At 45.7% G+C, this 115343-nt stretch carries 100 protein-coding genes (2 of these 100 cut by a window edge); 68 read left to right on the top strand and 32 right to left on the bottom strand.

All coding sequences use genetic code 11. The features are described 5' to 3' along the window. Positions 1-245, top strand: the 3' portion of a protein-coding gene (ttcA, locus tag F5971_RS04000; protein WP_036511479.1) for a tRNA 2-thiocytidine(32) synthetase TtcA. 676 nt of this gene lie to the left of the window's left edge; only the last 245 of its 921 coding nucleotides appear in the window; its start codon lies beyond the left edge, outside the window; its stop codon occupies positions 243-245. 3 nt (positions 246-248) lie between these two features. Here ttcA and F5971_RS03995 read toward each other — a convergent pair whose 3' ends face one another. Continuing rightward, on the bottom strand, positions 249-1694 hold the full coding sequence (locus F5971_RS03995; RefSeq protein ID WP_193494179.1) for an aminotransferase-like domain-containing protein: 1446 nt from the start codon (positions 1692-1694) through the stop codon (positions 249-251). A 137-nt stretch (positions 1695-1831) separates the two neighbouring features. On the opposite strand from F5971_RS03995, the gene F5971_RS03990 reads away from it, so the two are divergent. Then, entirely contained in the window at positions 1832-2449 is a 618-nt protein-coding gene (locus tag F5971_RS03990; protein WP_193494177.1) for a LysE family translocator, read from the top strand. Between the two features lie 72 nt (positions 2450-2521). Here the strand turns inward: F5971_RS03990 and F5971_RS03985 are convergent, their stop codons facing one another. The 3 genes from F5971_RS03985 to F5971_RS03975 all read right to left on the bottom strand — a co-directional run bounded on the left by F5971_RS03985 (position 2522) and on the right by F5971_RS03975 (position 5716). Next, the gene (locus F5971_RS03985) at positions 2522-3235 is read right to left on the bottom strand and encodes a YebC/PmpR family DNA-binding transcriptional regulator (protein ID WP_193494175.1); all 714 of its coding nucleotides are present in this window, start codon (positions 3233-3235) and stop codon (positions 2522-2524) included. Between the two features lie 142 nt (positions 3236-3377). Beyond that, positions 3378-4619 (bottom strand): NAD(P)/FAD-dependent oxidoreductase, encoded by a 1242-nt coding sequence (locus tag F5971_RS03980; protein ID WP_193494173.1) that lies wholly within the window; start codon positions 4617-4619, stop codon positions 3378-3380. 338 nt (positions 4620-4957) lie between these two features. Then, positions 4958-5716, bottom strand: coding sequence for a spermidine synthase (locus F5971_RS03975; protein WP_036511488.1), 759 nt, complete (start codon positions 5714-5716; stop codon positions 4958-4960). A gap of 293 nt (positions 5717-6009) precedes the next feature. On the opposite strand from F5971_RS03975, the gene F5971_RS03970 reads away from it, so the two are divergent. The 5 genes from F5971_RS03970 to F5971_RS03950 all read left to right on the top strand — a co-directional run bounded on the left by F5971_RS03970 (position 6010) and on the right by F5971_RS03950 (position 12255). Beyond that, positions 6010-7971 carry a type VI secretion system Vgr family protein gene (locus tag F5971_RS03970; RefSeq protein WP_193494171.1) on the top strand — a complete coding sequence of 654 codons (1962 nt, stop codon included), beginning with the start codon at positions 6010-6012 and terminating at the stop codon, positions 7969-7971. A gap of 59 nt (positions 7972-8030) precedes the next feature. Then, a complete protein-coding gene (locus F5971_RS03965; RefSeq protein WP_193494169.1) occupies positions 8031-8717 on the top strand; it encodes a hypothetical protein in 687 nt (228 codons plus the stop codon). Next, entirely contained in the window at positions 8714-10669 is a 1956-nt protein-coding gene (locus F5971_RS03960; RefSeq protein WP_193494167.1) for a hypothetical protein, read from the top strand. The genes F5971_RS03965 and F5971_RS03960 overlap by 4 nt, the downstream gene beginning before the upstream one ends. An 11-nt stretch (positions 10670-10680) precedes the next feature. Then, entirely contained in the window at positions 10681-11742 is a 1062-nt protein-coding gene (locus F5971_RS03955) for a hypothetical protein (protein WP_193494165.1), read from the top strand. A gap of 255 nt (positions 11743-11997) precedes the next feature. Beyond that, positions 11998-12255, top strand: a complete 258-nt coding sequence (locus F5971_RS03950; protein ID WP_036513090.1) for a PAAR domain-containing protein — start codon at positions 11998-12000, stop codon at positions 12253-12255. 189 nt (positions 12256-12444) lie between these two features. Here the strand turns inward: F5971_RS03950 and F5971_RS18380 are convergent, their stop codons facing one another. Together F5971_RS18380 and F5971_RS03940 are read right to left on the bottom strand one after the other, a co-directional pair. After that, the gene (locus F5971_RS18380) at positions 12445-13848 is read right to left on the bottom strand and encodes a peptidoglycan-binding protein (protein ID WP_223116256.1); all 1404 of its coding nucleotides are present in this window, start codon (positions 13846-13848) and stop codon (positions 12445-12447) included. Between the two features lie 20 nt (positions 13849-13868). Beyond that, positions 13869-14708, bottom strand: coding sequence for a hypothetical protein (locus F5971_RS03940; protein WP_036513095.1), 840 nt, complete (start codon positions 14706-14708; stop codon positions 13869-13871). Between the two features lie 247 nt (positions 14709-14955). On the opposite strand from F5971_RS03940, the gene F5971_RS03935 reads away from it, so the two are divergent. Beyond that, a complete protein-coding gene (locus F5971_RS03935; protein ID WP_193494363.1) occupies positions 14956-15471 on the top strand; it encodes a hypothetical protein in 516 nt (171 codons plus the stop codon). Positions 15472-15543: 72 nt separating this feature from the next. Here the strand turns inward: F5971_RS03935 and F5971_RS03930 are convergent, their stop codons facing one another. The 4 genes from F5971_RS03930 to F5971_RS03915 are packed head-to-tail and all read right to left on the bottom strand — an operon-like array spanning position 15544 to position 19040. Next, positions 15544-16308, bottom strand: a complete 765-nt coding sequence (locus tag F5971_RS03930; RefSeq protein WP_193494163.1) for a thiosulfate oxidation carrier protein SoxY — start codon at positions 16306-16308, stop codon at positions 15544-15546. A gap of 10 nt (positions 16309-16318) precedes the next feature. Beyond that, positions 16319-17371 carry a YeeE/YedE family protein gene (locus tag F5971_RS03925; protein ID WP_036513097.1) on the bottom strand — a complete coding sequence of 351 codons (1053 nt, stop codon included), beginning with the start codon at positions 17369-17371 and terminating at the stop codon, positions 16319-16321. 4 nt (positions 17372-17375) lie between these two features. Beyond that, positions 17376-18686 carry an NAD(P)/FAD-dependent oxidoreductase gene (locus F5971_RS03920; protein ID WP_036513099.1) on the bottom strand — a complete coding sequence of 437 codons (1311 nt, stop codon included), beginning with the start codon at positions 18684-18686 and terminating at the stop codon, positions 17376-17378. Between the two features lie 12 nt (positions 18687-18698). Further along, positions 18699-19040 (bottom strand): c-type cytochrome, encoded by a 342-nt coding sequence (locus tag F5971_RS03915; protein ID WP_051514559.1) that lies wholly within the window; start codon positions 19038-19040, stop codon positions 18699-18701. 166 nt (positions 19041-19206) lie between these two features. Here F5971_RS03915 and F5971_RS03910 point away from each other — a divergent pair, with 166 nt between their 5' ends. Further along, on the top strand, positions 19207-19941 hold the full coding sequence (locus F5971_RS03910) for a hypothetical protein (RefSeq protein ID WP_036513101.1): 735 nt from the start codon (positions 19207-19209) through the stop codon (positions 19939-19941). A 2-nt stretch (positions 19942-19943) separates the two neighbouring features. Beyond that, positions 19944-20483: an elongation factor P hydroxylase gene (locus F5971_RS03905; protein ID WP_036513103.1), complete on the top strand. Its 540-nt coding sequence runs from the start codon at positions 19944-19946 to the stop codon at positions 20481-20483. A 67-nt stretch (positions 20484-20550) separates the two neighbouring features. Here the strand turns inward: F5971_RS03905 and F5971_RS03900 are convergent, their stop codons facing one another. The 4 genes from F5971_RS03900 to F5971_RS03885 all read right to left on the bottom strand — a co-directional run bounded on the left by F5971_RS03900 (position 20551) and on the right by F5971_RS03885 (position 22509). Then, positions 20551-21060 (bottom strand): copper chaperone PCu(A)C, encoded by a 510-nt coding sequence (locus F5971_RS03900; protein ID WP_193494161.1) that lies wholly within the window; start codon positions 21058-21060, stop codon positions 20551-20553. Positions 21061-21070: 10 nt separating this feature from the next. Next, a complete protein-coding gene (locus F5971_RS03895; protein WP_036513105.1) occupies positions 21071-21667 on the bottom strand; it encodes an SCO family protein in 597 nt (198 codons plus the stop codon). Positions 21668-21729: 62 nt separating this feature from the next. Further along, positions 21730-22227, bottom strand: a complete 498-nt coding sequence (locus F5971_RS03890; RefSeq protein WP_193494159.1) for a hypothetical protein — start codon at positions 22225-22227, stop codon at positions 21730-21732. 54 nt (positions 22228-22281) lie between these two features. Next, on the bottom strand, positions 22282-22509 hold the full coding sequence (locus tag F5971_RS03885; RefSeq protein ID WP_193494157.1) for a hypothetical protein: 228 nt from the start codon (positions 22507-22509) through the stop codon (positions 22282-22284). A gap of 119 nt (positions 22510-22628) precedes the next feature. Here F5971_RS03885 and pdxB point away from each other — a divergent pair, with 119 nt between their 5' ends. The 3 genes from pdxB (at position 22629) to bamJ (ending at position 25263) form a co-directional block, all read left to right on the top strand. After that, on the top strand, positions 22629-23777 hold the full coding sequence (gene pdxB / locus F5971_RS03880; protein WP_223116255.1) for a 4-phosphoerythronate dehydrogenase PdxB: 1149 nt from the start codon (positions 22629-22631) through the stop codon (positions 23775-23777). Between the two features lie 9 nt (positions 23778-23786). Next, positions 23787-24515, top strand: a complete 729-nt coding sequence (locus F5971_RS03875; protein ID WP_193494153.1) for a flagellar brake protein — start codon at positions 23787-23789, stop codon at positions 24513-24515. Positions 24516-24633: 118 nt separating this feature from the next. Next, positions 24634-25263 carry a BamJ family beta-barrel-assembly machinery protein gene (gene bamJ / locus F5971_RS03870; protein WP_036513111.1) on the top strand — a complete coding sequence of 210 codons (630 nt, stop codon included), beginning with the start codon at positions 24634-24636 and terminating at the stop codon, positions 25261-25263. A gap of 154 nt (positions 25264-25417) precedes the next feature. On the opposite strand, the gene F5971_RS03865 is transcribed toward bamJ, so the two are convergent. The 3 genes from F5971_RS03865 to F5971_RS03855 form a co-directional block, all read right to left on the bottom strand. Next, the gene (locus F5971_RS03865) at positions 25418-25723 is read right to left on the bottom strand and encodes a hypothetical protein (protein WP_112158687.1); all 306 of its coding nucleotides are present in this window, start codon (positions 25721-25723) and stop codon (positions 25418-25420) included. A gap of 162 nt (positions 25724-25885) precedes the next feature. Then, entirely contained in the window at positions 25886-26791 is a 906-nt protein-coding gene (locus F5971_RS03860) for a helix-turn-helix transcriptional regulator (protein WP_223116254.1), read from the bottom strand. After that, positions 26784-27650: a formate dehydrogenase accessory sulfurtransferase FdhD gene (locus F5971_RS03855; protein ID WP_193494151.1), complete on the bottom strand. Its 867-nt coding sequence runs from the start codon at positions 27648-27650 to the stop codon at positions 26784-26786. Before F5971_RS03855 ends, F5971_RS03860 begins: the two co-directional genes overlap by 8 nt. A gap of 275 nt (positions 27651-27925) precedes the next feature. Here F5971_RS03855 and F5971_RS03850 point away from each other — a divergent pair, with 275 nt between their 5' ends. The 11 genes from F5971_RS03850 to F5971_RS03800 all read left to right on the top strand — a co-directional run bounded on the left by F5971_RS03850 (position 27926) and on the right by F5971_RS03800 (position 38671). Next, the gene (locus F5971_RS03850) at positions 27926-28387 is read left to right on the top strand and encodes a DUF3305 domain-containing protein (RefSeq protein WP_051514562.1); all 462 of its coding nucleotides are present in this window, start codon (positions 27926-27928) and stop codon (positions 28385-28387) included. Beyond that, positions 28384-28986, top strand: coding sequence for a DUF3306 domain-containing protein (locus F5971_RS03845; protein ID WP_193494149.1), 603 nt, complete (start codon positions 28384-28386; stop codon positions 28984-28986). The genes F5971_RS03850 and F5971_RS03845 overlap by 4 nt, the downstream gene beginning before the upstream one ends. Before the next feature lie 167 nt (positions 28987-29153). Beyond that, positions 29154-30881 (top strand): 4Fe-4S dicluster domain-containing protein, encoded by a 1728-nt coding sequence (locus F5971_RS03840; RefSeq protein ID WP_193494147.1) that lies wholly within the window; start codon positions 29154-29156, stop codon positions 30879-30881. A 10-nt stretch (positions 30882-30891) separates the two neighbouring features. Then, complete coding sequence (locus F5971_RS03835) at positions 30892-31524, top strand: TorD/DmsD family molecular chaperone (protein ID WP_223116253.1); 633 nt, start codon at positions 30892-30894, stop codon at positions 31522-31524. Between the two features lie 11 nt (positions 31525-31535). Then, positions 31536-31748: a twin-arginine translocation signal domain-containing protein gene (locus tag F5971_RS03830; protein ID WP_193494145.1), complete on the top strand. Its 213-nt coding sequence runs from the start codon at positions 31536-31538 to the stop codon at positions 31746-31748. A 38-nt stretch (positions 31749-31786) separates the two neighbouring features. Further along, positions 31787-34651 (top strand): formate dehydrogenase subunit alpha, encoded by a 2865-nt coding sequence (locus tag F5971_RS03825; protein ID WP_193494143.1) that lies wholly within the window; start codon positions 31787-31789, stop codon positions 34649-34651. A 60-nt stretch (positions 34652-34711) separates the two neighbouring features. Next, the gene (gene fdh3B, locus F5971_RS03820; protein ID WP_036513120.1) at positions 34712-35356 is read left to right on the top strand and encodes a formate dehydrogenase FDH3 subunit beta; all 645 of its coding nucleotides are present in this window, start codon (positions 34712-34714) and stop codon (positions 35354-35356) included. A 2-nt stretch (positions 35357-35358) separates the two neighbouring features. Beyond that, positions 35359-36351 (top strand): formate dehydrogenase subunit gamma, encoded by a 993-nt coding sequence (locus tag F5971_RS03815; RefSeq protein WP_246187755.1) that lies wholly within the window; start codon positions 35359-35361, stop codon positions 36349-36351. A 237-nt stretch (positions 36352-36588) separates the two neighbouring features. Next, positions 36589-36909: a DUF1244 domain-containing protein gene (locus tag F5971_RS03810; RefSeq protein WP_036513123.1), complete on the top strand. Its 321-nt coding sequence runs from the start codon at positions 36589-36591 to the stop codon at positions 36907-36909. After that, positions 36906-37424, top strand: a complete 519-nt coding sequence (moaB, locus tag F5971_RS03805; protein WP_036513125.1) for a molybdenum cofactor biosynthesis protein B — start codon at positions 36906-36908, stop codon at positions 37422-37424. The genes F5971_RS03810 and moaB overlap by 4 nt, the downstream gene beginning before the upstream one ends. A 29-nt stretch (positions 37425-37453) precedes the next feature. After that, positions 37454-38671: a molybdopterin molybdotransferase MoeA gene (locus F5971_RS03800; RefSeq protein ID WP_193494141.1), complete on the top strand. Its 1218-nt coding sequence runs from the start codon at positions 37454-37456 to the stop codon at positions 38669-38671. On the opposite strand, the gene F5971_RS03795 is transcribed toward F5971_RS03800, so the two are convergent. Then, a complete protein-coding gene (locus tag F5971_RS03795) occupies positions 38641-40734 on the bottom strand; it encodes a sensor histidine kinase (protein ID WP_193494139.1) in 2094 nt (697 codons plus the stop codon). The two genes, F5971_RS03800 and F5971_RS03795, sit on opposite strands and share 31 nt — an antisense overlap. Then, positions 40731-42134, bottom strand: a complete 1404-nt coding sequence (locus F5971_RS03790; RefSeq protein WP_193494137.1) for a sigma-54-dependent transcriptional regulator — start codon at positions 42132-42134, stop codon at positions 40731-40733. The genes F5971_RS03795 and F5971_RS03790 overlap by 4 nt, the downstream gene beginning before the upstream one ends. Before the next feature lie 243 nt (positions 42135-42377). Between F5971_RS03790 and F5971_RS03785 the strand changes: the two genes are divergently transcribed. The 10 genes from F5971_RS03785 to F5971_RS03740 all read left to right on the top strand — a co-directional run bounded on the left by F5971_RS03785 (position 42378) and on the right by F5971_RS03740 (position 50804). Then, on the top strand, positions 42378-43190 hold the full coding sequence (locus F5971_RS03785; protein ID WP_036513129.1) for an ABC transporter substrate-binding protein: 813 nt from the start codon (positions 42378-42380) through the stop codon (positions 43188-43190). A 125-nt stretch (positions 43191-43315) separates the two neighbouring features. Continuing rightward, positions 43316-44023, top strand: a complete 708-nt coding sequence (locus F5971_RS03780) for an ABC transporter permease (protein ID WP_193494135.1) — start codon at positions 43316-43318, stop codon at positions 44021-44023. Continuing rightward, the gene (locus tag F5971_RS03775; RefSeq protein ID WP_193494133.1) at positions 44020-44658 is read left to right on the top strand and encodes an ABC transporter ATP-binding protein; all 639 of its coding nucleotides are present in this window, start codon (positions 44020-44022) and stop codon (positions 44656-44658) included. The genes F5971_RS03780 and F5971_RS03775 overlap by 4 nt, the downstream gene beginning before the upstream one ends. Further along, a complete protein-coding gene (gene mobA / locus F5971_RS03770; RefSeq protein ID WP_036513133.1) occupies positions 44642-45238 on the top strand; it encodes a molybdenum cofactor guanylyltransferase MobA in 597 nt (198 codons plus the stop codon). Before F5971_RS03775 ends, mobA begins: the two co-directional genes overlap by 17 nt. Before the next feature lie 99 nt (positions 45239-45337). After that, entirely contained in the window at positions 45338-45901 is a 564-nt protein-coding gene (mobB, locus tag F5971_RS03765; RefSeq protein WP_193494131.1) for a molybdopterin-guanine dinucleotide biosynthesis protein B, read from the top strand. Beyond that, on the top strand, positions 45894-47213 hold the full coding sequence (gene moeA / locus F5971_RS03760; protein WP_193494129.1) for a molybdopterin molybdotransferase MoeA: 1320 nt from the start codon (positions 45894-45896) through the stop codon (positions 47211-47213). The genes mobB and moeA overlap by 8 nt, the downstream gene beginning before the upstream one ends. After that, the gene (gene moaC, locus F5971_RS03755; protein ID WP_036513137.1) at positions 47214-48014 is read left to right on the top strand and encodes a cyclic pyranopterin monophosphate synthase MoaC; all 801 of its coding nucleotides are present in this window, start codon (positions 47214-47216) and stop codon (positions 48012-48014) included. Between the two features lies 1 nt (position 48015). Further along, positions 48016-48480, top strand: coding sequence for a molybdopterin synthase catalytic subunit MoaE (gene moaE, locus F5971_RS03750; RefSeq protein ID WP_036513139.1), 465 nt, complete (start codon positions 48016-48018; stop codon positions 48478-48480). After that, the gene (moaA, locus tag F5971_RS03745) at positions 48473-49477 is read left to right on the top strand and encodes a GTP 3',8-cyclase MoaA (protein ID WP_036513141.1); all 1005 of its coding nucleotides are present in this window, start codon (positions 48473-48475) and stop codon (positions 49475-49477) included. The genes moaE and moaA overlap by 8 nt, the downstream gene beginning before the upstream one ends. 127 nt (positions 49478-49604) lie before the next feature. Further along, positions 49605-50804, top strand: coding sequence for an EAL and HDOD domain-containing protein (locus F5971_RS03740; protein WP_223116252.1), 1200 nt, complete (start codon positions 49605-49607; stop codon positions 50802-50804). Here F5971_RS03740 and F5971_RS03735 read toward each other — a convergent pair. Both F5971_RS03735 and F5971_RS03730 read right to left on the bottom strand, forming a co-directional pair. After that, on the bottom strand, positions 50787-51182 hold the full coding sequence (locus tag F5971_RS03735; RefSeq protein ID WP_036513143.1) for a diacylglycerol kinase: 396 nt from the start codon (positions 51180-51182) through the stop codon (positions 50787-50789). The two genes, F5971_RS03740 and F5971_RS03735, sit on opposite strands and share 18 nt — an antisense overlap. Before the next feature lie 6 nt (positions 51183-51188). Then, the gene (locus F5971_RS03730; RefSeq protein ID WP_246187754.1) at positions 51189-52409 is read right to left on the bottom strand and encodes a TraB/GumN family protein; all 1221 of its coding nucleotides are present in this window, start codon (positions 52407-52409) and stop codon (positions 51189-51191) included. 184 nt (positions 52410-52593) lie between these two features. On the opposite strand from F5971_RS03730, the gene F5971_RS03725 reads away from it, so the two are divergent. Genes F5971_RS03725 through F5971_RS03715 form a run of 3 tightly spaced genes read left to right on the top strand, consistent with a single transcriptional unit; the run spans position 52594 to position 58796 of the window. Beyond that, positions 52594-54798: a bifunctional diguanylate cyclase/phosphodiesterase gene (locus tag F5971_RS03725; RefSeq protein WP_193494125.1), complete on the top strand. Its 2205-nt coding sequence runs from the start codon at positions 52594-52596 to the stop codon at positions 54796-54798. After that, positions 54795-56714 carry a sensor histidine kinase gene (locus F5971_RS03720; RefSeq protein WP_193494123.1) on the top strand — a complete coding sequence of 640 codons (1920 nt, stop codon included), beginning with the start codon at positions 54795-54797 and terminating at the stop codon, positions 56712-56714. The genes F5971_RS03725 and F5971_RS03720 overlap by 4 nt, the downstream gene beginning before the upstream one ends. Positions 56715-56717: 3 nt before the next feature. Next, on the top strand, positions 56718-58796 hold the full coding sequence (locus tag F5971_RS03715; protein WP_193494121.1) for a methyl-accepting chemotaxis protein: 2079 nt from the start codon (positions 56718-56720) through the stop codon (positions 58794-58796). A gap of 63 nt (positions 58797-58859) precedes the next feature. Here F5971_RS03715 and speA read toward each other — a convergent pair whose 3' ends face one another. Beyond that, positions 58860-60764, bottom strand: coding sequence for a biosynthetic arginine decarboxylase (gene speA / locus F5971_RS03710; RefSeq protein ID WP_193494119.1), 1905 nt, complete (start codon positions 60762-60764; stop codon positions 58860-58862). Between the two features lie 89 nt (positions 60765-60853). Here speA and hrpA point away from each other — a divergent pair, with 89 nt between their 5' ends. From hrpA to F5971_RS03695, 3 genes are all read left to right on the top strand, one after another. Further along, a complete protein-coding gene (hrpA, locus tag F5971_RS03705; protein ID WP_246187753.1) occupies positions 60854-64627 on the top strand; it encodes an ATP-dependent RNA helicase HrpA in 3774 nt (1257 codons plus the stop codon). Positions 64628-64872: 245 nt separating this feature from the next. Further along, positions 64873-65814, top strand: a complete 942-nt coding sequence (locus tag F5971_RS03700; protein WP_193494115.1) for a porin — start codon at positions 64873-64875, stop codon at positions 65812-65814. Positions 65815-66216: 402 nt separating this feature from the next. Beyond that, positions 66217-67173 (top strand): porin, encoded by a 957-nt coding sequence (locus F5971_RS03695; protein ID WP_193494113.1) that lies wholly within the window; start codon positions 66217-66219, stop codon positions 67171-67173. A 321-nt stretch (positions 67174-67494) separates the two neighbouring features. Here the strand turns inward: F5971_RS03695 and F5971_RS03690 are convergent, their stop codons facing one another. Beyond that, complete coding sequence (locus tag F5971_RS03690) at positions 67495-67956, bottom strand: FKBP-type peptidyl-prolyl cis-trans isomerase (RefSeq protein ID WP_193494110.1); 462 nt, start codon at positions 67954-67956, stop codon at positions 67495-67497. A 203-nt stretch (positions 67957-68159) separates the two neighbouring features. Between F5971_RS03690 and F5971_RS03685 the strand changes: the two genes are divergently transcribed. From F5971_RS03685 to F5971_RS03660, 6 genes are all read left to right on the top strand, one after another. Then, positions 68160-69146, top strand: a complete 987-nt coding sequence (locus tag F5971_RS03685) for an NAD(P)/FAD-dependent oxidoreductase (RefSeq protein ID WP_036513155.1) — start codon at positions 68160-68162, stop codon at positions 69144-69146. A gap of 55 nt (positions 69147-69201) precedes the next feature. Then, positions 69202-70137 carry an AAA family ATPase gene (locus F5971_RS03680; RefSeq protein WP_237748664.1) on the top strand — a complete coding sequence of 312 codons (936 nt, stop codon included), beginning with the start codon at positions 69202-69204 and terminating at the stop codon, positions 70135-70137. Further along, positions 70118-71029 carry a DUF58 domain-containing protein gene (locus F5971_RS03675; protein WP_051514576.1) on the top strand — a complete coding sequence of 304 codons (912 nt, stop codon included), beginning with the start codon at positions 70118-70120 and terminating at the stop codon, positions 71027-71029. The genes F5971_RS03680 and F5971_RS03675 overlap by 20 nt, the downstream gene beginning before the upstream one ends. Beyond that, positions 71010-72992 (top strand): transglutaminase TgpA family protein, encoded by a 1983-nt coding sequence (locus F5971_RS03670; protein ID WP_193494108.1) that lies wholly within the window; start codon positions 71010-71012, stop codon positions 72990-72992. Before F5971_RS03675 ends, F5971_RS03670 begins: the two co-directional genes overlap by 20 nt. Further along, a complete protein-coding gene (locus tag F5971_RS03665; protein ID WP_051514579.1) occupies positions 72970-73668 on the top strand; it encodes a M48 family metallopeptidase in 699 nt (232 codons plus the stop codon). Before F5971_RS03670 ends, F5971_RS03665 begins: the two co-directional genes overlap by 23 nt. Before the next feature lie 201 nt (positions 73669-73869). After that, entirely contained in the window at positions 73870-75663 is a 1794-nt protein-coding gene (locus F5971_RS03660) for a methyl-accepting chemotaxis protein (protein WP_193494106.1), read from the top strand. A gap of 69 nt (positions 75664-75732) precedes the next feature. On the opposite strand, the gene F5971_RS03655 is transcribed toward F5971_RS03660, so the two are convergent. Both F5971_RS03655 and ptsP read right to left on the bottom strand, forming a co-directional pair. Beyond that, a complete protein-coding gene (locus tag F5971_RS03655; RefSeq protein WP_036513159.1) occupies positions 75733-76533 on the bottom strand; it encodes a response regulator in 801 nt (266 codons plus the stop codon). 294 nt (positions 76534-76827) lie between these two features. Continuing rightward, complete coding sequence (gene ptsP, locus F5971_RS03650; protein ID WP_193494104.1) at positions 76828-79086, bottom strand: phosphoenolpyruvate--protein phosphotransferase; 2259 nt, start codon at positions 79084-79086, stop codon at positions 76828-76830. A gap of 319 nt (positions 79087-79405) precedes the next feature. Here ptsP and F5971_RS03645 point away from each other — a divergent pair, with 319 nt between their 5' ends. Then, the gene (locus tag F5971_RS03645; protein WP_193494102.1) at positions 79406-81952 is read left to right on the top strand and encodes an EAL domain-containing protein; all 2547 of its coding nucleotides are present in this window, start codon (positions 79406-79408) and stop codon (positions 81950-81952) included. On the opposite strand, the gene F5971_RS03640 is transcribed toward F5971_RS03645, so the two are convergent. Continuing rightward, positions 81949-82524, bottom strand: coding sequence for a TIGR04211 family SH3 domain-containing protein (locus F5971_RS03640; protein WP_193494100.1), 576 nt, complete (start codon positions 82522-82524; stop codon positions 81949-81951). The genes F5971_RS03645 and F5971_RS03640 overlap by 4 nt on opposite strands. Before the next feature lie 131 nt (positions 82525-82655). Between F5971_RS03640 and yidD the strand changes: the two genes are divergently transcribed. Next, positions 82656-82955: a membrane protein insertion efficiency factor YidD gene (gene yidD / locus F5971_RS03635; protein ID WP_193494098.1), complete on the top strand. Its 300-nt coding sequence runs from the start codon at positions 82656-82658 to the stop codon at positions 82953-82955. A gap of 70 nt (positions 82956-83025) precedes the next feature. Continuing rightward, on the top strand, positions 83026-85206 hold the full coding sequence (locus tag F5971_RS03630) for a solute carrier 5/6 family protein (RefSeq protein WP_193494096.1): 2181 nt from the start codon (positions 83026-83028) through the stop codon (positions 85204-85206). A gap of 51 nt (positions 85207-85257) precedes the next feature. Here the strand turns inward: F5971_RS03630 and F5971_RS03625 are convergent, their stop codons facing one another. Further along, entirely contained in the window at positions 85258-86655 is a 1398-nt protein-coding gene (locus F5971_RS03625; RefSeq protein ID WP_193494094.1) for a PhoH family protein, read from the bottom strand. A 154-nt stretch (positions 86656-86809) separates the two neighbouring features. Here F5971_RS03625 and F5971_RS03620 point away from each other — a divergent pair, with 154 nt between their 5' ends. Beyond that, on the top strand, positions 86810-87904 hold the full coding sequence (locus F5971_RS03620; RefSeq protein ID WP_193494092.1) for a hypothetical protein: 1095 nt from the start codon (positions 86810-86812) through the stop codon (positions 87902-87904). Between the two features lie 64 nt (positions 87905-87968). Here F5971_RS03620 and F5971_RS03615 read toward each other — a convergent pair whose 3' ends face one another. Next, positions 87969-88439: a Dps family protein gene (locus tag F5971_RS03615; protein ID WP_193494090.1), complete on the bottom strand. Its 471-nt coding sequence runs from the start codon at positions 88437-88439 to the stop codon at positions 87969-87971. A gap of 150 nt (positions 88440-88589) precedes the next feature. On the opposite strand from F5971_RS03615, the gene F5971_RS03610 reads away from it, so the two are divergent. Both F5971_RS03610 and F5971_RS03605 read left to right on the top strand, forming a co-directional pair. Then, complete coding sequence (locus F5971_RS03610) at positions 88590-90065, top strand: CYTH and CHAD domain-containing protein (RefSeq protein WP_051514581.1); 1476 nt, start codon at positions 88590-88592, stop codon at positions 90063-90065. An 18-nt stretch (positions 90066-90083) separates the two neighbouring features. Continuing rightward, positions 90084-92996 carry a transporter substrate-binding domain-containing protein gene (locus F5971_RS03605; protein WP_162149948.1) on the top strand — a complete coding sequence of 971 codons (2913 nt, stop codon included), beginning with the start codon at positions 90084-90086 and terminating at the stop codon, positions 92994-92996. A 36-nt stretch (positions 92997-93032) separates the two neighbouring features. On the opposite strand, the gene F5971_RS03600 is transcribed toward F5971_RS03605, so the two are convergent. Beyond that, positions 93033-93464 (bottom strand): MaoC family dehydratase, encoded by a 432-nt coding sequence (locus F5971_RS03600; protein ID WP_036513170.1) that lies wholly within the window; start codon positions 93462-93464, stop codon positions 93033-93035. A 214-nt stretch (positions 93465-93678) separates the two neighbouring features. On the opposite strand from F5971_RS03600, the gene F5971_RS03595 reads away from it, so the two are divergent. Continuing rightward, positions 93679-95454 (top strand): acyl-CoA dehydrogenase C-terminal domain-containing protein, encoded by a 1776-nt coding sequence (locus F5971_RS03595; RefSeq protein WP_193494088.1) that lies wholly within the window; start codon positions 93679-93681, stop codon positions 95452-95454. A gap of 68 nt (positions 95455-95522) precedes the next feature. Here the strand turns inward: F5971_RS03595 and F5971_RS03590 are convergent, their stop codons facing one another. Both F5971_RS03590 and F5971_RS03585 read right to left on the bottom strand, forming a co-directional pair. Further along, positions 95523-96140 (bottom strand): TetR/AcrR family transcriptional regulator, encoded by a 618-nt coding sequence (locus tag F5971_RS03590; protein ID WP_036513172.1) that lies wholly within the window; start codon positions 96138-96140, stop codon positions 95523-95525. Between the two features lie 396 nt (positions 96141-96536). Further along, positions 96537-97517 carry an IS5 family transposase gene (locus F5971_RS03585; protein WP_036515025.1) on the bottom strand — a complete coding sequence of 327 codons (981 nt, stop codon included), beginning with the start codon at positions 97515-97517 and terminating at the stop codon, positions 96537-96539. A gap of 236 nt (positions 97518-97753) precedes the next feature. On the opposite strand from F5971_RS03585, the gene F5971_RS03580 reads away from it, so the two are divergent. Further along, positions 97754-99823 (top strand): TonB-dependent receptor, encoded by a 2070-nt coding sequence (locus F5971_RS03580; RefSeq protein ID WP_036514844.1) that lies wholly within the window; start codon positions 97754-97756, stop codon positions 99821-99823. 4 nt (positions 99824-99827) lie between these two features. Here the strand turns inward: F5971_RS03580 and F5971_RS03575 are convergent, their stop codons facing one another. Continuing rightward, on the bottom strand, positions 99828-100493 hold the full coding sequence (locus F5971_RS03575; protein ID WP_036514842.1) for an NBR1-Ig-like domain-containing protein: 666 nt from the start codon (positions 100491-100493) through the stop codon (positions 99828-99830). 783 nt (positions 100494-101276) lie between these two features. Between F5971_RS03575 and F5971_RS03570 the strand changes: the two genes are divergently transcribed. From F5971_RS03570 to F5971_RS03505, 14 genes are all read left to right on the top strand, one after another. Further along, positions 101277-101885, top strand: coding sequence for a hypothetical protein (locus F5971_RS03570; RefSeq protein ID WP_051514685.1), 609 nt, complete (start codon positions 101277-101279; stop codon positions 101883-101885). Positions 101886-101952: 67 nt separating this feature from the next. Next, positions 101953-102195: a hypothetical protein gene (locus F5971_RS03565; protein WP_036514839.1), complete on the top strand. Its 243-nt coding sequence runs from the start codon at positions 101953-101955 to the stop codon at positions 102193-102195. A 604-nt stretch (positions 102196-102799) separates the two neighbouring features. Further along, complete coding sequence (locus F5971_RS03560; protein ID WP_051514684.1) at positions 102800-104812, top strand: bifunctional serine/threonine-protein kinase/formylglycine-generating enzyme family protein; 2013 nt, start codon at positions 102800-102802, stop codon at positions 104810-104812. Positions 104813-104978: 166 nt separating this feature from the next. Then, a complete protein-coding gene (locus F5971_RS18375; protein WP_223116251.1) occupies positions 104979-107201 on the top strand; it encodes a serine/threonine-protein kinase in 2223 nt (740 codons plus the stop codon). A gap of 52 nt (positions 107202-107253) precedes the next feature. Next, on the top strand, positions 107254-108207 hold the full coding sequence (locus tag F5971_RS03550) for an Lcl domain-containing protein (protein ID WP_051514683.1): 954 nt from the start codon (positions 107254-107256) through the stop codon (positions 108205-108207). 24 nt (positions 108208-108231) lie between these two features. Continuing rightward, on the top strand, positions 108232-108849 hold the full coding sequence (locus F5971_RS03545) for an FHA domain-containing protein (protein WP_202806912.1): 618 nt from the start codon (positions 108232-108234) through the stop codon (positions 108847-108849). Positions 108850-108913: 64 nt separating this feature from the next. Continuing rightward, on the top strand, positions 108914-109681 hold the full coding sequence (locus F5971_RS03540; protein ID WP_036514790.1) for a MotA/TolQ/ExbB proton channel family protein: 768 nt from the start codon (positions 108914-108916) through the stop codon (positions 109679-109681). Further along, entirely contained in the window at positions 109668-111002 is a 1335-nt protein-coding gene (locus F5971_RS03535; RefSeq protein ID WP_036514788.1) for a trypsin-like peptidase domain-containing protein, read from the top strand. The genes F5971_RS03540 and F5971_RS03535 overlap by 14 nt, the downstream gene beginning before the upstream one ends. Before the next feature lie 32 nt (positions 111003-111034). Beyond that, positions 111035-111637 (top strand): hypothetical protein, encoded by a 603-nt coding sequence (locus tag F5971_RS03530; protein ID WP_036514786.1) that lies wholly within the window; start codon positions 111035-111037, stop codon positions 111635-111637. A 24-nt stretch (positions 111638-111661) separates the two neighbouring features. Next, on the top strand, positions 111662-112009 hold the full coding sequence (locus tag F5971_RS03525; protein ID WP_036514783.1) for an FHA domain-containing protein: 348 nt from the start codon (positions 111662-111664) through the stop codon (positions 112007-112009). 10 nt (positions 112010-112019) lie between these two features. Continuing rightward, on the top strand, positions 112020-113216 hold the full coding sequence (locus tag F5971_RS03520; RefSeq protein WP_051514682.1) for a PP2C family protein-serine/threonine phosphatase: 1197 nt from the start codon (positions 112020-112022) through the stop codon (positions 113214-113216). Between the two features lie 4 nt (positions 113217-113220). Further along, positions 113221-114075: an RDD family protein gene (locus tag F5971_RS03515; RefSeq protein ID WP_036514781.1), complete on the top strand. Its 855-nt coding sequence runs from the start codon at positions 113221-113223 to the stop codon at positions 114073-114075. A gap of 3 nt (positions 114076-114078) precedes the next feature. Next, complete coding sequence (locus F5971_RS03510; protein ID WP_193494085.1) at positions 114079-114987, top strand: serine/threonine protein kinase; 909 nt, start codon at positions 114079-114081, stop codon at positions 114985-114987. 2 nt (positions 114988-114989) lie between these two features. After that, positions 114990-115343 carry the 5' end (the start) of a PP2C family protein-serine/threonine phosphatase gene (locus F5971_RS03505; RefSeq protein WP_223116250.1) on the top strand. 717 nt of this gene lie beyond the right edge of the window, so only the first 354 of its 1071 coding nucleotides appear in the window; the start codon lies at positions 114990-114992; its stop codon lies beyond the right edge, outside the window.

Raw genomic sequence — 115343 nt, 5'->3', positions numbered from 1 at the left:
ACCTGCAACGTCAAGTGATTAAGGAAATGTTGCAGAGTTGGGATAAGCTCTATCCAGGTCGTATTGAAACCATGTTCAGGTCCTTGTGTAATGTTGTCCCATCGCATCTGGCAGATCCGGCCTTGTTTGATTTTAAGAACCTACAGCGAGGTTACGCGCATGGCATAGTGGATGATGAAGATGCGTGTGCGACTTCACCCTCCAGTGTTCAGTTCATGGAGCGTATCGATATTCTTTCGTTGTAAGAGCTAAATCAACGCCGTACTCATTGATGGGCCTTGTTCGAGTAAGTGTTTTAAGCGTGCGACTCCTTCTGCAAAGATAGAAAAATCCCTTGGAGGGGTCACGCATATTCGCACAGACTGCGGGGCTGGATATGAACCCACACAAAAAGGCTCAGGACCGATCAGAGTAACCCCACGTTGGTTGGCCTCTTCAACAAACTGTGACGCTCTCCAGTCTTCAGGTAGATTAAGCCATGCATGAAAACCAAACTCATGCGAGCGTAAGTCGTAGTCCTTAAACTGCTGGCGTAAATGCTGTTGGCGATGTTTCACTTCTTGCCATTGCCAGTCAATCAATTGATCGGCTCCTCCCATGTCAATCCATTCACAAATAACAGACCCCATTAGTCCGGCTATCCCCCAGCACTGCGCACGTAATGCACTCGAGAGCTTTGGCATTAGGGGGGATGGCGCACGCAGGGCGCCGAATCTGAGGCCTCCGTCGAGGATTTTTGACACACTGAAAATATACAGGCTTCGCTCAGGGGCTAATTCAAAAAAGGGCGTACCTCTGTGACTTGCGGGCACAAACTGAACACCGTCTTCAAGTATGAGCAAGTCATGACGTCTCGCAACCTCGACGAGATCAATGCGTCGCTCTTCACTCATCATTTCGCAGCTGGGATTGTTGTACTCAGCCATCAAGTACAGCAAGCGAATTTTTTGCTGTTGGCAGATACGGTCTAAGGATTCGGGCCGAATCCCTTGGGCATCGGAACTGACATTGATGTGTTTTAAGCCCAGCTGTTTTGCGGCAGCAATCATACCGGGGTAGGTGATATTAGCCGAGGCAACGGCCTCTCCAGGGCGAACAAATGTTTGAAGAGCCAAGTAATCGGCATGCTGTCCACCCTCTGTTAAGAGCAGTTCCTGTGCATCGACTCGTAATCCTTGAGCATTCATCCAGTGGGCAAGGCGTTGACGGTGGGTAAGGTTTCCTTGCTCGGGTTGATAGACAATCGCATTTTCTGTTTCGCCATGATGATTGGATAGGCGCAATAAAATCTGTCGAAGCTGCTCACCCCGTAAAGATGAAGGGATTGGAGTGCTTAGGGATAAATCGATACTGTCAGCTAAGGCTTTTGATAAGTGATGAAAATTGGGTAAGTCGACCTGTTGTCCGCGAATTCGTGTTCCGCTGCCAACTTTTGCTTCCGTTAACCCCCTGCGCTCTGCTTCTCGATAGGCTCGGGTGACGGTACCAAGGGTAATTTGCAATGCATCCGCAAGAAGACGTTGCGGGGGCAATGTATCACCTGCTTTCAGCGTTCCATTAGCAATATCGGCCGCTAATTGATTGACCAATGAAAGATAGAGTACGCCTGAGGATTTATCGAGGATGGGAAGCCAATGACAGCGTTGACGTGCTTTTTTTTGAAGCAATGCTTTGGTTTCAGATGTTGGTGCCATTCAATTGTCGCCCTTACATTGAATTGTAGTCATGACAACTTAAACATTGATGTCATTGTGTGTTCGGATTAAGGTAATTGTATCGCTTATCGGGCGTCTATTTCAATAATTGTATGATTACAATTTAAGGGGGAGGTATGTTTTCACATCTGACGGATTGGGCCGTATTTTTATTACCAGTGATGCTGTTTTCATTGAGCATGTCAGCAACACCTGGCCCTAACAATGTGATGTTAACCGCATCTGGAGCTAATTTTGGCTTTGTTCGCAGCTTGCCTCATATGTTCGGTATTACCATCGGCGTTATGTTGTTGATGGCCATGGTGATGCTGGGCTTAGGGGTTATTTTTGAACGTTTTCCATTTTTCCAGACGTTGATTAAAGTCGCAGGCAGTGTGTATTTGGTATGGTTGGGTTGGAAGATTGCAATATCACCTCCGCCTCAATTGGAAAATGCAGACGGAAAGCGCCCATTTTCGTTTTTTCAGGCAGCGGCTTTTCAGTTTGTAAACCCGAAAGCCTGGATGATGGCTATTTCAGCGATTGGCCTTTTTACCTTAACCGGAGATGATTTTATGTTGTCATCTTTCATGATCATCCTAGCAATGGGAGTTGTGAATTTTCCGGCGATTGCTTGCTGGGCAGGCTTTGGTGTTGCAATCGGACGTTTATTAAAAACGCCAACACATTGGACGGTTTTTAATCGTTTTATGGGAGGGTTAACCGCCTCCTGTGTTGTCATGATTTTGATATGAAGAGCGCAATTAGTTATTGCTTAAGAGATTTAGCCGAGGCGGGACAGTGCCCGTCTCGGTTATGAAACACCTTTACTCAACGTTATGGTAGACGTTTTGTACATCATCTAGATCATTGAGAAGATCTAAAAAGCGCTCAAACATGGGTTGATCTTCATCGCTGATGGCCGTTGTGGTTTGTGCCAGGAATTGAATCGTATCGACCTCGAAGTCAATCTCGCCAAGGTTTTCAACCAAGGCTTGTTTGGCTTTTGCGTATTCGGTATGCGGTGTAAATACAGTGATCATGTCGTTTTCATTTTCGATGTCCGTGACATCGACGTCTGCACTCATTAAGGCTTCAAGAATGGCTTCTTCATCGCTGCCTTTAAACGCCAAGATTGCACAGTGGTCAAACATGTGGCTAACACTGCCTTGTGTACCAATTTTGCATTTAGTCTTGGTAAAGCAGTGGCGTACATCACCAAAAGTGCGGTTCGGGTTGTCCGTTAGGCATTCGATAATCACCATGCAGTTACCGGGACCAAAGCCTTCGTAGCGGGCAACTGAGAAGTCTTCACCGCCTGATCCCTTGGCTTTATCTATGGCTTTTTCAATGACGTGAGCGGGAACTTGGTCTTTTTTAGCACGTTCAATGAGGCCTCTTAAGGCGAGATTACCACTGGGATCGGTTCCGCCTGATTTAGCGGACACGTAGATCTCACGTGCGTACTTGCTATAGACCTTGGTTTTTTGATCGGCCGTTTTGGCCATGGATTCTTTACGGTTCTGATAAGCGCGACCCATACTGGAGCCCTATTCTTCAAAAAAACACTAATCTTACCCTCAAACTCGGGAGAGGGCTATTCCCTTTAATCGTCAAAAATAAAAAAGCCGAAACGATGCGATCATGGGAGGCACCGTTTCGGCTTTTATGAACCTAGGGCGTTTAGAAACGACTAGGACTGAAAGGAGCCATGTCAATTGGAGTTGACTCGCCGTGCATCATGTCGCTCAGTAAGCGGCCTGTTGCAGGGCCTAATGTGAAGCCTTGATGACCGTGTCCAAATGCAAACCAAAGATTCTGATGTTTAGGAGCAGGGCCAATCACCGGTTTCATATCGGGGATACAAGGTCTTGCGCCCTTCCAAGGGAGAGCTTCCACTCGGTTGCCAATTGGATATAAGGTTTTGGCCACTTTTTCGGCTGCATCCAGTTGTCCTGTGCTGGCTGGAGCTTCTAAATCGGCTAACTCTGCGCCAGTTGTCATGCGTACACCGGCCTTCATGGGTTCGAGCAGGTAGCCTTTTTCAGCATCCATTAGCCAGTACTTTAAGGGTTTTCCTTGAGGTTGGTTATAGTGAACGTGGTAGCCACGTTTCACGAACAGGGGCAAGTCATAGTCTAAAGTTTTTAAGAGGTCTTTTGACCAAGGGCCGAGAGCAATGACAACGTCATCGGCTTCGTGGCTGCCTTCACTTGTATTAACGGTCCATCCTGTTGCTGTTTTTTGAACACCTTTTAGCTCGGCCAGTTCAAAGCGTCCACCCATGGCTTCAAAGGATTTAGCATAGGCTTGTACCAGATCGCCCGGAGATTCTACCGTCCATGAGTTTAGCCAGTGAATCGCGCCGACAATGTCTGACGATAAGCCAGGTTGCACTTGGTCAAGTTCTGCACGATTGAGGCGTTTGAATTCGACACCATATAGGCGCTCGGCATCTAGGGCTTCTTTCTCGCGGCGATCCAGTTCTTTTGGTGTTCTGTAGAGTTCAAGCCAACCCTCTTTTTTGACAAGATGGTCTGCACCTGAGGCTTCAATCATAGGAGCATGTTCATCCGTTGATAACGAAATAATCGAAGCGTACTGTGGGACAATTTTTTTATAACGGCTTGGAAAAGAGTTCAGCCAGTAACTAAAGAGTGGGCTAACAGCAGCGACCATTCCAGCGGGGCGGTAGCGGATATCAATGCTACGATTGGGCAGAACACGCAATAGTGTTTTGAGGTCATGTGGAAATGCGTAAGGCGCAATTGCTTCGCGCTGAATAATACCTGCATTGCCAAAGGAGGTTTCTTGTCCGGGGGGGCGTCTATCGATCAATAAGACGGAGCGGCCTCGTTTTGCAAGATGCCAAGCAACGCTAACTCCAACCATTCCTGCACCGAGAACGATGGTATTTCCGGACATATGAACTCTCCTTAACTAAAAGCCTGCCCCATTGATTGGGAAGATGCGTTAAAAAATAGGCGTCAATCGACGATGTAATACATTCTAGCAGAGCTTTTTTGAATTTCCTGTATTCGTAGATATGTTCGTTTTAAAATTCTAATTGGTCCATTTTTGCGAGAATTATTTCCTGAATAAATATCTAAATGTCAGAAAAAATCCTGTTTTTTAAAGAGGGTCTGAGCGGGTTGATATAGGAAGGAGGTAGTGATGCTCAGTGCTCTAAAACGAAAGCGCATCTTGTCGTCGGTAAGCCAACGTATAAGAGGCGCTTTACAGTGAAAAAGCGACGAGTTTATTCAGAGTAAATGAGGCTGGTTCAGTAGGTTCATTCGGTTTAAATACGGAGACAACGCGAATCCAAGTGTTTGGCTAAGTAGCTTTGCTTGTTGTTTCAATTGCTTTTGACTTTGCGTATCACGTTGCTTTCCGGCAAAGACTATCCAGTTGCCTTCTTGCGTTGTACAGGTGCGAATATCATCAAAAAGACCTGCAAGCTCGGTGAGTAAGGTTTCTCCTTTGTGCTCTTTCCAGCAGTTTAAGACAAGCCAGCCTTTAGGTTTTAATCGCTCGTAGCATTCATGTAAGTAGGCTGGGTCATGTTGTTGCTCATCTACCCCATTTTCATCGTAAATATCACTAAAAATAATGTCAGCTGGCTTAGATTCAATGCAGTCCAGATAGGATTTTGCATCCATATGGTGTGTTTGAATGCGCTTGCCACGTGGCAGTTGAAAATAACGATGGGCCACATCAATCACTTCGCGTCTTAGCTCGACAATTTGCTGGACCGACTCGGGGAAATGAAAATGGAGGCATGAGTTAAGCGTGCCAGCCCCTAGTCCTAGACTGATGATGCGTTTGGGTTCGGTTAAAAGAAGCACTAAACACATGGCGCGAATATAGTCGAGTTGGGGGAGGTGGGGCTCGGATTTTAACCAACAGCTCTGCTCGTCACCTTCACCAAATGATAGGTAGCGTTTGGTGCCATCATCAATTACAAGAACAGGGCCATACTCATCATAACCGCGATAAATTTCTTTTCCATCAAGTAACATATTTAGACCTTTTGCGCGAAGTGCGAGCTTCGTATGTATGTAATTGAGATAATGTTCGTGCAACCATCATCAGATAAGATTAACACACAGATTTACTGGATAACTATGGATAAGGCTCTCAAATGTGCCCAGTCAAGGTTGACCTCTCCACCCATTAATTGTTTAAATGCGCGTTTTACAATAAGGAAGTCGTCGTTGCTTCATGGATGAGCACTCTCTTTTTTGCTGAGCCTAATTGCTGTCAGCCCTGCTTTTCCATGAGCATCAGTCCTGCTAAACAGTAGGTTACATTGATGTATTCACAAAAAAACCGCTTACTCGCCATCGATACACCTCTCGGTGAAGACGCTTTTTTATTGACTCGAATAGAAGGCGAAGAGGCGATGTCGAGCCTCTTTTCATTCGAAATCGAACTCTACTCCGAACGCGCATCGGTGAAAGCCGCCGACATTGTCGGCCAAAATGTCACGCTTAAAATCATGCAGACCGATGAGGAGGGGCTAAAAACAGATGCCTACACCTTTATCAATGCCCATGTTCGACGCTTTCGGGAAGAGGGTCAGCAACTCCAACATCTGCGCAGTTATCGGGCAGATGTGGTGCCTTGGCTCTGGTTTTTAACGCAAACCAGTGACTCAAAAATATTCCAAAATAAAGATATACGTCAGATTGCCAGCGAGGTCTTTGCGGACAATGGCTTTAATGATGTCGAGTTTCGCTTATTCGGCCAACACCCGGTGCGAGAGTACTGCGTTCAGTATCAAGAAAGTGACTTTACCTTCCTCTCGCGTTTGTTTGAAGAAGAGGGTATCTATTACTTTTTTAAGCACGAAGCGGGCAAGCATACGCTGGTGCTATCAGACCATTTCATTGGAACGGATGTCTGTGAAGAACGCAAGGTCAGTTACCGCAGCAGCGGTTTGAGCGAAGATGCCATCTATGCGTGGTCACACCAGCACGAGTTTCGCACAGGGCGTCTTGCCCAGCGTGACTATGACTTCACCAAGCCTTCGGATCGCATGGAAACCTTTGACAAAGCCATGATGGACGTGCCGGGCGTTGAGCGTTTCGAGCAATTTACTTATCCGGGCCGTTACAAGAGCAAACTCTTGGGTGAACCACTGATTCGCCTGCGCACCGAGCATAACGAAGCCCTGCATGATCAAGTGTTTGGCAAAAGCCACTGCCGCAGTTTTCGCAGTGGCCATCAGTTTGAATTGGTGCGCCATGATGACGCCGCCCAAGAGCTAGACACCTACTTGTTGGTCAGCGTTCAGCACCGAGCTGAAGACTACAGCTACACCAGCCGTGATGAAGAAAGCCGAGGTTACGAAAACGAATTCGTCTGTATGCCTGCTTCGCGTGTCTACCGCCCACCACTTAAAACCGGCTGGCCAAAAATGCTCGGCCCACAACATGCCAAGGTGGTCGGCCCTGAGGGCGAAGAGATTTACACCGACGAATACGGCCGTGTCAAAATCCAGTTCCCTTGGGATCGTTACGGTCAAAACAACGAAAACAGCTCTTGTTGGGTGCGTGTCAGTCACCAATGGGCGGGCAAAAACTGGGGCTCGATCTACATCCCGCGCATAGGCCAAGAAGTCATCGTCGACTTTTACGACGGCAACCCGGATCGTCCGATCATTACCGGGCGAGTGTACAATGCTGAGCAGATGCCGCCGAACAGCCTGCCTGCCAATAAAACCCGCTCCACTATTCGCAGTAAAAGCCATAAGGGCAAAGGGTTTAATGAGTTTTCGTTTGAGGATGAGGCTGGTAATGAGTTTATCTATATTCATGCTCAAAAGAACATGGAAGTTCAAGTACAAAACTCACACCACAAACGTGTTGAATACGATGACACGGCGACGATTGGAAATAACTCCTATTTAGCTGTTGCACAGGATCGCATTGAAAAAGTTGATCAAAATCAACATACCACCATCATCGGCAACCTAACCGAAAAAATAGACGGCAATCAGGGAGTCACGCTCGGAGGCAGCCAGCACAGTAAAGTCGGCGGCGATATGACGTATAAAGTATCGGGGGAAATCGTACTTGATGCCAGCAAAATTACCTTGGTGTCAGGTGGTGCTTCGATTGTGATCACATCTGGAGGTATCAACATAGCACCCAGTATTAATGTGGGCTCAGCATCCCCAGGTACAGCGGCTATACCGTCGATACCTGAAATATTGGAAGTCGCCGCGGGGGCAGGATCTCCCTTTGTATCACATTGCCCCAAAACGACTTAAGCAATTACTAAGGACAGAATATCAATGGACGCCTTTCAACAGGATGTGAATAACAAACCGTGTATTTCAATATCCGAAACCACTTGGCCAGTGATCCAGTCAATCCGAATGCGCCAGTTTACTTTCGTTTTTACGATCCAAGAGTACTGCTGGATATGGTGAGCGCTCTTAATATCCAAAAGCTCTCACAGTTTTACAGCGGAATTGGGTCCTTTTATGTCCCCCTCACGTTTCAAATGCAGCTACCTGCATCGTCAAGTATAGCGACTGAAGAGTTAGGCAAGAGAGCATCTTCACCCACTCGATTTATTAAACTCGCACTAGAAAATGTACCTGACTTGGCTCAGCATAATTCTAACCAGAGCTTTAAAGTAAATCCTAATGAATACCAAATGTTCATTCATTTGCTTAATCAACGGAGTGTCTTAAATTTAGCTGTTGCACTTTTCCAAGCCTATGATGAGCAATTTCCGGCTTATAACTACGTGGATGCCGCTCAACTCGCCTATCAAAATGCATCCAAGTATCGCTTTACAACACAGAATGAAATGACCGTACTGGCTGACTGTTTCCTCTGGTTAGGTCATAACTTTCCAGAAAATAGTCCTGATGCGGCACTGTTACTCAACGATCCCCAGTCACAAGGGTTGCAGCACCTGTACGCTTGGTTGCAATCGATAAAAACAGCCGCCCCTCTTGCAATAGATGGACGCTCCCATTTAAGAGAAGCAGGACGTAGACAATGAATGAGCAAAAAACAACACCTCAAGCTCCTGTGCGAGGACCACGACTGTACCTTCATGACATGCCACTTGATACAGCGTGCGTGCCCTGTGAGTCTGCCAATCAGTGCTGCGAGTTTAATGGTAAAATTCAAGATGCGAAGGATTCGTCGCGATACATCCAATGGCCCTTTGCAGAAACGGATGTCAATCCAAACCCTAGCTCGTGTCTATTGGTGATTGCCGATCAAGTGGAAGGCAGCGATGCAAGTGATGTAGGCGCGTTATTTGCCAACGTCAAGGTTAGCTATCGAAAGTTTCTGTGTGGTCAAGACTGTAAGCAACCTGATCCTCAGCGAGTCAGCCTTTCGGTTCAAAACCAAGAGGGGACTGAAACCAAAATGGACTACAGCTTTGAATCCAAAGTCGCGATGCCAGGTAAAGCTTATTTGGCATTTGTAAACTGGATACCCAAGGATGTGCTGACGGCACTGATGATTCTGGATACGATTGTGACCTTTCACTGCCAGTTATCAGGCTCGGATACCACTCGTATCACGCCTCGTATGTGCGTCAATCATCCACCCTCAACAAAAACCTTTGAAGTCATTCCGCTTCCTCAAATCAAGCTTGAGGGCTCCGCAGAAGTTAGCCTTCTGTTCAGTCTCAGTACAACAGCGCCACTGAAAATTGAGTACGGTGCAAAATCCGCACTCACCTATATCTACGGCAATCTTAAACAAGAATACAAGGGCGAGGCGAAGGAGTCGGTCTATTCATCTGCTGACTCATCCGGCGGCCACTCATCTAATGAGCAGAAAGCCCCCGGTGTGTTTGGATTGCTAAAACAATTAGTGGATCAAGTGTCAGACACTCAGAGGAAGGGTGCGCCATCAAACACTGCAGGCTCAAACGTTACCCACGGAAACCGTGTGACGCTTAGCACCTCCGTGCGGCTGGGATTCATTGGTATAGAGTTACAAGCAAAGTCGAGAACTCCCGATTTGCTACTGAACTTTGGCGAGGTCAATGCCACTTTAAAAGCAGGTGTGACGGGGACGATCGATGTTCTGGATACCGCGGCACAAATGTTTATGCCCGCAGCCGCGAGCACAATCAGGAAAACGCGAACAGCCATCGCCAATGGCGAACGTGTAAATGGTGATTTGCAGGCCAACATCATCTTGGCCGCAGACAGTAACGTGAATCTAAAAATACACCCTAACGCAAGCTTCACGCTTCATGCGAACGGAGATGACACGAGTGTTAAAGGGCTCTGGCAGCAATCAACGCTCTCAGGCCAGTTAAAAGTGATGGGCAAAGCCGAACTGCGTTTTCACGTAGAAGGCAAAGTGTGGGGCGTTAGTGCGAAAGTCGGAGCCAACGGCTCCCTCCACACCGCTTGGTGCACCGAAGTGCGTCAAAACTCAGATGATACCAGCAAATGGGAGTCTAGAAGTTATTTTGAAGGACTCGTGGCCGAGGTGAATGTCTATGCGGAGATGCGTTATGAAGACACCTCCGTGAAAGCGGGGGATGGTGGATTAAAAAATAGCACTACCCAAGTCGATACCGTCAAAACCACACAAACGATTTTTGATGCGGTAGACGCCAACATTGCAGAGTCGGATCGTACAGCCGCCCGTTTAGAAGCCGAGGATCTGGAGCGTAAGACAGGTGGGTCCTCACAACCCCCTAGGCTAAGTGTAGAAGAAGCGAAGTATGTGTTAAGGACCTACGACTTGCCCAAACCAATTGCGCAGCGAGAAGAGCTGGAACGTTTAGAAAACAGAGTAAGGCTGCATCCTTATGAAGTGGATAACCAAGTTGCATTAGATAACCTCCTGCGTGAGATCACAAAGGATTACCATGATTTAAAAAATCCGAATAGCTTAGGAGTTCATCAAATACTGGCACCGACGGTCAATCCGATCAACGCGAATAGCCCGAAATGGACAGAGTTTCAATTTTTTTGAGGAGGTAGTGAGTGAAAACAAAACCTATGGCTTGGATTGTGGGTGGCGTGCTGCTGCTTGCAGTGACGTTAATGATATGGAATGTAAAAGGAACTCAGATGGCACGTGCATCGGATTATGTGATTGATCGAAATTATTATGTCATCGTACATGCTCAAGGTGCAGCGTACGATGTATTTATTAACGGTATTACAACCAAAAAAGAAAATGATATAGGATCAACTAGCTTTAACTTGCCTATCAATCACTTAATGCAATCTGATATTAATCGCGTGACGTTTAATTTTAGCCCCACTGAGCTCAAGTATGATGAGTTTGGTAAGGTTATTGTCGAACCTAATTCAAACTTTTTCATTCACATTTCCATTGAGTCCGTTCATTTAAAAACCCGGGAAAGAGAGCGGATTACACTAGTGGATGCACGCTATGATATGGAAGCAGGGCAAATTGTCAGTAACGAAAAAACGATATTTGATACTGATCCTGTTTATCGTCAACCGCATATGCAGACCACGGGTGAGTTAAAGTTAAAAAGTAATCATGTCTGGGTGAATCATGGCCTTGAATCACCGATTCCTAGCCAACACTTAATCGCCGAATTCAGAATATCTGACCGTTTCCCACGCTTCCATTGGTTGGACGAAGCGGTTGTATTGGAAGACACACCCAAGCTGCGCAGAGAAGTTCGCGACGCCTATCGTTATATTCACAGGCTGATAGAGAGCGGCGACTTTGGTGGTATGCGCAGGATCATGGAACCGGGTTGGAAAAACGCGGCCATTTCCTTGAACATGGGCAATTCGGCAGATGACTTTATTCACAGCGTGGAGCCTTATAAAGGCTACGTTAAAAGACGAGAAGATGGTCGCATACTTCAACCCTTGCATTTTGATCAATTAGAAACGCCGCTTGAGTTAGACCATTTACAGTTTATGGCCGATGGTCGTGTCGTTCGTCTGTTGCCCGACCCTATACAGTGGGAACGCCCGGGAGCAACGCACACGACGTTTTCTCGCTTTGTATTTTATATGAATGAAGAGGGTGTTTTGATGGTCGCTGATATTGTGCTCTAGAGGAATTTCAGACGATATTTTGTAATCTGTCCGAAGAGGTCGGTCAAGGGTGATCAAGGATTGTTGATACGTAGGATTGAATAGCCTTGATCTTGGCCTAGAAGCAACTGCGGAGTTTACCCGAGGCCCTGTAATTACTGCACTGTGACCGTCTGCCGCCAGGACGGCGGCTGTTGAGCGAGTCATGGACGACGTAAGCGCGTCACAGAGTAGTGATTGCAGGGGTGAGACGATGATTAATAAGAGGAATGAAAAATGCCAGCCATTGCGCGTGTTGGGGATTCACATATTTGTCCTAGAAAAGGGCACGGAAGAGGGACTATCGTTAGTGGTGGTAATTCAATTGTTGAAGGCAGTCCTGTGGCGCGTGTAGGAGACAGAGTTTCATGTGGTTGCGTGATCGTTCAGGGTGCCGCCCATGCTTTGGATGACGGTAAACCTATCGCGTATGTTGGCTGTCGCACCTCAGGCGGTGGTCAAATCACCTCAGGTGCTTCGCAAAGTGAGGTGTGAAACGGGTAGTTAATAGAATGAGCCTTGCTCCTCTATGAGTATCAGCCCTGTTAAACGGTAGGTCATATTGATGTATTCACAAAAAAACGCTTACTTGCCATCGACACACCTCTCGGCTTTCAACGCTGGGAGGTTTCCATAAGAATGGCCACCAGTTCAATAGCAACGAATGCAGAACTAAGCAATTACCTACCGGTCAGTGAGTTTTATTTCGATACGTCGATTGCGCTGAAATGCCTGTGCAGATTGTCCTGTATCGACAGGGTAAAACTCACCAAATCCTGTTGCTGCTAGGCGATGAGGAGGAATACCTTGGTCGATTAGATATCGCACGACTGAAACGGCGCGTGCCGTTGAAAGCTCCCAATTGCTGGGGAAAAGTGGGGTGTTGATAGGAACTCGGTCCGTATGCCCATCGATTCGAACAATCCAGTCAATATCCGATGGAATATCTTCTGCAACGTCCAGCAAAAGTGAGGCGAGCGTGTTGAGCTCTACTTGCCCTGCCGCGCCAATTTGAGCAGAACCTGACTCAAAGAACAATTCGGATGGCAGCAAGAAGCGATCTCCGACAATGCGGATATTTGCATGGCTTGCTAGTGCCTCGCGTAATCGACCAAAGAATACGGACTGATAGCGCTCTAGCTCATTGACTCGCTCAGCCAGAAGCCGATTAATTTGTGTCCCAAGCCCCGCAATCTCGGTGTCTTTCTCTTCATTTAATGAAAGCTGCAAGCGCAAGGCATTGCTGATTTGTTGCAGTTGCTGCTGTAATAGGGCAATTCGGTGGGTTAAGCGTCGAATAGATGCCTCTTGATTTGCGGTTAAGCGACGCTCGTCCCTTAAGTTATCATCTGTTGACGTCAGCCGTTGAGTCAGTGTTTGGATCTGCTGTTGTGTGCTTGCTAAGGCAAGGGTTTGGTTTTGCATCTCGGTTTGGCTTAGGAGAAGTTCAGCACGTACTTGTGCCAGAGCAGACTGCTCATCCTCTAAAGTGCTTTTGAGTTCAATAAGCTGATGTTGCTGAGTGATCAGCTGTTGTTGTAAGTCTTCGGCTTCTTGTTGCGCAGCACTTAAGCGGGTTTCTAATACACTGATTTGCGCTTGATGAGCAGCGATAGTGTCGCTCGATGTTTGTAAGGCTGATAATGCGTCTTGCTGCAAACGTTCAAGAGCCGCTTTCTGCAGTCTTTCTGCTTCGAGTGATGCCTGTAAATCTAGAATTTCGGCTTGACTGACGGTGAGTTGTGTTTCAGCATTATTCAGCTCAGTCACTAAGCTTTCTAAAACCGATTCTAAAGTGGCTTCGCGTGATAGGCTACGTTCATATTCGGATTGGAGGGCCTCAAGCTCTGCGGATAATCGAAGCGTGCGTTCCTCTTCAACACCGAGCAGTCGCGTAATTTCGCTTAAATGATCGTTTAGACTGGCAAGCTCTGTGTCTCGGTTAGAGAGAGTTTGAGATAAGTAAAGCTGTGTGACCATGTAGATCATGAGCATGAAAATGACGAGCATGAGTAAGGCCGACAAGGCATCGACATACCCCGGCCAAATATTGATGCTACTTCGACTGCGACGTCCCGAACTCAGCATAGTAAAGTCTCCTTGGCCTATTATGACTGTTTGCGTGCTAGCTCAGTCGCAAGCTTGAGATTTTCTTGCCTTAATCGATCTATCTCCAGAAGAACATCTAAGTGTGCTTTGTCATCAGGAATTGCATCGGGATCATTAGGGTCACCGTGAAAACGTGCTTTTTCAACCAGATTGGTGACGCCTGTTAACCACTCCTCTAAGCCGTCGTAAAAACGGTTTTGAGCATGGCCCGCTTGAATATCAAGAAAGCCTAAAACCAAGGATCCTCCTAAGCCTAGCAAGGATGAACTAAAGGCAGTTCCCATACCTTCAAGGGGTTTTAACAAACCACTTTGCAGAGCTGTAAAGACCTCGGCGAAGTCTCGTTGCTGCATATCCAGGCTCATGATGACGTGTCCGACAGAGGAAATGGTACCCAGCAAGCCCCAAAAGGTGCCGAGTAAGCCTAAGAACACCAATAGACCTATAAAATAGCGAGTAATTTCGCGTTGTTCGTCAAGGCGTGTGCGAATACCATCTAAGACGGTTCGCAATGACATGCTTGATAGCGAAAAGCGATCTCGTTTGGAGTCTTCACCGAGCTGTCTCGCTAAGGGCTTGAGCAATCTGGGTTCCCGTAAAATAGAAAGGCCTGTTCGTCCGGTTCTAAACTGAGCCACCCAACGAATCTCGGGGAACAGCATGAATACTTGGCGATAGGTGATGACAATACCCACCAATAGCACTACGAAAATGAGAAGGTTAAACACCCAGTTTGCCATGAAAACGGTTTGCAATGGAGCAAAAATTAAGGCACAAACGGCACCGACGATGGCTAAGAAAGTCGTCATCCAAAAAATCGTATGCTTCGGGTTGCTCATAGAAATACCACTCAAAGTCAGCGTGAGTTATAGATCAGATCATCTATGACAATGGCTCAAGTGTAAATAGCTAAACTTTCCTGATTCTCATGTAGAATTGCCAAACGCGTAAAAATATGTTGATCTCAATCAGGTGCTTAAGCCTGTGTTGATATTAATCGATAATAATTCTTTTTTTCATGTTGCGTTGCGGTATGATAAGCTTGCAGCGTATTTATAATGTTGTACAAAATGGAGTCCGTACTGTATGAAATCCCCCATGACTTTAGCGTTTGTATTAGCGGCCTCATTAGGCTTGGCCGCCTGTGATAAGAAAGAAGAGCCTGCGGCACCCGTTACGCCTCCACCCGCTACGTCTCAGGCTGAGCAAGAGACGGCTCCAGAGGTGGTTGAAGAGGCAGCTCCTGAAGCAGTTGAGGAAACGGCCCCAGAAGTGGTTGAAGCGGTAGACGCCGTTGAAGAGTCCGCTTCAGAGGCTGAGGTGTTGATTGAAGAAACCATTGAATCGATTGAAACTCGTGTCGAAGAGGTTTCAGAAGCCGTTAGTGAAGCCGTTGAAGCAGGGCAAGCACAAGTAGAGGAAGCGGTTGAGGAGTTAAAAGCCGACGCGCAAAGCGCGATTGATGCTTTACAAGCAGTCGCTACCGAAAACGCTGAAGCCGCAGCTGAGCTGGCTGAACAGGCAGAAGAAGCAGTTGCAGAAAAAGCGTCAGCAATTGTTGAGTCGGTGCGTGAACTGACTGAAGAAAAAGACGCTGAGTAATTTGTAAAACTCACATTCGAGATGGCCTGTGACTCAGTGTTAAGGCACGAAGTCACAGGTCCCGAGAGTTCGTTAAGGTTTTTCCTCCACGCGCTCACCTTGCTGGTCTTCCCATCTGAAGAGAAGATTGTCAGTTTCATCTAAGAAAACACTGACAAAGGGATTTGCTGATGTGCCTGTATGGAATTTAACAAGCAGGATGGGTTGGTTATTGTGTTCAATGGTCAGTGACTCAACGAGTTGCTGAGGAATGACGTCACCCGCAGCCGTTTCTCGAAAGCCAGTTTCCATCGGATGATTAATAAGCGTTCTGACTTCTGCCGCTTCACCAGGTCGAGTGTTTCTCGGCAGTGCAATTCTAGGAGTGTTCATAGCGGCAGCCTCTACCGAGTCATCTCCTGTCATTAAGCAACCACTTACAGTGACTCTTACGTCGCGTTGATTCAACCACTGACGTCCTTGGTTACTTTCCGCTAAGACAAATACTGTTTGCGATTCACTTAAACGAATGCGTGTCGATAGCTCAACTCGGCTGAAGGGAGCTTCAAAGTGAAAATCAATTACTTCGGCATTCGGGTTACCGCTTGAAAAAACACGAATAGAGCGAATAAATTCACGTTCGGCGAGTTGCGAAGTATCGAAATTCACACGTAAAGGAACCGCGGCACCATTCTCAGCCACTAAGGGTAGCGTTAGATCAATACCCTTGGATAATACCTCTTCAGCCTTAACGGTTTGCGCCAGAGGGGCAAGTCGTTGCCAATCGCTGGCCGTTTGTGCAGTTGCGGGGAAGCAGCTAACAAGTGCGAATGCGGCCAAGAGACGTCTTACACTCATGAATTCTCCTTTAGTATGATTTAAAGACGCGTAAGGATATGTACGCTCCGAAAATGATCGAGGGTAAAGCGATTAGGCTGGTGAATGCAAGTGTTGAAAAACCACTGAGACCTTGCCCTAGTGTGCACCCTAAGGATAGAACGCCTCCTGTTCCCATTAGAACCCCACCCACAATGCCTTTTTGCATTTGGCCGACGCTGTCATAGGCTTGCCATTGGAATTCTCGACTGAGTAACGCTCGCCCAAAACTGCCCAGAATGACGCCGAGCACAACAACGCTTGCAAAGCTTAAATTCATTCCCGATGCTAGCATTAAATACTGTAAAGATTCGCCAATGGGGGCAACGAAGGTTAATGAGCTAAGCCTGATAGGATCAAAGTCATCTGCACCGACAACGCCTGTGATCCACCAACCCGCGCTAATCAAAATGCCAATGATCACGGCACCCAGCCAGTTACTGGGTGTTGCACGTAAAGTCTCTGATCGTGATGCGTACATCAGTAATCCAGCAGCGATAATAAGCGTTGCACTCCAGCGAGACACTGAAGAGGAAAGGCCCGTTCTGGCAAGTGCATCGGGCACTGAAGCGCTTGGAAGCGAAATGCGAGTAAGGTTTTCTAACCCTATGCGAAGGTTAGCAAATACACCTGACATCACCATGTACGCACTTAACCCTATGCATAAGAGAACAAGCAGAGAACGCAGATTGCCACTGCCTAACAGCACCAATGAACGCGCACCGCACGCATTGGCTAATTGCATGCCAATCCCGAACATCACTCCACCAAGGATAAGAAGCGGTATTGAAGGATTGCTTTGGAAATAATGTGTTTGGCTAAACTGAATCCCAGTGAGTTCGACCAATACTTGGCTTAACAGCAGTGCACAAGCCATGGCTAAGGCAAAGCTATGAAGCTTCCCTGTATCTGTCTTTGTAAAGCGTTGCTCTATACCACGGTATAAGCAGAAGCGGCTCCACTGCCCAACGGCACCGTAGGCAATGCCTAACAGTGCCCCAAGGATTAGGACGGCTTGTTCATGGTCACTAAAGAAGGCGTCCATAAGGTTAGTATTTAGTCCCCCAAGTGTCTTGAGTAATGGCTTCATACCAGCCAACGGCATAAGCCGCTTCGGCTTGACGTATTTCTGAGCTCGCATCTGCAGCACTCAATCCGCCAGAGCCGGGTACCGTAATGATTTGATTGTCTTCAACCTTATAAACCCCCGCAACAGAGATGCCATAATCAGGATTTACAAGGCTGTAGCAGGTGTTGGCCCAATATGGATCCGGTGCCGTAATGCCTGCCAAAGAAGCAACGATTGCCGCTGCAGCAACCTTGCCTTGAGTATTCGCAGCGAATCCCGATTTTGGCATAGGGGCTGCTATGGTTGCATCACCCACCACGTAAATATCAGCGACTTGCTGTGATTCGAAGGTATTGGGATTTACCGGAACCCAACCGCTCTCATTTGTAACACCTGCACGGTCAGCAATAAAGCCTGCTTTTTGTGGCGGAATAATGTTCAAGGCTGAGGCTGAGTGTAGGGTGCCAAATTCAGTTTCAACTTCACGCTTATCGGCATCAACACGGACGACACGACCATCGCCAGAAACGCCTACCCACTCAATCATGTCACCGTAAATCTCTTTCCAAGCGTTTGTAAACAACCCTTGTTTTGAGAAGCTATCTTTCGAGTCCAAAATGAGTATTTTTGAGCGTGGTTTATGGTGTTTCAAATAGTGAGCCACCAAGCTTGCGCGCTCGTAAGGCCCCGGTGGGCAGCGAAAGGGGTCGGCAGGAACTGACATGACAAAAGTGCCGCCGTCTTCCATTTCTTCTAACTGCTTGCGAAGCAGAAGAGTTTGATTGCCCGCTTTCCATGCGTGAGGCGCTTTTTCAGATGCCGCTTGATCATAGCCTTCTATCGCGTTCCAGCGCATATCAATGCCCGGTGATAAGAGTAAGCGGTCATAACTTAAAACCTCTCCAGTGGAGAGTGTTACTTTGTGTGCGACACCGTCAATGTCTTCAGCAAATGCGTGAATGACCTTCACACCAAAGACATTTTTGAGCTCATCGTAGTTGTGACCAATTGAGTCAAGACTGCGCTCACCAGCCAAGACCAAATTTGAAAATGGGCAGGTATAAAAGGTGGAGTTGGGCTCGATCAACGTGACGTCTATCTTTGGGTTCCCACGCTTAATGTATTTTGCAGCCGTTGCACCCCCAAATCCACCACCAACGACAATGACATGCCCTGCGTGACCAGAGGTGCTGGCCGCGATGGTGGGAATAGCAGGAAGTAAACCAACCATGCCCAGCCCTTTTAACAGGCGACGGCGCGACGTAGAAAAACTCGTATTCTTGTTGCTCATAGTCAGTTACCCTTACTTTCTTTTAACGTTGGCAAAGTAGTTCGCCAGTGATTTCAGTTCTTCATCCGTGTAACCTTTAGCGATTCGGTTCATCACCGTTGTATTCGGTTGCAAATCCTGTTTAAAAGCTAAAAGTTGGGCTTCCAGTACACTGGCGGGGCGGCCTGCTATTGCCGGGATGGCACCCGCTAACTGGCCATCTGTACCGTGGCAATTGGCACAGGAACTCGACATTAATGAGACTTGTCTCTCTGGAAGGTCTGATGCCTGAGCATTGATTGCTAAGAGTAAAGTTGCACCGGAGAGCAGCCCAATGAGTGAGCCTCGAGTGCAAGACAGGTAGCCTGAAATCATGGTATGTCCATCCTTAATTGTTAGTTATTCAGCAAGTGTAAAATTAGCACAGGTTGATTGCTTCTTAAAAGAATAAAATAAATATTTTTTATACTCAAATGATATATGCATTTAGTCTCTCAGTGCGAGAAAATACGTTATTCAAACCGAATCAGGTCTTAGTATCATGTTAAAAAAATTGCTTATCGTGTCGTTCATGTCTTATCTGCTGGTGGGTTGTAACGAAGCCAATACGCGTCCAGGTGAGGGTGGCGCTGACGTTGTTGATCCTCATAGCTCTGAGGGGCGTGCTGAGATAGCGGCTAGCCTTGGAAATGGTGGACCCATAGAAGTCCGGCAAGGGGATATGTCGGGTACGTTGCAACAGCAATTGGATCAAATTTCAGGTCGACTGACGTTGCTACAAGAGCAAGTGATTCAAATTCGTTCTTTAAGCCAACAGACGTTGGAGCAAGGTCAGCTGAATATGTCACGTTTGCAGCTTTTGACGGAGAGCCGTGCGTTAGGCCCTTCTGTGGCAGGGCAGGCTGAAAGTGATAATGCACAGTATATCGAGCAAGCCGTTCGAGAAATTGATTCGGCTGTTGCGCAGCTACTGTCTGCTTTGAGCATGCAATCTCCAGATATGGGGTCGGCTGTGGGCGCTTACCGTATTTCAACGGCGTATACCCGCAATGGTTGGATTTTGATTCGCTACCATGCCGAGTCAGGAAAGGCTTGGTTGGCTGACCGTGGTGCTTGGATTGATATTGGTGAAAGTGGCACGCTTCGTAACTCGATTTTTGAAGTTCAGGTGCAGCGAGCGGATCAAGATGTAAAAGGGTTTGTAGCTGTGCGAATTGATAAGCGAGATGGTCGTACTTGGTGGCTGAATGATAACACTTGGCAGGCGTTGAATTAACGATGGAGCACAGGGTTGACGATCTGATTCAGATCTTTAAAGACTGTTTTGAAGATACCTATCAAACGCGTTTAGTCAGAGGGGATATCGAGCCTCTATATAGACCTGCCCAACCAGGGCAGGATTTGCATGAAATAGTCTTCGCGCATGGTTTCTTTAGCAGTGCATTGCATGAAATTTCTCATTGGTTAATCGCTGGGCCGCAACGCCGTTTATTAGAGGATTTTGGTTATTGGTATGAGCCGGATGGTCGAACGGCAGCACAGCAAGCTCTATTCGAGCAGGTTGAAATTAAACCCCAAGCAACAGAGTGGATTTTATCTGACGCAGCGGGTTATCGATTTCAGGTGAGTACTGATAACCTTAATGGAGAATTCAAGGATAATACTGAGTTTAAGCATTCGGTTTATCAGCAAGTGTGTCATTACTGCGAGGAGGGGTTACCCATGCGTACGGAAATTTTTCGTAACGCATTGGCTGCGTTTTATGACACGCCTCGCGACCTGTGTCGTGAGCGTTTTCGTTTAGCGGATTTACGTTAGCCTGAATCGGGGAGAGTTGATCTACAGCCACATGATGCATGTCATTGCAGCTGTAGATTCTATTCACTCAATGACTGTGTTTGTGCGAGTGGCTATGACCATGTCCATGTCCATGTCCATGTCCATGTCCATGTCCATGCTCAGCTGAGCGCATTGGCATCACTTGTCGAACTGGGATACTTAATTGTTTTTCGGTTCCGTCTGAGAGGTTGAGGGTAAGGTCAATCTCTTCGCCTTCGGTTAGGGTTGTTTTAAGACCAATAAGCATGACGTGCAAGCCGCCCGGCTCTAGATGAACATCGGTTTCAGCAGGGATGTCAATTTGTGCAATTTGACGCATTTGCATGACGCCATCGACTTCAGTGTGGGTGTGCAGCTCTGTCACCTCAGACACACTTGACTGTGCGGATATGATGGCAACGTCTGTCTTGCCATGATTAGACAGTGTCATAAACGCGGCGCTATTGGGTTGGCCCGGTGGCATAGCTCGGGCGTATGGATCAACAATGTGTAAATCCTCACAGGCAAACAGGCTTGCAGAGGTGAACAGGCTACAGGCAATGAGTAGTTTCTTCATATCAATGATCCTAAGATTTCCCAATCAGTTTATTAAGGTTTTGAACCAGCGTGTTAGGGTCGACATTGTGTGTGACCGTTGCTTCAAGTTGACCGTCTGGATTCACTAAATAGAGACGAGAGGAGTGATCGACGGCATATTCCATCGCTGAGTCTTTCATCTCTACCTTGCGGTAAAACGCACCGTACTGGCGTACAACACTGTCGACGTCTTCTTTAGAACCTGTGACACCTATGAGTTGTGGCGAAAAGAAACTGGCGTAATTTGCAAGATGCTCCAGCGTGTCACGCTCGGGATCAACACTGATAAAAATACCTTGTATTTGTTCTCGGTCTTCTTCGGGCATGTTTCTGAGTGCTTGGCCTAAGATTGCGAGAGCCATGGGGCAGACATCGGGGCAATAGGTATAGCCGATGTAAATCACCACTCCTTTTCCTTTAAAGTCGGATAAAGAAACAGGCCCTTCAGCTGACTGCAGGGTAAAGTCGCCCCCCACGGATCCAAAGGAAATTCGTTGCTCAATGGGCTTAGGTTGTTGATACAGATACCATAAAACACCGGATAAAGTGACTAGGCTCAAAAGAAGCAAAACTCGAATTGTTTTCATAGAACGTCCTGAAATTAAACCAACAAACGTGCGTTGTCTAAAGACAAGGCTTTGGGTGTTCGCTATTGCGCATCAAATTCAAAATGACTTGTGTAAATTTGTCCATCGGCCAAAAATGTGACACGTGCACGCCAGCGCATACTGCCCGTTGTACAAACAGCCAACTCCGTTTCACCCTGCCAATGCCTTGAAGAGGGTATGGCATCGAGCCGAGTTTGGTTTAGCCCCATATACATATCGACACCCTCTAGCTCCAGTAGGGCTTCCTCTGCTTGGATGCCTTCTAGGGTCAATCTAGCTGTGAGTGCCTGAAGAGAGGCAAGCGGCTGAGGCGTTATGCTGAGGCGCATGCTGATATCTCCACGTAAGGCAACACAGTCTCCCGTGCTTAAGTCACAGGGCAAAGGGTTTAAAAAAACGGCGCTCTTGTCTCGAAGCTCTTGTTGGCTGTTTTGATAATACGGCACTCCAAATATTAAGCCCCCCAATATAACCACCAGTGCAAAAACAAATAAAACGGGCGTTATCTGTCGGGGTTTAGATGAGTCTTGGTCATGCATAGGAAAGAGTCTAGTTGAATTAAAAGGATTATGCGATGTGACGAATTGTCGCAGTCATTCGCTGTCGGAAGGGCGTTCGTAAAAACCACGCCTAAGCAAAATAAGACGCCATTTAGCGACAATAGTTTCAGCCTCTTCAAATGAAGACAGCAGCGTATGCGTAAACTCACTATCATCACTGGAGCAGTCGCCCCAACTTTGCGTGAGAATGAGATCACCCATTAGGTCACGGTAGACGCGAATAGTGAAATATTGATTATCGTTTTGCCAGCGTAAAAGCACAGTTTCTCTTCTAGTCATTAACAGGGTGGTTGTATATGCGAGACCCCGACCCTATAACCTTCTATAATAAGTCGTCTCGCAATTTATGCGGCCCGTATTATAGAGATCTGGAGAAGGCATTGACACCTAACACGCTAAGAATTGTTGCGGATGAGAATATACCGGCATTAGATGCACTTTTCGCGGATATGGGTGAGATTAAAACCTATCCGGGTAGGCACATCTCCCATGCCGATCTTGTAGAGGCCGATGTGTTGTTGGTTCGATCAATTACCCAAGTAACATCTGAACTGCTGGCCAATACGCCGGTGAAGTTTGTTGGAACCGCTACGATTGGCACTGATCATATTGATGAAGCCGCTTTAAAAGCCTTGGGTATTGGCTTTAGCAGTGCACCGGGCTGTAATGCGGATGCCGTTGTTGAGTATGTGTTAAGTTGTTTGCTGCACTTGGCGGCAGAGCAATCCTTCTCATTGCACGAAAAAACCATTGGCATTATTGGCGTTGGTCAAGTGGGCGGGCGTCTGGCGCGTCGACTTCGTGCATTGGGTCTATCACCTTTACTCTCAGATCCGCCTCGACAAAGAAGAGAAGAGGAAGAGGCGTTTGTATCGCTGGATGCGTTGTTAGCGAGCTGCGATATCATCTGTTGCCATACGCCTTTGACGCAAACGGGTGAGGATCCGACATGGCATCTGCTTAATGAGAAAACACTCCAGCGTATTCGTGCGGGCAGTATTTTGCTCAATGCAGGAAGAGGGCCTGTTATCGATCAGCAAGCCTTGTTGAGAAGAATGCAAGCCGCAAACGACTTGACCCTTGTTATTGATGTTTGGGAGCATGAACCTCTCGTGCTCCCTGAGTTAGCTGCGTATGTTAGAATAGCCACGCCGCATATTGCGGGTTACAGCCTCGATGGGAAAATTCGCGGTACCTGGATGCTCAGACAGGCAGTGGCAAATGCCCTCGGCTTTTCACCGCCTTTGCCGCTAGAGCACTATTTGCCTGTTGCGGATGCCCGTACGTTAGCGCTTGAAGCACAGGCGGATATGTTATTACCTGTGCGACTGCTGTACGATCCCTATCGGGATGATCGTGCACTGCGTCAAACGCTTTTTTTAGAGGCTGCAGAGCAGGCTATTGCATTTGATCAGTTGCGCAAGCTGTACCCGGTTCGTCGCGAATTTTCGACCCTGACGCTGGTTGTCTCCTCTCCAGTGCAGGCAACCTATTTAGAATCTCTAGGCTTTAGAGTGGTATTAGAATAACGAGCACACATGTCTTCAACGGAATTATCTTTAATCGACGCTTCATCATCAGCGCCATTCGCTGTGCAGCCTGTTGTGTCATCACTTGCTTCGCTTAAGCCTGTTCCTGGTGATCCGGTTCGATTGGAGGTGCGGCACCCCAAAGCCCGTTTTAATTTACGCTTTGTCGGTTTGTACGAAGGGAAAGGCGTTATTCTGAGTGCACCTCGCCAGCAAAAGATAAAGATCGCTGAGGGCTCGGCGCTGTTAATCAAAATGATTTGTGCCAATCGGATTTGTAGCTTTTCAAGTCGATTGTTGAAGATTCAAGAGCAGCCCTATCCCTTGTGGCATATCGAGTATCCTCAGGAGATGACGCTCAAACGTTTGCGTCAGCACACACGTGTTCCTTTGGCGTTAAAAGTTATGATTGATGCGGGGGAGGATGCGCCAAATTCACAATGGCCAGCACTTTGTACGGATATCAGTTTGCAAGGGGCTTCTGTTGAGGTGATTAGCAGCGCTTTACCACTGAAAAACAAGATGTTTGTCACGGCTCGCATCCGAGTGGCGGGAGTGGACCATGTCTTATTGTTGCCCGCGTCGATTTGTCGAGCGGTGGAGTCTGAACAAGTGGGCATTAAAATTACTCGATACTCGCTTGAATTTTCTGACCTAGATGAAGATACGCACCTAACGTTAGCAGGCTTTGTCTATCAGCAATGGCTCTACGAATGTGGTCAGTTGGATACACTTTGACGGTATTAATGCAGAACCTTTAGGGGTTGTGCTGATGCCTCGAATATATTCTTCTTTTGCTTTGTGCTACTCTCTTGCATCCAATTATTAATCTTAGATAGAGAGTCTAGAGTAGACTATGACCACCACTATTTCACTGGAAACAGTCGAAGCCCGTGCCAGTTATGGTATTGGCCGTCAGATGGGTGACCAACTGGCTCGTAATGGTTTTGAAGACGTTGAACTTGCTGCCGTCATTGCAGGCTTAGAAGATGCCTTCACTGGACAAGACCTTAAAATCACCGCAGAGCAAATACAAGAAGCCTTCACTGAGATCAGTCGCCGTATGCGCGAAGCTGAAGAAGCTCGCACTGCCGCTCTAGTTGAGGAAGGAAAGCAGTTCCTGATCGACAATGGCACACGTGATGAAGTGGTTGTGTTGGATTCAGGTCTTCAGTATGAAGTCCTCGAAGCTGGTGATGCAGAAGCAGAAAAGGCGACACGAGAGTCGACAGTTAAAACGCATTACCATGGCACATTTATTAATGGGCAGGTGTTTGATAGCTCCTATCAGCGCGGACAGCCGATTGAGTTCCCTGTGACAGGTGTGATCAAGGGTTGGACAGAAGCGTTGCAGTTGATGAATCCCGGTGCGAAGTGGCGCTTATATGTGCCTTACCACTTGGCTTATGGCGAGCAGGGCTCTCCAGGTGGAATCCCACCTTACTCCACGCTTATTTTTGATGTTGAGTTAATTGAAGTTCGTTAATTCGCGTTAGTGTTCCGATCGGACGAGGCGGGCATCTTTAATCGATGCGTTTAGCAACGTTTGAATGTAAAAAGCCCCCGTTTTAGTAAAGCGGGGGCTTTTTTACGGACTCTTGTCAAAGTGTGTTGACTAAGACAAGAGATCTACGTAATTCTTACTTGCCGAAGCTTTGAACTTGAGCAACGATAGTCTTGCTAGACTCAGTTGCAAGTGCAGTGAAGGCTTCGCCTTGAGCTTTGAGCAGGTTGAACAAAGACGTGTTGGCTTCAGTGTTGAACTTGATCAAGTCTTCTGGAGTTTTTAACGTTTTTGCTTTTTCAGCTTCGGCTTTGAAGAACGCAACCAGATCTTCACCTGCTTTTTTCTGAAGCTCAACCGTTTTGGTTAAGGTTTCAGTTTGCAGAGCGATCAGGCTTTTAACAGCTTCTACAGGCTTTTGAAAATCAACAGTGTTAGTCATAATGTCTCTCCTAGATTGAAGGTCTATGCAGAACAATGTTGCACTGCACAATGAAGTCCATTATAGAGAGGTGCCTGAACCTGTCAAGCCTTTTTGTTGCAATGCACAAATAAATATTTTTAACTTTTATTCATCAAATTTAATACATTTGTCACAGTTTCATTACTCGGAAACTTCACCATTCCAGATGAGTTTACCGCACTGTTGTAAATCGTAGCCTTTGAGTTCCTGTGCGCATAAACTTCCTTCAGAGCTTTGTAACCACTCAAACAATGCTTGCAGTAAGCTCCGAAAATAGACCGGTCGAGGAATAACCAGTTCAAAGGATTCTTGGTAGACCGGAATAAATGTTAAGCCCGCTTCGATGGCAGCAGATTCGGTGCCCGGCCCTATGTCCGCCTGGTTGCGTGCAATCGCCGATGCGACTTCACGTTCAGTTAATGCTCGAGAGCTGATATTGAGATGCTCAGGGTTTAAGCGCTGTTGTGTTAGCCAGTCTTTTAAAAAGCGTTGGGATCCGGCTCCCTCTTGACGGGTGACCCAGCGTTTTTCCAGTAAATGTGTGGGTTCGCTTAGAAGTGTTTCAGTGTCATTTGCACGGAGCATCAGGCCTTGTTGGCGCTTGTATAAATGCACTAACACCCAGTGCCTTGATCCTGTGTATTGACGAATAAGCGCGGGATGCCTTAGATGGCTTTCATCTGCTTTGCCCCAGTGCACCGCACAGGCATCCACTAAGCCTTGTGACAATAAGCTAAGGCCCGCTTGCGTACCCGTAGGCATATAGCTATAGAGTGCTTTGTATTTCTGGGCCTGCATAATGCGCAGGAGTCCTGCCTGAAGAAGGGGGTCATCACTGCCGGAGATGAGTAAGCGGTCACTTAAAATGCCGTGGTGGCTAGACTCTAGCAGCCACTGATCTACCAGTTTTCTTGGAAACAGCCATTTACCCGTCACTTTGGTCGCTGGTAAATGGCCATCACTTGCCAGTTGGTATACTTTCTTCTCATTCAAGTGTAGATAAAGGGCCACCTCTTTTACCGTCATATAAGGGTGCTGCTCAGTCATCATGTTTCCCCTTTTTCTCTGACCGAGCTTGGGCGGTAGGTTTGGCATCAAGAAGTAGGCGGTCTTGGCCACTAAAGACGAGAAAATGCCGACCTTTTGCTCTAGCTAACATCAGAATTCCGAGTTGCTGTGCAATTTCGAGTCCCATCTCTGTTGCGCCTGAGCGAGAGAGTAGGACGCTCATGCCCATTTGCGCGGTTTTAATCACCATTTCAGAGGTGAGTCGTCCGGTGGTGTAAAACAGCTTGTCAGATGCATCTATGGCATTCAGCCATAAATGACCTGCGAGGGTGTCAACCGCATTATGGCGCCCTATATCCTCACAAAATGCGAGAACGTCCCCCTCGATTGAGCAAACGCCGCAACCGTGAACCGCTCCGGCATTCTTGTAGGTTTCATTATGTTGGTTGAGCACATCCAATAAATGATAAATCTGAGATTGTTTGATCGGCCAAGGCGATAGGGTTATTTGCTCAAGGCGAGCCATTTGATTACCAAACACAGTGCCTTGGCCACAACCCGTTGTTACGGTTCGTTTAGAGAGGGTTTCATCAATATCATCGGGGGTGTGGGTTGTGACAACAACCGCTGCAGAAACGTCCCAATCCACTTGAACCGCGATAACATCTTCTAAGCGTTCAACAAGGTTTTGATTGCGAAGGTAGCCTAACACCAAGGCTTCCGGGTTTTCGCCCAAGGTCATGAGCGTGACAATTTCACGCTTGTTCAGGTAGAGGGTCAGTGGGCGTTCGCAGGCGAGGGCTTGATCTCTCCATTCGCCCTGTTCATCCATCACCCTGATTTGGGTTGTGAGCGGTGCGCGTGCTTGAGTCAATAAGGGGCGGTGCGCAAGGGTCATGAGTATTCCTTAATTTGAATCCCGTGGTGCAGGTTGTGAAGCAACTATCATACCAGTGGTGTCGAGGGGGTGGCTTCGCTAGGTAAGTATGGCTTCTTGCTACGCATTCGGTGGGTTTAGATTGAGTCAAAATGTCCCAGTGTAAAATAAGGGTTGGGATTTATTGACCCTGTTTTTATGAAAGTAAATCGCTTCAATCCCTGATTTTATACATGTTTCAAAGCGCGGCACAGTCTTTGCCTGTGATCTATACTTCGTTAAAAAAGGGGAAAGACATGAAGCCGTCTGTTCGTTATCCAACATTAGATACATGGCCTTTGTGGGTTCGGTTGGAAAAACATGAAAAACTGTCGAGAGGTTGGCCGTGTATTACGTGGTCTGTAGCCGAAGTTTATGCGAAAGATCCTCAGCGCAGCGATGCTCACATGATTTGGTTACAGCTCTTTCGTGATGAGCGCATTGCGTATCGTTTCAATTTAAGTGCGGAAACGCCAAAGCTCTTTGTTGTTTGTGAAGAGGTGTCATCTGACCTGTCTCTTCCTCGAAAGCTTACCTGTGCTCAAGATGTTGCCGCCGATTATATGGATGCAAACCAGCCAGTGTTAAGCATTCCATTACCTGAAGCGATACATGCGTGGTTGGAAGCCTTTATGGCTGAACACGGAGAGGTTGAGGATCCAAAAGCCAATAAACGGCGTTTGAGAACAGCCAGTTCATCAGAAGGAGCCTCCTCATGACGGATAGTTTTTTATCGCGTTGGTCTCGATTAAAACGACGTGAGCTGGATGACTCTTCATCTCCTGCGTCAGAGCTAGACTCTTCTGTTGCGATAGAGGATGCATCAATTGAATCCGATACGTCAGTCGTTATCACAGACGTGGAGGAATCTGAAAGTCCTCCGCATTCGTCTGAGGATCTGCCGAGTGAGGAGGTTGTACTCACGGATATTGATATGCCAGATTTATCTACGATTACATCCAAAAGCGATATGTCGATGTTTTTCTCAAGCGGCGTTTCAGCAGAGCTTAAGAAAAAGGCTTTGCGTCAGTTTTTTCATCAGCCTGAGTTTAATGTCCGAGATCCTTTGGATGATTACGCTTTGGACTATTCAAATCCAACTAAATTAATTTTAAAACCTGGAGAGGTCGTCCGGGGTTGGGCGCAAGAACGCATGGATGAGGCCATGGAAAAGGCGAGGGATGTTCTACTTTCGGATAATAAAGTGGTTGATTCTGAAAGTATTTCTTTGGAAAAAGAGGGATTGAGTGATCAGAAAATCGATACTTTTGATGAGCCAGTCTTGCACAGCAGAAATGAACAGGACGAGACAAAATGATGCAGTTGTGGATTCTCGATCTATAAAGCCTGGCTTTCGTGTCAGTATTTTGTGCTTTTATGGTCGTAAATCTTGGCTTCTTAATTGCTAACTTAACACTATAACTAAATAACTCGACCGCCATTGCTATTGAAAATAACGATATAGGCGAGCCTGAGAGAGTGTCAATGAAACCAAATAGCTTAATTCCAATGAAGGTCTTTACGGCAAGTTCGCAAGACAATGCGCGAGCGCGCCAGCAAGCGATCAATGCACTGCCGCCCGTGCTAACCTTACAAGACAACTTAATCACCTATACCAGCCAAGGGCATCTTCTCATCCTCGGCCCTGAAGATCTTATTCGCTTAGCGGCAGCTCAGTTATCAGGTTTGAAAAGTATCACCTTACTGGCGATGGGGCAGGTGAGCAGCCAATCAGATGAGCATTTGGAAAAAGCCTTAGCGGCCGTGCCTGAACTTACCTCAATATACCTACCGCTTGAGTCTTTAACGGGTTGGTTAGGTTCCTACCATCTTCAGCTTAAAAGCCCACAGGGTGACATCGTTAATCCGGCCAAGCTGTACACGGGCAAAGATACATTTGACATGGTGCTGGATTTAAATCTAGAGCCCACCCTAGCCGCTGAAATGTCGCCGCCTGGTTATTTTCACATTGCAGCCGATTCTGATCATCTTGTTCAGGCCATTGAAGAGATTTCGTCCTTAGTTGGCGAATTTGAAAAACCGGAATATGTCCAAGTCAATCATGATATCTGCGCCCATTCTGATCGAGGTAAGCTGGGGTGCACTCGTTGCTTGGACGTGTGTCCTGCCGATGCAATCACCAGCCATAACCGCACAGATACGCATGACTTTCAAATCAGTGTCGATGTGCATTTATGTCATGGAGCGGGCAGTTGTACCACTGCATGTCCGACAGGTGCGTTAACCTTTGCAGCGCCACGTCCGCAATCACAGCTTGAGCGTTTGCGGCATTATTTGGATAGCTATCGTCAGGCAGGGGGAGAGCATCCTGCCATCTTGATTCATGCAGAGCATACCGATATCGACCTAGAGTCTTTGCCAACTCATGTTTTACCTGTTGCATTAGAAGAAGCCGCAGGTGCTGGGGCTGAGATTTGGTTGGCGCTGCTGGTTCAGGGTGCGACCTATGTGGCGATTGCCGTGGATGAAGAAACACCGCCGAGCTTGCAGCGCTTGTTAAAAGATGAAATCAAACTGACCGGGCGTTTATTGACGGCCTTAGGCCATCCTGCGCAGCGATTGTCCTTGGTTGATGTAGCCTTCCTAGATACCGATCTTGCTGAGTTAGAAGACGCTGTTGCGCCATGGCGAGGGATGCCTGAGGGGCCGAGTTATCCTTACCAAGGTAAGCGCAAAACGTTGAATGAAGCGCTCGATCGTTTATATGAGCAAGGTGATGCAGACGATGCCATTGTTACGCTGCCAATGGGAAGCCCTTATGGTCAAGTGCGGGTCGATGTGGATGCCTGCACTTTGTGCATGAGCTGTGTTGCGATTTGTCCGACCTCGGCTTTGCACAGCGGAAAAGATCAATCACCACGTTTATCTTTTTTAGAAGGTGATTGTGTTCAGTGCGGACTCTGTGAGCGAGCTTGTCCAGAACAAGCCATTCAGTTGGAAGCCCGTTTTGCTCCCGCTGCAGGCATTCGAGGTGAGCCTCGGGTTATGAAAGAAGAAGAGCCTTTTCATTGCATCAGTTGCGGTAAAGCCTTCGCAACTCAGAGCACCATTAAAAAGATATCTCAAAAGTTAGAAGCGCATCCTTATTTTCAGGGCGACGCTGCAAAGCGTTTACATATGTGCGAAGACTGCCGTGTTCGTGACAGTTACCGTGAATTGGCAGCGGATCCAGAAGCCCAACTAAGACTCTGAGGATGGATGTGTGGACACTATTTTGATGCAACAGCAAATGACAGAAGACGATGCACTCAGGGCCGATGTTTATGCGCTCTTGGCGGCGCTGTGCCGAGAACATCCCTCGTCTGAGCTTTTGGATTTTTTGAAATCGGTTGAGGTCGATGCATTTACTCAGAATCGCATGTCGCAGGCCTGGCAGTTACTTCGTTTAGCGGCGGAGCGTGCTCAGGTCGACCAGTTGGAGAATGAGTACGTCACGCTCTTTATCGGAATCTCGCAAGGTGAGCTGACGCCCTTTGCATCCTGGTATTTGACAGGCTCTTTGATGGAAGCCCCTCTGATTGAGTTGCGCAATGATTTAAGTCTGCTTGGCTTTGAGCGGGAAGCATCCGTTAAGGAGCCAGAGGATCATATTTCAGCCTTGCTCGAAGTGATGGGACTGTTGATTCAACAGGGTGCATCACGTGAGCGTCAAGCTGTTTTTTTTCAACGACATATTAGTGCTTGGGCAGATCAGCTATTTGTTGATATGGCTAAAGCACCCAGTGCTGTGTTTTATCATGCCGTAGCGATGCTAGGGCAGGCCTTTGTAAACACCGAAAAAGTGTACCTACAGAAACGTCCCGATGCTGCCCAAAGTGTGCATTTACGGGGATGAGGAGATCTACCATGCATAACAAGAAACAACCTGTTAATGAGCAAGCAAGTGTTGGACGCCGTCAATTCCTGAAAGGAATGGCTGTCGTTTCTGCTGCGGGTGTTGCCGTGACTGCAGGCCAGGCCGTTGCTTCAACGGATGTACCTGACATGACCCCCGCCGTGGATACTCAGGGCTACCATGAAACGGACCATATCCGTGCCTATTATGCTAGCTGTCGCTGATCACGACGGTCATACACTCGAAAATAGAGGGAATGAAAATGCGTCTACATAAAAAAATCAGTGACTCGTCACTGGATTCACAGAGCGCGAATCGCCTAGGTGTGAGTCGTCGTGGATTTTTAAAGGGCACGAGCCTAGCCGCTGGTGGTATCGCTGCAACCGGACTGCTGGGTAAAACCATGATTCGTCCTACGCAGGCCGCAACGCCTAAATCCAGTGCCCCAGTTGAGATTAAACGAACCATCTGTTCGCATTGCTCCGTGGGCTGTGGTGTCTATGCCCACGTACAAAATGGTGTGTGGACTTATCAAGAGGCGGCCTTTGATAACCCCATTAACAAGGGCGCTCATTGTGCGAAAGGGGCTGCTCTTCGTTATCATGGTCACTCAACTCGTCGCTTGAAGTATCCAATGAAGCTTGAAAACGGTCAGTGGAAAAAGCTGAGCTGGGAGCAAGCCATCAATGAAGTGGGCGACAAAATTGAACAAATTCGTGCCGAGTCCGGTCCTGACTCCGTCTTTTGGTTAGGTTCTGCCAAGTTCAACAACGAACAAGCCTACTTGTTCCGCAAAATGGTGTCGTTGTGGGGAACCAATAACGTTGAGCACCAAGCCCGTATTTGTCACTCGACAACGGTTGCAGGTGTTGCCAACACTTGGGGCTATGGCGCGATGACCAACAGCTACAACGACATGCAAAACAGTCGTTCTATGTTGTTCATCGGCTCGAATGCCGCTGAAGCTCACCCTGTATCGATGCAGCATGTGTTGATCGCCAAAGAGCGCAACAATTGTAAAATTGTTGTAGCGGATCCACGCTTTACACGCACTGCTGCAAAAGCCAATCAGTATGTTCGTATTCGTCCGGGATCTGACGTGGCCTATGTATGGGGACTCTTGTGGCATATCTTTGCAAACGGCTGGGAAGATAAGCAATATTTAGCTCAGCGCGTCTATGGCATGGATGAGATCCGCGAAGAAATTCAGCAGTTCCCACCTGAGGTTGTGCAGGACATCACGGGTGTCGACGAGCGAACCATGTATCAAACGGCTAAGCTACTGTCAGATAACCGCCCGGGTTGTGTCGTTTGGTGCATGGGGGGAACTCAGCATACGACGGGTAATAACAATACTCGCGCTTACTGCATCCTTGAATTGGCATTGGGTAACATTGGTAAGTCCGGTGGTGGAGCGAACATCTTCCGCGGTCACGACAATGTTCAGGGTGCCACTGACTTTGGTGTTTTGTCTGATTCATTGCCCGGTTATTACGGCCTTGCCGACGGTGCTTGGAAGCACTGGGCGGGTGTTTGGGGAGTGGACTTCGAGTGGATTCAAAACCGTTTCGATCAGACAGAGTATCGTGGCGGTAAGCCCATGAACACCAACGGTATTACGGTGTCACGTTGGGTGGATGGTGTCCTTGAAGACAAAGCGAAAATGGCGCAAAACGATAACATTCGTGCCATGTTCTATTGGGGTCATGCCGTCAACTCACAGACACGCGGTCCTGAAATGCGTGAGGCCATGAAAAAACTGGATATGATGGTCATTGTTGATCCTTATCCAACCGTGGCAGCGGTTATGAATGACCGTACCGATGGCGTTTATTTATTGCCTGCCTGCACTCAGTTTGAAACCTATGGTTCTGTGACGGCTTCTAACCGTTCGATTCAATGGCGCAGCAAAGTAATTGAGCCGCATTTTGAATCTAAGCCCGATCATGAAATTATGTATCTACTGGCGAAAAAAGTGGGTATTGCGGATCAGGTCTTTAAGAACATCGCCATTAATGGCAATGAGCCTCTGATCGAGGATATTGTCCGTGAGTACAACCGTGGTATGTGGACCATTGGTTACACAGGCCAAAGCCCAGAGCGTTTGAAGTACCATCAAGAAAACTGGCATGCGTTTGATTTTACCTCATTGCGTGCGGTAGGTACCGAGGCTCACGGGGACTTCTATGGTTTGCCTTGGCCCTGCTGGGGAACACCAGAGATGAAGCATCCAGGTACGCATGTGCTTTATGACACCAGTTTGCCGGTTAAAGATGGTGGTTTAGGTTTCCGTGCCAACTTTGGTGTAGAACGCAATGGCCAAACCCTGTTGGCGGAAGGCTCGGCACCTGTGGGTAATGAGATTGGTGATGGTCACCCGGAGTTTACGGCTGCAATGCTGCAACAGCTTGGCTGGTGGGATGATTTGACCGATGCTGAAAAAGCCGCGGCTGAAGGTAAAGATTGGAAAACCGATCTGTCGGGCGGTATTCAGCGTGTTGCGATCAAACACGGTTGTGCGCCATTCGGTAACGGTAAGGCCAGAACCGTGGTGTGGACCTTCCCAGATGCGATTCCTAAGCACCGCGAGCCTCTCTACACCACGCGTCGTGATTTGGTTGCTAAGTATCCGACTTGGGATGATTTTGAATCCCTCTATCGCATGCCAACACTCTATAAGACCATTCAGGATCGTGACACCAGTGCCGAGTTCCCCATTATTCTGACATCTGGACGATTGGTTGAGTACGAAGGTGGTGGTGACGAAACCCGTTCCAACCCTTGGTTGGCCGAGCTGCAGCAGGATATGTTTGTTGAGATCAATCCATTTAATGCCAATACCCTGCGTATTGCTGATGGTGATGATGTGTGGGTGTATGGTCCAGAAGGTGGACGTGTGCGCGTCAAAGCCATGGTCACCAATCGTGTTGATCGTGACGTTGCCTTTATGCCGTTCCACTTTGGTGGTGAGTTCCAAGGTGAGGACTTACGCAAGCGCTATCCGTCAGGCAGTGACCCGTACGTGCTAGGGGAGGCTGTAAACACGGTGACGACTTACGGTTATGATCCCGTGACCCTGATGCAAGAAACGAAATGTACCGTATGCCGTATCGAGAAAGCGGCCTGAACCCACAAAAAATAAAGCAGGGCTTTTATTTGTGAGTAAAAGCCCGTAAGGAGAATATCCATGGCTCGTATGAAGTTTTTATGTGACTCAGAGCGCTGTATCGAATGTAACGGCTGCGTTACAGCCTGTAAAAATGCCAATGAAACCGAATGGGGGATTCAGCGCCGTCGTGTTGTGACCTTAGATGATGGTGAGATTGGTAAAGAGGTGTCGATTTCAGTGGCCTGTATGCACTGTACGGATGCACCCTGTATGGCCGTTTGTCCGACGGATTGTTTTTATCCGACAGAGGACGGTTTGATTCTGCATAATAAAGATGCATGCATTGGCTGCGGATATTGTTTGTACGCGTGCCCCTTTGGCGCACCACAATTTCCGCAACAAGGTGCATTTGGTGCACGTGGAAAAATGGACAAATGTACTTTCTGTGCAGGTGGTCCAGAGTCTGATCCAGTGCTTGAACAGCAGAAGTACGGAGCCAACCGTCTTCGTGAAGGGAAATTACCGCTTTGTGCGGAAATGTGCTCTACCAAGGCGCTTTTGGCAGGTGATGCTCAGCAAGTTGCTGATATATTCCGTGAGCGTGTGGTTTACCGTGGTCATCGCAACAGTGCTTGGGGAGCTGCGGATCATGAAGCAGATCAATCTGAGCAGTTGGCTAAAAATGCGGCTGACTTAGCCTATGACGCGACGCAGAGTGTATAGCTATGGAAAAATCACGGTCTAGAACGAGTGTAAGATTCTGGCTGGTGATGCTGCTGGTGGGCTGTCTGTTCAGCCTGCCAGTTGTTGCGCAAAGTCAAGGAGCTGATGCTCGTCGCGAGGCGTTGCAGTCCATGCCTGGAACAACTCCTGACTTTTGGCGGGATGCGGCCGGAGGCGTGAGTGGCCGAACAACGTCTCGAAGCGTGGGTGCAGACACACTCATTATGACAGAAGGAGAGCGTTGGAAAGAAATTCGCAATGAGTGGATTTCACCAGGTGGCTTGTTGGCACTGGGTGGAAGCTTAACGGCGATCACTTTCTTTTACCTGTTGGTTGGTCGTGTAAAGCTCACACATCCAAGAACGGGGAAGACGATAGAGCGTTGGACGCGCTGGGATAGAGCCATCCATTGGTATGTTGCTACGCTGTTTATCATTTTGGCATTAACGGGGCTTTCAATTTTGTACGCAAAATGGTTCCTGATGCCTATTTTACCGACCAGTCTGTGGTCGGCATGGATGATCGCTGCGAAAAACATACATAACTATTTAGGACCGCTCTTTTCTTTAGGCGTTGTGGTCATGATAGTGAAATGGATTAAACACAACTTTTTTAACCTTGTTGACCTGAAATGGTTCATTAAAGGCGGTGGAATTGTCGGTAAAGGCCACCCCTCTGCTGGCTATCTCAACGGGGGTGAAAAAGTGTGGTTTTGGATGATTGTCTTTGTAGGGTTGACCGTTGTCGCTTCTGGGTTGGTGTTAGACTTTCCTAACTTCGGCCAAACGCGCGAAACCATGCAATTATTCTTAATCATTCATGCGGTGTCTTCCCTTGTGTTAATGGCGGCGGCCTTTGGTCATATATACATAGGTACGTTGGGGACCGAGGGGGCATTCGAAGGAATGAAGACAGGTTATGTCGATGAGTCATGGGCCAAACAGCACCATGATCTTTGGTATGAAGAAGTTAAGCAAAAGCAAAACAAATCTTAAGCCCTCTTAAGGTATGTGATCTGTTTAAACGGCCTGATGGACCTCACCCCTATCAGGCCGTTTTTTTATGAGCGAGGTGGAGTATCATCCTAGTTTGGAAAGACTGAAAATCTTTCTAGACTCATGTAGCGCTATGTGTTTTTATTTCCAGAATATCAACACCTTGCTGTAAAGGTATGAAGTGTGAGCCTGCGGGATCAACTTGTCATTTAAAAAACTCTGTACAGGATAACGACAATGAAAACATTGGATCAAACCACTCAGACTGAGCTAGAGGCCGCTGCATTTCGCACGTTACTTCAGCACTTAGACGCCAATAAAGATGTGCAAAACATTGATCTTATGATTTTGGCGGATTTTTGTCGTAATTGTCTGGCCAAGTGGTTAGTCTCGGCTGCCGAAGCCAAGGGTATTGAATTAGGCTATGAAGATGCGCGTGAGCATGTGTACGGGATGCCTTACAGTGAGTGGAAAGACCTGTATCAAGCACCCGCAACGCCAGAACAGTTAGCCGCTTTCGCAGAGCGTGAGGCTGCCAAGAAAGGGGCAAAAGAATGAGTGAATCTATTCCCCTTAATATCGCCGTGCTGACCCTGTCGGATACACGAACACTGGCTGAAGATCGTTCTGGTGATACTCTAGTTTCATTACTGGAAGCGGCTGGACATCGCTTGGTTGACCGTGAGTTAATTCCTGATGATGTGTATCAAATGAGAGCCGTGGTCAGTCGCTGGATTGCGGACCGAGAGGTTCAGGTGGTGCTGACAACGGGGGGGACTGGTTTTTCGGGACGGGATTCAACCCCTGAAGCGCTGCGCCCGTTATTTGATACAGAGATAGAAGGCTTTGGTGAGTTGTTTCGTCAGGTGTCTTGGCACGAGATTGGCTCATCGACGGTGCAGTCAAGGTGTTTGGCAGGGTTGGCCAATCGTACCGCTATCTTTTGTTTACCTGGCTCGACAGGTGCATGTAAAACCGCGTGGAATCGTATTTTGCTTGAGCAATTGGACAGTCGCCACAAGCCTTGTAACTTTGTTGGGATCTTACTTCAAGGTAAGCAGTTACATACTTAATCAACACTTGAAAACAGACAGAGAGAATAATGGCCAGTACGCTAATTGCTGTTGATGATGCAATTCAACATATGTTGTCTGCAGTCGCCCCCCTACAACGTTTTGAAGTTGTCGATTTAATGGCGGCGGCGGGTCGAGTGTTGGCTGAAGACCAAATCGCCTCTTGTTATGTCCCGCCAGCAGACAACAGTGCAATGGATGGCTATGCATTGCGCTTTGCGGATGCAAAGGCACCACTGCCGATTTCTCAGCGTGTAGCGGCGGGGCAGGCATCTCAGCCATTAAGGCCCGGTACCTGTGCGCGTATTTTTACAGGCGCCGAAATTCCCTTAGGGGCCGATACCGTGGTCATGCAAGAAGAGATTGTCTTAACCGCATTTGATGATGTTTGCGTGCCAAGTGATATCCGCATAGGGCAGAATATTCGCCCCAAAGGACAGGATATCCAAGCGGGGCAATGCATTATTAAAGCAGGCACACGCTTGGACTACCGTCATTTAGGATTGTTAGCCAGTGTGGGGATTGCGCAGGTTTCAGTCTTTCTGCCGATCCGTGTCGTTTTGCTGTCAACGGGAGATGAGCTGGTGCAGCCGGGTGAGCCTTTAAAGGCTGGGCAGATTTACAATTCGAATCGCTTTTTGCTGCAGGGTTTTTTGCAATCACAGGGGGTGGAGGTGGTGCGTTTTATCCAAGTCCGTGACCGTTTTGAAGAAACCCTAACGGCTTTGGAGGATGCAGCGGACAGTGCCGACCTTGTGATTTCGACTGGAGGAGTGTCTGTCGGAGAAGAAGATCACGTAAAACCAGCGGTTGAAGCCTTAGGGCAGTTAAGCGTATGGCGCTTAGCCATGAAGCCAGGCAAGCCCCTCGCATTTGGCCACGTTAAAGACACCCCCTTTATTGGGTTGCCTGGTAATCCGGTGTCTACCTTTGTTGGGGCGCATGTGTTTGTGCTTCCTCTGCTCAAGCGTTTAGCGGGTGAGAGTGCATCATCCTCATCCTTAAGGCTGGTGGGACGCGCTCAGTTTTCGGTGACCACTCAGATACGTCAAGAATATGTGAGGGTTAAAGCCACTTGGCAAGAAGGTCAGTGGTGTTTGTCGGCCTACCCGAATCAGAACTCAGGTGTGCTGAGTTCGGCGGTATGGGGCAATGCGATGGCTATTATCCCTCCTGCAACTCAGGTCGTGGAGGGGAGTGAGGTGAGCTTTGTCTTTTATACGACTCCGAACCCAGACAGTAACTGACGCATGGTTTCCTCATCCTCTTGATTGATAACCGCCTTTTCACGTAAAAAAATACTAAATTGGCTTCCGTTATCGAGTGTTGAGGATACTGTAATGTCCCCTCCGTAGCGACGCGCAAGAGAGCGACTGATGGATAATCCCAATCCATTTCCGTTTTCTCTTGTGGTAAAAAAAGGTTCAAAAATACGTGCCTGTACATCTTCAGAGATACCAACTCCTTCATCACAGATGCGGATTTCAACGCCGGGTGCGCCGTCATGCGTTGTCCATGCATGAGTGGATACCCATATGTTTCCTGCGGCGGGCATCGCATTCGCTGCGTTCAAAAGCAGGTTGATTAGCACCTGTTGAAGCTGTTGGCGATTGCCTTCAATTTCCCCTAAATACTCGTAGTTTTGTTGCACCTGAATGCATTTTTTATCCAAGGCATGGCGAACCAGTGCCAGTGTATCTTTGACCACGTCGTTGACGGCTAGGGTATGCAATTGGTCGATCACTTGTCCGGGGCGTGAGTATTGTAAAAGATTGTTAATAATGGCTCGAATACGATAGACCTGTTCAATAACCGTATCAATCTCCTCTTGAACTAAGCTGGCAGAAGGGCCCAGTTCACTCTGTAATAAATCCATGTGTCCTAAAATTACGGCGGCTGGATTGTTAATTTCATGAGCGATGCCTGCCGTTAACTCACCTAGTACGGCCAACTTTTCCTTGGTAAAAAGCTCAGCTCGTGTTGCCTTTAAGAGTTCAAGAGACTCCTCAAGTGCCTCTGTTTTAAGTTGCAAGCTCAGGGTGCGTTCTTTTACTTTTTGCTCTAGCCGTTCAGCTGCTTGTCGAATTGTTTCTTGGCGAGCATCCAGCTCATCCAGCATCGAGTCAAATTGATGGGCGAGATCTGAAAACTCATCTTCATTGCGTAACTGACCGATACGTGTTTGGTTTGAGCCAGATCGAACCGCCATCACCGACGTATGAATGCGTTGAATCGGATGGAACAAGTGGTTGGCGCTGCGCCAGACTAAAATGGCAGAGATCAACAGTACAAAGGTCAGTGTTAACCCCATTTCACCTAAAGTGCGTAGGTACATTTCGAAGAATGGGCTTTCAGAAAAGCCAGCATAGAGCACACCAATCAGCTCATTATTTAAACCATATAAGGGCTCATATGCACTGATAAACCAGTCGCTTACGACAAAAGCACGATCAAGCCAAATGCGCTCTTCCACTAACACACGGTCATATACCTCAGACGAAATGCGTGTACCAATGGCGCGGATAAACCCGGTGTCTGAGATGTCGTAGTTCAGGTCAACAGGGACGTTGGTGGTGATTCGCGTATCCCCCAAGAATAGTGTGACAGTGCCCACCCCTCTTTCAGGCAATGCATCTTGCCCATAGACCAGATCTCGAATCTCATCCACGAATTCCAGGTTGTTGTTCAACATCAGCCCAGCATCCAGCACATAGAGCAGCTGACCTTTTGCATCTAAAATGGGGTGCAGGGTTCTGACAAACATGCCTCTGTCTTCAAGAGTGCGGTTTGTGGGCTTGGCTCTAGGTGTTTGAATGATTTGCGTAAGGGCCTTTCGTGGCAAATCAGGGTCAATCTCTTCCATTTCAGACGGGGTGAGTACGGACAAGCCTTTAACGCTGTTGCCTGCCAGTAATCGATTGACGCTGTTTTGGGTTCCAGACGGCGTGTTGGCGAGATCAAGCAGTTCATCTGGGCTTAAAATGCGTAAAAAATCAACTCGATAGCGTGACTTCATGTCCTGTAACAGTGAGTTGAGAGCAGCTCTGTCCTGATGCAACAAATAGGGAGGCAGTGACCAAGTGTGGCCTAAGAGTTCTAGGTTCTCCAATTGTCGATCTTGCATTAACTGCAACGTGCTACGTGCCACGGCAAGATCTGAAGCCACTTTCATATAAAGCTGTCTGTTCGTATATGTCGTTGTCCAATAGGCTGTTAAGGCTATCAGTGCGGCTAACGTCAGTAATATGGGGGTTAAAATTAGAAGGAGTAAACGCCCCCGAACGGAGCGTCGCCAAGGTAAAGGCATCATGGTTCATCAATGTCCATGAGCATCGGGGCGCTAATATCCGTTTCCATCCAGCTGACCAGTTTGCGATCCAGTGTTTTGCGCGCAACTCCGAGTTGGCGCGCCGCGGCTGATTTGTTGCCTTCACAAGCACTCAGTACTCTTAAAATATGTCGTTTTTCAACTTCTTCTAAGGGCCAGCAACTTGGATAGCCAGCGCCTAGGTTTTGGTCATCTTCATCATGAATGAGTTCGTCTAGGGGGAGATGACCTAAAAGGATACACCGTTCGATAAAGTTCTTGAGTTCTCGGATGTTGCCGGGCCAGCTATGGGACTGCATAGCTTTGAGGTCATCATGCGTAAAGGGAACAGCCGGTAGGCCTAAATCAGATGAAAGCTTACGTGAGAAATAGTGAGCAAGTTGCGGAAGGTCTTCTACACGGTCACGCAAAGGGGGAAGGGTTAGAGTCAGTACGTTTAAGCGAAAGAATAAATCTTCACGAAAATGATGGGCTTTGACTTCTTCACTCAACTTTCGGTTGGTTGCTGCTAAAATACGAACCTGAGTAGGGATCTCTCGTTCACTTCCAACTGGACGAATGGTTTTTTGCTCAAGTGCTCGCAGGAGTTTGGCTTGCATGCTTAAAGGCAGTTCACCAATTTCGTCTAGGAATAGAGTGCCCCCAGCGGCATAGGTAAACAGACCTTCACGCGCGCGGTCAGCACCGGTAAAGGCGCCTTTAGTATGGCCAAACAGCTCTGCTTCAAGGAGTTCGGGTGAGATAGCACCGCAGTTGACCGGTACAAACGGACCCTCACGTCCCGAATGTTGGTGCAACGCGCGTGCGACGAGTTCCTTTCCTGTGCCCGACTCACCTTCTATCAATACGGCAGAGGGAGTTGGAGCAACGCGTCGAATCACTGCCTCAAGGCGTTTGATCGCGTTGCTGTTGCCGAGCATGGGGGTTTCCGATTCAAGGTAACGCGTGACTTCTCGCCGTAATAAAAAGTTCTCTCGGGCGAGTTGTCTACGTTTGAGTACGCGCATGACGGCGTTCATCATTTGTTCAAGTCGAAAGGGCTTGAGAATAAAGTCAGCCGCCCCCACACGTAGTGCCTGAATAGCCGTGTCCAATTCTGCGTAGGCGGTCATGAAAATAACGTCTGAGTGCCGATTGGGATCATCAAGGGCTTCATGCCACTCAATCCCAGAGCGCCCCGGCAGTTTTACGTCGACAATCAATAAATCAAAGTGGCAGCGGCGTCGAATTTCTTCAGCTAGATCGATGCTTCCCGCAACCTCAACTAAGCCAAAGTGTTTTTGAAGAGCTTTTTGTAAAAAGCTGCGCATGCCTGATTCATCATCAACGACCAATACAGAAGCTGAACGGCACAAGTTGTAATCAAGAGTGGAAGAAGTCATCGCGTTACTCAGAGTTTTTTAAACAGGCTGCTACGAATTGTCTCATATCCCATTCTATATGTGTAATTTTGTCTCAATTTAAGAAGATACGCTTATAGAATGTGCTTTGGTTTTCTGCTTAGGTTTTTTATTTAGGCCGCGAACTGTGTGAGTTTGGACGCTTTCTTTAAAAATACTGGTCTTTAGATTGCAAACTGTGAGTTGTAACTTTTCTTATAAGCCACAGAATAAAAAGGACTCAATATGATAAAACGTTTGATATTCGGACTTCTGCTGATCAGCCTTTTCGTAAACTCGGGGCTGTCCTTTGCAGATGCCCAGCTTCGATTAGCGACTACTACGAGTACCTATAACTCAGGCCTGCTCGACTTTTTACTGCCTGAGTTCGAAGCCAAAACAGGTGTGCAGGTGCATGTGATATCGGTGGGTACCGGTGCGGCTTTACGCTTGGGTCAGGATGGCGATGTTGACTTAGTGATGACGCATGCACCTGAAGCAGAAGCTGCATTTGTGGCTGCTGGGTATGGCATTGAACCGAAAGCACTCATGTACAATGATTTTGTGATTGTCGGCCCGTTAAATGATCCTTCAGGATTGAAAGAGGTTAACAGTGCTGTTGACGCCTTTACGCAAATGGTTGCGCGTGATGCCATGTTTATTTCACGGGGTGATGATTCGGGTACACACATTAAAGAGAATGAAATTTGGCACGCCGCAAATATCACATTGCCATTTGCTGGCTACCGCGCCGTTGGGCAAGGTATGGGGCGAGTGTTATCGATTGCGGATGAGTTACAAGCTTATGCTTTAACGGATCGCGGTACTTGGTTAGCGATGAAAAGTAAGTTAGATTTAGCGCTTGTTTACGAAGGCGATGAGCGTTTATTCAATCCTTACCAGGTTATTTTAGTTAATCCAGAGAGACATCCTCATGTGAAGGTTGATCTGGCTCGGCAACTTTCCGATTGGCTGGTCTCCACCGAGGGTCAACGTTTGATCAATGCGTTTCAAATCGAGGGTGAGGCTTTGTTTTTTGCGTCGGCAGATTCTGAATAAGTACGCTTTACCTTCTTACATTTGTTTGATTTACGCCCCTAATTGGGGCGTTTTTATTGATCTTAAGCACTTGCTAGATTAACGTCAGTCATTTTTTTCATGCCTTAAATGTTGGAGAAAATTGCGTGGAATCCATTTCTCAGGCTACCTTTGACGCACTGGCCTTGCTTTTGTCTGGCGATGCCGCCCTCTGGGGGATTATTCTTGTCTCCTTTAAAGTGTCGCTAACGGCGTTGTTTTTGGCGTTGCCTGTTGCATTGCTTTTGGGTTTTGCTTTGAGTTTTTGGCGATTTCCGGGGCATTGGATGATTGTGACCTTGAACAATACACTCTTGTCTATTCCAACCGTTGTGATTGGTTTGATTTTGGTTTTGTTGTTATCGCGTAATGGGCCCTTTGGCGATCTACGCTTGCTTTTTACGCAGCCTGCCATGATTCTTGGCCAGATTCTGATTTGTTTTCCCTTATTGGTAACCATGCTTCATGCGGCGTATCAAGGGGTGTCTCGACACGCTTGGGAGACAGCCCGTACCCTTGGTTGTTCGCGATTAAAAACGCTGTGGTTGATTACGCGGGAGGTTAAGTTTGCGGTTCTGGCAGCTTTGGTCGCCGCTTTTGGACGGATTATCGCAGAAGTGGGATGCGCAATGATGGTGGGCGGGAATATCGCGGGTTATACACGAACCATTACGACTTCCATTGCCCTAGAAACGACGAAAGGCGAATATGTTCAAGGTATTGCTTTAGGAATTGTTCTTTTGGTTTTAGCATTGTTGTTAAATCTATTGGTTGGCATGAGTCGCGGTCGCAGTATTCAAGGTGTATCACAATGACCCGTTTATCGGCAGAGAATATCAGCATTCGTTATGGTGGAAAAACGCTCTGGCAAGTCGATCGCTTGGTGTTACCTGCATCTCGATTCATTCATTTGCAGGGAGCAAATGGCAGTGGTAAAACCACACTGATGAAAGTCTTATCTGGTTTGTTAAAGCCGGACAGTGGCAAAGTGAGTGTGGGCTTAAATGCACTAAAGGTGGGTGATGGACGTGTCTGTTATCTGCATCAGCATCCCTATTTATTCGATGTGACCGTTCGAGAAAATTTGCGTTTAGTGTTAAACAGTCAACGACTGAGCAAAAAAGAGAGTGTATCGCGTCTTGATGAGGCCATGTCGTGGGCTGGGTTGACTGAGTTGGCGGGTCAGTCAGCGAGAACCTTATCGGGGGGGCAACGGCAAGCTCTAGCAATGGCAAGAGCTTGGCTATGCCGTCCCACCTTTTGGTTGCTAGATGAGCCGATAGCCAGTTTAGATACGGAGGCTGTTTTGCGCTTTGGTGATTTGGTTAAGCACATTCTGGATGAGGGCGCAGGGGTGCTTCTAACGGCGCACCAGTCTGGATCTTTATTGAGTATGTGTCATGAATCTTGGGTATTAAAAGAAGGGCGTTTACATGGTCAATCATCGTAACAATACTCCACGCACGAAGGTCAGTATCAGCGGAGTGATACTTGCCGGAGGGCAGGGGCAGCGCATGGGTGGGGTCGATAAAGGCTGGGTGCCTTATCAAGGCGTGCCCATGATTGAGCGAGTTGTATCGCGCTTTCAGCCTCAGGTTGATGAGTTGATTATAAATGCCAATCGTTCGATTGATGCGTATCGAGCATTAGGTCTGCAGGTTGTGCCAGATATTGAAGGCGGGTTTCAGGGGCCGATGCTGGGGATTGCGACAGGTCTTCAGGCTGCACAGCATGATTGGGTGATGTTTGTTCCCTGTGATGGTCCTTTTCTTGCGTTAGACCTCGTTGAGCATTTTTATCAGGCGGCTTGTGAGTCGAATGCTAAGATTGTGGTTGCCGCTGATGGTGAGTTTTTGCAGCCGATGGTTGTATTGTTGCATCGCCAACTTTTACCAAATTTGTTGCAAGCACTTGAAGAGGGAGAGCGAAAGCCTGATCGTTGGTATGCCAGTGTGGGTATGGCTAAAGTAGTCGTGGATTCTGACAGTTTGCGTAATTTTAACTCGTTAGATCAAATGAATAACGTTTAATTTGTATTAATTCTAGATTGATGGTTATTTTTTTCACCTTTGGTGTGGAATGCTCTTTGCTGCTGTATTGGAATAATAACGATAGGACCTGTCATCGATATGAGCGAGTTTTCTCTACCCTTACTGGGTTTTGCGGCTTGGAGTGGAACGGGTAAAACCACGCTGCTCACCCAGCTGCTGCCAAGACTAAAACAACGTGGGTTACGGGTTGGTTGTATTAAACACGCACATCATGATTTTGATGTTGATATTCCGGGTAAAGACAGTTACGAATTGCGTCATGCGGGTGCCAGTCAGATGCTGATTGCATCGGCCAAGCGCAGTGCCTTAATGATTGAATCCGCACAGCCCGAACTCCCCGATTTACGGACCCTCGTCGGTCAACTGCACGTAAATGAGCTAGACTTAATTTTAGTAGAGGGGTTTAAAGCAGAAACCTATCCCAAAATTGAGCTTTATCGAGCCTGCGTGGGTAAACCACTGCTGTATCCTAATGACCCGACAATCATTGCCGTTGCCACTGATTCATTCGCCGAATTGAGTCAAGACTGCCCTCTACCCGTATTGGATATTAATTCGATTACTCAAATTGAACAGTTTGTTCTCGATATGAGTCAGCTTTCTCATGTGAGCCCTGCATCGCAAGTGAGGGGTTATGACTGATCAACCACTTTCCTGCTTTGATTTTATTGAACCGGGAGCTGATCCTTTTTTGCGCCTTGAGGAGGCTGTTGAGCGTATATTGTTGAGTGTTCAACAGCCCCCCGCAATTGAAGTCATTGATCTGTCATCAGCCCATCAGCGCGTTTTGGCGTCGGATGTTGTGTCGCCAATGAATGTTCCGCCTCATCGGAATTCGGCGATGGATGGGTATGCGGTGAAGGGCAGTGATCTTGGTCAAAGGGAGCATTGGATTGTTCAGGGTACTGTGCTTGCAGGGCAAGCTCCCAGCTCAGTCTTGCAGTCAGGGCATGCCTTTAAAATCACGACAGGGGCGCCGATGCCAGACGGTGCCGATACCGTTGTGATGAAGGAGGTTTGCCAACTCAACGGAGAAACATTGATTATTCCGTTAGCAAAGCAGCCGACGTCAGGCAGCAATGTTCGGCAAGCCGGTGAGGATATTCAAGAGGGGCGTTGTTTGTTACGAGCAGGACAACGTTTGTCTTCAGTGCAGATCGGTCTCCTGGCATCCTTGGGCTTCGCTCAGATCACTGTTTACAAACCCGTCAAGGTGGCCGTTTTTTCCACGGGTGACGAGGTGCATGCACCTGGGCAGATCCTCTCGCCTGGGGGCATTTACGATACCAATCGTTTTACATTGCTAAGCAGTCTGCGATCTTTGGGCTGTGATGTATTGGATATGGGGATTTTGCCGGATGACTTACCCTTATTGACCGATGCATTGGCAGCGGCTCAACACTCGGCAACCTTGGTGTTGACCAGTGGTGGCGTTTCGGTTGGGGAAGCGGATTATGTCAAACAAGCCGTGTCGGCCTTAGGTGAAATTGGCTTTTGGCAGTTGGCAATTCGGCCTGGCCGACCTTTAGCGTTTGGACGTTTGCTGTCAGAGACATCTCCAGCAGACTGTTTGTTTGCAGGCTTGCCCGGAAATCCAGTAGCAAGCTTAGTTACCTTGATGCTGGTCATACAGCCTTTAATTCGGCGTTTACAGGGAGAGCAGGATTGGCAAGGACTGACGTTATCAGCGAAAGCGGGTGAGCCCATGAAAAGTCGCTTGGGGCGCAGTGATTTTCATCGAGGAGTGCTCAGTTTTGATCGTCAAGGGCAGGCTCAGGTTGTGACGACTGGACGTCAAGGTTCGGGTATTCTCACCTCTATGCATCAAGGGAATTGCCTCATACGTCTTCATGACACCCAAGCGCAAGTGAACCAAGGCGAACTCGTGACAGTCTACCCTTTTAGCACTTGGCTCCCGGGTTGGCAGTCCACGCATTTTATTGAAGGAAATTAGATGACTAAATTGACGCATATCGATTCCAAAGGTCAAGCGCACATGGTTGATGTGTCCGGCAAGGCGCTTACAGCTCGCAGTGCGACGGCCTGCGCTTCAATTAAAATGCGCCCAGAAACACTCGAAATGATCATGACGGAGCGCCATGCTAAAGGCGATGTGCTTGCGACAGCGCGTATTGCAGGTATTCAAGCGGCTAAACGTACGTCGGATTTAATCCCCCTTTGCCACCCCTTGATGCTTTCAAAAGTCAGTGTTGAGTTTGAAGCCGATCCTGAGCTTCCGGGTATGCGAGTGTATGCAACCTGCAAGTTGGCAGGTCAAACAGGGGTCGAAATGGAAGCCTTGACCTCTGTGTCAGTGGCGGCTCTGACCTTATATGATATGTGTAAAGCGGTTGATAAACACATGGTCATTGGTGAGATACAGGTGTTAGAAAAGCGTGGGGGTAAGTCTGGTGATTGGAGTTTGGGGGCAGAAGAGTCAACGATACCTGTTGATGTGTTGCCAATCTCTAGTGCCTTGGAAAAAGCATCTGATCAAAATATTCGTGTTCGTTTCTTTGCCCATTTAAGAGAACAGGTGCAACGTGATGAATGTGTTCTGAATTGTCATGAACTTCCTATCGATGCAACAGTGAGTGATGTCATTCAAGGGTTGGTTGCGCAAGATGCCTGTTTGGCTCAAGCCTTCGCAAATGAGTCCTTGTTAGTCGCTGTGAATCAAACCATGGTTGACCGTAACGCGCAGGTTCATCCTGGGGATGAGGTTGCATTTTTCCCACCAGTCACGGGAGGTTGAGATGATTCGTATCCGTGTACAGCCAGAGGTTTTTAATGCTGGACAGGAAATAGACGCCATCACTCATGCTAGAAGCGATATTGGTGCTGTTGTCAATTTTATAGGCTATGTTCGAGACTTTAATGAACGCCCCGACGTGGTTGCGTTAACTCTAGAGCACTATCCGGGTATGACAGAGCAGTCATTACAGGAGATCGCTAAGTCCGCTCAAGAGCGTTGGCCACTAGAGGCAATCACCATTATTCATCGAATCGGTCGTTTGACCCCCGGAGATCCAATCGTTTTAGTGGCGGTTGCGTCGGCGCATCGTCAAGCGGCGTTTGATGCGTGTAATTTCGTGATGGATTACTTGAAAACGCAGGCCCCCTTTTGGAAGAAGGAGCACAGTCGTTCAGGTGACTATTGGGTTGCTGCTCGTCATTCAGATAGTGATGCCGTGAGACGGTGGGAGAATGCCAATGAATAGCCTGACTGTCCCCACCGCTTTAATTGATAAGTTTGGTCGCCGTGTGAGTTATGTGCGTTTGTCCGTGACGGATCGCTGTGATTTTCGTTGTGTGTATTGCATGAGCGAAAAAATGACGTTTCTGCCGCGAGATCAAGTGCTGACGCTGGAAGAAATTGGTCGTGTGGCGTCTGCATTTGCATCCTTAGGGGTCGAAAAAATCCGTTTGACGGGAGGTGAACCTTTGGTTCGTCGTGGCATTGTCGAATTGGTGGATTATATCGGCACCTTGGGCTTATCTGATTTTACGATGACCACCAACGCTAGCCAACTTGATCGTTTTGCAAAGCCTTTAAAAGATGCAGGGCTTCACCGTCTAAATGTCAGTCTTGACTCCCTTCAACCTGAAAAATTTCGACGCATTACGCGTATTGGTGACCTGAACAAGGTTTTAGCTGGCATAGACGCCGCATTGGAGGCGGGTTTTGAGCGGATCAAACTGAATGCTGTCATTATGCGAGGCCGTAATGACGATGAAGTGTTGGATTTGGTTAACTTTGCCCGAGACAAGCACATTGACATCAGTTTTATTGAAGAGATGCCCTTAGGTCATATTTCCGACCATGGTCGGGATGAGACCTATTGTTCAAGTGATGAAGTGCGCACCCTGATAGAGTCTGTTTACCCGCTGAACGCACTGTCTGTGCATACGGGTGGGCCTTCGCGGTATTTTGCTATGCCAGATTCAAGCAGCCGTATCGGTTTTATTTCACCGCATAGTCATAACTTTTGTGGGGATTGCAATCGAGTTAGAGTGACGGTTGAAGGGCGCCTGCTATTATGCTTGGGGAATGAGCATTCATTGGATTTACGGCCTATTCTTAGGGATAACCCTAGTGACAATCAACCCTTGATCGATGCTATTATCTCAGCCATGGATTTGAAGCCAGAAAAACATCATTTCACGACCGATGGTGATGTGCAAATAGTGCGATTCATGAACATGACGGGTGGGTAACCGACACACAGACTATTCGCTTTTCGTTAAGCGGGCATTCGGTTTAAATGTTATAGATTAAAGGCAATCTAGTTTCTACGACAAAACGATTTTCAAGGAAGGTAATAAGACCTATGGTGGATCAGCAGTGAGTGAGTACTGTGTAGCGCTTCAACCTATCTGTGACTCATCAATGAAGCACGTTGCCGATGAACTGCTCTATCGCGCAAGCTCAGAAGCGACATCCGCATTTATTGATGATCCCGTAATGGCGACTGCTCGAGTTTGCAATGCAGCCTTTTACGAGACAGGTATTGAAGCATTGGTTGGAAAACGCCTTGTCTTCTTTAATGCACCGCGTGACTGGTTATTAAAAGCGGAGTTGTTGCCGCCGTGCAATCAGCAGGTTGTGATCGAAGTTTTAGAAGATGTTGAAGGCGATCAGGATATCATCGATGCTTTGGCAAAGCTTCGAGACCAAGGTTTCACTATCGCTTTAGACGATTTTGTTCTGACGGATCAGACACTTCCCCTTCTCGATATTGCTCATATTATTAAGCTGGATGTTCTATCATCCGTCCCTAGCGCACGCCAGTTAGAAGAATACAAACGACGCGGTTTGGTACTGTTGGCTGAAAAAGTCGAAGATCTTTCAACCTTTATGCAATGCGTTGAGTTGGGTTTCACTCTGTTTCAGGGGTATTTCTATGCCAAGCCTGAAGTCAAGGCGGCCACCGTGCGGACACGGGCTAATAATCGTGCAGCGCAACTTAGGCTTCTGTCGGCATTGCAACAGTCCGAGCCAGATTTTGATGCGCTGGAGCATTTGATTGCTCAAGATGCCCAGTTATGCCTCCGAATATTGCGTTTGTCTAATTCTGCGTTTTATCGGCGTCAAATGGAAATTAGCAGTATTCGTCAGGCCTTGTTAATGTTGGGGTTTAAGCAAATCCGAAACCTAGTCACAACATTGATGCTGGCCGATAATCATCCTTGCAATACTCTGATCTTGCCAAAAGCACTTATTCGAGCATCTATGTGCGAAAAAATTGCCACATCTGCGCTAAAAGAGAGCGCCAGTACTGCATTTATGGTCGGCATATTGTCCATGATGGATCAGTTGCTCGATGAATCACTTGAGTCTCTATGTGAGCACCTAGCGCTAAGTGAAGAGGTGAAAGTTGCGATTTTGTATCGACAAGGACGGTTGGGTAAAATTCTTAAATTAACCATTGCGTATGAAACGGCACAGTTAAACGGCGTCAATCAAAAAACTGTTAAGCAGCTTAATCACTATTATTTTAGCAGTTGTGAATGGGCTAATACTGTTTTAGATGCTGTTGTTTAATAAGAGGGTGCTGATCAAGTTTTGCCATAGGAGCGCACCCCAGACAAATGTGGCTAAAAAGAGACATAGGAATACGGCAGCCGACCCCGTATCCTTTGCAAGTCCCGCGAGTTCATGATGTTCTTTACCTGCTCGATCAACGACGGCTTCGATGGCCGTGTTGATCAATTCAAAAATGAGAATCAGTAATAAGCTGGCGATCAAAAGGATCAGTTCAACTGTGGTCTGAGCCAATATAAAGGCAAAGGGCGTGAGTCCGCAGACGATCCACGTTTCGTAACGGAAAGCAGGCTCACTTCGATACGCCCCAATAAGTCCCTTTAAGGAATAGCAGGTTGCATAGTAGAAACGAGCGAGCCCCGTTGCCTTGATTGTCATGGTCGTTTAGCCTCCTGTTAACTGACCAAAAATTCGGAATCCGCCAATATAGGTTCCCATTGCGGAGCCTAAAGTGGCCAGCATAAACACCAATAGGGTTCTAGAGACACGGTTGCGCCACCAGCCTTTCATTTCGGTGACATCTTGGCGTAACTTCGAAAAATCACCGACGGTGGGTTTGCGCATCGCAATCTCTATGCCAGCTGCGACCATCCCAGCACCGATGGTTGGGTTGAGTGACGTGAAAGGGGCTGCAAAGAAGGTTCCGATAATAGTGACAGGGTGAGCTTTGGCAATCAGAGCGCCTAATGCGGCCAATCCGCCATTGATGACAACCCAGTCAAGTACCATTTGTAGGCCAAGATCAGTGTTTCGGCTAAAGCCAATCGCAAATCCTGCTAACACTAGAACCATAATGATCCAAGGTATGAACCGGGTCCATTGGCTTCCGGGTGGAACTTGTTCGAGTAGTGTCAGCTGTTCAGATGGATTTTCCGGGAGGTGGCCGCGCAGGTTATCGCTCATTCCTTTAAGATGACCGGCACCGATTACCACCAAAACGCGCTTGAAGCGACTGTCTCCGTTTTCTTGAGCGAGTCTTAGAGCCATATAATGATCACGTTCAGCAATGAGCGCTTGGTAGAGGTGTTCAGACTGCTCAGCAAACTCATTAAAGGTTGACTCTAATACGTCACCTTGCTTTAAGCGCTCAATTTCATCAGCACTGACTTTTTCTTTTGTGACTAAGCTGGCAATTAGACCCGAGATTAGGTTCATTCGTTGCCACCATGGCACGCTACGGTATACCCGCTTTAATGTGATTCCAATATCTCGATCAATGACCAATATAGGAATCTGTTGTTTTTCAGCTTCTTCAATAGCGGCTTTCATCTCTTCGCCAGGTGCAATACCGGATTCTTCAGCAACGCGTTGTTGAAAGGCACCCATTGCAAGATTGGCCGCGACCATGCCTGCTTTACCTGCTTTGATAACTTGAAAAAGATCCATTTTGGCTAAAGCATCTGGGTCTTTCATTGAGGTTAGACGACCTGGGCACAGCTCAATCGCAACGGCGTCAAATTCGCCAGACTGAATCAAGTGCCTGACTTCATCTGCACTGGCCTTCGAGACATGAGCCGTTCCAAGTAGGGTGTAGTGGGTGTCATATTTAAAGAGCTCTTCTCTAGGGCCTAAGGCATGGTCAGGAAATGTCTGTGCTTGAGTCATAACGCTCTTCATTCATTATTCGGTTAAAAGTAAATAGAGATGATTTTACTCTGCGAACTGTCAGAGTGCACGACGGATTCGATTTTTTTCGGTTTATTGTGAATGCCGAATGATTGAGATAGTAAGTGCATCCATTTTAGTGCTAAATTCGTATTGAAAATCAAAAAAATTGCCGAGGTGGTGTGTGGTCGATGATGATTTGATTGAATTTGCGGACGAGGATGAGCCTGCAGCATCAATGGTTGGAACAAACTCACGCTACTGGGTACGAAAAATATTAATTGTTGATGATGACGAAGACGTTCACTTTGCCACGGAGCTGGCCTTACGTGGACAAGTCTTTGACGGTGCTACTCTAGTTTTTTTGCATGCTTATACATCTAAACAAGCATTTGAATGCCTGTCAAACGAACGCGATATTGCTGTGATTTTGTTAGATGTTGTGATGGAGTCTGAAGAAGCGGGTTTACTTCTTGTTCGTCAAATTCGAGACGTTTTAGATTTGCAAAATGTTCGGATTATTTTAAGAACAGGTCAACCAGGTTATGCACCTGAACTCGAAACTATCTCTAAATATGACATCAATGATTATAAAACAAAAAGTGAATTGACCCGCGAAAAACTCTATACAGCCCTCATTACCGCGCTTCGCAGTTATAATCAATTAGTTCGCTTAGATCACAACCGTCAAGGACTCGCACGAATTATTCAATCCACAAATAACCTGATGCTTAAAGAAGGGTTGCATGAGTTTGCTGAGGGCGTTATTACCCAACTCGCAGGTTTCATTGGGGTAGATCCTGATGGACTTGTTTGCTTTGGTGCTTACACTTCAGACGTGTCCTCAGAAAGCCATTTGCCTGTTAAGGTCATTGCAAGTGCTGGACGTTATGCCCAATGGATGGAGCACACCGCTGAGTTTGAACGTAGTTTGATTTGGCAAAAGGTGCTCAAGTGTTTTGAGCAAAGAGAAAATATCGTATCTGAAGGTGTGTCCTGTTTTTATTTTGAACCTGAGTCTTTTGCGCGCTATGTTGTGTATTTAGATACACCGACGTCCGTTGGCGAAGATGAGTTACGCATGGTTAAAATGTTTACTCATAATATCAGCTTATGTGCGAAAAACTTGAGTTTACTCGAACAGCTAAAACGCATCGCGTATGAAGATACCTTAACTGGGTTGCTTAATCGAAATGGTTTAATTGAATATTTGAACAAGGGTATTCCTGAAACGGGGGCATTATTACTGATCGATTTGGATCAGTTTTCAATGTTGAATGATACCTTTGGTATACATTACGGTGACAAGTTGTTGTGCGCTTTGGCCGAACGATATCAGCGCCATCCAAATGTTTTGATGGCTGCAAGGCTTTGGGCGGATCAGTTTGCATTGGTTGTTGATTCAAATGCCTGTATCCAAGATTTAGTGGTTGATCTTTATAAGCCGGTTAATATTAGAGATGTATGGCGTTTACTTACATTTTGCGCAGGAGTGTCTTTTCCGGACACAGGCTCGACTGCCAACGAATTGGTGGCAAATGCGACGATTGCATTAAAGCGGGCAAAGCAAAAAGGGGTTAACCAGCTGGTTTACTTTAATACAAGAATGGTAGATGAGTTACGAGATCGTTCGATGATGTTATCGGAGTTGAAGGACTCTCTTGATCATCAAAACTTTACACTTATGTACCAACCTCAGATAGATCTAAATACACTGCAAATAGTGGGTGTGGAGGCATTGTGTCGTTGGCGAAATAAGCGGAATGAGCCGATTTCACCCGAGGTATTCATTCCATTGGCAGAGCAATCAGGTTTGATATTAGCGTTAGGCGAGTGGGTTTTACATAAAGCACTGGAAGATTTACATAGAATACGGTCTATCAAGCCATCTGTGCGAATGGCTGTTAATGTTTCAACCTTGCAGTTTAATGATCCTGATTTTGAGAGGGTGGTCTCGAATGCGTTAGCGTTGGCAGGCGTGTCGGGTAACTGTCTAGATATTGAAATTACTGAGTCAGTTGGTGTGTTGGGGTCAGTCGAGGTCGAAGAGAAGCTGTCCCGTCTGAAAAAACTCGGTGTAATGATTTCGATTGATGACTTTGGTACGGGATTTTCGTCTTTATCATATCTAGACAAGTTAAGTGCGGATCAACTTAAAATTGATAAATCCTTTGTTAGCTGTATGAATCCTAGCAACACAGGATCCAATATTGCCGATATGATCGTGTCACTTGGACGTAAATTTCACCTCACAGTTATTGCTGAAGGGATCGAAACCGAGGCGCAGCTGAATGCTCTTAAGGCGCAAGGGTGTCATCAGGGTCAAGGGTATTGGTTTTCAAAGCCTTTAACCATTGATGATTTGCTTACCTGGTTGGAGAAAACATGATGCATTCCTCAACTGGACAAATGATTAAATTCAGAGTCTTGGTTTGGGTTGCCGTGTTTATTATATCATCGCTTGGACTGCTGATTTTTTTTGCGTTGGATCAGTCACAAAAAAATGCGAACAAAGTCATTAAAATGGCAGAATATTCTATTGGCGGGCATGTGAATGAGCAGCTGCAAGCCACAGCTCAAGCCTTGAGTGAGGAAATAAAATCACTCTTGCAATATGGTTTTGAGCCGCCATTCGTTGTTTCCTCGATACTCGCGTCTGCGAGTGGTTGGGAGTTTCCCATGCAGCGTCGTGATGCGCGTGATATGTTAAAATCCGTTCTTGCCGCGCATCCAAACGTTGAATCTATCTATGCGCATTTTGAACCTAATGCGTTTGATGGATTGGATAGTTTTCATCGACTTGATCCTCAGACAAGCTCTCGAGAGGGAACATTTGAACTCTATTGGGTAAGAGACAATCATTCTATTGTGTTTGTTCCAACCCCCGATCCTAGTATCAAATATGACTCAACCCTAGATAGGTTTGGTATACGCAAAGCCGAATGGTACCTGTGTCCTCTCGAAACGAAGCAATTCTGTATTACTGATCCTTATTATTGGGAAACATTTCCGGGTGCTCCCGTTTTAATGGTTTCATTAACCTTTCCAGTAATTAAAGATGAGCAATTTATTGGTATTGCGGGTGCGGATATTAATGTATCAACGCTTCAGCAAAAAGTGCTTCAGCTGTCTCGTACTATTTTTGATGGTGATGCTCAAGTAACACTTTTGACTCAAAATGATCGGATAATTGCATCTAACCATTTCGATGGACAATTAGGTGAATTTATTGATTTGGGTGAGGAAGGGCTTGTATTGGATTTAGAAGAACAGAGTTCTAATGGGTTTATCCTCCTAAGAATGCCTTTATTGTTTGCAAACGTGCATTGGACACTCGTGATCAAAGTGCCATCCGAGAAAGTGTATGGGAGTGTGGTTGAGCTCACTGATCGAATACATGTTAACCATCTGAATACACAGATTAAATTAGCGATAGCTGCTGTAGTCATTATGGTGGTGTCGCTGTTAATTGGCGTTTCGTTCGTGCGAAGTCGAGAAAATATCACACAGCAACTCAATGAAACGCTCATTGCCTTGAAAAGAACGCAAGAAGAGTTAATTCAGTCTGAAAAATTGGCATCTTTAGGAGGGCTCGTGGCTGGTGTTGCCCACGAATTAAACACACCGATTGGTAATGCTGTGATGGCAGCCTCAACCTTGAAGTCGGACGTAAAAACATTTAATCAAGAGATGGAGCAAGGTCTAAAGCGTTCTAGTTTAACTCAGTTTATTGGCAATGCTGACGAAGCCAGTTTAATTATTCTACGAAATTTAGAAAAAGCTTCGTCTTTAATCACGGGCTTTAAGCAAGTTGCGGTTGATCAAACTTCGTTGAATAAGCGAACGTTTTGTATTACAGAGGTGTTGGATGAAGTCATGCTGATGTTGAATCCGACGCTTAAGCGTTCTCTTCATCGTGTCGAGATAGATGTCATCGATAAAGTTGTAATGACTTCTTATCCTGGCCCTTTGGGACAGGTTCTGATTAACCTTGTGCAGAATGCGTTGGTGCATGCCTTTGATGAAACGCCTGGAGTTATCAAAATTCGCGTTGAAAAATCGAAAAAGTATCCAAGGATGGTGGATATATTAGTGAATGACAATGGAAAAGGAATCAGTGATAATCACCTCAAACGGATCTTCGATCCTTTCTTTACAACGAATATGGGAGGGGGCGGGACAGGCTTAGGTTTAAGCATCGTACACAACTCCGTCGTAGGAATACTGGCGGGTAAAATTGACGTCATAAGTCAACGGCAGCAAGGTAGCACATTTACGATATCTATACCGATAAAGGTTATTTAATTAATGAGAATGTTATCCTTAAAGGTCAAATTGTTAGTGGGTGCGGGTCTTTTGATCCTGATCTCACTTGTCTTCGTGATCGGACTCGCACTGTATCAACTGAACCAGTCCGCTGTACAAACCTTAAGCTTGACAGAGGATATCGTAACACGAAGTGTGCATGAGGAAGTTAGACTTGCCTCACAGTTACTAAGTGATGATATCAGTCAGCTATTAAATCAAGGAATGAGCACACCTGAAGCACTCGCATCTGTTTTTAGTGCAGCTATCGGTCAAGAAACACATCTGAGTCGTGAGCAGGCTTCGGTCGTGGTTCATGCTGCTTTACAAGCGAATAAAGCTGTGAGCTCAGCCTACGCACAGTTTGAACCCAATGGATATGATCGTCTAGACAGTCAGTATCAGACGCCTACAAATTCGACAGGCACATTAGACATTTTTTGGGTGAGAGAAAATGGTTCTTTGATCTCTTACCCAATCGATTATGATATTAAGTACGATACAACCATGGATGAGTATGGGAATCGTGCCGCTGAATGGTATTTGTGTCCACTTGAGACAGGTCGCGCATGTATTACTGAACCATATTTGTATGAGATAGAGGCAGGGCGTTTTATCCTGACCACATCGTTAACTTACCCCGTTTTGAAATCAGGTAAAGCGGTAGGCGTTACAGGTGTGGATATAAACCTACCTGTACTCCAAGAAAAAATCCAACAATTAGCTCAATCTCTTTATAAGGGAGCCGCTTCCGTTATTTTATTGAGTAATGACCAGCGAATCATCGCCTCAAGCCAGTTCCCTGAATCCTTAGGATTACCTCTAAGTCGTGTTCATTCTGAGTTGCTGGATCGTATAGAAGGCAGAGGGATGAATCAGGGGAGTATTCTGACTAAAACTCAGATTCAAATTGCAAATGCCAATTGGTCACTTGTTATTGATATTCCTGAAGCCGTTGCTTTTGAGCAAGTCTCTAAGTTAAGAAACCAACTCGAAAGCAATGAGGCCAGTGTGCGTGTTAACTTGATTGTGACGGCGCTGATCGTACTGTTGGTCACGTTGATGATTGTCATGTTTTTTGTGAAAAGTATCACACGTCCGCTGACTGAGTTAGGTTTGCGCATGCGAGAGTTGGCGGGAGCCGAAGGGGACTTAACACGGCGCTTGGAAGCGGCATCTCATGCCGAATTGGCCAATGTGGCGGACGGTTTTAATCAATTTACGGCCAAAATCCGCGTCTTGATACAAGAGTTGATTCGGTTATCGGCGGATCTAAAAGGGAGTGCAGGTTCTTTAGCGGATACAGCCACGGCTACACGCCAGGCGACAAGTGATCAAAATCGTCAGTTGGACTCCGTGGCTGCTGCCGCCAATGAAATGGCCGCAACCGCCACACAGGTTGCACATTTAGCCGCGGCAACAGCACAGGATTCAAACTCTGCCAATCAGGATGTGAATAACTCTCGTGAAAACTTATCTAAAACGGTTGCAGATATTGAGCGTGTATCTCATTCAATTGAGCAGGCGGCGGGAGCTGTGACGGCAGTCGAAAAGCGAAGTGACGAAATCACAACCATCGTCTCCACGATTCGTGGTATTGCTGAGCAAACAAATTTGTTGGCATTGAATGCGGCAATTGAGGCTGCTCGTGCGGGCGAACAGGGGCGGGGCTTCGCTGTAGTGGCGGATGAAGTGCGTAGTCTTGCAGGTAGAACGCAAACGGCCACTGAGGAAATCGAAACGCTGATAGGCTCCTTAAAGTACGATGTCAACTTAAGTGTTGACCAAATGAAAGGGTGTTTAGGATCAATCCAAACCACCGTTGCTGAGAGTCAACGCAGTCTGCAGGCGCTTGAGGCAGCGGCTGAGCGTATTCACGCAATCTCTGACAACTCGACTCAGGTGGCCACGGCTGCAGAAGAACAGAGCATGGTAAATGAAGAAATCACTAAAAACATTACCCAGATAGGTGATGCGGCTGCTCACTTAACGGATACCGCTAGCAAAGTTCAAAGTTTAGGATCTGAGGTCGCGGAGTCTGCGTCGGAGATTGATGAGCGTCTGAAACGATTTAAAGTGTAATCGAGTTGTCACGAACAGACAGGGCGTATCGTAACCGCTTTGTTTGTTCGTGACATACAGGGTCTAAATTTTAGGCTGATCTAAATAAGTTGTATCTTCGAGGCTGCGCTGTAGCCATTGAAGAAACTCAGTTTTGGTGTCTTGTCCAAGCTGTGCTTCTGTCACTTGTTGGCTTAAGGCTGACAATAGACGTTGTGGGTCAAAGTTTACGTATTGCAGAACTTTAGCAAGCGTGTCCCCCCGTTGACTCACGCTGACGCGGGCATTGCCGTCTTCATCAAAAATGATGTTTGCTGCATCCGTATCCCCAAAAAGATTGTGAAGGTCTCCCAGAATTTCCTGATAGGCGCCAACAAGGAAAAAACCAAGTAGTGCGTTGGCCACTTCCATGGGTGGATATGGCAGGGTTGTTTCCAGCCCCTCTCCATCGACATAATGATCAATACGACCATCGGAATCACAGGTGATATCTCGGATGACGCCGCGTCGAGATGGCGCTTTATCTAAATCTCTAAGCGGTAATATCGGGAAAACCTGGCCAATGCCCCATACATCAGGAAGCGACTGAAAGAGAGAAAAGTTGGCAAACAGTTTATCCGCCATTTGCTCATTGAGCTCATCCAGAATCTCGCGATGAGGGCGACGTGAAGGGTTAAGAGTTTTCATCAGGTAAAGGGCCGTGGCCTTCAAGATCTGCTCACCCTTAGCCCGGTCTTGCAGGCTTAGATCTCCATGCGTAAAAGCTTGGTTTAAATCTTGGTTATAGGAAATCAGGTCGTGATAGATTTCACTTAAACTCCGTTCGCGATCAATCGCATCAAGATAGTTTTGGTTGATGCGTGTCAGCAAAGGGTGGCAAGCCGCGCTGGGTGTTTCAATTGAGCCCACTTCTTGGCATTCGATGCCGATGACATTGGTTACTAATACCGCATGATGTGCCGTCACGGCCCGGCCCGATTCGCTAAAAATATCCGGTTGTGGCAAGTCATGCTCTATTGAGACTTCTTTAAAGGCTTGAACGACGCGTTTGGCATATTCGTCCAGCGTGTAGTTCATCGAGCAAATACTGCGTGAAGCCGTTCCCTCATAATCGATGCCTAGGCCACCACCCACGTCAGCTACTTCAACGGGAAGGCCCATCAAGCGCAATTGAGCATAGAAGCAAGCCGCTTCTCTTAGCCCGACTTGGATATCTTGAATATTGGCGATCTGGCTACCTAAATGAAAATGCAATAATTGAAAGGCTTGGGTTTGCTGATTGTCTTTTAAAATATCAATTGTTTTTAAAATTTCGCTGGCGGATAGGCCGAATTTTGATTTTAAACCACCGCTGTCTTGCCAATTACCTTTCCCGACTGTCGCTAAGCGTGCACGCACCCCTATTCTTGGTGACACATCCAGCTCTTTAGCGATGGCGAGCACATCGTTTAGTTCGCTTGCTTTTTCGAGGACGATATAGACTTTATGTCCAAGCTTTTCACCCATTAATGCAAGGCGAATATAGTCTTCATCTTTATAGCCGTTGCACACAATCGTTGAGTGTCCGGGTTCAGCAAGTGCGAGAACGGCAAGTAGCTCAGGTTTGCTGCCTGCTTCAAGCCCAGTGTAGCCGTTAAGGGCTTGTCGTTGCCCTGCTATGATGCCTTCGACCACTTCTCGTTGTTGATTCACTTTAATGGGGTAAACGCAGGTAAATTGGCCTTGGTAGTCTTCATATTCAATGGCTCTTGCAAAACTTTTCACCAGTTGTGCAACGCGATCTTTCAATATATGTGGAAAACGTATCAAAATGGGCAGTTCTAACCCTTTTTCACGAGTGAGCTCGCGGATATGGGCAAAGCTAACTTCAGCACCTGTCGAGGGGTCTCGCACTGTAACATCACCCTGATCTGCAATACCGAAATAACCGGCTCCCCAGCGTTTGACGTTATAAAGACTTAGGCTTTCGTTTGCGCTCCAAGAACTCACATTGATTCTCCTGTTAATCCGATTGTATCGTCATTCTAGCCATAAATTTCGTATAATGCCCGATTTGAATGTTTGAAAGGCAGAGCGGCTTGAATAACACAGTGACCCATCGACAACCTTGGAATACCTCCATTGACTATCCGGAATTGCCAGTTAGTGCGCGTAGGCAAGAAATTGCTGAGGCCCTTCAGCGCCATCAAGTCATTATTGTAGCGGGCGAAACGGGGTCGGGCAAAACCACGCAGCTGCCAAAGATTTGTTTAGAGTTGGGCTTGTCTGATAAGGGTATGATCGGGCATACACAGCCGCGTCGTTTGGCCGCTCGCACCGTGGCTGCGAGAATCGCGCAAGAGCTCAAAACTGAATTAGGGCAAGCCGTCGGTTATCAAGTCCGTTTTCACGATCAGGTATCAGAGCAGTCTCATATTAAGTTAATGACAGACGGTATTCTGTTGGCAGAAACACAACGTGATAGGTTGTTGCGCCGTTATTCAGTTCTGATCATTGACGAGGCGCATGAGCGCAGCTTAAACATTGACTTCTTGCTGGGGTATCTCAAGCAGCTTCTGCCCAAAAGACCCGATCTTAAACTGATAATAACGTCAGCAACGATTGATCTTCAGCGCTTTTCTGATCATTTTTCAAAAGCCCCCATTATTGAGGTGTCGGGGCGTACCTATCCTGTCACACTTCTTTATCGTCCTTTGCATGAGCTGGAGGTGGAAGATGATAAGGCGCAAGATCTACAGGTCGGTATTTTGCAAGCGGTGGATGAGTTAACACACATCGATCGTCAAACGAGAGAAGCCGGTCCTGGAGACATACTGGTCTTTTTGCCGGGTGAGCGTGATATTCGGGAGACAGCTGAAACCTTGCGTAAAGCACAACTGCGAGATACAGAGGTCATCCCGCTATATGCACGCTTATCTTTAGCTGAGCAAAATCGGGTATTTGGCGAGGATAGAAAAGCAGGGCGCAGAATCGTCTTGGCGACGAACGTTGCCGAAACCTCTTTGACGGTCCCTGGAATACGCTACGTTATTGATCCAGGATTAGCACGTATCTCTCGGTACAGTTATCGCTCTAAAGTGCAGCGCTTGCCTATTGAGGCCGTGTCCCAAGCGAGTGCAAATCAACGAGCAGGGCGCTGTGGGCGTGTAGCACCAGGAACCTGTATTCGCCTCTATTCGGAAGATGACTTTTTACAGCGCCCGGCGTTTACCGATGCTGAAATACAGCGTACGAATTTAGCCGCGGTTATTCTTAATATGCTTCAATTGGGGTTGGGCGATATTGCTCGCTTTCCCTTTGTCGATCCGCCAGACAGTCGGTTTATTAATGATGGCTTTAAGTTATTAGAAGAGTTAGGGGCCGTTACCTCAAAGCGGCAGTTAACCGCTTTAGGGCGTGATTTAGCGCGTTTACCGGTCGATCCAAGAATTGCGCGTATGTTAGTAGCGGCGAATCACTTAGGATCGCTTACGGAAGTTTTGGTGATTGCCAGTGCGTTGAGTGTGCAAGACCCACGCGAGCGTCCACATGATAAGCGCCAAGCCGCAGATGAAAAGCATCAAGCTTATCTAGATGACGATTCAGACTTTATTACACTGCTTAATCTTTGGAAAGCTTATGAGTTGCAGCGCATTGAGTTGAGCAGTCAGCAATTAAAAAAATGGTGCCAAACGCATTTTATTTCGTGGGTGCGGATGCGGGAGTGGCGAGACTTGCATCGCCAGCTACATCTGAGTGCTAAAGAGTTGGGCTTTGTTGAGAATAAGGACGATGCCGACTATGCATCGATTCATAAAGCTTTGTTGACCGGGCTTCTCAGTCACATAGGGTTTAAGCAAGAGAAGGGTGAGTATTTAGGTGCCCGTAATCGCCGTTTCTACATCTTTCCTGGATCGGGTATTTTTAAAAAGAGCCCTAAATGGATTATGTGTGCCGAATTACTGGAAACCAGTAAGCTCTTTGCGCATTACGTCGCTAAAATTGAACCTGAGTGGATTGAGGAGCCTGCAGCGCACCTTGTAAAGCGTTCTTGGATGGAGCCCCACTGGGAGCAGAAGCGCGCTCAAGTCGTTGCAATTGAACAAGTGACACTTTACGGACTGATTATTGTTCCAAAGCGGCGTGTGCACTATGGCTCCATTGATCCTAGCGTTAGTCACGACATTTTCATCCGCCAAGCATTGGTTGAGGGCGAGTATCGGACACAGGCACCTTTTTTTCATCACAATCGTGCGTTATTGGCCAGTGTCGAAACACTTGAAGCCAAGTCGCGGCGTCGAGATTTGTTGGTGGATGAGGAGCGATTAACTGAGTTCTACAAAGCGCGTTTCGCACGGCTTAAAGGTGAACATGTCGTCAGTGGTAAGGGCTTTGAGTATTGGCGTCGTCAGGTTGAAAAAGTAGATCCGAAAGCGCTCTTTATGACTGAAGACGACATATTGCAGCGCTCAGCCGATCATATCACGTATGCAGAATACCCGGATAAGCTGTTTGTTAACGCAATGCCTTTGGCCTTGACGTATCACTTTGATCCCTCTTCAGATGATGATGGTGTGACGTTAGATGTACCTCTTGGATTGCTCAAAACCTTACCTTTAGAGCGTTTAGAGTGGCTAGTGCCAGGGATGTTAGCCGAGAAAGTAACGGCGTTACTCAAAGGTTTACCTAAGGCACTGCGTAAAAATTTTGTTCCGGTTCCGGACTATGTTCAAGCCTTTTGCGATGCTTGCGAATTTGGTGTGGGTGATTTGCATGAGCAATTAGCACACCGTTTGCTGCGTATGACAGGCGTTCGTCTTGATCCCAAAGTGTTTAAAGAGGTTGAGTTAGATGCGCATCATCAGATGCGTTTGCGTGTTTTGGGTGAAGCTGCGCAGATATTGGGAGTCGGGCGCAGCTGGCAAAAACTGCATTCACAGTTAAGTCATTTAGCGGATGCTGCCTTACAAGAAGCTCGCCCTGCGCAAGCCTGGGGTAAGAAAGAGCTGACTTCATGGGACTTTGGTGATTTGCCTGAATCAATACTCATTGAGCAAGGGCATGGACTTAAGGTGGATGCGTATCCAGCCTTGGTGGATCAAGGCAGTCATGTGGATTTGGTGCTGTTGAGTCGTTTGTCAGAGTCACAGCGCGTGACGTCCCGGGGATTGGCTAGGCTCTATGTGTTGATGCTGCGGGATGACGTGAAAACGATAAAGCGAAACCTGTTGAAAGTTAACGAATCAGTCTTGCTAAGCAATAAGATGTGGGACGTTAAAACACTTGAGGATGAAATACTCTTATCGGCAGTCATGAAGGCTGCAGGGTTGAATATAGAGGGGTATGCAGACCCTATTCCACGTACTCAAACAGAGTTTTTGGATAGTGTGCAAAAGGTAAAAGTTAATCTTAGTCAGTGTGCAATAAGATTAAGTCAGCAAGTGTATGATTTAATGAATGTATATCACCGTATCAATAAAGTTCTGAATGGAAAGGTTGGGCTGGATACAATTATTGTTTTAAATGATATTAAGCAGCAGCTTGGTCATCTGTTCTATAAATGTTTTTTGACTGAAGTGCCTGGTATTTATTTGGAGTATTACCCTAGGTATTGTAAGGCTATTGAGTTAAGACTTGAGAAGTTTACAAGAGAATTGAGGCAGCAAAACCTATGGTCGGAACAATTAACTAACTTCTGGAAACTCTGGCAGCAAAAGTATGAACGCAATCTTGACTTGGGCACGGTTCCTGCAGGGTTGGAAGCCTATCGTTGGTTAATTGAAGAGTATAGAGTGTCACTTTTTGCTCAGCAATTAGGTACGAAACACACCGTTTCTGAAAAGAAACTTAAGACGTTATTATCCGAGCTTTAAGCGTATGCTCTAATTGGGGGCGTTATTTTAAAGCCAATATTCGGTTTTGCTTATTTTTGGTGCTTTTTGAGTTTTTTGTTTTTAATTGGTGTACAAGGTATCGGAGGTTAGCACGATTTTCTATTGTTCCTCACGTGTATTTGTGTTGTAATATTTTTGAGGATGGACTTGGCTTTGATATTAGTCAGCTCACCCTGTTGTACACATAACTAGTAGTTGAATGTTGAAGTGAAGAGGGAAACTCTATGAAAAAATCGATTATGTCTTTGGCGGTTGCAGCGGTTGTAGCTGCCCCTGCAATTGCACAAGCGGATGCGACCTTATTTGGTACGTTTGAAGCTGTCATGAAGAAAGAAGCGACCCGCTCGGCTGAATTGACTGATGGCGGCAGCTCAATTGGTATCATGGGAACGGTTGACTTAGGTCTTGATGATACAAAAGGTATCTTCTACTGGGAGCAAGATCTCGACGTTAACGCAGGTGCATTGGTGAGCGGGTCAGGTGAAGCTCACCTTGGAGCAACGGGTTCTTGGGGTACTGCAATTGGTGGTAAGTTTGACCATGCAACCGTCACAATGGTGTCTGATTACACGGATATCACGTACCAAGGTTCGCTTGAAACAGTTGATGGTTTTGGTTTGGCATCAAACTCTATTGCCTATATCTCTCCAGAGATGAATGGTGTGACGTTTATGGCTGGCGGTGTATTTGCGGGTGATTTAGGTCCGCAGAAAGATCGTCAGGTTGATGCTTACAACCTAGGTGTCGCGTATGACGCAAATGGTCTATACGCTGCGGCGGCTTACGGCAATATGAAAAATACCAAAGCGGCGAACACCTATGCCGTGAATGAAAACCTCTGGGGCTTAGCGGCAGGTTTCAGCGGTATCGAAAACCTGGATTTACGTGCTAACTACACGCGTCAAAATGATAAAACGGCCGTTGAAAAAACCAACGCATGGAACCTTTCAGCTCAATACGATATAGAGAACACGGCTCTATACGGAGTATACGGTCGTTCTAAAGAGAAAAACTCAAATGCGCGTTTTGAGTCTTATACTGTAGGTGCTGCTCAAACCATGGGTAACGGTGCTGTTTACGCTGAGTTCGTAGGCTTCACCAAAGACTACAAGTTTGATCCAGATACTAAGAACACCTTCCTAGTAGGATATCAGCTTAACTTCTAATCTCAGTGTTTAGTTGTTAGAACCGCGTTAGCACACAAAAAGCATGACAGCGATCTCACGTTGTCGTGCTTTTTTAGTTTTTAGGTGCAGAGATTGCTCTTTTTGCCTAACAAAACTTGCAAGCCCATCGGTGCTGTGATGTAATAACCACTAATTGAGGTGTAGATTCAGCTTGTTTACGTAACTTGTTGAAACATAAAGAGCTTGATAAATAGTAGTACCGAGCTTTTTACATCGACACTGACAGAGGCCAAACCGATAAATGAAAAATTTTTGAATTTTTTCGCTTCATCGGTTTGAAATAATCTGTTTTTATAGTATTTTCTCGGCTGCACCAATGACGGTGCTCCAGGAAAAATTCAAACAACTACTAGTATGTTGAACGTTGAAGGGGAAAACTGAATGAAAAAGTCAATTATCGCTCTGGCTATCGCTGGTGCAATGACTGCTCCTGCTATCGCAATGGCTGATGCTACTCTGTACGGATCTTTCCGTATGAACTTGACCAAAGCTGACAAAGCATCTGCTTCTTTCGCTAACAACGCTACTCGCGTTGGTATCCGCGGAACTGTAGATCTTGGTCTAGAAGACACCAAAGGTATTTTCCATTGGGAACAAGGTCTTGACACTGAATCAGGCGCATTGGCTGGCGGCCGTTACGCTTCTTTAGGTGCGACTGGTTCTTGGGGTACTGCAGTAGGTGGCCGTATTGACCACTTTACTTGGAACTATGCTGGTGGCGTAACTGATTTGTTCGCATCAGGTTCTGGTGACATCCTGTCAGTTGATTACTTAGGTTCTGGCGCTGGCCGTGCTGACCGTCGTCAATCTAACACCATCGCTTACGTTTCTCCAAACATGTCTGGCTTCCAGGCTGGTATTGGTGGCGTATTCATGGGTGACGCTGGTACTCAGAAAGACCGTGAAATCGACGGTTACAACTTGGGTGCTCAGTACTCAGCTGCTGGCTTGACTGTTGGTGCTGGTTTCGGTGCGGTTAAAGCTGCTAAGTCTGCTAACACTTACGCTGCTGATTCTAACCTGTGGTCATTGGCTGCAACTTACAAAATCGAAGCGTTGACTTTGTCTGCTGCTTACGAGCGTGCTAAAGACAAAACTGTTAACGAAACTGATAAAGGTTACAGCGTTGCTGGCCGTTACGAAGTTGACGGTTTAGGCGCTACTTTGGCTTACTCACAAGCTAAAGAAACTAACGCTGCTAAAGGTACTCGTGTACAAGCTGAAGTCTACAACCGTTTAGGTCGTGGTATGGTTTCTGCTGGTTACGTAGACAACAACAAAAACGCTCGCGGTGGCAACACTGATCGTTTCTACGTTGGATACCGTTTGGACTTCTAATATCGCTTGATATTAGTTGATCTCTAAAAAGGCTCCCTTGGGAGCCTTTTTGCGTTGATGCTCTTGGTGTCTTTTGTCTTTTGTCTTTTGTCTTTTGTCTTTTGTCTTTTGTCTTTTCTTGATCACGTGAAGCTTGGATGTCTAATCACCGTGTTTGGGTGTTTAACCACATGGTCAGTGGCAAAAGTCTAGGGTGTGCGTGCGAATGGGTGCTAGAGACGGGCATTACAAGGTATGGTGGTCGATGGAGGGAAGTGCGTTCAATTTAAGAGGGTCACGACGAAACCCTCTTAAATTGTATCATGCATGAAGGTTAAGCGCTTACTGAACGCTTCCAGCAGCCAATTCCTCAGCCGTGGCTTCACGGATTGTGACAACTTCGACATTAAAAATGAGCGTTTGCCCAGCTAATGGATGATTACCATCAAGGGTAATGGTGTCATCTTCAATTGCGATGACTGTCACAGGCTGTTCGCCCCAAGGCGTTTGGGCCATAAACTGCATACCAACTTCAATTTCATCGATGCCTGCAAAGTTGCTGCGATCAACGTCCTGGATCATTTCTTCACGAATATCGCCGTACCCTAAGGTTGGATCAACTGTGACTTCAAGTGAGTCGCCCACTGATTTACCCAACAGCGCATTTTCAAGCCCTGGGATAATATTGCTGGCACCATGCAGATAGGCCAGAGGTTCTTGTCCCACTGAACTATCCATCACATTTCCATCCGTATTCGTTAGAGTGTAGTGAATGGATACAACGGTATTATTTGCTATCTGCATAGGATCTCTCCGATTTAATTGGAGTATTATGCTAACCATCCTTTAATCTCAGTGCAACCTTATCGCTGAAGTGGTTGATAATCTAGGCGGAAGCTTTTAATCTGATTTATTCGGCGTTACGTAACTATGAATATGTTTTTACGTTATTTTTTACCTCTCAAATGTATTCGTGGCTATAGCTTAGAGGTTAGAGGACATCAAGAATGGATGGGCATATAAATAAAAAACACACAGTTGCGGTTGTGGGTGCAGGGGTTGCAGGTCTTAGATGCGCATCCTTGTTGATGGGCAAGGGATATGATGTAACCGTTTTTGAGAAGAGCCGAGGGACGGGTGGGCGGCTCGCGTCGGTCAGGTTAGGGGAGTTAAGTGTTGATCTCGGGGCGCCTTGGATTGAGCCTGTGAGCCATGATTTTCGTCAGTGGTTGATGATGCAGGGACCGCATCTAAGCCTGTGGCGACCCAATGCATCTGATTTTTCCTTGAATAAAGTGTTTGTGGATCGTCAGGTATGGGTGCCAGTACCGCGCTCAAGTATGATCACACGACATCTGCTTCAAAACATTAACTTTCACCCATCTGTTCGAGTGGCTGTGGCATGGCCGGATCGTGACGGTGTTTTGCTGCGCGACGAACGTGCGGTGGCACTGGGTCATTTTGATAAGGTGGTGATTGCTACCCCTGCACCACAGGCGGCGCCCTTGTTGGATGCCGTGCAGCGTTATCGTCAAAAAGCTGAAGCTGTTGTGCAAAAACCCTGTTGGGTGTTGCTGGTCTCACTGGATAAACGGCCAGAAAAACTGGCTAATATTGATGTTGTTGAGGGGGAGCATAAGATATTCGCACGCATTATTCGTGACAGTAGTAAACCCCAGCGAGATGGCGAGGTTTGGGTACTGCAAGCAAATGATGCATGGAGCTCTGACTATGTTAATCTATCTCCTGAAACGGTGGGGCAGGTGTTGCTTGCTGGCTTCCAAGAATGGTTAAGTCAAACTTTACAACCCACTGCGGTGCGAGTGCACAGATGGCTCTACAGTGAGGCGTGTGTAAATGATGAGCATCTTTCTTTGTGGGATGCGGAGTCAGGCATTGGCGCATGTGGTGACTGGTTGGTAAGAGGGGGGCTTGAGGGTGCTTGGCGCAGTGGCTCTTCGTTAGCAGAAAAAATAATGGATGAACATGCCTAATAGCACTTATAAAACCTATTGGAAGTGTTAACGGCTATACATAAAGGAGAAGATAATGGCAGCGATGCTAACGGATAAAGTATTAACCTGTGTTTCGTGTTTAGATGAGGTGTTGTTAGGAAAGTCGCATCAGATTCGTTTAGCGGTGACGTGTCTTTTGGCGGGAGGTCATTTGCTGATTGAGGATTTGCCAGGGATGGGCAAAACGACTTTGGCTCATGCATTGGCGCGTGTTTTTGGTTTGCAAGATACGCGAGTTCAATTTACCAGTGATATGCTTCCTGCTGATCTGTTGGGTATCTCAATTTTTGAATCTTCGACAGGTCGGTTTGTATTCCATCCTGGCCCCATATTTTGTCAATTGCTGTTGGCGGATGAAATTAATCGTACAACCCCTAAAACGCAAAGTGCGTTGTTAGAGGCAATGGAGGAGGGGCAGGTAACCTTGGAGGGCACGACGCACGCCTTGCCTGAGCCTTTTTTTGTGATCGCCACTCAGAATCCTTTGACACAATTTGGAACCTTCCCTTTGCCTGAATCTCAATTGGACAGGTTTTTGATGCGGATTGCGCTGGGATATCCTGACCCGGCTTCAGAGCGGCAGTTGTTGATGAGAGGAGGGGAGCGTCAGGGCGGGAATATCATGAGTGTGCTAACGCCAGACGAGTTATTGCAAGCCCGGTCTGATAGCCAAGGGGTGCATGTTTCTGTTGATCTGATTCATTATCTCCAGCGTTTGGTGCAGTTTACGAGAGACAGCGATGACTTCTCGCAGGGTGTATCGCCAAGGGGGGCGTTGGCCGTGCTTAGATGTGCTAAAAGCTGGGCTTGGTTGCATAAGCGTCATCATGTTGTGCCTGAAGATATTCAGGCCGTCTTACCTGCCGTGATTGGTCACAGGGTTCGTCGATCTGATGATGTCTCAGGGCAGTCTGCCGAATTTTTGGTCGAGCAACTCTTGAGGCAGGTCGATGTTCTTTCGTCCCAATAAACTCTATATCTTGCCGACGCGAGCCGGCATGGGCTATTGCTTTGTCTTGCTCTTGTTATTGTTGTTGTCGGTAAACTTTGAGAATAACTTAGCCTATGCGTTAACCTTTTTGTTAACCGGAGTTTTTATTGTAGCGATGCACATGACGCACAGTAATCTTGCAGGGGTTAAAACTGAGTTTGCGGCTGCTGAGGCCTGTTATGCCCAAGATATGGCGTTATTTAATCTTTGGGTAAGCAGTCAGCGTGGACGAGACCACTACCAACTGACGGCGTCTTTGCCAAATCAACCGTCTATTACCTTCGATATACATGCGCGTTGTCGAGATAAAATAGCGGTTCCATTTCATGCGCTTGAGCGAGGTTGGTTGACACCGGGGCTTTTGAAAATTGAGTCTCGAGTACCTTTGGGTTTGTTCAAAGTCTGGACATTTCATGCTTTAAATGGGAAGTGTTTGGTTTATCCGCAGCCGGTAAATTACTCCATATCCACTGGGATGGAGCAAGGGTATCAAGGGCGTGGTCGCACATCGAATCAAGATGGCAGTGATGATTTTCAGGGATTGACTGATTATCAAGCTGGGATGTCACAGCAGCATATTGCATGGAAAGTCTTTGCACGTGGGCAGGGGTTGCATGTTAAGCGGTATGTGGCTGAACAAGATGCAGAACTCTGGCTTGATTGGCAGGCGTGTATAGAGCCGGGTGTTGAGGCTAAGCTATCAAGCTTGTGTTACCACGCTCGATATTTAACGTCTCAACAACGTGCATTTGGGCTACGTTTGCCCGGACAAACCTTGGCACCGGCAATGGGACCTGAGCATTTGCGTGCTGTTTTGACCACACTGGCTTTATTCGGCAAGGAGTCCAGTAATGCAAAAAATACTGCCTGAAAAATTAAGCCGTAGTGCCGTTGTGTGGCAAATGCTAGCCTTTAGTTGGCTTTTGCTACCACATCTTTCTTGGATTCCGATCTGGTTGATGTTGCTGAGTGCGTTTGGTTTGAGCGCGCGTTGGTTAATCCACACTGGGCGCATAGGATTCCCTCATTGGTCGGTTCGTTTAGGTCTAGTCCTCATTGCCGCTGCCGGGCTAGGATTTAGTTTTGGTGTGTCGGCAAGCTTAGAGGCAATGGTTGCCCTTTTAATTGCCGGAATGGCGCTTAAGTTGTTTGAGGTGTATCGCCGGCGTGATGCGTTGGTTTTGATTTACGTGGGCTTGTTTCTGACAGGCAGCGGTTTTCTTTTAGAACAAAGTTTGTATATGGCGCCATATTTGTTGCTGAGTACGGCGTTTTTAATTGCGGCACTTAACAGTGTGTGGATGGGGGCTGATGTTACATTGTTAAAGCCACTTAAGGTTGCCAGTTTTATGCTGATTCCTGCGTTGCCCCTTATGTTGGTGTTATTTGTTGTATTTCCTCGAATAGGGCCGCTTTGGTCTGTGCAAACGGATACACCCGTCGCAAAAACAGGGCTGACCGATACGATGTCCCCAGGCGATGTGAGTCGTCTGACACGTTCTGGTGAGCTTGCATTTCGAGTTATTTTCGATCAAGGGATGCCGCCACCTTCTTCCCAGCGCTATTGGCGGGCATTAGTGTTGGGGGACTTTGATGGGCGAGCTTGGCGTCAATCTGCATCCTATGAGCGGTCACCTGAAGTCCTGCTACAAAGAGCGCAATTTGTGCACTACACCGTGATACAGGAGCCAAGTGGTCGTCCTTGGATGTTTGCTTTAGACGTGCCTGTCACTAGTGATGATGTGCGTATGACACGTGCGCGAACCCTCGTGGCAGCGTCTGATATTCATCAACGCAGACAGTATCGATTGATGTCGGCACGCGCCTATCATTTACAGCCTGAGTTGTCCGATGCGGACCGTGCGCGTTATTTAAGCCTTCCCAAGGATTCGAATCCGAGAGCTCAAGCCTTAGCTTATCAGTGGTGGCAAGATGTTGACTACCAACCCGAAGCGTTTATCCAGCGAGTGCTGATGGAGTTTAATCGTGACTTTATCTATACCCTTGAGCCAGCCGCTGTGGGTGCGCAAGCGATTGATGATTTCTTATTAAGTACACGGCAAGGCTTTTGCGAGCATTTTGCCGGAGCAACCGCTTTTTTACTGCGTCATGTTGGTATTCCGGCTCGTGTCGTGACAGGTTATCACGGAGGAGAATGGAATCCCTTGCAAAATTATTTAATTGTTAGGCAGTATGATGCCCATGCTTGGATTGAGGTATGGTTAGAGGGGCAGGGCTGGGTCAGACTTGATCCAACAGAAGCGGTGGCACCCGAGCGGATTTTGCAAAGTGCGGATGAGGTGTTCTCGGGTCAAGCAGGTTTTCTAGCCGATCGCCCCTTAAATACCTGGGTGAGTGGTCGTTGGTTGCGGCAATTACAGTTACAATATGACGCGCTTAACTTTAGTTGGCAACGCTGGGTCTTGAATTATCACCAGCAACAGTCGAATTTTCTCAGCCAGTGGTTGGGTGAGTTGAGCTATCAAAAAATAGCCTTGGCGTTGCTTGTGCCCTTTGTCTTTGTCATGAGTGTGCTAAGTTGGATACTTCTTCGTGCGCGTCCAATACGTTCGGATGATCCATATCTGCGTTCTTTACAGCGATTACTGCGTTATTTGAGTCGTAAGGGGGTGGAGCGGAATCCGGAAGAAACCATACGTCAATTTGCGTTACGACTTTTACCTGCCTATCCAGAATTGGCCGTTAGTTTGCAGAACCTGGCTGATGTTGACGACTTAATTCGCTATGCTGAGGATACATCACCCGTTCACTATCAGGCCTTTAATAAAGCCATAAAGGAATGCTACCGACGTGCAAAACACCTTAGCGTTTGAATTTGAGCATCGTCCAAGTCCACGGCGTCGAACCTCAGCCATCGAAATTGCACAAGGGCGGGTTCTTGTACGAACACCTATGCAGGTTTCAATTGCCCATTTGCAGCCTTGGTTAAAGGAAAGGGAAGCTTGGGTCCTCGCTCATCTGACAAAGCAGCAATCTTCGATAGATGCTCACCGTATTGAAATGAGTCAGGGAGCCAGCATTCCAATCAACGGTGACCCCTATGAACTCTATTGGCGCTTTTCAGAGAGCAGCAGTCTTATTTGGCATCCGAAAGAGATCGAAGTTTTTTTGCCGCATCATCTCTATCATAATCCTCAAGCCCGTGTTCGTCGGATGTTACAAGCTGAGCTTAAACAAAAAGCTGCCCATCAGTTCCAGCTTGCCTTAATGCAGTTGTCCGCGCAGACGGGCTTAAAACCCAAAAAGCTCGAGGTGAAGAGTTATCGCCGCCGTTGGGGGCAATGTTCATCCGATAAGATCATTACATTAAACTGGCGTCTCATACACGCACGACCCGATGTTCAGCGTTATGTCATGATTCATGAGCTATGTCATTTACAGGAAATGAACCACAGTGTTAGATTCTGGTCTTGGGTTGCTCGTTTTTGCCCTAACCATCGTGAGTTGAGTGCAGAATTACGAGATAAGTCTTCATGGTTACAATGGTAAAGAGCGTTTAAAGCGTAGGTTTTTGAATTGTTCTGATCTAAAGTAGCAGAGAAATTCAAAAGAATATGCAATAAAGTTATAGATGGTCTAATGTTTACTGAAGAAGTACCATGAGATTGTTCTCTCTAATTTGCTTTAAACACGAAGTGTTGATTTAACACAGACTTTATTAATTTATTCTAATAAAAAGAGATAGGGTGCATGAGTTTATATAAAACGATTGAAAGAACTTTTTTTAATTCTCTATCCAAAAAAATAACAGGTAATGTCGTTTTTTTATTGTTACCACACCTTTTTCTGCTGTTGGTTGGTGGGTATTTAGCCTCAGGGTTGTCTGCAAAAATTCAGGCTTCGGGCTTAAGCGAGGCTCAAAAGGGAAGTTTGCTAGAGGGGTTGAATGATCTTGTTGTAACAGCGGGAGCAACGGCTTTTTTTGCGATCTGTGCGGGAGTCTTTACGATTTTCTTCATGCGCCATCTGTTTTTGAAGCCTATTCGTGAAATGACGCGTGTTTTAAAAGCGATAAAAGACAAAGATGGTGATATTTCGGCCACTTTGCCTGCGTACACCTATGATGAAATTTCGGAAATGGCACACAGTTATAATGAGTTTACGGATCGTTTACGTCATATGATTGCTCAAACACGTCGTCATTCAGTGAATGTCGCGTTGAGCGCAACGCATGTGCAAAAAGTGATCTTAGAGTCAAGCAAGTCTGCATTTACGCAAGAGCAAAATGCGCAGCAGGTTTTTCAGTCTAGTTCACAATCCTCTCAGGCGATTGATGAAATATCCAAAAGTGCCGTTGTGATTAGTGATCAGACCAGTAGCAACATGGCCGAAATTCGTGCATCAAATGCTGAGCTAGGTAAGGTTCTTGATCAAATCAGGATGATTCGGGATTTGGCTACGCGGTTTCAGGAAACCGTGCATAAGCTCAGTTTAAACTCTGCCGACATAACGCGAATATTATCAATGGTGCAGGATTTTTCTGACCAAACCAATTTACTGGCCTTAAACGCCTCCATTGAAGCCGCTCGTGCTGGTGATGCCGGACGTGGGTTCTCTGTGGTGGCTGATGAGGTGCGCAACCTATCGCAGAAGGTGAGTGAAGCCACAGGGCAAATTGATAGTAACATTTCAGAAATGAGCCAGTTGGTTGATAGTACGCGCAGCAGTGCGGGCACTATTTTGGAGTATGTTCAGAATACAGAAGTCTTCATCGATACAACAAGCCTCCAATTTCACAAGCTGGTTGCTGACTTTGAAGAGATTAATGCGCAATTAACGGGCATATCGAGTGCGATTGATGAGCTATCCTACACCAATCGTGAATCACATCAGAATGTGGCATTAATTACGGATCTTGCTCAGTCGATGAAAAAAGGCATGGAGCATTCCTTGATCCATTCAGCCGACCTTGAGTTGGCAACTGAAAAGACTCAGGAGTTGCTATCTCACTTTGCAATCGGTATGGGTGGCTTTGAGGATATGACCCGAACGGGAATGGGATGGGCACAAGAAGTCTCGAATGAATTGATTAAATTACAGGCTCAAGGCGCTAATGTTTTCGATACACATTATCGCCGGACCAACCCAGGTCAAAGCCCAGAGAAGTATGATACTTCCTATGTTGATGCGTATGAGCGATGCATGCAGCCTATGTTTGATGGCTTTATTCGTGCCCGTCCTGAGTTTATTTATGCAATCGCCGTTGATAAAAATGGCTATGCCCCTGCACATCATACCAAAGTGAGCCAGGCTTTGACTGGGGATGTTAGTGTTGATTTGTTGCAAAGTCGACATCGACGCATGTTTGTCGGCAATCGAGCTGAAAAGAGACGTTGCTCCCATACAAATCCTTTTTTGCTGCAAACCTTTATTCGAGACACGGGTGAGGTCTTAAATGATCTTTCTATCCCTTTATATGTGGATGGAAAACATTGGGGCGCATTGATTATGGGCTTTGATCCTAAATGTCTATTGGCTGAATAGTGGGCTGAACCCTGTGGCTTTTGATAATCGATTAAAAGCGACAGGGAACCTACAATTTGATTGGATCGATTACTCGATCTCGTTGATCAGATGGCGAATAAGTTTGCGAAGCGCAACGTAAGATAAAGGTTTTTCGCAGATAGCGGATACACCTGCTGTTTTTAGAGCATGGAGTGGCTCGTCGTTTTGTTCCGAAGTGACAACAACAATCGGTATAGAGGGTTGGTCGGAATAGTGGCGAATATGCTCCACTAACTCAAGCCCGTCGATGTTCGGCATGTTGTAGTCTGTGATGATGAGATCAAATCGCTGACTTTTTAAGATTTGCAGGGCTTCAGCACCATCTTTAGCCTCACGAATATTGTGAATGCCAAGAGACGTGAGTACGCGGTGCAAATATTTGCGAGAGGTGGAGCTGTCATCAACCACCATGATCCATAAATCATCAAACTCTTCGTTGGTGCCTTCAAAGTCATTCTGACGTGCTGCCACATAATTCACAGCACTGCTTAAGGCTTCATTCAGACGTTCTGGATCGTAAGGTTTCGGTAAAATAACCGTTGCGCCTGCTTGACGTATCGGCTCTAAATAGCGATAAAGGGTTTCTGATGAGATCAAAAAGAAAGTGACATCGCATAGTTCAGGCTTGGTGCGCATTTGTCCGACAAGTTCAGAGCCTGTCATATCGGGTAAATGCATGGCAGAAATTACGATATCAGGAGTAATGCCTTGCATTCGCTCAAGCGCAGGTGCTGCTTCAGTGAACTCTTCAATAGCGACGATCCCCATTTTTCGAAGGTGGCCGACAATAATATTGCGCTGCATTCGGGAAGGCTCAATCACCATCAACAGCAGTTCGCTCAGTTCCATACTTCTCTCACTTAACGGATACAACGATAATAGTATTTATACCTGACATTAGCGATATTGCAAACATCAGTTTGTGCTGATTCAGTTTAAATTCACTTTATTCAGGTTTGTTCAGGTTTGTTCAGCTAACGTTAAGACGAAAAGCGCTTTACTTGTGTTCCGAACAGGATTGCATCGGGTCTCTTCATCATTTCAACTTTTCTTAGGGTCGCTCAGGCGACCTTTTTCTTTTTCTCTGAATTGTTTTAGCTCGAAGCAATCGTATCCGTGCTGAACATGCGTGTAGCAGCTGTGTTAGTCGGGTGTTTTTGCTAAAGCGCGCTCCGCAATACCACTGAACAGTGCGCGGATATCCGATTCGTGTGAGAGTCCTCTTGCTTTTTCTAGAATGGGCAGGAGTTCTGCGCGACTGACTGAACGTATTAATAGCTTTATTCTTGGAATGTTAAAGGCACTTAGGCTAATGGATTGATATCCAAGGGCTATCATAACTAAAACTGCAACGGGGTCTGATGCCATTTCGCCGCACACTGAGAGCGGTAAATTGAGATTCTCACACTCCTTTTGGATATATTCTAGAGCCAGCATGACAGCTGGATGTAAATGGTCAAACAGAGCCGATACACGCGGGTTGTTTCGATCAACGGCTAATAAGTACTGTGTTAGATCGTTTGAACCCACTGATACAAAGTCAATATAAGGCGCTAGTTTGGGAATCAAGAGCATTGCCGAGGGGACCTCAACCATCATGCCAATGCTGGGGAGCTGGGCTGGGTATCCTAGCTTATTTAAATCATCGACGGCTTTCTCAACATGCTGCCTGAATGTCATCATTTCATCAACACGGCTGACCATAGGTACTAACAGCTTAAGATTGCCATTGGCGATATTTGCTCGAAGCATGGCACGAATTTGAGTGATGAGCAGTTGGGTATTATCTAGGGTAAAGCGTATCCCTCTCCAGCCAAGATAAGGATTCTCTTCTGACATTTCGAAGTAGGGCAGTTGCTTATCACCCCCTATGTCTAAAGAACGCATAGAGACGGGTTTTGGGGCGTAGGCGGCCAATACCTTTTGATAGATGCGCAGCTGTTCCTCTTCGGTTGGAAAGCTATCATGGATCATAAACGGAATTTCGGAGCGATAAAGTCCGACGCCTTCGGCACCTCGTTCCAAGCCAGGGGTTGCATCGGCTAACAAACCTGTATTTGTTAGAAGTTCAACCCGAAATCCGTCAAGGGTTTCTGCAGGTAAGGATTTGAGTTTGTCGAGTCCTGCGATAAAACGCTGCTCTTCGGCAATCATTCGTTTGTATTCATTCAGCAGCGCATCCGGTGGAGTGACAATGCATTCCCCTCGGTTGCCGTCGACAATGACTCGTTTACCACGGAATTTAGCGGGTTTTAGATCTTCAACCGCCATCACAGCCGGAATGCCAAGTGCATTGGCCACAATCGCGGTGTGCGACAAAGAGGAGCCTGCTGTACATACAATGCCATGAATACGCTTGAGCGGAAATTCAGCCAAGTCTGTTATGCTGATGAGCTCTCCACACAATATTAGGGCTTCATCCGGTGCTTCGGTAACTTGGCGATCATGTTGCAGCAGTTGATTCAGAATGCGTTGTCCAATATTGGTAATATCTTCACTGCGGGCTTTCAAGTAGGGGTCATTTGATTGTTCGAACAAATGCGCCATCTCTCGAATGACTTGGCACAGCGCCCAAGGAGCACTATCGCCTTGTTTGATTTTTTCTTCTACACCCTGTTTTAGCTCTGGGCTGTTGAGCATCATTTGGTAAACGCCAAACAGCGCATGCAAATCGCCCGGTAAATGATTGCCTAGGCGACCGGATCCGGCTTCTAATTCTTCGGCGACCCACTCAATGGCTTGGTGGAAGTCGGCTGTTTCTGCAATCGCATCACTGTTAATCCCTGCTTCAACTTGATCAAGGGTCATGTGCGGGTCAATCACCCAGAGACGTCCAGTGCCAATACCACTAGACCCTTTAACGCCTTTGTAACGCTCATAGCTGGATAGCGTGGGTTGAGACATCCAACTGCCGCTGCGTTGTAAATGATGCAGAGTCCCCGCCAATTGTGAGGCCACTGTAATCAAAAACGCTTCTTCATCGTCATTGAATTGTTGGTTGAGTGTTCCTTGTACAACGAGAACCCCGACTAATTTTCGGAGGTGAATTAAAGGCACGCCCATGAAGCGATGATAGGATTGTTCATGTGTTTCCGGAATATAAACAAATCGATCATCTGAGGGTGCGTCAGCGATGTTTAGCGTACTCAAGCTGGCGGCAATGTGGCCGACTAATCCCTCGTTAAGATTTAAGCTGACTTTGCCGACGGCTTCCCGGGATAAGCCTCGAGTCGCTGCTAAGATCAACGTGTCTTGTTCAGGATTGCATAGATACAAACTGCAAACTTCTGCATGCATTAGGTCGCATAAGCGCTCAACGATCGTGTCCATCATGGCTTCAGGGTCTTGAGTCCTGGCAATGGTTTCAACAAGTGTAATGAGGCTGGCGAGTGGGGAATGCATGCTGATATCCATCTGTCATGAGGTTTCACTTTCTGCAGACATTATGCCTTATTTCCAGATCTGGGTGATGGACTCACTAAAAAAAATGTCGGAATTAGAACAAACTGGGTTGAAATGATCGCGAAAAGTGCCAAATGTTTAATGGGTAATCATCGAGTTTTGTTTGAAATCAAAATGCAAATTTATGATTTTCCTCTAATGTACGGGAGTCGGACTCCTATCCTACTATACGATTATCTACTACTTTGTTTAAAATTATGTGCTATTCTTGATATATGACTCAACTACACACAAAACACCAATCATCGTGACTAGCCCCATGTTAACCCGTACCGCCTCTATTAATGTTGCTGCTATTTGCAAGCGGCGTCCTATTTGGTGTCATCCACGGGATACGATCCATCATGCTATTCGCTTGATGTCACTCTACAAAATAGGGTGTGTCCTCGTTTGTGAGCATAGAAGACCTGTGGGAGTGTTAACACGACGGGATGCGATGCGTTTTGGGACAGAGGGTTACGATGTCGAGTCGACAGTGGATAAAGTTATGACGCATCCTGTTACAACTGTTGATGTTGATGCCAGTGTAGATGAGTTGGGTATTTTAATGATGAGTCACCGTATTCGTCATGTTGCTGTCGTCGATGCTGAGCATCAGTTGGTTGGGGTGGTCAGTGAAAGTGATATTGTTAACAGTCATGGTCTTGAGCATGATTTATTCTTAAGGTCTTTGTATGAGGTCTGTAATTTAGATCCGCTGCGCATACCGAGTGATTGTTCGATTAAATTGGCAATAGAACGGATCAGAACGGCAGGTCATACAGCAGCATTGATTGACTTGAATGGTGGCTTTGCAATTTTAACGGAAACTGACGTCATTTCTCTTTTATCAGAAGAGACGTTTGATTTAAGTCAGTCCCTGTCTTCAATTGCTTTGAATCCTTTACAGTCCGTTCCTGGCTCTTTGAGTCTTTATAATGCACGCCGTCATTTTAGAAATCTGGGCTTTAGGCATTTAGGTGTTACGGATGAGCACGGGCAGCTTGTGGGGTTGGCCTCATATTCCGATATTTTGCGCAACGTAGAGGTCGATTACATTTATCGCTTGCGAGAGCTTCTTAATGATCGCAGTCATTCGTTGAATCAAACGCGTCACTATCTGCGCATCATTGAAAAAGTGATCAACTCTTCTCTTGAGGGGATTTTAATTTGCGATGCCCAAGGGAAAATTCAGAGCGTCAATCCTGCATTTACTCAGATCACAGGGTATGATGAGTGGGAGGTGATTGGCTGTAATCCGAGCGTATTAAGCTCGGGTCGTCATGATAAGCGTTTTTATGAGCATATGTGGCGGGAGATAAAAGAGGTTGGTCATTGGCAGGGTGAAATTTGGAATCGTAATAAAAGCGGAGATGTTTACCCAGAGTGGCTGAGCATTACGGCGATAGAGAGTGATAATGGCGAAATCATACAGTATGCGGCGATCTTTCATGACTTGACGGAAGTCAAACGCTCAGAAGCTCGCATCAATAAAATGGTTTATTTTGATGAGGTCACACTCTTACCGAACAGGCGGCTTCTACGAGATCGTTTGGATAATGCGCTTAATTATTCTAATGAGACAGGGACGCGAATCACTCTGGTCAATCTTGATTTGGATTGGTTCAAGGTGGTTAACGATCGCTTTGGTCAGGTGCAGGGCGATCAGGTATTGCGTGAGATAGCCAATAGAATTAATCAGCAATTGGCCGATGAAGACACGGTTGCGCGTCCGGGCGGCGATGAGTTCAGTCTGATTATTTCCAGTATTCAGGATACAGATGAGTTAGCTGTTTATTTACAAAAACTCCAAAAAATTATTTCGGCACCTGTGGTTATTAATTCGACAGAGATTCGTATTACGTGCAGTATGGGAGTCGTTGTTTATCCTGATGATGCATCGGATGCGGAAAGCTTAATGAGTCGTGCGGATTCAGCCTTGCTGCAAGCCAAAGAGCAAGGGCGAAATACGGTTCATTACTATTCGTTGACTCTGAATCAATCGTGCATCTCGCGACTTAAGCTGGCAGGCTTGTTGCAAAATGCTCTAGAAAATAATGAACTAACTCTGTATTACCAACCTAAGGTGTGCCTTAAAACTGGAAATGTTAAAGGGGTTGAGTCCCTCATTCGCTGGTTTAATCCAGAGCTAGGGCAGGTGTCACCTGCGGACTTTATACCCTTGGCAGAAGACATTGGCTTGATCGATAGTATCGGCTCATGGGTGCTCGAATCGTCTGTTAAACAGTCTAAGGCATGGCAGGATCAGCAGTTAAATTTAAGCATTGCCGTGAACGTTTCGGCTCGACAGTTTCAGCGAGGTGAAGTGGCCGCGAAGGTAGTGGGATTGTTGGAACAGTATAGACTGTCCCCTGACCATTTAAGTATAGAGCTGACTGAAACAAGCTTTATGCATAATGCCGAAAAAACCTTGTCTGCGATCAAACAGTTAAGCTTGATTGGGATTAACGTTGCGATTGATGATTTTGGTACAGGCTATTCAAGTCTTAACTATGTTCGAACCATGCCATTAAGTCAGTTAAAGGTGGATCTGAGTTTTATTAAAAATATTGTTGAGTCGGTGCGGGATCGTAAGTTGGTTCAAGCCATTATTGATATGGCGCATGCACTTGATATTGAGGTGATTGCTGAAGGTGTTGAAACCTGTGAGCAGTTAAAGCTGCTGCTTGAAATGGGCTGTGATCAAGCGCAGGGATATCTGTTCTGTCAGCCTATCCCTGCTGGTCAGTTCGAAAAGTGGTTGCAGGACGTCAGTCAAGCACATATTTCGTTAATAAGCCATTGTCAACTCGACGGCTCGAATTAAAACCAGTTATCTTGGCGCTTACGACGTTTAGGTAGGTAGGGTACTAACAGACCTAAAATCATACCAGCTAAGGCAACTAAGCCTCCATGGGTCAACCAGCGAATCAAGTTGCTTTGATCCATGTTTGCAATTTCTGCATCTAGACGTCGAATCTGTGTTTCAAGCTGTTCAACTTGTTGAGCATAGTCTTGGTTTCCACTCGAGAGTTGCTGTAAACGGTTGTTCAGAGTCTCGATTTCCGTGGCTTGGCGCTCGATTGTGTTTAGGCTCTCGGTTAGCTCCGATTCTAACTTCGGCAAGCGCGCTTGAACGCTTTCACCTGCAGCAACAAACTCCTCAGGAACCCAACCTGAGCGTCCCGCTTGGTTACGAACCTCGACATAGTTATTGTTGCGATTGAGTATTGTAATCCCTTCACCACTCGTCATCCGTCCATTGATACGATATTGATTACCTGGACCGCCATGCGTAAACACATAAACATCATCGGCGATGTGGGCACGTTGTTGAGCATAAGCCGGTACAGCAAAACTCAGGCTTAAAATGACAGACAATAAAAACTGCTTTTTCATATAAAAACCAATTGACACAATTAAGAATCAAACTATTGTACGGATTAAGTGGCTTATGGCTACCCCATAGAGGAAATTTCTCTTTAAAAGTTATACTATAACTCTTTATGTTGGGCTATTCGGGGCCATGTATGCAGGCAATAAAGAAAGTCTTATCTATGCTTTTGATAGGGCTTGTTAAGTTTTATCAGTATTTCATTAGCCCTTTGTTGCCGCCAAGCTGTCGCTATTATCCGACGTGCTCTGCTTACATGATTGAGGCTATAAAAATTCATGGGCCCTTAAAGGGCGGATGGTTGGGACTGAGGCGGCTTTTGCGTTGCCATCCTTTAAAACCGGGTGGGTATGACCCTGTACCACCTAGATCCTGTGCATGCCAAGAAGGCCAAGCAAAGGTGTCTGAAAAGGCTCAAGATCAAGAATCAAGTTAGGACAGCTTTGATTTTTACGTAAAAGCTTCCGATAATAGCTCAAGCCCTTTTATTGAATCAGGACAAACTGATGTTTTCTGCACACAGCGTTATTCTCGTTGTTCTTGTCTATATGGCGTTGCTGTTTGGCTTGGCTGTTTGGGTAGATCGCCGCACGCGTCATCGCAGTAACTCCGCGATGCCTGCTTGGGTATATGCCATGTCAATGGCGGTGTTTTTTACATCTTGGACGTTTTACGGCAGTGTTGGTTTTGCCGTGCAATCGGGTTTGTTGTTTTTTGCAATCTATATAGGCGCACTGCTGAGTGTTGTATTTTGGCCGATTACCCTAAAACGTATGGTAGCGGCAAAAGAGGTGTTCCGCATTACGAGTATTGCGGATTTTATATCGACCCGGTACCGCAGGTCGCAACGAATCGCAGGACTGGTTACCGTCATTGTCCTTACCAGTATTTCCCCCTACATTGCTTTGCAACTCACCGCCGTTGTTAATAGTTTTAATATGATTACAGGTGCGCCAGCGAACGCTAACTGGGATATGACGGGTCTGACGATTACGTTGGTAATGCTCGCATTTACCATCATTTTTGGTATTCGCCATCTTGACCCAACGGAGCGGCACAGTGGCATGATTGGCATGTTGGTTGCTGAGTGTGTGGTAAAGTTGATCAGCTTTTTGCTCGTAGGAGCGTTTATTCTGGTCTCCGTTTTTGGGGGCGTCAGTGGCTTTTTAGAGACGTTTGATAATCAAGATAAACGTTTGATTTTCAGTTTTCAACATCAAGATGCCCCCGGATTGACTTGGCTTACCTTAATAGTGCTTGGTTTTGCCGCGATTCAACTTTTGCCACGTCAATTTCATGTATCTGTGGTTGAAAGCAGTCATCAGTCGCATGTTAAAACGGCTATGTGGATGTTCCCAACCTACTTGATTCTCATTAATCTCTTTGTGGTTCCAATTGCGTTGGCTGGAACAGTGATGGGGTTACCTGCTGGCTCTGCTGATTTTTTTATGATTTTGATCCCTCAATTTTTAGGGAATGATCTAATGGCCCTTGTGGCCTTTATGGGAGGCTTCGCAGCGGCAACCGGTATGATTATCATTAGTACCATGACGTTGGCCACCATGACCTCGAATCACTTGGTTTTACCCTTGTGTGAGAAAATTAAATGGTTGGAGCCTCTACAAGGCTATTTACTGCAAGTCCGTTGGTTTACAGCCGCGCTTGTTTTGCTATCCAGTTATACCTTGGCGATGGTGTTGAGTAATTCATACTTTTTAGCGGCCATGGGACTCATTTCGTTTGCCGGTATTCTGCAATTGTTGCCTGCCGTATTTTTGGGAATGTTTTGGCGCAAAGGCAATAGTGTTGGCGCCTTCTGCGGACTATTTGTCGGTTACATTCTATGGGGATGGACACTGATTATACCGTCAATGATTAATGAGGGCTGGTTACCGCTTAGCCTTCTAGAAGAAGGTCCCTTTGGAATTACTTGGTTGCGGCCCGAAGCTTTCTTGGGAGTTGATTTCCTTCCACCCCTCATTCACAGCGTTTTTTGGTCCATGTTCTTTAATATTCTTTGTTATATTGCTGGATCGTGGTTTTATCATCCACAAAAGCATGAGAGGTCACTGACACGTGAGTTTTTGGCCGCCATGCTATCAAAAGGTCAGCTTTCGGGTAAGGCAAGGCCTACGGGATTAGATGCGTACATAGCCTTGGAACCTAAATTGCTCGAAGCCTATGATTTACTTGTGCGCTATTTGAGCAAGGAAAAGGCTGATGAGGCTATTTCGCGGATTACTGAAGATTTACAAGTCGAAACGAAATCGCATATTACCATTATAGAGTTGATGGAATTTCACCGAATGCTGGAGCACATACTGGCTGGTTCAATTGGTGCCGCCAGTGCGCATACCGCAATTGAAGAACGCATTCAGTATAACGAGCGTGAAGCGGCTGACTTAAAAGCCTTGTATAGCCATATTGTGAGTGAGTTGCAGGGACAGTCACGAGTAGATGAAACCAAGAGTGATGGTGGCGGCTATTTGTTTTTGGACCAAATGCAGAGTCAGATCGATGATTTAGAGGCACAGGTCAGTCGTCAAAAAAAACAAATTGAAGCCTTGGAAGCAAAATTGGATCAACGCTATGAGGAAATCTTCAACTATCGTGTTGAAGTGCAAAAACTGAAGGTTGAAAGTGATACGCTCCGTAAACGATTGGCAGAAGACTCGACCAGCGAGTGACGTCAAGCGACTGCAGGTTGAACGTCAGTCAACCTGCAGTGAGTTGATGGGTTACAGGTTCTCTTCAGCAAACTCGGCTAGGCGTGATCTGAAGACACCTTGGAAGTGAACGCTAGCTGAGCCTTCAAAGTCTTTGAAGCGCTCGGCAATGTAGGTTAAACCTGAAGTCAAAGGGGTTAAGTAATTAGAGTCGATTTGTGCAAGGTTGCCCAAACAGACCATTTTGGTTCCTTTGCCGCAACGTGTGATGATAGTTTTCAGCTGTTGTGGGGTTAGGTTTTGCGACTCATCGATTAGAACCACTGCATTTTGTATGCTGCGGCCTCGAATAAAGTTGAGCGATTTAAATTGGATATTGGCCTTTTCAAGCGCGTATTTAACGCTACTTTGCGGACGTTCATCCTGTTCATGCATCGCCTCTAAATTGTCACTAATTGCGCTCATCCAAGGCGTCATTTTCTCTTCTTCCGTACCCGGTAGGAAGCCGATATCTTCGGCAACAGGGGGAGTTGATCGCGTCACAATGATTTTATTATAGCGTCCTTGCTCTATGACCATTTCGAGCGCACAGGCCAGTGCAATCAGCGTTTTACCCGAGCCTGCTGAGCCCAAAAAGATGGTAAAGTCTAAGTCAGGATCTAGCAGAGACTGCATGGCAAAGGCTTGTTGAATATTGATTGGATGAATGCCCCAAGCGCTTTGGTTCATCAAGTGCTGATACCCTAAGTCGAGTAGAGTGACGCTTTCTGGATCTATTGCGACAGTACGCGCCGCAAAATCTTGAGTTGAATCATAGATGTATTCATTTAAAAAGGTGTTGGGTAATAATGTGCGAGCAACTCGATGGTAGGCTTTGCCATCACGTTGATAGCTTTCAACCTTATCCACGCCCTCCCAAAAAGGCGTGTCTAGATAATGATGGCCTTCTGGCAAGAGTTCAACATCGGATACCAGTTGGTCTGTTCGATAGTCTTCAACCTTCTTGAGTCCAGCCCCCAGCGCTTTTAAGCGCATATTGATATCTTTGGTGACAAGCACGACTTGTCTGTGTGGAAAGGTGGATTGCAAATGCAGAGCGCAGTTGATGATCTTATTGTCTTTGTTATGCTCGATTGGAAGAAAGCCAGTACGAACTGTAAGTTCGTGGTCTGGAAAAATACTTAAGCATCCCAATTTTATATCGCGGTCCTTGCCAGGTAAGATAATTCTGACGCCTTTGGTGATTTGTTCGGAATTGGTGGCCTTACTTAAAATTGAGTCAATGCTGCGGATAGCATAGCGGGCTTCTTGGGCAACATTCTTTTTACGGTCTTTGATATCGTCGAGCTCTTCGAGCACGGTCATGGGAATCGTGACGTCTTGTTCTTTAAATTCGTAAAGACATTTTGGGTCGTGTAGTAACACGTTGGTGTCAAGGATATAGAGCTTGGAGGCTTTGGTTGCGCTCATGAGCAGGTGTCCTTATGTGGAGTGTTTGATTTCAACCTAATAGAAATATTTGAATTCTGCAAGCGCTTATTTCGTTTATTATTTTTCTTGGTTGTAGACGCTTTAATCAGCTGGAAAATGAGGTAAGATTGAATTTTTAGATGAACGGATTATCATGAAAAAACATAGTTTGGCCTTGGCCACCTTAGCCGTCACCGCTGTATTAGTAGGCTGTAAAGACAATCAGACGCCCACTGTTGTTGAGGTTCCTTCAGCAGATGAATCCTTACCCGCGCAGTCGGAAACCTTTCAAATAGGGGAGCGAGCGAGTGGTGAAATCACATCGCAAAGCCCTGTAAATCTTAAAGACGGTACACGTTATCAGGTATTTGAACTCAAGGTGTCTTCATCTGACTTGGAGGATGGTAACTTACTGGAAATTACCCAGCGTGGTGCATTAAATGGCACCTTGTCCTTGTTTTCAGGTAACAGTTTATTGGCCACTTCAAACGATGCTGAGCGCTTTTCTAAGTTGAGAAGCATTGTTCAGGGTGAATCCGTTCTGCAGGTCGTTGTGCACGGTCGTGATATCAATAGTTTTGGGCCTTTTACCCTATCTTCTGGTGTATTAAAGGTCGCCTTAACATTGGATACGAGTAAGCTGAATAGTCTTCCTTTAGCTGAAAATGGCTGGCTGGATCAAGAGCCTCAGCTTGTGCGTTTCCAAGTTGAAAAAGCAGGCTTGTATCGCCTCAACATGGCTTCTCAGGATTTTGACACCTTCATTAAACTCGAAGGAATGGGGATTACTCTAGAGAATGATGATGGCCCTGACGGAACGGACTCTCAATTAGTGACCTATCTTGAAGAGGGTGAATACACTTTAACGCTTCAAAGTTACGGTGAGGGAGCAGGGCTTTTTTCGGTGAGTGTATCGGAATCCCCTTTACCTGAAGGCGTTGAGCTGCAAAATAGCGGTAACTTAGCCCTCGGAGACGCAATACAAGGTATGCTGATGCGTGGTCAAAATGTATATGAACTAGACGTTCAGGAGTTTGGCCTTTACGAAGTCTCGCTGATGTCTGATGAGTTTGATGCGTATCTTGAGCTAGAAGGTGAAGGTTTCTTTGCGGAGGATGATGATGGCGGAGAAGGCACTAACGCTCATCTAGAACTAGAGCTGGCACCAGGGCGCTACAAAGTGGTTGCCAGAGGGTTGTCTGACCATGAGGTCGGTTTATATACCCTGCTTGCGAATCGTTTGGATTAATGTCCTAGCATTGCGCTTGCCCTGCCGTTATCAAGCAGGGCAAGCGAACAAACATGTGTGATATTTATTTATTCAAAACACGTAGCATCCACGCCGTTTTTTCATGAACCCGCATGCGATCTGAGGCTAAAGATGCAGTGGATTCATCATCTGCTTCTTGCGCAAGTTTAAGAACCTCGCGACAGGTTCTGACCACTGTTTCATGTCCTTGTGTTAATAAGTCCACCATGTCTTTTGCTTCAGGAACACCGTCCACTTCTTTAATGTTGCTTAAGCGGACGAACTCCTTGTAGGTGCCGGGTGCGGCAACATCTAGGGTGCGAATTCTTTCGGCAATGTCATCGACAGCGAGTGCAAGTTCGTTATAGTGCTCTTCAAACATCAAATGAAGTTCGCGGAACTGAGGGCCTGTGACATTCCAGTGAAAATTATGCGTTTGCAAGTAAAGAGTGTAGGTATCCGCTAAGAGGTGCTTCAGCCCTTCAGCGATTTTCTCACGATCTGCTTTTTTAATACCTATGTCCATTTTTGACATGTGTAAGTCTCCATGAGTGAATTAGCTTTCATTGTAAACACAACCGTCTCGACATGAGAAGTCGATTGCCATCAAACTTCTTTATGATCAGAATAGAGTATAACGAATTGACATCGCCTGCTACCCAAAGCCTAGCCCCAGGAGAAAAAAATGGGTAAAGAAACCGAATTAAAACTAGAATTATCGCCTTTGCATATCAATGCCTTAATGACTCACCCTTTGGTCAGCTCGGCTCAATTGCTGAGTGAAAGTGTTACCTTAGAAAACACTTACTTTGATACCTCAGCCTTGGATTTACAACGTTTAAAAATGGCATTGAGAACGCGTCAACAAGGAAATGTTTGGCTTCAAACTGTGAAGTGCGCAGGCCAGTCGATAGCCGGTGTCAGCCAACGCCCCGAATGGGAGACTTTTTACAATGGTCACTTTGATTTTTCTGAAATTGAAATAGACTCCGTTCGTGAAACCTTAGATGCTGTAAAGGTTCGTTTACAGCCCGTCTTTAGTACGAACTTTGAACGTTCGACATACTGCTATAAATCCCCTACAGGGGCAGAAATTCTGCTGATGGTCGATCTTGGTAAGATCCAGGCGCAAGGACAGACGCTTCCAATTTGTGAGCTAGAGTTGGAGTTGGTAAAAGGAGATGTCTCGGACTTAGTGTCACTCGCCATTGATTTGGCAAACGATTTATCCTTGACGCCCAGTGATATTTCCAAAGCCGAGCGAGGTTATCGTCTCTTTAGTGGGGTGAAAGAGCAACCCGTTGGGTTTGTTGCTCCAAGACAAACGGATGAAATGACGTCGGAAGAGGTCTTCAGGTGTTATGTGTCTGCTTGTCTCGTTCAATGGCAAGGCAACTTATTTGGCATTACGGCACGAGAAGAGCCGGATTACTTATTGCAGTGGATTGAAAGTCAGGAGCGACTGCTTGCGGTCTTAAGAGTATTTAAACCTCTATTGAATCCACAATGGTTTAAACATTGGAAAGGAGTGCTAACTGAGAATCTACAGTCTTTTCGTGAGCAGGTTGAGCTGGACTATTTTGCGGATCAGCTTATCCCGGAATGGATAGACCTTGAAGAAACAGAAGCTTCGCTTAAGGATCTTAAAAGTTGGATTTTGGCTCATCGTGCCACTGCACGGCAAGAAATGATGCAAAGTCCTGTTTTACACCAGCAAGGTTGCCTAATCTTACGTTTATTGTTTGACGTGCGTTCGGATGACATTTTTGTCACAACAGATCAAGCCGACGCTACTTTTTTATTAAAACGCCTAAAAAAATTAAGGAAGCGAGCGCTAGATAAGAAGCTTCGCTTGAAAACCAAGTCCCCAGGAGTTTCGTTTCCAACCCTTCTAGCCTTAAAGGAGTATCGTTGGGCCGTTGATATGTTTGCTAATATAGCATTTGGTAAATCTTGGTTGCACAAAATGAATAAGGCATCTGCTCTTTTAGGGCATATCTCAGCTGAGTATTTATTAGGGCGTTGGCAGGCGTATTTGCAAGGCTTAGTCGCTACAGATGTATTTTTGGCCGACTCATTGCAGCGCACCATGTTGATTCAACAAAGAAAAATATTGAAAAAGCTCAGGCAGCAGTCTTTAAAAGGGTTGCGAGACTATTAAATGTAGGGAGAGAATGCATTGAAGAGAAGGGGTGATCAAAAGCACTCGTCAAGTTTACTGACAGTATTTCTGTTTGTAATACTTGGGTTGATCAGCTTTTCTCTATCAGCAAATACTTCAAATAGAGTCTCTGTCGGAGTCGTTGCTGATAATGAGCCTTACTCATGGATGAACGCATCACAACCGTCCGGTTTTTCAATTGATGTACTGGAGAAGGTGGCAAGTCTTACTGAGTTGACCTTTGAGTATCGTGTTGGCAGTTGGCCTGAAGTCTACTCGGCCTTTTTAAGAGGTGAAATCGATGTTATTGATGAGATCTCTTGGAGTGAGGAGCGAGCCAATAGCATGTTGTTCACGGAGCCTTACCATTACCGAAATACGGTTATCATGCAGGACTCAAATCGACGGCTTGACTCGGTTCAACGCATTGATGGCTTACGTCCCTATCGGATCGGCATTCTAAAAGACATTTATTACGCACCTCTTTTATACACGCAAAACCTAGAATTAGTTGAATATGATTTGCTACCCAATCTTGTAAGAGCCCTAGCATTTGGCTGGGTAGACGCCATCATTGGACCTGATGTGACGTTACAGTTTTTGGCACAACGAGCGGGATTTCGACACTTGGAGGTCGCTGGTGCATTGTCTCTAGACGGCGTGCAACAGGAGGACTTCAGGCTCGCGGTTTTAAAGGACAAGCCGGAACTGCATGCTAAGCTTGAAAGCGGCTTACAGAGTATTGAACCCGAATGGCTGGCCGATTTAACGGTTCGCTGGCAAGAGTATGGCGGCAAGCATTTACCTCTGCAGACATCCTTTCAATTGAGCCAACCTGAACAGGACTATATTCGTCAGCTTGGCCCGCTCAGAGTAGGTTTGATGCGTGATTATGCGCCTTTCAGCTTTCTCGATGGTGGAAGTGTTCAGGGTTTATCGGTTGATATCTTGAAACGGATTCAGGATTTAACGGGGTTGCAGGTTATCCCTGTTGTCGATCAATGGTCCAGTTTAATCATGTGGCTTGAAGCAGGGGAGTTGGATGTATTGGCTAATATGTCGTTTAGTGAAGAGCGACAAGCGATTGCTCGGTTCTCAGACGTTTATTACATTATTCCCAATGTATTCTTTTCCAAAGATTTAGACTGGCGCTATACCGATCCATCAGATTTAGAGGGACTTAGGGTTGCGATAGGATCTGGAATTTATTACGAGCAGGCGTTGCGAGACATTATTGGTGATTCTCTGTTTACCTATGTTGATCAAGCTTCTATGTTCAATGCCTTGGCAAACAATCATGTTGATGTAGTGATAGCAGCCTTACCAAACGGCAATCACTGGGTGAGTCAATTACGTCTGACGGGGGTCTATGTAGCGGGTGAGTTTATCTTAGAGGGTTTCACAGGGGAGGATTTGCGCTTTGGGGTTAAGCCCTCGCTTGCTCCTTTGGCCGATATTTTGAATAAAGCCCTCAATGCCATTACGCCTATTGAACAGAGTGTTATACAAAATCGTTGGCTAGGAAGTCAGTCAGGCATCAGCTACTCATCAAATCCGCCGCTTGAAAATTTGACGGATGAGGAGCTTGATTACTTATCTGCATTGGATAAAACCCTCCGTATCTGTGTGAATCAGAATCAAATGCCTTTGGAGGCTATTGATCAGCGGGGGCGCTTAACGGGCATATCCTCATCAATTGTAGAGTCACTATCAGAGCGTCTTAATTTACGTATGATGTTGTTTCCAACACAGAATCGATCTGAGTCCATGCAAGCCTTGTCTGAAGGACGTTGTGATGTTATCCCAATGATGTCTGAAACTGAGCACACTGAGAAGCTTGCGTTAACACGTTCGTATTACTCGCTACCCGCTGTTGTTTTAGGTCGAATAGAAGTCCCGTTTATTAACAGCTTAAATGAGCTTACCAATCAGAGGGTGGGTGTTTTAGAGGGCTTTGTTGCATTTGATCCCCTAGTGAGCCGTTATCCAACGATTACATTTGTCCCCATCGCGACCGAGACGGATGGGTTAAGGCAATTGCAGTCGGGAAATCTTAATGCCTTGATCAGTTCATTACCTACGGCAAGTCATAGCCTGCAAGAACTCGGTGTTGCCGATATCCGTGTCATTGGTCGAGTTCCCTTTGATTGGAACTTTACTATGGCTGTCCAAGTTGAAAATGATGTTTTATTAGGAATATTGCAGAAGTTTATTGACAGCTTAACTGACGAAGACCGCCGAGGCATTGAAAATGCGTGGCGTACTGTAAAGCTTGAAGAGTCGATGGATTGGTCTTGGGTATGGCGAATTGTGACGATAGCACTGCTTATCGTCCTGATGTTGGTGTACTGGAATCGACGTCTAGGTGCTTTAAATGCCAAGTTGGCACTGGCCAATGAAAAGCTTGCCTTTTTATCGGTGACGGATGAGCTAACAGGCTTGGGGAATCGAGCATTTTTTGATCGTGAGTATAATCGTTTGCATCAGCTCGCCGTTCGGCAACAACAAGGCATGATGGTGGCCATGCTCGATGTTGATCACTTTAAAAGAGTGAATGATACCTTTGGACATGTGGCTGGAGATCATTGTTTACAATTTCTGGCCACCTGCATTAAACAGGTATTTAAGCGTGATACAGATTACACCGCTCGTTACGGTGGAGAGGAGTTCGTGATTTTTACACTGATGGATGCCTCTCAAAACATCTATGAGCGTTGTGAAACACTTCGTCAACTTGTTGAAGAATCGCAGTGTGAGTTTGAGGGTCAAACAATTGTGCTGACGGTGAGCATCGGTGTGCATGGCTATTGCCCTAATCTGAGCTCTGATCCCGAGCACGCGATGCGATTGGCGGATGCCGCACTTTATAAAGCCAAATCAGAAGGGCGTAATCGGGTTGTGATGAGCGAGACGGAGCAGAAGGCGTTGTAACGTATTTCCTTCTGCTCTTTTGCATCTAAAACGGAATTAAGCCGGACGTTTGTCAACCATGAAGGTGGCTTCACCCGTTGCCACCAGTGTTTCACCCACGCTCACTTCGCAGTTCATTTTGACGCGTTTACGTCGTTCATCTATTTCCGTGATGGTCAGGGTTGCTTTGGCCGTATCGCCGATATAAACAGGTGCACGGAATTTGATCTGTTGATCAACGTAAATGGCGCCGGGCCCAGGAAGGCGAGTGCCCGCAACGGTCGATATTAAGGCTGCACTAAACATCCCGTGCACGATACGCTTTTTGAAAAAAGTCGTTTTTGCATATTCTTCGTTGATATGAACAGGGTTGTTGTCCCCAGAAATGCCTGCAAACAGGTATACATCAGACTCTGAAATCGTTTTGGCATAGGATGCACTCATACCCACTTCAAGATCTTCTAGATAATATCCGTGTAATTCTTCCATACTATTCTCCCATTCATGATGATATAAAAAGACATGCGTCGTAATCTTGAATGATCAATGTTAAAAAAGATCAAACTCAGATCAAGACTAACTGATTTTGTACTTATCAGATAGCGATTCCATGATAGAATAAGTAAAAACCCTAATGGTGTGAAGAGTGAAACTGAATTCTTTATACTTGATTGAATTTTGAACAACTTGAGGAAGGTTAATCATGGCTGACTATAATGCTCCCGTAAAAGATATGAAGCTTGCTCTCAACCATATTGCTCGTTTAACTGAGCTGTCTTCAATGCCAGTCTTTGAGGATGCCTCTGATGATATGGTCAGTGCAATTTTGGACGAAGCGGCCCGAGTCGCTCGTGATGTCGTTGGGCCCACCAATTGGGAAGGGGATCAAACGGGCCTCAAGCTTGATGAAAGCGGAGTCGTTTGTCCAGAGTGTTTCCATGATGCCTATAGTCAGTATGCTGAAGGGGGCTGGGGATCTCTTCAGTTTGACCCTGAGTTTGGCGGTCAAGGCATGCCGTACTTACTGTCAGTATCGGTTATGGAAATGTGGCAGTCAGCAAATATGGCGTGGGGTTTGTGCCCTCTGTTGTCGCAAGGCGCCGTTGAGTGCTTATCGATTAATGCCAGTGACGAGCTGAAAGGCATTTACTTACCTAAGCTTATTAGCGGTGAGTGGGCAGGTACCATGAACTTAACGGAAGGTGGAGCGGGTTCAGACCTGTCACAAGTTCGTTGTAAAGCGGAGCAGGACGGTGATCACTATCGCATTACGGGTGAAAAAATCTTCATCACTTGGGGCGACCACTCGTTAACTGAAAACATTGTCCATTTAGTTTTGGCACGTCTTCCTGATGCTCCTCCTGGCGTGCGCGGTATTTCGTTGTTTTTGGTTCCGAAATACCTTGTGAATGCAGATGGTAGCTTGGGTGAGTACAACAACACCAAACCCCTATCGATTGAACATAAATTGGGCATCCATGCGAGCCCTACTTGTGTGATGGGTTTTGAAAACTCAGTTGGCTATTTAGTCGGTGAGTTAAATCGTGGATTGGCCTGTATGTTCACTATGATGAACAATGCGCGTTTAGGGGTTGGTTTACAAGGCGTTGCGATTTCTGAGCGGGCGTATCAGCAGGCATTGAATTTTGCCAATGAGCGCATTCAAAGTCCTGCCGTAGGACACAAAGAGCCCGGTCCTATTATGAGACATGGCGATGTTCGTCGCATGTTGCTGACAATGAAGGCGTTGACGGAAGCGGGTCGTGCTCTGACCTATGATGCGTGTGGAAGCATTGATTTCTCACATCATGCTGAAGATCCAGAACGCCGTGAAAAAGAAAAAGCACGCGCGGCTTTATTAACCCCAGTTGTAAAGGGCTGGTGTACCGAGTTTGCTCAAGAAGTCACTTCCTTAGGTGTACAAATTCATGGTGGTATGGGCTATGTTGAAGAAACGGGTGCCGCTCAACATTTCCGTGATGCACGCATCCTGCCGATCTACGAAGGCACGAATGGTATTCAAGCCTTGGATCTAGTTGGACGCAAAACCCTCATGGATAAAGGCGAAGCGTTGGCAAGCCTGCTTGAGGAAATGCGTGCGACGGTTGCGGCTGGTGGTGCGTTTTCTGCCCTTGCTGCACAGCTGGAAGCCGCGGTTGTCGCAGTTGAGCAAGCAAGGGATGTCTTGTTAAGCGGCAGTGCGGAAGATCCTCAGTTACCTGGCGCAATTGCGTATAACTTTATGATGTTGTTGGGAACGGTGGCAGGCGCATGGGAGTTGTTGCGTCAAGCTGAAAGTGCAGCTGAGCTGCAGTCTCAGGGAGAAGATGATCCATATCTGGCGGCTAAACAAGTGACCACGCGTTTCTATTTCGCCCAAATTTTGCCACGTTACATGGGCTATTTGGAAATGATCAAATCAGGAAGCGCTACGATCACTGAAATGAGCGATGCTCAATACGCGAGTGCTTGGCAGTAAGGTTGGTGTTCTGCTCAGAGGCGCTTTACTCAGTAAAGCGCCTCTGAGGTTGAATCATTTAACCTGTTTTACGTAAATGCATGACGATGAAAGAAGCGTTTAAGTTCGCTGTCAGTAGGGGTTACGCCCGTAAACACATGGGCGTAATCTGCTATGCGTGCCATGCGAACATCAATCGGCTCATTCGAGCGCATGCAGACATAGCCAATTTGGGTTAAGTAAAGGGTTCGAGCACGCACGTCGGCATCACTAGTGGGGTAACCGTGTGCTGTAAACATCTGTTGAATAGCTGAAATACGATCCTCATCCGCCTTTTTGACGGCGACATCCACTTCTTCAGACTGCAGCGCCCAGTTGCGCATCGCAAACTCAAAACCCGAGTCAAAAAGCGTTTGGTCGAGCCAGCAATCAAATAAATTTAATACCGCTTCTGTAATAGACTCAGAGTAGGCTTGAGTTTGTTGAATCAGATTGTGCGTGTTTTTCGCTTTCCAGCGACCTATTAAAGCATCCAGCAACGCCTCACGATCTTTGAAGTACCAGTAAAAACTGGTCCGAGATAAGTTCAACCGTTTGGCCAATGGCATAATTCGGACAGCATCAATCCCCTTAGAGATTAAGGTCTCATAGGCTAGGTCGAGCCACGTGTCGGGCGAACTGCGCCCGTTGCTTTCTAAAGAATTCATATGCTTAGTAAACGATAAGTGTAAGGGAATGGCAAGGTCTAAGTCGTTATTTGTAGGGTGGGGCCGTTAAAGGTATTGGTTCAGTATTACCCGTTTGATGATCATACTTGCTGTGTCAGTTGTTCCGGTTATAAGGCTTTAATGCTTCATAAAGCTATTCCACTCAATTAGTCAAGTTGTATGGTTTTGGTTTTTGAATGCATATCAAGGTTTATTAATGTGAATATTATTTTTCACGTTGGTACCTAGGGAAACTGCGATCAAGTTATCAAATTAAAACAGCTTAAAACGATCTGCCCATTGCTGGGCACAATTCAAACAAGTATTAACTGATTTTTGTCGATTTTAAGCCAGTAATGGCTGATTTTTTGCATTTTTTGGCACTATATCCGTTTTTTAGGCGGATTTAGGCTGCCATCGTATCATCTGATCTAATCGAACAATGTTCGCCAAAGTAAAGAGCATCGCCAGCTGATTATCATTCTTCGCTAATCCCTTGTATCTGGCTTTGACAAACTTGAACTGGCATTTAATGATACGGAATGGATGTTCTACTTTGGCACGGATACTCGCTTTTAAGAATTCAATTTTGATAGCTCTTTGATTTTTTTCCGGTTGTTTTTTAAGTGCGTTGACCTTACTTGGTCGCTCGGCTATCAACCAATCAACATCGGTGTCCTTTAGCTCTTCGCGCTTTTCAGCACCACGATAGCCAGCATCAGCTGATACAAATTCCTCTTCACCATGTAATAAATGACCGAGTTGGTTTAAGTCATGTTCATTTGCTGAAGTTGTTGTGAAGGTATGTGTCATACCGCTTTTGGCATCGACACCTATGTGTGCTTTCATACCGAAATGCCACTGGTTACCTTTTTTGGTTTGATGCATCTCCGAATCACGTTGCTTGTCTTTATTCTTTGTTGAGTTGGGTGCCTCAATGATCGTTGCATCAACCAGTGTGCCTTGCTTCATCAGAATGCCGCTCTCAGACAGCCATCGGTTCACTGCTTTAAGTATTTTACGAGCCAGCTTATGTTTTTCCAGCAAATGGCGGAAGTTCATGATAGTGGTGCGATCAGGAATAGCGCCATCTAAGGAAAGGTGAGCAAACAGTCTCATTGAGGCAATCTCATAGAGCGCGTCCTCCATAGCTTCATCACTGAGTGCGTACCACTGTTGCATGCAGTGAATTCGTAGCATCGTTTCTAACGGATAAGGGCGTCGTCCATTGCCTACCTTGGGGTAGAATGGCTCAACAACCTCAAGGAGCTGCGGCCAAGGCAACAGAGCATCCATCCGTGACAAAAAGATCTCTTTACGCGTTTTACGACGCTTATTGGAAAATTCACTATCTGCAAAAGTAAGTTGATGGCTCATGATGCGTTCTTTCTAGGTGATCATTTATGGCAAATTATTTCATATTAGGGACTTATTCGCATCTTCCCTAGAAGGTTGAGTTTAAAAAATCCAGACCAGTTATTTACAAGACCAAATAATGAAAAATCTGCTGAGTTTATACGTAACCACTCTTGTGTAGAATGATTAGCTAATATACATTTTAAACATAAGCTATGTGCCATAGGCACTTAAAGAAACCTGCAAAGGAGAGCCAGATGTCTGGAAGTGGAAGGGTGACATCGATTTTTGTCAGAAAACCTGCAGCTAATCGATTCAATTTTGCTGGTTTGATTTTACTAGGCGGCTCGTGGACTACCGCAAGTCTACATGCAGAGCCTGTGTTTGTGTTAGTCGAAAAAAGTATTGCAAACCAACCAGAAGAGCATTTTTTGATCAATCACAATCTGTCCCAATGGCAACAGTCACTGCATGAGTTGAATCAGACATTTCTAGTCGATTCACAAGAGGGCGATGCACAAAACCTTGCCTTGTATTTTCCTAATGTTCAGCCAGATCGATTGGGTGCTGGTACCGGGGAAGACTTCACGCTTCGTGGCTTCCATACCGGAGGGCGGCTGCTGCTCGATGGCATGCTGGATAATCAGAACTACTCTATACGCGACGCTGCCACTGTAGAGCGTATCGCTTTTATTAAAGGACATAATAGCGTTCTATACGGTGCAGGTGCACCGGGCGGAAGTGTGAATTATCTGTCAAAAAAACCTCAGTTCGAAAGTGCGCGCTCATTAACACTGACAGGAGGTAACTTTGATTATAAACGTCTAGTCATTGATGCAACGGGTCCCGTTGATGACGAAGAAAGGCTTGCATGGAGATCAATTTTGGTTTTGCAAAATGCTGATACATGGAAAAACAGTGTCAGTGATCATCGTTACATAGTGATGAACAGCCTAGAGTATCGTTACCTAGAGATGAATCATCTTCGTGCAACATGGGAATACAGTCAGCAGCACTATCCCTACGACTTTGATAATGTGTATGCACAAGATCGGCCAGTTTTTGGTGTTTCTTACGTACACCCGAGTGCTCGTGCAAAGCGAGCTTTCAATCGCTTGGAGATTGACTGGCATCATAGAATCTCATCACAATCTTGGCTGGAGGCAAGTGCTCGCTATATTGACGGCAGACGAAATGAAGATCAGATAGGTTTCTTTTATATGATTAACGACCAGCTTCCTCTGGTTGGTTTTTATCAATTGGTCGATGAAACATTTGAACAGTACACAGGCCGGATTGCTTGGAGTCAAGCATACAGAACAGGAAAAGTGGACAGTTTGTTGACGATGGGGGTTGAATACCATACAACCGAGACTCATTACGATAATCGTCGTTCGGCGGGGGCCTTCAGTTTAGATATTTACAACCCGCGTTTTGTTTTTAATCTGCCTGCCCATAATAGGCTTCTTAAAAGGCAGGGATATTTTACATGGAATGAATATTCTTTTTTTGTGCATCAGCAAATGCAGTTGACACCATCATTGATGCTGACAGTTGGGGGGCGTTACAGCGATTATGAACTACAGTCTTGGTTTAATCAGATTCATGTTGGCCAAACTAAGAATACACACTGGACTTCAGCACTGGGGCTCTCTTGGAGCGGTCAAAATGGCTTACAGTTGTACGGTAGTTATAGCGAATCTTGGTTGCCAAATTCAGGAATCAGTAAAGAAGGGAACTTCTTTGATCCAAGTCAAGGGCGACAGGTGGAAGTGGGGATGAAATGGAAACCGACTTCTAATTTGGCGTTTCAACTTGCAGAGTATCGTATTATTCAGGATAACCTGTTGGTCCGAGATCCAAATGATCCTGTGTATAGAATTCTGGCAGGTGAAAAGCATGTTAAGGGCAGTGAACTGCAAATACAGTGGCAAGTTGCACCGAAGTTATCAGTCAGCGCCAGTGTAGGGCGCTTAGATTCAACGTTGTGGCGTAGTTATGATGCGAATGAAGGGAATGCTTTTCCAAGCGTACCAGATAAAACGGCTTCAGTTCTCTTTGCTTATCAGCCTTTGGCAGAGATTAGGACCTATATGGGGGCAGTCTATCAGAGTAAACGCCCGGGTAATTTGGCAAACAGCTTTCATGTAGACAGCTTTATACGCTATGACGCTGGCGCAAGTTGGCAGATCCGACCTGATGTTCGTGCAAACTTTAGTGTAAGAAATATTTTCAATCGCCAGTATGTTAGTTATGCTGCTGGTGCCGATTTTCTTCGTTTTGGTGATCCTCGAACCCTTCGAGCAGGTTTGACGCTTGTATTTTGAATGTTTAGTAATCCGATATTAAGCCCGCGGCTGTCGCGGGTGTAATAATCGTGACTTTTACCCAAACACCGCGAGATTCAGGGAAGCAGAGTGAGCCATCAGGCCAAGACATTTTCCAGTAAGATAATACAGTCCCCGGAGTATTGGGTGCCTGAAATGTTACCTCTAGCTCGACAATATCCCCAGGGTTAGTGTCAGGCACTGGGATCAATGTAGTTTCAGGCTGTAGGTTGGGTGCTAAATTTAAGACATCACCTGATTTTGTGAACACGACCACTTCATCATCAAGGCAGCGAAGAAAGCGATTTGTCCAAGGAGTATTGCCGACGTTTTGTAAGGCCCAGATTTTTTTAAAGCGTGTGCCTGCAAGAATTAATGCTCCGTCAGGGTGTGTGACGTCCCGAATAAATGCACTGCAGTCACCTGGTGTGTACGTTTGTGCCTCACGTTGAAGAGTAGTCTTCTCAAACACCATATGCAGCAATCGCATAGGGTGGACTTGCAGTGCCCATGCGAGAGAGCTGAGTGTGTTAAGTGATGGCTGTTTTTCGCCCTGCCAGCACTCATAGAGGGTTTGTCTACTGATGCCCGCGAGCCGACAAATTTCAGCCAGCGATTGATTCAGTTGCCTGCAGCGTTGGCGGACATACATCTCAAGTTTTGTATTCATAGTAACCTGACAATCGACATAGAACCTGTCTTATTTTTCTGACAGATTTGTATTCTAGATGAAATATACTCTGACTACTATTAATAAATAGCAGTGTAGAGTTGGCTAACTTTCTTAAAACTGTTTTAAACAGTGTAAATGTAAGGAGTTATGGAGAATGGTTTTTATAATACTCCCAGTTGTAATCAAGTACGAATGCGCTTGGAGTAGTAAGCCCCTAGTATATTTAAATTGAGTGTATAGCTTAACCTACTGCAATGCAGGCAGTGAAATCAGGGTGCGAGTAGTATGATATGGATTTCTAGTGGTAGCTTTTCTTGAAATTGGGAGTATAAATCCTACCCATGTCATGATTTTAAGTATGTTTATTCTAGGGGGCTATTTATGTTTTTGAAATCGTTGAAAAATTTTGATTGTTAATTAAAGATGCATTGAACTGAAAAATAATCGTGCGAGTGCTGAAGATGCTAAAATCAAAGGAAATTATGATGTTGAGAAGAAACAAGTGTAAGCTGTTAGTAAAGGTGGAGTCACTGATTCAGGTTTTAAAGAGCTGGTACAAAATTGGTTGACACATTCCGTATTCCTACTTTTGGTCGACCTGACTTGGTTTGTATCCTACTCTTTTATAGATGATCGGGGTTTGCTTTAAAAGTGTTTATAGATAACTGATTTTTCCTGGTTTTTTGTTAAGCTGTCTTAAAATTCTGACAAATATCTGTTTTGTATGAAATATACTTAAACTAAATGCTAGAGAGCCTTTGAGGTATTTTGGAGAGCTTTATGATGATTTCTGTATGTTCTTTAAACTTAAGACAAGCTCTATTTGTTTTGATATGTATTTTTCTGCTATCAGCCTGTGCTAGCTTTCCGCTGGGTATGAATGAAGCAGAATGGCAGAGTTTGACTTCAGAACAACAGTTAAAAGCTAGGCAGCAGCAGGCTGAGCTAGATAAAGCTGCCGAGATACGCCGTTCGGCCGAGGCTGCTGCACGGAAAGCGGAAGTTGCTAAGCATGAAGCTGAAATTGAGGGAAAGCGAAGTAATGCTGCGTATGGAGAGCGTTTGCAATGTATTCTTCAACCGGCGGAAGCTTGGTTAAATCGAAAATGGCGGGTAGTTCAGCCCCAAGCATTGGATTTAGTTTTGGGTGAAGAGTTACCCTTTGCAATAAGTGAGACAAAGCATCGGACCATACATTATGGTAGCGAAGCTTATGCCCATTTTAAAGGACAAGAGTTGGCTCTTTGTCGTTTTTCTGAGGGCAGGGGGCCGTGCGCACGAATATTGGGTAATTTTTCAGATTACCACCGAGGTATTAGACAAGATTTCCATGTTGAACAGTTCTTGAGAGGGCACCTGCGTTGTCAGTTAGTACCAACAAGAAAATAAAACTGATAGTGACTATCAGTATAGTAGTTAAAGCAAAATAGTCCTAATCTAAAAAAGGTAGTACAAAATGAAAAAAGTAAAGTCGATCAGTAAGCACATAAAAGTAATCATGGTAACAGCTGGGTTCTTATTAGTCTCGGCAGGCAATGCACATGCAAACCTAAAATATGAATGCTGGACATATGTAAATGGTAAGCCTGATAAAATGACTCATGTTGTTGCTGCGAATAAAGGGCAAGCGGAGACTTTGGCAGTAGCTAAATTCAGAGATATAGGAGTGCCGCGTTTTGATTCAGTAAGTTGTAAGTAATATGTTATTAACTCGGCGGTAGTTTATGTCAGCTGTAAGTCATCTCTCATGCAGCTTCTGGTGCTGCCTTTGCAGACATAAACTGCCCTAGGATAATAGCTTGCGCATTAGGTGACTTTGCTCTCGCGTGCTTAGGCCCGTAGATTGTTATGTTCTGCTGTGTTCTCCCTTCTTGTATCTGCAGGCCCGAAGGTCAGCATGACCAAATAGTTTCTTAGGGTGCATTTGCTCTCTGGGATAGTTTGAGTCCACTGGTATCAAGGCATTTAGAGCTTTGCCAATGTTGACTGTATCCAAGTGACAGTGCAAATAGGTATTCCTCAGTAAAAAATTGAAGATACTTCGATAGAATGTCTCCAAAATCTGACACTTTATTTGACATGATCGCTTAATATTTACCGAAACTATCTTTTGTAACATTGCAACTCAATAGCACAATTTTGTAGGAGATTATTTTTTGATAATTTTAACTTTCAAAAAAATTTCGTAGGTTTATTTATTGACCTGTTGGCAGTTCTTATTAGTTATGGTTTAGCTATCCTGCTCACTTACAACGAGACTCTCGCACTCAAGATATAGCATAGATGCAGAATAGGGATGATGTATGAGTAAGCTCGAATTCAACCAACGTACCTTACCCCAAGGCTTTAAACTTGGTGATTATCTTATTAATGATCTACTTGGGCAGGGAGGCTTCGGAATTGCTTACCTCGCGCAAGACATCCATTTGAAAAACCAAGTTGTTATTAAAGAATACTTTCCCAATGAGCTGGCGAGTCGTGATGGTCAAACTGTTAGCGTAATGGGTACTGATCGACATATCGACTATGAAAAAGGTATGCAGCGCTTCCTAGAGGAGGGTCGGGCATTAGCGCGTTTTAATCATCCCACAGTGGTTCGTATTCTTAAATATTTCCAACAAAATAACACCGCATATTTAGTGATGGAGTTTGTAGATGGAGAGTCTTTAGATCGTTATCTAAAGCGTAAGTATACATTGACCCCCGAAGTGGTTGAATATCTTGCTAAGGAATTGCTTAACGGCTTAGAAGTGGTTCACCAACATGGTTTGATCCATCGGGATATTAAGCCAGCCAACATTATGCTGCGTACTAATGGCCATCCCGTATTAATAGACTTTGGCGCAGCAAAAGAGGTGATAGGTGAAAGAAGTAACTCCGTAGTGGTGACACCGGGTTATGGCTCACCAGAACAATACAGCTCTAAGTCAATACTCAAACCCTCCACAGATCTTTATGCAGTTGGTGCTACTCTGTACAAATGTCTAACGGCGCAAACGCCAGAGGAAGCCAGTGCAAGATTACTTGATGATGATCACAAGCCTTTAAGGGAGCTGCCGTTAGCTAGAAAGTGTGCCCCGCAGTTAGTTACTTTAATCGATAACTGTATGCGGCTTAAAAGCATAGAGCGTCCCCAGAGTGCGCAAGAAGCTATAGAGTTGTTAACTGTAGTTGAGCAAGAAAAATCAATTCTATTGACTGTTCTTGACTCATCCTCCCTAGAAACTATGATTGAATGCGCTGAAAGTAATGGTGTAATTACTCAACGAAAAGTCAACCAGATAATTTTAAAAGCAAAAAAACAGGGTTTTGATACCGAAGAAGTAAAGGCGAAAGTAACTAGATTGGCTGAAGAAAAAGGTTGGGTAATAGAGTCAAAATTTAATAAGTCATTCTTATTAATGGTGATTTTCTGTGTTCTTCTGTTGGTTGGTTACTACCAGTATAAATTATTTGAATCTATGCCTGAATCCAATCCAATCTCGGATCAAGAGAGTGATTTACAGCAGTTAGTCCAATATAAACAACAAGAGGATATAATTAATAAAAATGAATTGGTTAGTATTCCTCAACCTATTCAGAGCTTGTTAAGTTCCATGGTTATTATTCCTTCAGGTGAGTTTCAGATGGGCTGTAGCCAAGAAGATAATAGTTGTTATTATGGTGAAGGCCCTGTACGTAATGTTCAAGTAGCGGGATTCAAAATCGGCAAGATGCCGATTACCTTTGCACAATGGGATGCTTGTGTCAGTGCGGGTGGTTGCAGCTATCAGCCGAATGATGTGGGTTGGGGTAGAGATGATCGTCCAGTAATTCATGTTAGTTATAATCATGTTACTCAAGAGTTTATTCCGTGGCTTAATCGTGTTTCAGGCCAGAGCTTCCGTTTACCTAGTGAAGCTGAATGGGAATATGTAGCGAGAGCGGGCACTACGGAGCGATATGGGCATTTTGGGAGCTGCATTACAACTTTAGAGGCAAATTATGATGGTAATTACGATGTCAGCGGTTGCCCTGAATCAAAGACTGGCAATTATTTGAACCGGACTCAGACAGTAGGTACTTATTCACCAAATTCTTGGGGGGTACAAGATATGCTAGGTAATATATGGGAGTGGACGGATGATTGCTGGAGTGACAGTTACACTGGTGCGCTCAGTGATGGACAAGCAAGAACGGATGGAGATTGCACGAGGCGTGTATTGCGTGGCGGGTCATGGTTCAATGGCCCTTGGAGTTTACGCGTTTCTAATCGTTACAGAAATAACGTAGCCTACGGTAATAACGTGGGGTTTAGGGTAGTTCTAGTTCTTTAGCTTTCTTCCAATTCTTTAGCGAGGGATTTCTTCAGTCTTTTGAAATTAAAAGCTTTGAATACTACGAAAGCCTCGTTGATAGTAAGAAAAATAACTACAGGAGCTGATGCTGCAATAGGATACGCTTAGTGAGCATATTTAGCTTTAAATGAAAAAAGGAATAGTAATGAGTAAACCCGAATTCAACCATCTCACTTTACCCCAAGGCTACCAGTTAGGTGGTTATGTTATTTTAGACCTATTGGGCCAAGGTGGTTTCGGAATTGCCTACCTTGCACAAGACGTCGACTTACAAAATCGAGTGGTGATTAAAGAATACTTTCCCAATGAGTTGGCCAGTCGTGATGGACAAACAGTCAGTGCTTTGGGTACTAATGGACAAGCGGACTATGAAAAAGGCATGGCACGCTTTTTAGAAGAAGGACGCTCCCTTGCCCGCTTTAACCATCCTGCGGTGGTACGTATTCTCAAATACTTCCAACAAAACAACACGGCTTATCTAGTGATGGAGTTTATTGATGGTGAACCACTGGATAATTACCTCGAACGCAAACACACCCTGCCCCCTGAGGTAGTCGAGCACTTAGCTAAAGAGCTTCTTGATGGTCTCGAGGTGGTTCACCAACATGGGCTGATTCATCGTGATATCAAGCCCGCCAACATTATGCTACGACCCGGTGGCAAACCAGTACTGATAGACTTTGGTGCAGCAAAAGAAACACTGGCTGATAAAAGCCATTCTGTTGTTGTTACCCCAGGTTATGGCTCCCCAGAGCAATACAGCTCGAAATCAAAATTATTACCCGCCACTGATCTATACGCGGTGGGCGCGACGCTTTACAAATGCCTGACAGCACAAACGCCAGAAGAAGCCAGTGCAAGATTACTTGACGATGACCACATACCTTTAAGTCAGTTACCGATAGCAGGGCTATGTCCATCTGGTTTAGTTACGCTAATCGATCAATGTATGCAGCTGAAGGGACAGAGCCGACCACAAAGTGCGGAACAAGCCAAATCACTGCTTGCCCAAATAACAGAACCACAACCCAAACAAGAACCAAAACAAGAACCAAACGAAAAAGAAACAAGCGATAACAAAAGCAACAAAGCCCAAATTCTAATCGGGATAGTCGCGTTGATGTTGTTAGTTGCAGGTGGTGGCTATGTTTACCTACAAAGTGAGGCTGATAAGCCGCAAGCGCTGGCACAACTTGTAGAGCAACGCACAGCTGAAGCACTCCAGCTTCAATGTGAACACTTGGTCGCATCTCCATGGGATCCTGATCGACCAGATGATGTCGTTGGTGTGGAATTCGAGGACATTCAATCACAAGCGGCCATCGAAGCCTGTAAATTAGCTGTTAACGCTAAACCTAATGATGTACGTCTCCAAGCCCTCTTTGGACGTGCATTGTCAAGCGATATAGAAAATGAAGATCAATCGGTTATCTGGTATCGCAAGGCGGCTGACCAAGAATATGCAATGGCACAAAATTCCATCGGTTTCATGTACCTAAATGGACAAGGTGTTGAACAAAGTGATGATCAAGCGCTAGCTTGGTTCCGCAAGGCCGCTGATCAAAAGTTTGCGGTGGCACAAAATAATCTCGGTGAGATGTACCGAACAGGTCGAGGTGTTGAACAAAGTGATGATCAAGCGCTAGCTTGGTTCCGCAAGGCCGCTGATCAAAAGTTTGCGGTGGCACAAACTAATCTCGGTTGGATGTACCAAAATGGACGAGGTGTTGAACAAAGTGATGATCAAGCGCTAGCTTGGTTCCGCAAGGCCGCTGATCAAAAGTTTGCGGTGGCACAATTTAATCTCGGTGGGATGTACCTAAATGGACGAGGTGTTGAACAAAGCGACGGAGAAGCTGTGGTCTGGTACCGCAAGGCTGCTGATCAAGGGTATGCAGAAGCACAATTTAATCTCGGTTGGATGTACCAAAATGGCCGTGGAGTAGATCAAAGCGATGAGCAAGCAGTGAATTGGTACCGCATGGCCGCTGATCAAAAGTTGCCGGCGGCACAAATTAATCTCGGTGAGATGTACCTACATGGACGAGGTGTTGAACAAAATGATGAGAAAGCGGTGGAATGGTACCGCAAAGCGGCGGAGCAAGAGTTTGCACAGGCACAATTTAATGTCGGTGCAATGTTCGAGACAGGCCGGGGTGTTGAGCAAAGCGATGAAGAAGCTGTGGTCTGGTACCGAAAGGCGGCGGAACAAGGGCATTCTACAGCACAATTTAATCTCGGTGTGATGTACCGAACAGGTCGAGGTGTTGAACAAAATGATCAATTGGGGTTGGATTGGTACCGAAAGGCGGCAGAGCAAGGAAATGCTAACGCACAACAAATCCTTATTAATTTAGGTATCCGATAAATTTTAAGAATATATATCACTAGATACCTTAATTATGAAATGAGCTTACTAGATGGCAAAAGAAATCAAAGTGAAGATCGGTCGCTATTATGGTGCTGAAGTTGACCTAAACATAGATAATGACTCAGTGAGTCGTGTTCATGCCGAGGCTTGGTATGAACCAGCCCTTGAAATGGTGGTGGTAAAAGACCTTGGCAGTGTCAATGGGACCAAACCCTCGGGTGAATCTAAGATTGCTGGTGACACCATTCGAGTAGGTTATGGGGGGGGGGTGAGTTTGGGTGAGGTCGAGTTGCATTATGACCAGCTCAAGTCCTGTATTGATGCAAAAGTTGCGAAGATTAACGAGGCGCAACTAAAACAACAGCAAATCGAAGTGAAAAAGCGTCAAAGATCACGGTTGCTGATTGGTACATTGACTGGATTGGTGATAGTGATTACTGGGTTTTTCTATTTTAAGCTTTCCGCTAATAAACAATCAGTTGAAGCTTCGGTAGAAGAGTTAGCGCGAGCATTAAAAGAGGTTGATGTATTGATGCGAAACCCTCCGGTTGTAGAACTTGAGGTGATGCATAGTCATGAAATGATTAACTCATTTATTGCGTATACTGATGGTACAGCAATCGATACGCGAACGGGATTGATGTGGAGCCGATGTTTATTAGGACAAACTTGGCAAGAAGCGAACAAATCCTGTGAAGGAAGTGCGGCCACCTATCGTGGGGATCGTTCGATAGCAGCCGCGGAGATCGCTAATCAAGCGACACAGATAGGCAAAAGCAATTGGCGCGTGCCAAATAGAACCGAACTTTTAACTCTGGTACAAGGGATAGAACCAAACGATTATGAAGCGGTTTTTTCAAATGACCCAATGGGATTTGTTTGGTCAAGCACGGTTAAACGTAATGCACACTCACATTGGAACGTGAATTTTGCAGATAATAATATGTATTGGAACACCAATGGCTATCTACATTATGTACGATTAGTTAGAAATGTAGATTGATTTAAACAAAAGAAGGGTATTTTTATGACAGTTAAAATTGATGTAACAAGGCGGCTGGCTGAAGAAAATAATAAATCAATGGATGATGTTGAAACCCATAAAATGGGTGATAAACAAAACCAAGTAAATAGTTTTACAGAAAAAACAGATTATATTGACGATAGAGGTAAGAATACAAACATCAATAATGCCCCAACAGAAAAAACCAACGAAACAGATGAAGTAACACGAATTTTTAGACCGAACGCGGGCGTTGCGACGGAAAATATGAATACTACGGCGACTGATTATATGACTGATCCAGTGGTAGGTTGGGTTGTCGTTGTTGATGGTCCAGGCAAAGGCTCGGCGTTACCTTTAGGGTATGGCATGAATACCATCGGACGGGCAAACTGTCGAGTAAACCTGAATTTTGGTGATCTAGATATCTCTCGTGAACCGCATGCAAGTATTACCTATGATCCAAGAGGACGTGCTTTTTATGTCAATCATGGTGGGGGTAAAAACTTAACCTACATGAATGATGCACCGGTACTACAACCACTCATTTTAAATGGTGGAGAAGTGATTAATCTTGGTTTAACTGCATTAAAATTTGTTCCATTTTGCTGCAAAGAGTTTGATTGGCAGGATCTTAAATAAAACTTAGTTTTAAATACGTACAGGAGTGGTGTCACTCCTGATTTTTATAATTAACGGAAATAATATGTCTGAAATTAAGCGGATTTATTTTTTTGTAAGTGCAATGCTTTTAAGTATCTTTTTTTTGATTGTAATGTGGGTTTTTATGCCAGAAAAGCCAATTTTTACAGTGTTGTTTGGGCAGGGAACAAATGGCTACCCCTATAGTATTCACAATTTGATGTGGGTGATTTTATTTGTTGGTTTTGGTGAGTTGGTATATAGATTAGATGTTGTTTTTAAAAATAAAGATCAATTGAAAAGTAATTTATTGCCTGAAGATGATCACACTGTACTCACGGTTAAAGAATTAGGACCCTTTTATAAAAAGTTGAAAGCATGTGAGCATCTTCCGATGTTTCTACCTAAAATGGTATTACGAGTCATTACACAATTTCAAACATCAAAATCAGTTGAGCAAGCTCAAAACTTACTCAATATAAGCATAGATTTAGTTCAACATGAAATGGAACTTAAATACAACATGTTGCGCTATTTAATGTGGCTTATTCCAACACTTGGATTTATTGGGACAGTGCTTGGAATATCATCAGCTCTAATGTATGCCGGCACAGTTCCGCCCGACAGTGAAGGGCTATTAACTGAAGTGACTTTGCAATTGGGTGTTGCGTTTCACACTACGTTACTAGCGCTTATCATGTCTGGTGTGTTGATGTTTTTGATGAATATCATTCAGTCGATGGAAGAGCGTGTTATGAATGATGCTGGGCAGTATTGTTTGGATAATCTAATTAATCGCTTATATAACGAGAAAAACCATGCGCCAGATTAGCGCACTGGCGCACACTTCTTTTCTGATTCGTGCGCTAATGATACTAACGGCTCACTTTTTTATGGGCTTTTCATCACCAACTTATAGCGTAAGTTTTGATGTAGAGGAAACAGATAAAAAAGTGGTTAGGATTCTGCTTATCGACCCGAATGGTGGTGCAGGTTCTGGTTCGGGCGTTATTTTAACGCAAGATGGTTATATTTTAACAAATCATCATGTAGTTCAGTTTAATAATGAGCATGTACAGCCTGGACGGAAAGTACATGTGCTACAAAAAGGAATAGATGGGCATCGTGATTTTATTGAAGGTGTCGTCAAAGCAGTTGACATACATAGTGATCTAGCATTAATAAAAATTGATAAAAGGGGCCTTTCACATATTTCAATATCTTTTTCTGCACCATTAAAAGCAAGTACTGTTTATGCTTTTGGATTTCCAGGTGTGGCGGATCAAATTATAGGGTCAATGATAGATGACTTAAATGATATACAGCCTAACTTCATAGAAACGACCCTGACACAAGGTGTTATCAGTCGTCAGGTTTCTTCTAGAATGTCTGACAATCTGCAGGAGCGTAGTTGGTATCAACATAGCGCGGCGATTCACAGCGGAAATAGCGGCGGCCCTTTACTTAATAATTGCGGTGAACTGGTAGGTATTAATACCTTTGGTCATAAAGATGGTGTTGCAGCACTTTATTTTTCGAGTACACTAACGTATATCACTAAGTTTTTGAATGATTCAGGTGTGTCGTTCACACAGTCAACTGAGCCATGTAGTCACGCCTTTATAACACAATCATTAAATAGTTTACCTGCTTGGCTAATAGCTTTAATCATTGTTTTAATAGTGCTTTTTTTAATTACCATTTTCTTCGCAATCAAACAACCTAAGACCATTATAGAAAAAGTGTTTGAACCCTATACTGAATGGAATCGAAGAAAAAATAAGGAAAATAATGGCTATTCAAATGGTGGTGTTATTATTGAAAAGCCAACAGATCAACCTGTTTGGAAATTATTTAGCCCAATAGAAAATTCTATATTGCATACATTTAATACACTTTCAAATGACTCAAGTTGGTTGATAGGTCGTGATTCTAGTTTGGTAGATATTCGGATTAATGATTCTACAGTTTCAAAAGCTCATTTAAATCTGTTTTATTGTAATGATTGTTTTTTTATTGAAGATATAAATTCAACAAATGGAACGCGAATTAACGGCACTAAGATTGAAAAGTTTTGTCTTGTTCGTGTTGATGAAAACACGCGTATCCATTTAGGAAATTATGAGTTAATTCTTAAGAGGGACGCTGAGTGAAAAGGCAGTCAAGAGAAATTAATGTGTTTAGCATGTCAGCACTAGATTTGTTTGCGAGTGCGCTGGGTGCAATTATATTGGTCATGATTATTCTGTTTCCTTACTATTTGAATGTTTCACCGATTGATCCAAGTGATTTATATGATCAATTGCAAATCGCTGAGAAAAAAAATAAAGATCTTGAAGAGCAAAATAAAGAGCTAGAGAAGCAAGCGAAAGCGACTTATTTACTTATTACATTGAGTTGGAATTCTTCGCCAGATATTGACCTCTATGTACGTGATCCAAACGGGAATTTATTTAATTACAGTCGACATAACAGGGTTGAGGCTGGAGCATCAGCCCGACCCCACTTTCCTAATTCTGCGGCAGAGTTAAGTGAAGATGCTACACGTGGACCAGCTTCCGAAATTTGGGTCACGCCTAAAGCTGAAACCGGTAAATACGAAGTTTATTATCATTATTATACAAATGGTTCCACACCTGTGGTTTTGCAAGGTCGAATTTTTCACTCTAACGGGATAGATAAATTACCTCCTGTAACACTGAGAGGCAGGGCTAATGCCCCCGGCTTGCACGCTGCTACGATTCATGTGAATGATGAAGGTGATGTTCGTGTCGATTCGCACTTGTAAAAAAATTATTGGAGTATTAGTTAAATGAAAAGAGTGTTAATTGGAACCGGTGCAAACTGTGACTACAAGATTGTTGATAAAACAGTTAGCCGTCAACACGCAGAACTGATGATAAAAGATGATGGTACTTGTCTCATTATTGATCGTGTCAGCATGAATGGTACTTTTGTATGTGATCATTCTGGCCAATCACGTTCAGGATGGCGACGAATTACCCAAGAAACTGTTAGCACGAATGAGATTGTATTATTAGGTACTTATAAGCTTAGCATTGCTCAAGTTGTAGCAAGCCTTCAAAAAGATGTTAAGCCTAAACCAAAGCCTGAAAAGTTTATTCGTGATGAAAATGGCCACATAATACCAGCGAACTGAGGATCTTTGTATGTCAAATAGGTTAATACTATCCTATGGTTCAAGCACCCATCAAGGTGCAAGACCCTACCAAGAGGACAGTTGCTATTGGTTAGAAACTAATAAAAGTGGTTGCATAGGCTTTGTGTTGTCAGATGGCATGGGCGGACACGCTGCTGGTGATGTTGCTAGCAAAACTCTTGTTAAGGCTTATCGACAGGTGTTTTCTAAAGAAGTTACCTTAGATACACTGGTCTCCCAACTTAAAGCCTCAATGGATCTTGGCAACCAGCAGATTTGCGAGATTATTACCAAAAAGCCTGAGTTAACAGGCATGGGAGCGACTTATCTTGCAGGTTTTGTCTACGACAAAATACTCTATTGGATTAGCGTTGGTGACTCTCCGCTTTATCTCTATTCAAACGGTAAACTTCGCCAAGTTAACGAAGATCATTCGATGGCGCCAATTTTGCTTGAACGGGTAATTAAAGGTGAAATAACTCAGGAACAAGCCAGTAGTCATCCGCAAAAAAATTCGTTGATTTCTGTAGTGATGGGTGATCAAATTGAGAAGGTTGATCAACCCACAACTGGTATTGCTTTATCACCTGGAGATGTAGTAATTATTGCCAGTGATGGTATTCAAACCCTTTCAGAAAAAGAGATTGAACGTCTAGTCGAAAAATGGCAGCAGCACACCCCGCATGACGATTTAACAGATATGCTGTTACAGGCTGTATTAAATAAGAAAAATCCAAAACAAGATAATACAACCATTATGGTTGCTGCACTTATGCCAACTGACGGTAGTTTGTCTGATTTGCATGGTACACCATCAAATGCTTCAACCGCTAATCAGGTCAGTTGGAGTGCTTTAATGCGTGATGACGATCCTGTTATGGAACACTCATTCTCAAAAGAAAATATAACCGTTGTTAAGTGGGTCATTCTACTCCTTGTAATGATAGTCCTTGGCTTAGTTGCTTATTTTTATATTGATCGCCTAAAAGATGAAGCGCTTAGCCCAGAAGCAACTAAAGATCATCTTATTGAAAAATCGGCTGATTTTGATCAATCGATAGACCAAATATTTGATTCCACACTCATTGACGATTCAATTCAAGAGCCTATCCCAGTTTTAGAAGAGCCAGTGAATGATAGAGTTTCAGATAACGCCGATGCTGTAAGTGAAATGACTAATCAAGATAAGAAAGTTTCAGAAGGATAATGCAGTGAATCTCATTAAAGGCTCTCTTAATATTGCTCCCATTTGGAAACGTGCAATTGCAATTATAATCGATTCTATTATTTTAGGATTGATATATTGGATTATAGTTTCCGCTATATTGATTCTGAGTGTTTTTTCTATAGATATAGATGCGTTAATAGTTTTTGATTTGTTTCTTTTGATAGTGTGCCCGCCCATATATTTTGCAGTAATGCATAGCTCAACAAAGCATGCAACATTTGGTAAACAAATAATGAAGATTCAGGTTGTTCACCTTCAAGGGAATACGCTAACGTTTGGTCGCGCTTTAGGGCGAGAGGTTTTAAGGAATACCCTGGTTTTATTTACCTATTTTCTCGCGTTATTTACCCAAAATAAACAAACGCTACATGATTATTTAGTTAAAACCGTTGTGGTGAATAAATCCTCGAACCGTGGCTCTATTCCGTCAATTGACCCAATTCCTGACCCCATCCCAGCACCTCCGAATATTCCTGATGAACCCTCTGAAATTCCAAAACCATCACATAATGCCTGGGTGATTTCGGGATTTTGTAATAGTGGTGATGCAGTGCGTTTTTCTGTATCACAACAAGAACTCGAAGCGGGAATCGTGCTTGGTGGTCGAAAAACAGAGGATACCACGCACATCGTGCCTGATAATACAGTTTCTGGAAGACATCTACGACTTCGTTTGCAATTGGATACAGGGTCAACAAGTTTGATTCTTGAAGATCTTGACTCAATGAACGGTACTCTTGTCGATGAGCAACGATTACAGCCTCATCATCCTAAGCGGATTAGTTTGCAATCTAGAATCCAAATTGGTGGATCTGAAATTCAAGTTTCGCGGGGTTAAATTATGCAGAGCCGAAATACATTGTCACTAGGTACTCGTCTTGACCGCTATATTATTACCCAAGTTTTAGGTGCGGGTGGTTTTGGGGTGACCTATATGGCAGATGAGCCATCTTCAGGTCAAAAGGTCGCTATTAAAGAGTACCTTCCGATCGGTCTTTCATATAGAGATGAGAACGATACCGTTAGACCGAACTCCAATATAAGTTTCAGTGATTTTGAATGGGGCTTAAACCGTTTTAAAGATGAAGCTTTTTCATTAGTGAGGTTTGAACACCCATCAATTGTAAAAGTGAAACGCTATTTTGAAGCGAATGGCACTGCATACATTCTCATGCCGTTCTATCCCGGAAAGGCACTTTCTTTTTACATTAAAAAAGGTATTCAGTTTAAGCCAGAAGAGGTCGAATTTATTTTCGATTTTATTATGCAAGGATTGGATTTAGTTCATAAAACGGGAATGGTACATCGGGATATCAAACCCGACAATATTCTGTTACTGGATAGCGGTTATCCATTGTTGCTGGATTTTGGCGCCGCACGTCAAAGATTAGGGGAGCATAGTCAGCAAATGACACGTGTTCTAACACCACCATATGCAGCCTATGAGCAGTATATTACTAATTCAAATATAGGAAGTTGGACTGATTATTATGGATTGTCAGCCACCCTCTACGAGTGTGTTACGGGCCAAAAGGTCATGGAAGTTATGGAGAGATTTAACACCTTATATGAAGGTAAAAATGATCCTTTAGTGCCAATAGCTATGTTAGCTAAATACAAACATAATGAGCGGTTTATTCAGATGCTTATAAATGGTTTACAGGTCGATCAAAAAGCACGCCCCAAAAACTATGATGAGTGGAAGTCCAGAGTCCATGGTACTAGTAAAACACAATATCTTAATTGGTAAAATTGACGGTCTTTCATTTTCATCATGAACAAAAGGCAAAGAATAAAATGAAAACTAAAACATATGATATCGCTAGCGCTATTCATATTGGCGGGCGAGAAGAACAGCAAGATAGCGTGAAGGTCTATACGCTCAATAACAATCACCTGCTTGTTGTGGCAGATGGCATGGGTGGGCATCGTGGTGGGCAGTTAGCATCCAAGATTGCGGTAGATGTTTGTGTAAAATGTTTTCAACAAGAAAAAGGTTCCCCAAGCAATCCAAAAGATTTTCTCAAGCAAATGGTGCATCACGCGAGTGAAGAGATTAAAACACAAGGTGAGTTACAAAATATTTCGCCAAGAACAACCCTTGTC

Origin of the sequence: Nitrincola alkalisediminis (genome assembly GCF_009821115.1) — a bacterium.
GTDB classification, from domain to species: domain Bacteria; phylum Pseudomonadota; class Gammaproteobacteria; order Pseudomonadales; family Balneatricaceae; genus Nitrincola; species Nitrincola alkalisediminis.
Note: the sequence above shows the minus strand (reverse complement) of the source record. Positions and strands in the feature narration are given on the sequence as shown.

Excerpts from the sequence above, each read along its gene's own strand:
- F5971_RS03520 (WP_051514682.1), top strand. The coding sequence starts at position 112,020 with ATGTCAAATAGGTTAATACTATCCTATGGTTCAAGCACCCATCAAGGT.
- F5971_RS03585 (WP_036515025.1), bottom strand. The coding sequence starts at position 97,517 with ATGAGCCATCAACTTACTTTTGCAGATAGTGAATTTTCCAATAAGCGT.
- F5971_RS03510 (WP_193494085.1), top strand. The coding sequence starts at position 114,079 with ATGCAGAGCCGAAATACATTGTCACTAGGTACTCGTCTTGACCGCTAT.
- F5971_RS03995 (WP_193494179.1), bottom strand. The coding sequence starts at position 1,694 with ATGGCACCAACATCTGAAACCAAAGCATTGCTTCAAAAAAAAGCACGT.
- F5971_RS03930 (WP_193494163.1), bottom strand. The coding sequence starts at position 16,308 with ATGAGTGTAAGACGTCTCTTGGCCGCATTCGCACTTGTTAGCTGCTTC.
- F5971_RS03690 (WP_193494110.1), bottom strand. The coding sequence starts at position 67,956 with ATGCAGATAGCAAATAATACCGTTGTATCCATTCACTACACTCTAACG.
- F5971_RS03920 (WP_036513099.1), bottom strand. The coding sequence starts at position 18,686 with ATGAGCAACAAGAATACGAGTTTTTCTACGTCGCGCCGTCGCCTGTTA.
- F5971_RS03595 (WP_193494088.1), top strand. The coding sequence starts at position 93,679 with ATGGCTGACTATAATGCTCCCGTAAAAGATATGAAGCTTGCTCTCAAC.
- fdh3B (WP_036513120.1), top strand. The coding sequence starts at position 34,712 with ATGGCTCGTATGAAGTTTTTATGTGACTCAGAGCGCTGTATCGAATGT.
- F5971_RS03630 (WP_193494096.1), top strand. The coding sequence starts at position 83,026 with ATGTTTTCTGCACACAGCGTTATTCTCGTTGTTCTTGTCTATATGGCG.
- moaC (WP_036513137.1), top strand. The coding sequence starts at position 47,214 with ATGACTAAATTGACGCATATCGATTCCAAAGGTCAAGCGCACATGGTT.
- F5971_RS03890 (WP_193494159.1), bottom strand. The coding sequence starts at position 22,227 with ATGCATGACCAAGACTCATCTAAACCCCGACAGATAACGCCCGTTTTA.
- mobB (WP_193494131.1), top strand. The coding sequence starts at position 45,338 with ATGAGCGAGTTTTCTCTACCCTTACTGGGTTTTGCGGCTTGGAGTGGA.
- F5971_RS03565 (WP_036514839.1), top strand. The coding sequence starts at position 101,953 with ATGAAAAAAGTAAAGTCGATCAGTAAGCACATAAAAGTAATCATGGTA.
- moeA (WP_193494129.1), top strand. The coding sequence starts at position 45,894 with ATGACTGATCAACCACTTTCCTGCTTTGATTTTATTGAACCGGGAGCT.
- F5971_RS03905 (WP_036513103.1), top strand. The coding sequence starts at position 19,944 with ATGGAGCACAGGGTTGACGATCTGATTCAGATCTTTAAAGACTGTTTT.
- F5971_RS03685 (WP_036513155.1), top strand. The coding sequence starts at position 68,160 with ATGGATGGGCATATAAATAAAAAACACACAGTTGCGGTTGTGGGTGCA.
- F5971_RS03855 (WP_193494151.1), bottom strand. The coding sequence starts at position 27,650 with ATGACCCTTGCGCACCGCCCCTTATTGACTCAAGCACGCGCACCGCTC.
- F5971_RS03960 (WP_193494167.1), top strand. The coding sequence starts at position 8,714 with ATGAATGAGCAAAAAACAACACCTCAAGCTCCTGTGCGAGGACCACGA.
- F5971_RS18380 (WP_223116256.1), bottom strand. The coding sequence starts at position 13,848 with ATGCTGAGTTCGGGACGTCGCAGTCGAAGTAGCATCAATATTTGGCCG.
- F5971_RS03735 (WP_036513143.1), bottom strand. The coding sequence starts at position 51,182 with ATGACAATCAAGGCAACGGGGCTCGCTCGTTTCTACTATGCAACCTGC.
- F5971_RS03625 (WP_193494094.1), bottom strand. The coding sequence starts at position 86,655 with ATGAGCGCAACCAAAGCCTCCAAGCTCTATATCCTTGACACCAACGTG.
- F5971_RS03825 (WP_193494143.1), top strand. The coding sequence starts at position 31,787 with ATGCGTCTACATAAAAAAATCAGTGACTCGTCACTGGATTCACAGAGC.
- F5971_RS03925 (WP_036513097.1), bottom strand. The coding sequence starts at position 17,371 with ATGGACGCCTTCTTTAGTGACCATGAACAAGCCGTCCTAATCCTTGGG.
- F5971_RS03675 (WP_051514576.1), top strand. The coding sequence starts at position 70,118 with ATGTTCTTTCGTCCCAATAAACTCTATATCTTGCCGACGCGAGCCGGC.
- F5971_RS03800 (WP_193494141.1), top strand. The coding sequence starts at position 37,454 with ATGGCCAGTACGCTAATTGCTGTTGATGATGCAATTCAACATATGTTG.
- F5971_RS03860 (WP_223116254.1), bottom strand. The coding sequence starts at position 26,791 with ATGACTGAGCAGCACCCTTATATGACGGTAAAAGAGGTGGCCCTTTAT.
- F5971_RS03810 (WP_036513123.1), top strand. The coding sequence starts at position 36,589 with ATGAAAACATTGGATCAAACCACTCAGACTGAGCTAGAGGCCGCTGCA.
- F5971_RS03695 (WP_193494113.1), top strand. The coding sequence starts at position 66,217 with ATGAAAAAGTCAATTATCGCTCTGGCTATCGCTGGTGCAATGACTGCT.
- F5971_RS03840 (WP_193494147.1), top strand. The coding sequence starts at position 29,154 with ATGAAACCAAATAGCTTAATTCCAATGAAGGTCTTTACGGCAAGTTCG.
- moaA (WP_036513141.1), top strand. The coding sequence starts at position 48,473 with ATGAATAGCCTGACTGTCCCCACCGCTTTAATTGATAAGTTTGGTCGC.
- moaB (WP_036513125.1), top strand. The coding sequence starts at position 36,906 with ATGAGTGAATCTATTCCCCTTAATATCGCCGTGCTGACCCTGTCGGAT.
- F5971_RS03775 (WP_193494133.1), top strand. The coding sequence starts at position 44,020 with ATGACCCGTTTATCGGCAGAGAATATCAGCATTCGTTATGGTGGAAAA.
- F5971_RS03795 (WP_193494139.1), bottom strand. The coding sequence starts at position 40,734 with ATGATGCCTTTACCTTGGCGACGCTCCGTTCGGGGGCGTTTACTCCTT.
- F5971_RS03615 (WP_193494090.1), bottom strand. The coding sequence starts at position 88,439 with ATGTCAAAAATGGACATAGGTATTAAAAAAGCAGATCGTGAGAAAATC.
- F5971_RS03645 (WP_193494102.1), top strand. The coding sequence starts at position 79,406 with ATGTTAACCCGTACCGCCTCTATTAATGTTGCTGCTATTTGCAAGCGG.
- F5971_RS03570 (WP_051514685.1), top strand. The coding sequence starts at position 101,277 with ATGATGATTTCTGTATGTTCTTTAAACTTAAGACAAGCTCTATTTGTT.
- F5971_RS03600 (WP_036513170.1), bottom strand. The coding sequence starts at position 93,464 with ATGGAAGAATTACACGGATATTATCTAGAAGATCTTGAAGTGGGTATG.
- F5971_RS03940 (WP_036513095.1), bottom strand. The coding sequence starts at position 14,708 with ATGAGCAACCCGAAGCATACGATTTTTTGGATGACGACTTTCTTAGCC.
- F5971_RS03815 (WP_246187755.1), top strand. The coding sequence starts at position 35,359 with ATGGAAAAATCACGGTCTAGAACGAGTGTAAGATTCTGGCTGGTGATG.
- F5971_RS03700 (WP_193494115.1), top strand. The coding sequence starts at position 64,873 with ATGAAAAAATCGATTATGTCTTTGGCGGTTGCAGCGGTTGTAGCTGCC.
- F5971_RS03790 (WP_193494137.1), bottom strand. The coding sequence starts at position 42,134 with ATGACTTCTTCCACTCTTGATTACAACTTGTGCCGTTCAGCTTCTGTA.
- F5971_RS03540 (WP_036514790.1), top strand. The coding sequence starts at position 108,914 with ATGTCTGAAATTAAGCGGATTTATTTTTTTGTAAGTGCAATGCTTTTA.
- F5971_RS03985 (WP_193494175.1), bottom strand. The coding sequence starts at position 3,235 with ATGGGTCGCGCTTATCAGAACCGTAAAGAATCCATGGCCAAAACGGCC.
- F5971_RS03590 (WP_036513172.1), bottom strand. The coding sequence starts at position 96,140 with ATGAATTCTTTAGAAAGCAACGGGCGCAGTTCGCCCGACACGTGGCTC.
- F5971_RS03655 (WP_036513159.1), bottom strand. The coding sequence starts at position 76,533 with ATGGAACTGAGCGAACTGCTGTTGATGGTGATTGAGCCTTCCCGAATG.
- F5971_RS03720 (WP_193494123.1), top strand. The coding sequence starts at position 54,795 with ATGATGCATTCCTCAACTGGACAAATGATTAAATTCAGAGTCTTGGTT.
- F5971_RS03660 (WP_193494106.1), top strand. The coding sequence starts at position 73,870 with ATGAGTTTATATAAAACGATTGAAAGAACTTTTTTTAATTCTCTATCC.
- F5971_RS18375 (WP_223116251.1), top strand. The coding sequence starts at position 104,979 with ATGAGTAAACCCGAATTCAACCATCTCACTTTACCCCAAGGCTACCAG.
- F5971_RS03545 (WP_202806912.1), top strand. The coding sequence starts at position 108,232 with ATGACAGTTAAAATTGATGTAACAAGGCGGCTGGCTGAAGAAAATAAT.
- bamJ (WP_036513111.1), top strand. The coding sequence starts at position 24,634 with ATGACCACCACTATTTCACTGGAAACAGTCGAAGCCCGTGCCAGTTAT.
- F5971_RS03975 (WP_036511488.1), bottom strand. The coding sequence starts at position 5,716 with ATGTTACTTGATGGAAAAGAAATTTATCGCGGTTATGATGAGTATGGC.
- F5971_RS03560 (WP_051514684.1), top strand. The coding sequence starts at position 102,800 with ATGAGTAAGCTCGAATTCAACCAACGTACCTTACCCCAAGGCTTTAAA.
- F5971_RS03580 (WP_036514844.1), top strand. The coding sequence starts at position 97,754 with ATGTCTGGAAGTGGAAGGGTGACATCGATTTTTGTCAGAAAACCTGCA.
- F5971_RS03610 (WP_051514581.1), top strand. The coding sequence starts at position 88,590 with ATGGGTAAAGAAACCGAATTAAAACTAGAATTATCGCCTTTGCATATC.
- mobA (WP_036513133.1), top strand. The coding sequence starts at position 44,642 with ATGGTCAATCATCGTAACAATACTCCACGCACGAAGGTCAGTATCAGC.
- yidD (WP_193494098.1), top strand. The coding sequence starts at position 82,656 with ATGCAGGCAATAAAGAAAGTCTTATCTATGCTTTTGATAGGGCTTGTT.
- F5971_RS03970 (WP_193494171.1), top strand. The coding sequence starts at position 6,010 with ATGTATTCACAAAAAAACCGCTTACTCGCCATCGATACACCTCTCGGT.
- F5971_RS03550 (WP_051514683.1), top strand. The coding sequence starts at position 107,254 with ATGGCAAAAGAAATCAAAGTGAAGATCGGTCGCTATTATGGTGCTGAA.
- F5971_RS03670 (WP_193494108.1), top strand. The coding sequence starts at position 71,010 with ATGCAAAAAATACTGCCTGAAAAATTAAGCCGTAGTGCCGTTGTGTGG.
- F5971_RS03640 (WP_193494100.1), bottom strand. The coding sequence starts at position 82,524 with ATGAAAAAGCAGTTTTTATTGTCTGTCATTTTAAGCCTGAGTTTTGCT.
- F5971_RS03990 (WP_193494177.1), top strand. The coding sequence starts at position 1,832 with ATGTTTTCACATCTGACGGATTGGGCCGTATTTTTATTACCAGTGATG.
- ptsP (WP_193494104.1), bottom strand. The coding sequence starts at position 79,086 with ATGCATTCCCCACTCGCCAGCCTCATTACACTTGTTGAAACCATTGCC.
- F5971_RS03910 (WP_036513101.1), top strand. The coding sequence starts at position 19,207 with ATGTTAAAAAAATTGCTTATCGTGTCGTTCATGTCTTATCTGCTGGTG.
- F5971_RS03845 (WP_193494149.1), top strand. The coding sequence starts at position 28,384 with ATGACGGATAGTTTTTTATCGCGTTGGTCTCGATTAAAACGACGTGAG.
- F5971_RS03875 (WP_193494153.1), top strand. The coding sequence starts at position 23,787 with ATGTCTTCAACGGAATTATCTTTAATCGACGCTTCATCATCAGCGCCA.
- moaE (WP_036513139.1), top strand. The coding sequence starts at position 48,016 with ATGATTCGTATCCGTGTACAGCCAGAGGTTTTTAATGCTGGACAGGAA.
- F5971_RS03850 (WP_051514562.1), top strand. The coding sequence starts at position 27,926 with ATGAAGCCGTCTGTTCGTTATCCAACATTAGATACATGGCCTTTGTGG.
- F5971_RS03785 (WP_036513129.1), top strand. The coding sequence starts at position 42,378 with ATGATAAAACGTTTGATATTCGGACTTCTGCTGATCAGCCTTTTCGTA.
- F5971_RS03915 (WP_051514559.1), bottom strand. The coding sequence starts at position 19,040 with ATGATTTCAGGCTACCTGTCTTGCACTCGAGGCTCACTCATTGGGCTG.
- F5971_RS03680 (WP_237748664.1), top strand. The coding sequence starts at position 69,202 with ATGGCAGCGATGCTAACGGATAAAGTATTAACCTGTGTTTCGTGTTTA.
- F5971_RS03620 (WP_193494092.1), top strand. The coding sequence starts at position 86,810 with ATGAAAAAACATAGTTTGGCCTTGGCCACCTTAGCCGTCACCGCTGTA.
- F5971_RS03895 (WP_036513105.1), bottom strand. The coding sequence starts at position 21,667 with ATGAAAACAATTCGAGTTTTGCTTCTTTTGAGCCTAGTCACTTTATCC.
- F5971_RS03865 (WP_112158687.1), bottom strand. The coding sequence starts at position 25,723 with ATGACTAACACTGTTGATTTTCAAAAGCCTGTAGAAGCTGTTAAAAGC.
- F5971_RS03950 (WP_036513090.1), top strand. The coding sequence starts at position 11,998 with ATGCCAGCCATTGCGCGTGTTGGGGATTCACATATTTGTCCTAGAAAA.
- F5971_RS03530 (WP_036514786.1), top strand. The coding sequence starts at position 111,035 with ATGTCAGCACTAGATTTGTTTGCGAGTGCGCTGGGTGCAATTATATTG.
- F5971_RS03575 (WP_036514842.1), bottom strand. The coding sequence starts at position 100,493 with ATGAATACAAAACTTGAGATGTATGTCCGCCAACGCTGCAGGCAACTG.
- F5971_RS03900 (WP_193494161.1), bottom strand. The coding sequence starts at position 21,060 with ATGAAGAAACTACTCATTGCCTGTAGCCTGTTCACCTCTGCAAGCCTG.
- F5971_RS03830 (WP_193494145.1), top strand. The coding sequence starts at position 31,536 with ATGCATAACAAGAAACAACCTGTTAATGAGCAAGCAAGTGTTGGACGC.
- F5971_RS03535 (WP_036514788.1), top strand. The coding sequence starts at position 109,668 with ATGCGCCAGATTAGCGCACTGGCGCACACTTCTTTTCTGATTCGTGCG.
- F5971_RS03525 (WP_036514783.1), top strand. The coding sequence starts at position 111,662 with ATGAAAAGAGTGTTAATTGGAACCGGTGCAAACTGTGACTACAAGATT.
- F5971_RS03935 (WP_193494363.1), top strand. The coding sequence starts at position 14,956 with ATGAAATCCCCCATGACTTTAGCGTTTGTATTAGCGGCCTCATTAGGC.
- F5971_RS03980 (WP_193494173.1), bottom strand. The coding sequence starts at position 4,619 with ATGTCCGGAAATACCATCGTTCTCGGTGCAGGAATGGTTGGAGTTAGC.
- F5971_RS03730 (WP_246187754.1), bottom strand. The coding sequence starts at position 52,409 with ATGACTCAAGCACAGACATTTCCTGACCATGCCTTAGGCCCTAGAGAA.
- F5971_RS03715 (WP_193494121.1), top strand. The coding sequence starts at position 56,718 with ATGAGAATGTTATCCTTAAAGGTCAAATTGTTAGTGGGTGCGGGTCTT.